Raw genomic sequence first — 115,343 nt, forward strand, 5'->3', positions numbered from 1 at the left:
GTTTTAGAAACTACACTTAAAAAAGCTGTTACAGGTGTTGGTGCGCCCTGGTACACATCAGGCGCCCACATATGGAACGGTGCTGCTGCCAACTTGAAGGATAGCCCCACCACAATCATAAAGAACGCAAGGCCAAGCAGGTAAATATGCTGCTCGTTATAGACGGATGTCAAAAATCCTGCCATTTCCTTTAAGTTCGTAGTTCCAGTTAAACCGTATACATAACTCATTCCAAACAAAGTGATTGCTGTGGCGATACTGCCATTTATCACATATTTCATGGCAGATTCATTTGAATGCAGATTTCTTTTTCTCATGCCTGCCAGAATATAAGACGAGATGGAAAGAAGCTCAAGTCCCACAAACAGGGTGATTAAGTCTCCGCTTGAAGACATGATCATCGCTCCAAGCAATGCAGCCATGAATAGATAGAAAAATTCCCCCCTGAACTCTTCCAATCCTTCATTTGGCTCATAGCCAATGGCAATCAGCAGTACCATTGCCGATCCGATCAAAAGCAGCAGCTTAAAAGCTTTTGCAAATGAATCAAGCCTGAATGTATCAAGCAAAATGGATTCCGGGCCGTGTCCGATAAGGCCAAGTAAAGAAACAAGTGCTGCCAGAATTCCGGCAAAGCCGACCCAGCCGAGAATTTTACGGCTTTGTGATTTCGGCATAAACAAATCCATTAGTGAAAGAGCGGTCGCAACACCAAGGATGATGAACTCCGGCGTCATAATGCCCCATTCATATGATAATAATGTTTCGAGATCCATCCTTCATCACCCTCCTATCCCCAGCATGATCGTTTCAAGTGTTGATGTCAGCGGTTCGCTCAGTACACTCGGATAAACACCAATCAGGACAATTAAGCCGACTAAGACCAGGACAGGCACAAACTCAAACTTCTTCATATCCGTTACGCCGGCAAAATCTCTAAGCGCTTTGCCGTATGTGATGCCCAGTACCGCTCGAAGCAGGTAAACAGCTGTCATAATGATTCCGATCGCACCGACTGCGGCAAGAATCGGCATTTCTTTAAACAGGCCAAGGAAGGCCATAAATTCACTTACAAACCCTGACATGCCAGGCAGGCCAAGTGAGGCCATAGCCCCTGCAAGCAGGAAGCCTGCTGTAATCGGCATCCCTTTTGCCAAACCGCCGAGATTTTGAATATTGGATGTTTGAACGCGTTCATAAAAAACACCGACAAGGAAGAATAAAAGTGCTGCGATTAAACCGTGGGAAACAACCTGGAAAATCGCCCCCTGGATTCCTGCCTCATTTAATGCGCCTAACCCGATTAAAACGATTCCCATGTGGGAAATAGAGGAGTAGGCAAGCACCATTTTAAAATCGGTCTGAACAAATGCCAGAAATGCTCCATACAGTAAATTCACGACTCCGAGTACAGCCAGCCATACAGCAATACTTTGGAATTGCTCAGGAAATATTCCCATACCAAAGCGGATTAAACCGAAAGCACCAATTTTCAAAAGCACTCCGGCATGCAGCATGACGATTGATGGCGGAGCTTGTACGTGCACCCTTACCATCCAGCTGTGCAGCGGGAATATAGGAAGCTTCACTCCAAATGCAATTAAAAGCGCAATCAGCATGCCCATTTTCATATTTTCAGAGATTGGCGCAACTAGCTGCGGATTATCCGCGTTCATTGCGGCCATCAAAGCATCAATATTAGCTGTGCCAGTACGGGAAAACAGCACCATAATGACAATCAGCAGCACAGCAGATCCGAGACCGTTATAGATCAGGAAGCTGTAAGCGGCATTTTCCTTTTCAAAGTAACCCCATTTCCCGATCAGGAAGAAGGTCGGAATCAAGGTGATTTCAAAGAAAATAAAGAAAAGAATCAGGTTTTCAGCCGCAAATACACCAAGCATGCCGACTTCAAGCAGCAGGAACAGCATGAAGTAGCCCTTCCATTCTTTTTTAATATGAATAGAAGCAATAGCTGCCAGTGTAGAAAGCACAGCTGTGAGCACAACCATGATTAATGAAAATCCATCCAGCCCCAGTTCATAATCAATGGAAAAAAGGTTGCCCAGCTGGCCGGAATCTCCAAACTGAATCCAGCTGACTTTTTCATTCAGCTGTTCCAGACTTGCACCTGCCCGGTATTGAAAATAGGCTATCAGCGCCAATATCAGTGCCGGAATGGTAGCCAAAAATCCTACGGTCTTGATCAATGATTCCTGTGTTTTCGGCAGGAATGATAATACTAAAATACCAAGGAGCGGGGAGAAAACTAAAATGGATAGAAAATACGCTAAGTTCATTTTAAGTACCCCCCCGTAAACGCATAGATGACAACTAAAATAGCAAGCCCGACAAACGCCGCTGTTCCGTATGTCTGAATCTGGCCATTTTGAAATTTAGAACCCAGTCTTCCGAGTGCAGACGTGATTCCAGTAACGCTCTTCACAAGTCCTTCAACCAGGAACACTTCCAGGAATTGCAGAAATGAGCTAATGAATTTCGCACCATTCACCACTGTCAGCGAATAGAATTCATCAATAAAGTATTTATTGTACAGAACGTTGTATGAAAGCGGCATTCTGCTTGTAAGCCAGTCGCGGGCGAGCGTACGTTTGCCGTACATTAGCCAGGCAAGGAAAATTCCAAGCAGGGATACAGCAGTGGCGACAATCATTATCCATGCAGGTCCCTCAATATGGCCATGGCCCAGAGCATGGTTATCTTCCACGAGCCACTCACCAAGAAACGTACCAAACCATGGCGTATTCACATATCCAGCCACTACAGCCAGCACCCCTAGGACCACCATTGGCAGCGTCATTACACTAGGCGACTCGTGAACATTTTTCATATCGGTTCTTGCTTCACCAGCGAAAACCATAAAAAACAGACGGAACATATAAAATGCCGTAAAGAACGCAGCAATCACCGCTAGCCAGAACAGTACTGTATTCCCATGCGCCCAGGCAGCAATTAAAATCTCATCTTTACTGAAGAACCCTGAAAATAATGGAACCCCGCTGATCGCCAGTGTCCCAATCAGGAATAGAGGGCCAGTCACGCGCAGCTTTTTCCATAATCCGCCCATATGTTCAATATTCTGTGTATGAACCGCGTGGATGACACTTCCGGCTGCAAGAAACAGCAAGGCCTTGAAAAAGGCATGTGTCATTAAATGGAATACACCAGCTACATATCCGGCAGAACCGAGCGCCAGCATCATATAGCCAAGCTGGCTGACGGTTGAATAAGCGAGCACCCGCTTTATATCCTTTTGGACCAGGCCGATGCTTGCCGCAAAAATGGCTGTGAATGCCCCAATTACAGCAACAGTCATCAGTGCTGTTTCACTTGCTGTAAACAGCGGGAACAGCGCTGCCACTAAATACACACCTGCCGCTACCATTGTCGCAGCATGGATTAATGCGGAGACCGGCGTCGGTCCTTCCATTGCGTCCGGAAGCCAGGTATGCAGCGGGAACTGGCCCGATTTACCGACAGCCCCTACAAAGATAAGAATGGCTGTTAACGTAATCATTGTGCCAGAAATGGCACCAGCTTCAACAGCTGCAAAAATTTCATCATACTCAAAGCTGCCAGCCTGCCAGAATAATAGAATCATTCCGATCAAAAGGCCGACGTCCCCAATACGGGTCATGATAAATGCTTTTTTAGCCGCAGCCTTTGCTTCCTCTTTGTAAAAATAGAAACCGATCAGCAGGAAGGAACCAAGTCCGACAAGTTCCCAGAAGAAGTACGTCTGAAGCAGATTAGGCGAGATGACAAGGCCCAGCATGGCAAATGTAAATAACCCTAAATAAGCATAGAAAACAGGGAAGCGGTCATCACCCTGCATATACCCTTTCGAATACGTATGTACCAGGAAACTGACAAGTGATACAATTACCAGCATCAATGCATTTAACTGATTAACTTCAAAACCCGCTGTTAACTGAACATCCCCTATAGTCAGCCAAACGCCTTCTGCTTTAAAAGTTGGTGCCGAAAACCGGTCAAAAAGCACCAATATTGAATAGACAAGCGATGCCAGGGTAAACAGAATTCCTATATAAGCACTCGCTTCTTTTAGCCGTTTGCCGAATAAAATAAGGAACAAAAACGATAAAAGCGGGAAAAGCGGTATGATCCATGCATTCTCCATCATTATCACAATCCCCTTTTTGAACACACCCTAATGCTTGGCGTGTCAGATTGGGACCTTTTTTCAGGTCCATAAAGGCGGCGCCATATATGGCAGCCTTCACTACTCTCTATTCTCAGCCAGTCCGGCTGCATTTCCACAGTCTCTTTAGTGCTTCATAGCATCCATTTCATCAATATTAACACTCTTTTTATTACGGTACAGGGCAATTAATATCGCCAGGCCAACTGCTGCTTCTGCTGCTGCAACAGTGATTGTAAACAAAGCAAATATCTGGCCTGTTATGGATGGCATAATGCCGTATTTGCTGAATGCCACCAGATTGATATTGACCGCATTCAGCATCAGTTCGATTGAAATCAGGACAATCACGGTATTGCGCTTTGTCAAGGCACCATACAGCCCGATGCAGAAAAGAATTAAAGCCAATGCCAGGTAGGCTTGAACGGGAACTGTACTCATTCCTTTTCCGCCTCCTTTTCATCATCTCTCTTAGCCAAAACAATTGAACCAATTAAAGCGACCAATAATAGGACAGATGTTACTTCAAATGGAATTATGAATTTTGAGTAAAGCTCAATTCCGATTTGCTCTGTATTATTGACATGAAGGTCATTCGGTGCTGACGGCAAATCGAGGTTATAAATCCCGATGTACACCGCGAAAGCAAAGCCAAGCACACCCAGGAATAATAACAGCTTTCGAAAGCGTCCTGTTTTCGGCTCGCTTGTATCGTTATGGCGTGTCAGCATGATTCCGAACAGCATGATGATGGTAATGGCACCGGAGTAAATTAAGATCTGAACGGCAGCCAGGAATTCAGCTGAAAGCAGCACATAAATTCCGGCAATGCTTACAAATGTAAATACCAGAGCGACAACCATATGCACGACTTTGGTAAGGTTTAATAAAAGCACGCCGCCGATGACCGCAACTAAAGCTAGAGACATAAACGATAAAAACTCACCTGAAAACGTCATGCTTTATTCACCTTCCGTATATTTTCATCATTTTCATCAAGCCATTCAAGATTTTTAAACAGCTCATCCCGGCTATATTCCGCCAGTTCAAAATTATTGGTCATGATAATCGCTTCGGTTGGGCAGACTTCTGTGCACAAGTCGCAAAGGATGCAAATTTCGAAATTGATGTCATAGGTATCAATGATTTTTCCCTTTTTGGCAGGGTCCGGATGCTTTTTGCCTGTCAGCTGGATACAATCGGTTGGACAAATATTTGCACACTGATTGCACACGATGCACTTTTCAGGATAAAACTTTTGAATTCCCCTGAACCTGTCCGGAAGCGGAAGCGGTTCATTCGGATAGTCATAGGTTACCTTTTTGCGTGTCAGGTTTTTTAGGGTATACGATAATCCTTTCGCTAAACCAAGCATGTTTTTTCACCCCTTGTTAAGAAATGCATAAGGCGCCCGCTTATCGGCGACAAGCATAAGACGAGCCGGCTAAAAGGTTGTTTTTTTACCTTTTGGACGGATTGGCTTAGACCCGAGAGCCGATGGCGCCTGGAGCTGGACAATTTTAGAAATGCGGAAGCGCCTTGCCCACCCCCGACAAGCACAAGACGAGCCCTGCAAGAAGGTGTTCTTTCCTTCTGAAAGGGATTGGCTAGTCTTTCGTCCCTAGGAGCCGCAACTAGACAAGCTTGTGACCTCGAGGGGGGTAGGCGCTCCTAAAAGCTAACGCTTTTTAGTCCTGCGATGAAGATGCTGTCGAATCGTTCCTTGTGGAGCTAGACAGTTCACGAAACTTTATGAGGCCGGTCTTCAATTAAAATATATTCAGCCATTCTTTCAGCAAAGCTGTTAAGAAGATATTCGCAAGCGCTACGGGCAGCAGAACCTTCCAGCCAAATTCCATGAGCTGGTCTGCACGAAGGCGCGGGAATGTGACACGAAACCAAACCAAGATAAAGATTACAGCCGTGAATTTAAGTGCAAACCAAACGGCACCCGGAATGAATTCCAGGAATGGAAGCGGCAGCCACCCGCCAAGGAATAATACGGTTGTCAACGAAGCCATTGCAAAGAAATATACATATTCCGCAAGCATGAAGAACGCCCAGCGGAAGCCGGAATATTCAACATGGAAACCTGCGACCAGCTCTGATTCAGCTTCAGGCAAGTCAAATGGAACACGGTTCAGCTCAGCTGTCGAAGCAATCAGGAATACGATGAAAGCAATTGGCTGCCAAATGATGAACCAGCCATTCTTTTGCGCTTCCACGATCTCATTGAGGTTTAAGCTGCCTGTTAAAAGGATAATGCCTAATACAGACATAACGAGCGGGATCTCATAAGAAATCATCTGGGCCGCAGCACGCATCCCCCCAAGCAGGGCATATTTATTATTGGAAGCCCAAGCTCCGGTGACAATACCGACTGTTGTCAGTCCGGAAATGGCTATGTAATACAGCAGTCCAACTCCAATATCAGCAAACTGAAGTTTATCTGTAAAAGGAATCGTTGCCAGCACCATAAATGCCGGTGCAAACGCAATGACCGGTGCAAGAATGAACAGCGGCCTGTCTGCAAGTTTAGGAATGGTGTCTTCTTTTAATAAAAGCTTTAATACATCAGCAACGGTCTGAAGAAGCCCCCAGCGTCCTCCGACCTGATTCGGGCCATGGCGCAGCTGCATAAACCCCATGACTTTACGTTCTGCCAGGATGGCATAAGTAACAAACCCCAAAACGACTAATAGCAAAACGGTGGCAAGCAAGAAGAAAATACCGAAATTCAGCAGACCTGCTTCGGAATAAAGAAGTTCTTCTACCATTAACCGTCCACCTCCCCAAGGACAATATCAATTGCCCCTAAAATAGCAATCAAGTTCGCAATGTTTTCGCCTTCAAGCAGTTTAGGGAGAATTTGAAGATTATAGAATGATGGCCTTCGGAATTTTAAGCGATATGGCTCCTTCTTTCCATCACTCGCGATATAGCAGCCGATTTCCCCCCGCGGAGATTCGATTCTTACAAACGCTTCCCCTTTTGGCGCTTTGATGATTTTCGGAACTTTTGCCAGTATTTCGCCTTCTAAAGGGAATTGTTCCACTGCCTGTTCAAGGATTTTTAATGATTCTTCAATTTCCTTCATGCGCACATGATACCTGGCCCACGCATCCCCGCCGTCCTGAACGGCAACATCGAAATCGAAGCGGTCATAGATTGAATACGGCTCATCTTTCCTGAGATCCCATTTCACGCCTGTGCAGCGAAGATTTGCACCGCTCAGGGAGTAGTTTAAAGCATCCTCTTTCGTATACTTTCCTACCCCTTTGACACGGTTCATGAAAATTTCATTTCCTGTTACAAGCTGATGATAGCCTTTCAGCTGTTCACGCATATAGGGAACAAACTCTCTTACTTTTTCAATCCAGCCTTCAGGAGCATCCCATTTTACACCGCCGACACGCATATAGTTAAACGTTAAGCGGCCCCCGGATATTTCATTCAGCATATTGATGATCATTTCACGTTCTCTGAATGCATACAGGAATGGGCTTGTCGCTCCAATATCCAGCAAATAGGTACCCCACCATACGAGATGGCTGGCAATCCGGCCAAGTTCCATGGTAATTATCCGAAGATATTCGGCCCGATCCGGAATTTTAAGATCCATCATCGTTTCAACGGCATGCACAAGGATATAGTTATTCGTCATGGCGGCAAGATAATCCATTCTGTCTGTATAAGGAATAATTTGCGTATACTGCAGGTTTTCAGCCAATTTCTCCGTTCCGCGGTGCAGATAGCCGATGACCGGTTTCGCCTCTTTGATGATCTCACCGTCAATTTTCAGAACAAGGCGGAAAACACCGTGCGTACTTGGATGCTGAGGTCCAACATTCAAAAGCATTTCTTCGGTTCGCAGCATTGGTTACACCTCCACATCGTACGGTTCATAGTCTTTGCGCAGCGGATGCCCAATCCAGTCTTCCCCAAGCATAATCCGATATAAATTAGGGTGGCCCTTGAACTGAATGCCCAGCAAATCATACGTTTCACATTCCGGCCAATCCGCTCCAGCCCATAACGGCTGCAGAGAATCAATTTCCGGCTTATCGCGGTCAATTTTAACCTTAAGGGCTACAGATTGGCGCTTTTTGTATGAGTATAAATGAGCATACACTTCCATATGCGTCTCAAAATCAGTGCCATGAAGCTCTGATAGGTAATCAAAACCAAGTTGTTCATTATATTTCAGGAATTCTGCCAATTTAAAATATGATTCAGCCTTGGCCACTAAAGTAGGCACATCCTTGGAAAGATCATTAATATAGTACTCTTCAAGAACGTCAGCACCAAGATTCTCTTCAATTACCTTTACATATTTATCAAGATAAGGCTGATTAACGGATGGCGCTTTTTCTGCAGCCGGTTCAGTGTCTGCCTTGCTTCCGGCAGCTTTTGCTGCAGCGGCGGCTTTCGCCTTTGCGGCTGCAATAGCCTTTGCTTTCTCGTCATCCCCGCCAGCTTGTTTTGCTTGAGCAGCGGCTTTCGCCTTAGCTGCTGCGGCGGCCTTTGCTTTTGCGGCGGCGGCGGCTTTTTGCTTGGCAATGTCCATATCTTCTGCTGGGGATTCTTCCTTCGCTTCCCCCTGCTCTTTCGCCTTCACTTTAGCCAGTGCTGCAGCCTTCGCCTTCGCAGCGGCAGCGGCTTTTTGCTTGGCCAGATCCATGTCTTCTGCTGGGGATTCTTCCTTCGCTTCCCCCTGCTCTTTCGCCTTCATTTTAGCCAGTGCTGCAGCCTTTGCCTTCGCAGCTGCGGCGGCTTTTTGCTTGGCCAGATCCATGTCTTCTGCTGGGGTTTCTTCTTTCGCTTCCCCCTGCTCTTTCGCCTTCATTTTAGCCAGTGCTTCGGCCTTTGCCTTCGCAGCGGCAGCAGCTTTTTGCTTGGCCAGATCCATGTCTTCTGCTGGGGATTCTTCTTTCGCTTCCCCCTGCTCTTTCGCTTTCATCTTTGCTAGGGCAGCAGCCTTTGCCTTCGCAGCTGCGGCGGCTTTTTGCTTAGCCAGATCCATGTCACCTGCAGGTGTTTCTTCCTTCGCTTCACCCTGCTCTTTCGCCTTCATTTTAGCCAGAGCTGCAGCCTTCGCTTTAGCTGCTGCTTCTTTTTTCAGCTGTTCAAGATCCTTTTCTCCGCTCATAGGTTAGATCACCTTCTTCCCAGTCTTAGCCTCATAACGGATTTTTTCCTTTAGCTTATTAATTCCATAAATCAATGCTGCCGGGTTCGGCGGGCATCCTGGTATGTATACATCAACAGGGACAATCTGGTCGACCCCTTTTACAACTGAATAAGATTTAACATATGGCCCTCCCGCTGTTGCACAGGAGCCCATTGCAATCACCCATTTTGGTTCAGGCATTTGATCGTAAAGACGGCGGACGATTGGCGCCATTTTCTTTGTTACTGTACCTGAAACAATCATGACATCAGACTGGCGGGGAGATGTACGGAAAAAAGATCCGAAACGGTCCAAATCGTAATGCGATGAACCAACACCCATCATTTCAATGGCACAACAAGCAAGCCCGAAGGTCATTGGCCACAATGAATTACTCCGCGCCCACGCTTTAATCTGTTCCAAAGTTGCCATAAACACATTTCGCTGCAGTTCTTCCATTTCTTCTGGTGAAATATTATCCAACTTTAAATCCATTTCAGCACCTTCTTTTTCCATGCATAAACAAGTCCAATTACTAGCATAAATACAAAAATCAGCATCTCAATCAATGCAAAAATACCAAGTTTCTCATAGGCCACAGCCCAAGGATACAAAAATACCGTCTCTACATCAAAAATGACAAACATCAGGGCAAAAATATAATAGCGGACATTGAACTGCACCCTCGAATCATGGAATGGCTCAATCCCGCTCTCATATGTGGTATACTTCGTATCATATGGCTTATAGGGCCGCAAAAGCTTTCCCAAAAACAAAGCCACCACAGGCAGTAAAACTCCCAGGCACAAAAACACAAAAACTATCAAATAGTTATTCTGATATAAATTCCAAAGCTCCATGCCTATCCCCTCCAATGCTGAAAATTTTCACAACATTTAAACATGTAACCGTAACCATTATACACCCTACTCCCCCATGTGTCGACACAACCTCAGACTATTATTGGAAATTCTATCTAGGCCTCAAATCGGATCGCCGGAAGAGAATTTCCATACGCACTTCCCAGCTGGTTTAACACCTTCTCCAGATTATATGAGCTTGCCCCCAGTCAATATCCATTAAAATCTTCATTTGTATTTATCTACCATTAAAAATTAAACCCCCTGCTTTGTCAGTGAGATATTTAACACCTTAAAAGAGTTTTTTATTTTAAGCCTGAGTTTTTTGCATTCATTGCTCCTTAAGTTTATCGGCCACTTTTCCAATTTATCGGTCAGTTTCTGTTCTATCAATATACAGCACCGACATATCGGAAAATAAATCACATACAAAAGTTTCTATTTAAACCATCTTAAGGATTAAATGTATCAAATATGACCATTTCTGATGCTTTTTGTTCATCTATTATGAACATTATTATGTTTTGCCGTTTCTTCGTTAATTTCTTGAAATGTGCGTAATTAAATTATAACTCCCCTGTTCTTTTTCTCTGAATTTTCTGTGCTAGCATAGAAATTGTCAACCAAGCTATTAGGAGGCTTTATTATGAAAAAATATTTTTATTATCTGCTCGCAGCTTTAACCATCTGGAGTACAGCAGGTGCGAGCGCATATGCAGAAGAAGTAACTGTAAACAAAGGGGATACCCTTTGGTCCATAGCACAAAAACATGAAGTGACCGTTCAGGATATTAAAAACTGGAATGGTCTAGCCGGGGATTTGATTCATCCAAATGATAAACTCGATGTTTCACCTGAAGAAATATACATAGTAAAATCCGGTGATACACTATGGAATATTGCCAAAACATACGGTATTACAGTACATAACCTCAAAAAATGGAATCAGCTAAACTCAGACGTTATTAAACCCGGTTTAGAGCTTATCATCTATAAAAATGGCTCTGCGAAGGAAATAAAATCTAAAACAGTTGTAAAAGCCGCTAACACAGGACAGCCTGCAGCTGAAGCAGGCAAAAACCTGACTGTCACGGCAACTGCCTATACAGCCAGCTGTGAAGGATGCATCGGCATTACTAAAACAGGAGTAAATCTTATTGATAACCCGGATGCAAAAGTTATTGCGGTGGATCCGGACGTAATTCCTTTGGGTTCTAAAGTATTTGTAGAAGGATACGGGTATGCTACTGCCGAGGATATTGGCGGAGGAATTAAGGGAAATGAAATTGATGTGTTTATTCCTGCCACACCAGATGCCATGCAATGGGGAAGAAAAGAGGTAAAAGTTTCGATTCTGAATTAATTGCAATTAACGAAGAGGTCTCTCACACAGGGACCTCTTAATTGTGCTATTCATAATAATGGCTACTTTTTAACCAGGTATGTTTCAGACACCCGGCAAAAGGCTTTTAATAGATTTTGCATACATTTTATCCGAATCGCTTCGTCAAATAAAAATACATTGAAAATCTCCGCTTCAAGCATGATGAATATTTTCATGGTTGCATCACCCTTATTGCTTATATGATTATTTGTAAAATAGCTGATTAATTCTCTTTCATAGTATTCTATCGTTCCAAATAATACAGTCGACAAGGATCTCACCCCCTGGTTTTCTTAAGCCTTGTCATTCTAAGCCATGTTGATAATATATGACTCTATTCCCCGGGTTTCAACAGAATCTGACACATTTAACAAAATAGTTAAATTAGTTAAAAAGGCCATTTGTTTTTAATATAAATGTCACACGGCTGTTTCCCATGAAATTATATTTTGTGATAAAGTTATCTCAAGAGCTTAAATTAGGAGAAATTCATATGACTAAAAACAACTGCCCAGTTATTCAAAAATTCGATGAGCTCGTTAAAAAAAGCAATGAGCTAAAAAAAGAACTAGACGTCACTCCTTTTGAAGATAAACAAAAGTTCATGAGCCTTCTCAAAAAGCTTATGACCGTGCATAAAAACCTGGATCAGTTAACCCTATATGACCAGACAAAGTATTAAAATAATACAAGGACAGGCCTATGCCTGTCCTTTCTTATGTATAAAACCCGGATTGCGGCTATTAGCCACTCACCCACCAACATATCAACCATCAATTCCATTCGGTTAAGTTCACCTAAAAACAGGCTGCCCTCTAAAAGGCAGCCTGTTTTTTATTAATAGCGTCTTCTTCGGTTTCTAAGGAACGCCGGGGTATCAAGTGACTCTTCTTGCGGGTCAGCCTGCACCCGGTAATCTTCCTGAACCGGTTCCCTTTGTTCTCTAACCGGCCGGCGATTGCTTGGTTCTTCTGCATACTGATATGTATGAGCATAGTCTCTTTCTGCTGATGGTTTTGAACTAGGTTTGGCACGTAATTCCTCTTGCTCGTTAAAGCCAGTCGCAATAACCGTAACAAGTATTTCTTCCTTTAGGGAATCATTGATGACCGAGCCAAAAATCATATTCACTTCCTCGTCTGAAGCGGAGGCGACGATATCTGCAGCCTCTTGCACTTCATATAAGCTGATATTAGCACCGCCTGTAATATTCATGATGACGCCGCGGGCTCCATTAATGGACGTTTCTAATAAAGGACTTGATATTGCTTTACGGGCTGCTTCAGCCGCACGGTCTTCCCCTGTGGCAATTCCAATCCCCATCAAGGCTGTTCCTTTATGGGACATAACTGTTTTAACATCGGCAAAATCGAGATTGATTAAACCAGGAACGGCAATCAAATCAGAAATACCCTGGACTCCCTGGCGGAGGACATTATCCGCTTCCATAAACGCTTCAAGCATAGGTGTTTTCTTATCAATAATCTCTAATAAGCGATCATTTGGAATAATAATTAGCGTATCGACTGCTTTTTTCATTGCCTCAATGCCTGCATCTGCATTGGCTGCACGCTTGCGGCCCTCGAACTTGAAGGGGCGGGTTACCACACCAATTGTCAGAGCGCCTACTTCACGGGCAATGCGTGCAATGGCAGGAGCAGCACCAGTTCCAGTTCCGCCGCCCATTCCGGCAGTAACGAATACCATGTCAGCACCCTTCAATACTTCACGAAGCTGGCTTTCACTTTCTTCAGCCGCCTTCCTGCCTACATCAGGATTTGCCCCTGCTCCCAGGCCCCTCGTTAAGGTAGCGCCGATTTGCATGGTTACTTCTGCCTTTGATTGATTTAGAGCTTGTCCATCTGTATTAACAGCAATAAACTCTACTCCCTCAACTCCATGTTCAATCATCCTGTTTACAGCGTTGTTTCCCCCGCCTCCGACACCGATGACTTTGATCGTAGCATATTGGTCTATATTTGTATCAAACTCCAGCATTGCGGCTCCTCCTTTAATTCAAATAGACTTGCATGATTGCTTTAAAAAAGAGAGTAACCCTTTAAAGGTTTACTCTCTTCTATTGTAAAGGCCTATATGAAAGAATTCGAGTGATTTATCTATTTTTTGGGGCAATTTTCTTAAAATTCCGGTGGTAAATATTACTATAAAAAACACCCCCAGCTTAGCCAGGGGTGCTGATGTTTTTATTAGAACTTTCTTTCCGAAACTTCGATCCGATTAATTGCACGCTGAAGTGCAAGCTCTGCACGGCGAAAATCAATGTTTTCACGCTTCTGCTCATTCAGGCGCTGTTCAGCACGCTGTTTCGCACGAACGGCACGCTCTACATCAATTTCTTCTGCCTGCTCAGCAGATTGCGCTAATATCGTTACCTGCTCCGGACGAACTTCCAGGAATCCGCCGCTGACTGCGACGAAATCAGTTTTTCCGCCGTTTTTTAAACGAACGGCTCCAATTTGTAACGGTGCAACCATTGGAATGTGTCCAGGTAAAATTCCAAGCTCACCGCTTTGAGCTTTTGTGCTTACCATTTCCACATCTGATTCATACACCGGGCCATCGGGAGTAACAACACTGACTTTAATCGTCTTCATTTTTTACCCTCCTGGTCCAGAATTAGACCTCTACGCCCATTTTCTTAGCACTCTCGATAACTTCTTCGATTCGGCCGACAAGTCGGAATGCATCTTCTGGCAGGTGGTCATACTTTCCTTCAAGAATATCTTTGAAACCTTTAACAGTTTCTTTAACCGGTACGTATGAACCTGGCTGGCCAGTAAACTGCTCAGCAACGTGGAAGTTTTGTGATAAGAAGAACTGGATACGGCGTGCACGTGCTACGACTAGCTTATCTTCATCAGAAAGCTCGTCCATACCAAGAATCGCGATGATATCCTGAAGTTCTCTGTAACGCTGTAATGTCTGCTGCACCTGGCGTGCAACTGAGTAGTGCTCTTCGCCAACGATTTCCGGTGACAATGCACGGGAAGTGGAAGCGAGCGGATCCACCGCTGGGTAGATACCCATCTCAGAAAGCTTACGCTCAAGGTTAGTTGTTGCATCTAAGTGGGCGAAAGTTGTAGCCGGAGCCGGATCCGTATAGTCATCGGCTGGTACGTAAATCGCCTGGATGGAAGTAACAGAACCTACGTTAGTAGATGTGATACGTTCCTGTAATTTACCCATTTCAGTTGCAAGTGTCGGCTGGTAACCAACGGCAGATGGCATACGGCCTAATAGGGCAGATACCTCTGAACCTGCCTGTGTGAAACGGAAGATGTTATCCATGAAGAAAAGAACGTCCTGTCCCTGGTCATCACGGAAGAATTCTGCCATTGTCAAACCTGTCAGGGCAACACGCATACGCGCTCCTGGCGGCTCGTTCATCTGACCGAATACCATCGCTGTTTTCTTGATAACGCCTGAATCTGTCATTTCATGATAAAGGTCATTACCTTCACGAGTACGCTCACCTACACCGGCAAATACGGAAATACCGCCGTGCTCCTGAGCGATGTTATTGATCAATTCCTGGATTAATACGGTTTTACCTACACCGGCACCACCGAACAAACCGATCTTACCACCTTTAATGTATGGAGCAAGAAGGTCTACTACCTTAATTCCAGTTTCAAGAATTTCTACTTCAGTAGAAAGCTGCTCAAACTTAGGAGCCTCTCTGTGAATAGAATCACGACGGGCATCTGCAGGGATTGCAGGATCTAAGTCGATTGATTCACCAAGTACGTTGAATACACGTCCAAGTGTTACATCACCTACTGGTACAGAGATTGAAGCACCCGTGTCAACAACTTCACTTCCGCGCTGTAAGCCGTCAGTAGAAGACATTGCAATGGTACGGACTGTATCATCACCTAAATGAAGGGCAACTTCAAGGGTTAAGTTGATGTCAACTTCAGATTCGTTACGCGCAGGATTTGTAACAGTCAATGCATTATAGATCTCAGGAAGCTGGCCGCTTTCGAACTTTACGTCAACAACCGGACCCATAACTTGAAGAACGCGTCCTTTGTTCATCTTTTTCCCTCCGTTCGTTTTACATAATGGAGAGCAGGCAACAACTCACCTGCTAACTCCGCTTTTCGTTTGTCTAGCTCCGGCGCCTAGCCCCTCGAGTCATAAGCCATTTCCTTCCTGAAGGATAGAACACCTTCCTGCAGGGCTCGTCCTATGCTTTTAGGGGCTGATCGAGGCGCTTCTGCTTTTCTTTATTATTCTAACGCGGCTGCTCCGCCGACGATTTCGGTAATTTCCTGCGTGATGGCTGCCTGACGTGCACGGTTGTAGCTTAAGCTTAATGAGTTAATAAGATCTTTAGCATTATCCGTTGCATTCTGCATCGCTGTCATCCTTGCAGCATGCTCACTTGCCTTACTGTCTAATAGCGCACCGTAGATTAAGCTTTCAGCGTATTGAGGCAGCAATACTTTTAAAATTTCTTCAGCGGAAGGTTCAAACTCATATGATGTAAGCTTTTTCGAGCTGGAGATATCCGTAAGCGGAAGAAGCTTCTTCTCTGTTACATCCTGTTGAATCGCGCTGACATAATGGCTGTAGTACATATATAATTCATCAAATGTTTCATCAGCAAACATGCCAACTGTTTTGCTGGCAATATCTTTGATTTCAGCAAATGCTGGCTGGTCTGCAACGGCAACGATATCCAGAATGACGTTCATATTGCGCTTTTTGAAAAAGTCGCGGCCAACACGTCCGATCGCAATGATTGCATACTCATCAGGTGATTTATGGCGCTTTTGAATCGTCTGGTAGACATTTCGCAATACGTTACTGTTATAAGCTCCCGCAAGTCCGCGGTCAGACGTGATTACCAGGTAACCAGTTTTCTTGACAGGGCGGCTGGTCAGCATTGGATGTGATACATCTTTGCTTCCCAAAGCGATGGATGCCGTAACTTCCTGGATTTTCTCCATGTAAGGCACGAATGACTTTGCATTCATTTCTGCCTTATTCATTTTCGCAGCTGATACCATCTGCATTGCTTTTGTAATTTGACTCGTTTTCTTCGTAGAAGTAATACGATTTTTTATATCGCGTAATGATGCCACAGGTTCTCACCACCCTTATTCAGATTAGGCCAGCTGCAGCGCCTAACCCCTCGAGGTCATAAGCCAATCCCTTCCGGAAGTAAAGAACACCTTCCTGCAGGGCTAGTCTTATGCTTGTCGGGGCTGACCAAGGCGCTTCCGCTTTTTATTGTTTGTCAGAACCGAATTGAGGTGCTTAGATGGGGAGCACTTCCCCATCCGGGCAATCTCGATTATTCGGATACTGCGAAAGTTTTCTTAAAGTCGTTAATCGCAGATGCCATATCGTCATCAGAAGGAAGTTCTTTAGTAGCCACGATATGGTCTAACAAATCTTTGCGGTTATGGTCTAACCATGAAAGGAATTCAGATTCGAAACGACGAATATCCTGTACAGGAATGTCATCTAAGAAGCCGCGAGTTAGAGCGTAAAGGATTGCAACCTGCTTCTCAACTTTTAACGGCTTGTTAAGATCCTGCTTTAGAACCTCTACTGTACGGGCACCACGGTTAAGTTTAGCCTGTGTTGCTTTATCAAGGTCAGAACCGAACTGGGCAAATGATTCAAGTTCACGGTATGAAGCAAGGTCAAGACGCAGTGTACCTGCAACCTTTTTCATTGCTTTGATCTGTGCAGATCCACCTACACGTGATACAGAAAGACCTGCGTTGATCGCCGGACGTACACCGGAGAAGAATAGGTCTGACTGAAGGAAAATTTGTCCGTCAGTGATTGAGATAACGTTTGTTGGAATATAAGCAGATACGTCCCCTGCTTGTGTTTCGATAAATGGAAGCGCAGTGATTGAACCTGCACCTTTCGCATCGCTTAGCTTCGCAGCGCGCTCAAGCAAGCGGCTGTGCAAGTAGAATACGTCCCCTGGATATGCTTCACGGCCTGGAGGACGGCGCAATAGCAATGAAAGCTCACGGTAAGCAGAAGCTTGCTTTGTTAAGTCATCATACACAACAAGAACGTGCTTCCCGTTGTACATGAACTCTTCACCCATTGTTACACCAGCGTAAGGAGCTAAGTATAGCAATGGAGCAGGCTGTGATGCAGATGCTGTTACAACAATTGTGTAATCTAAGGCACCTTGCTTACGAAGCGTTTCTACTGCATTACGAACAGTAGATTCTTTTTGTCCGATTGCTACATAGATACATACCATATCCTGATCTTTTTGGTTCAGGATTGTATCAATTGCAACAGATGTTTTACCTGTTTGACGGTCACCGATGATTAACTCACGCTGTCCGCGGCCGATTGGCACAAGAGCGTCAATCGCCTTGATGCCTGTCTGAAGCGGCTCGTGTACAGATTTACGATCCATAACACCTGGTGCCGGGCTTTCAATTGGACGTGATTTTGTTGTGTTGATTGGTCCCATGCCATCTACTGGCTGTCCAAGAGGGTTTACTACGCGGCCGATTAGTTCTTCACCAACCGGTACCTCCATGATGCGGCCCGTACGGCGTACTTCATCGCCTTCACGGATTTCTGTAAATGGTCCTAAAATGATAATACCGACGTTATTTTCTTCAAGGTTTTGTGCCATACCCATAACGCCGTTTGAAAATTCAACAAGTTCTCCAGCCATGACATTGTCGAGGCCATGAGCACGAGCGATACCGTCACCAACAGAGATAACCGTACCTACATCACTCACTTGAATTTCCGACTGATAGTTTTCGATTTGCTTTTTTATCAGCGCACTGATTTCTTCAGCATTGATGCTCATGAGTTTCACCCCTATCTACGAATCTTAGCCTAATAATTGACGTTCAAGACGCTCAAGCTTCCCGCGCAAGCTGCCGTCGAAAATCCGGTTTCCGATTCGAAGCTTGATGCCGCCGAGCAAGTTAGTATCAACTATATTGTCAATACGAAGTGATTTTTTTCCAACCTTAGCTGCAAATGACACAGATAATGCTTCCTTCTCTGCTTCAGTCAGCGGACGAACAGTGTATACTTTCGCATCCGCAATCCCTTTTTTGTCATTCGCAAGGCTTATAAAATGATCTGCCACATCAGAGATATGATCTTCTCGGTGGCGTTCAATTAGTATCATTAACGTATTTAATACAAACGTGTTCACAGATGCAAATGCGTCTTTTAAAATCTCTTTTTTCTTCTCAATTGAAAGCTTTGGAGATTTCAATACAGACTTTAAATCTGAGTTATTAGTTACTACTTCTTTCACTGCACGAAGCTCTTCTTCCATTTGGTCAAGAAGCTGGTGTTCATTCGCAAGCTGGAAAAGAGCCAACGCGTAGCGCTTTGCTACTGTGGAGCCCGTCATCGCTTTTCTCCTGCCTCTTGAATGTATTCATTGATCAGCTTTTCTTGATCAGCTGCGCTTAATTCCTTCTCAATAACCTTGGAAGCAATTAGGACAGACAATGAAGCGACCTGCTCGCGGATAGCGGCAACCGCCTGTTCTTTCTGCTGCTCGATTTCAAGCTTAGCAGATTCCTTAATGCGTTCAGACTCAGTGCGGGCAGCCGCAATGATTTCCTCACGCTGCACGTCGCCTTGTTTCTTCGCATTTTCGATAAGGCCCTGTGCTTCTGTACGTGCTTCTTTTAAAAGATTTCTTTGCTCTTCTAAAAGTTTTTTTGCTTCTGTACGGCTTTCTTCTGCCGCTTGGATTTCACTGGCAATATGCTCTTCACGCTGCTGCATAATGCCCATTAAAGGACCCCACGCGAATTTTTTCAGCAATGCCAACAAGATGATGAACATGATCAGCTGGTACAAAATGTCCCCGCCGTTAAAACCGCCGCCTGCAGCGCCTAATACTAGACTGTTTGTTAACACCCTCGATTCACTCCCTTCAAGAGTTGTTCCACTTATGAAACGGAGTCATATGCATGATTCCGAATTAGTTTTAAGGTAAAAAAACATAAAGGAATGGCGAAGGTTCATAGAATGATCTTCGCCATTTAGAACGATTGGTACAGTATTAATTAACCGCCGATAACCATGAACGCGATAACAACGCCGATGATCGGAACAGCCTCTACTAACGCAACCCCGATGAACATTGTAGTTTGAAGCATACCGCGAGCTTCTGGCTGGCGAGCCATACCTTCAACTGTTTTTGATACGATAAGACCGTTACCGATACCGGCACCTAGTGCTGCTAAACCGATTGCAATTGCTGCTGCTAAAAGACCCATTATTGAGTTCCTCCTTAAATTGTATGAAAATTTATTTGTTTAAAATGTTTTGTCCATGAAATGAACAGGTATATATTAATGGTCATGGCTCACTTTGTGTGCCATATAAACCATTGTTAACATACAGAAAATGAATGCCTGGATAGATCCGACAAAGATTGAGAATCCTTGCCATACAAGTGTCGGCAGGATTGCTGCAAGCATTCCGCCTACACCGGCGTGAGCCAGTCCTCCGACAAGCAATGTCAGCAGGATTTCACCTGCATAGATATTACCGTAAAGACGAAGTCCCAACGTCAGAGTGTTTGCAAACTCTTCAATGATTTTCAATGGGAACAAGAAAGGCATTGGCCTGATAAAATCCCGGCCGTATTCTCCTACTCCTTTAAGCTTTACGCCATAGTAATGCGAAAGCCCAACAACCATTGCCGCTAATGTTAATGTGATAACAGGATCGGCTGTCGGCGATTTCCACCATAAAGTGTGATCATAAGTGATTGCGAACGGAAGTCCGAGCATGTTTGAAACAAAGATATACATGATCAGGGTTAATCCAAGGATGTGGAATCTTCCGCCTGTCTTCCAGTCCATCGTGCTGTTAATGATATTCTTAACAAAATCCATAATCCATTCGAAGAAATTTTGCATCCCCGTTGGTTTCATGGCCAATCGACGGGTTGAAAGCAAAGCAATAATGAAAACAATAGCACTTGCCACTGTAATCATCAGTACGTTTGATAAGTTAAAATTCAATCCTAAAAAGTCCACTATAGGAGCTTCATGATGCAATAGTGTTCACCTCTCTTCCCGCTATTTACGTAATTGAAAAGATTGAAGAAAATAATCTATCATAATGACAATATAGGATGTCATTAATCCAAATACCACACTGATCAGATGCAGCTTATCCGGATATTCCAGAGCGATCATCACAGCAAATACTGCTGTAGCCATTCTGGATACCGTTCCAAGTGAACGCACCTTCTCGCCTCTCTCGACTGCCTCTCCAAACTGCAGCGCCTTTCGTGAAATCAGCCACAAATTGAACAGGCTTAAGCTTGTACCAAATATCAAGCCCAGAAAAATAGATTGATAAGGTGTAAACCCCCAGCCGAGAACGTATACAGACAACAAAAGGAATATGTATTTTCGCTGTCTTTGAAAAGTTACTTTGATTTCCGGCATGATGTTCATTCTCCTGTGAAGAAATGTTGGATTAAGCGAAGCATGGCGTAAATCCCGGCGCCCAGTCCAATGAACAAACCGACCAATAGGAATAACGGCTCTGTTCCTGCCTTGCTGTCAAGCCACCTTCCGGCGAAAATGCCAATGAGCGTGGAACCTACTAACTGAGAAAGAATGGCGGACATTAAGGCCATCGCCTTAAATGGGTTGCGGTCTTTTTGACGCATAAAAACGCATCCTCCCTTAAGAGAATGGTAAGTGGGTTTTGAGGCCATAATTAATCATATTAACATCATGCAGAAGTGGGAAATATGTCTGCACAAATATTTTGAAAACCCTATCATCTTTTACCCTTTGTAAGCATACAATAGGGCTTTGTCAATGTCAATGCGTTTGGAGTGAAAAAGTTCACAAACAAAAAGGTAAAAATATGGTATGTTCACATATTTATCACATTTAATTTTTGGATATCTATTGAAAAAGGAGCGAGTTTCTGCATCGCTCCTGAAAACGCTTTAAATTAACATTATCACTTACTTTGAGTGGTCCGCTTGTTTACCGAAGGTTCCGGGTCCCCGAGCTGCCCATCCGGCCTCACAAATAGGTAGGTTTCAATCCAATCTTCCTTGCCGGCTTTTTTGGCAAACACCTTTGCAAGGTACAGCCCAGGCCCAGGAAGCTTATCTGCCGGAATTTCCTGCAGCAGCTGTCCTTTGCCTGCATTTCTTTTCCAGTCAAGATATCCCATGAAGCGGAGGCTTTCCGAATCAAACATGGCAATTCCGAACTCTTCTGCCCCGCCAGGAAGATACACTTCATAGCGATACGTGCCCGGCTTATCTCCTTTGCCCAGTCCGAATCCCATCACCCTTGGATAATCCGGCTCTTCAAGCACATAAAGATAGGGAATTCTGATGCTTTCGGCACCTGCCTTCATAAGCAGGTACCCATCATAGATCTTTTTCTTTAAAAGAGTCGGGTCTGCCGACATTTTGATTTCCACCTTTTTCTTATCACCTGGGTTTAATTGAAATGTCATAGGCATTTCCCAATTGATGCCCTGTGCCTTATAAGGTACAGAAAAGGAGTAGGTCTGCGTTTTCTCACTAATATTTTCAACCGCTATAAAACTGCTGTGTTCATGCAGCCTGTCCGCGATCTGAAATTTCCCAAACTGCAGAGAGGCCGGGAGGACAAGCGTTTCTGCTCTCAGCGCTTGATCAAGCTGGATTCTGCCTGCTCCCTGCTCATAAGTTCTATATGTTTTTCCTTCTGTATTCATAAGAAGCTTAGCCGTATTCATAAGTACTGCCTTAATCCGTTCCGGCCCCCATTCGGGATGAGCCTGTTTCAGGATGGCACAGGCCCCTGCGACGTGCGGAGCGGCCATGCTAGTCCCCTGCAGCGGCAGGTAACCGCCAGGAATGGTGCTATTTATGGCGACTCCAGGTGCCACAACATCCGGCTTGATTTCCCATGTTGATGTAACGGGTCCGCGGGAACTGAAGTCAGCCAGGATATCCCTTTCTTCTATTATATTAGTCCGGGCAAGGAGTCTTCCTTCATTAATGTTCTTCTTGAGCTCCTCTCCTTCTTCCTTTGATAACGCCGCTACTGGAATTGGAACACCACTGTCCAGATTGCCAAAGAACCTGCCTTTTGTATTATTAAAAATAATGATTCCCTCTGCTCCTGCTTCCATTGCATGGACTGCCTTATCAGTAAACGTTAGTTCCCCTCGTTCCACTAATACCATTTTCCCTTTGGCATTCTTCAATTCTTCAGGATGACCGAGTCCTCCATCGACCAATTCAAAGGATCGGTCAAATTCCCAATCCTTTGAACCCTGCAGCAAATCAAGACGAATTTCCCGCCCGCCCATGCTCAAAAATGGCACCTTCATTGTTGGTGTTGAGGCTCCTACAGAAATGGCCTTCGAGGCTGTTCCCGGTGATCCGACCGTCCAAATATTCGGACCCGAATTGCCCGATGAAGTGACAGCCGTTATTCCCTTTTCAACTGCTTTATTAAGGGCCATGCTTATCGGAAGGTCAGGTCCGTTCACGTTATTTCCCAAGGAAAGGTTTAACACATCAACTTTATCCTTTATTGCCTGTTCGATGGCCGCTATCACCTGTTCTGTTGTTCCGCTGCCGCCTGGTCCGAGAGCCCGGTAGGCGATAATGGTTGCTTCTGGTGCAACCCCTTGAATTCTGCCATTTGCCGCAATGATTCCCGCAACGTGAGTGCCGTGCAGTGTGCCTTGTCCCCCTGCAGCTTTTGTTTCCATCGGATCCTTATCATTATCCACCAGATCATGTCCACCGCCATAGCTCCTTCGCAAGTCTGGATGATTATAATCGATGCCGGTGTCGATTACGCCTACTTTCACACCCTTGCCTGTGAGGCGCTGATTATCTCTGTCATAATAGCCTCTGGCATTAATGCCGCCAATCAGCTTGATATTGTCATCGGAATGTACATGATAGGTATTAACCGGTGAAACAGAAGATACTGACTCTATCTTTTGCAGGCTTTGCAATGCAGATTGCTTTCCTATAACTGAAAAGCCGTTCAACGCCTGATTGAATGTATGCCTAATTTGCAGATCAGGATTTTGATCTATCATTTTCTTAATCCCCTGTTCGTTCTTCGCATCTTTCAGAACGACGATAGCCACTTTTTCTATATCAGGTGGCTCTTCCGGAATAGGAGGGTGTGAAAATGTCCGGGCCAAAACAGTACTTTGACTCCAAAAGAAGGATATGAATGTTAAGATCAGCAAGAATTTTTTCATAAGATAACCCACCCTCTTTTTGTTTTAGGGTGGGCTGAATAGGTGCCATGTATGCGTAAATTGATATAAAATAAACGGCTAGTTCAAGGATTCATAAACAATATTAGCTACTTCTTTTGAAAGTGCTCCTGTGCTGCGGTATGATCCGCTTGGTAAAGGACCATTGTTTTGTTTGTTCGTCAGCAGGATAATCTGGAGGTTTTCCTTTGGATCTACAATAACCTGGGTTCCAGTAAAACCAGTATGGCCAAAGGCTATGTCAGAATAGTGATCTCCCATATACCAGCTTTTATCCAGCTCCCAGCCATATCCCTGGCCAAAGCGCTGAGGAGAGGTAAAGATATCAATCACTTCTTTATCATACATTTTGGTTTTTCCATATGTTCCGCCATTTAACATGGTCTGGCCCAATACGGCAAGGTCCCTTGCTGTCGAAAATAAACCAGCATGGCCAGCAATACCTTTATTGCCATAGAAGCTATTCCCATCATTAACTTCTCCAATTAGTGTGTAATTTCTCCAGTATTTAAACATATCCGGACTTTCTTCAACATAGTACCCAAAATTAGGGTCATCAATCATTTTATATTCATAAGGATTCCCCCAGGAAGTAGCTGCAATTTTATGTTTGAAATGTTCAGGAGGAGTAAACATCGTATCATGCATTTTTAAGGGATTATATATATTTTCCTCTAAGTATTTATCCAATTTTTGTCCACTTATCTCTTCAATTAAAAAACCCAACATCATAAAGCTAAAATCGCTATATCTTCTGTCCGTTCCAGTCGGGTATTCAAGGGGCAGCTGGTTTATATAACTCAGAACCTCTTCCGAATTGTCAGCATATAGGTATGTCGGTTTCCAAGGAGTCAATCCTGAGGTGTGTGTCAGCAAGTCGGCTATTGTAATATCTTCTTTTCCACGCTGAGCAAACTCAGGTATATATTCAGATACCTTGTCATTGACTGAAAGTTCACCGTCACTTACCAGTTTCATAATGCCCTGAGTTGTTCCCATCACCTTCGTAACTGAAGCAAGATCGAAGATTGTTCTCTTTTTCATTTTTCGGGGATTACTGAGTAATTCCCCCATATCGTATTTTTGTGCATATCCATATGCTTCCTCTTTGACGATTTTTCCATCCTTTGCCACAAGAACTACTGCACCGGGTGTAATACCATCCTCAATAGCCTCCGTAATTGCTCTATCAATACCCTTTAATTTGACAGGATCAAAGCCAGCCTTTTTCGGATCAGCATGACTTAATTTTTGCCCGGACCGTTCTGTGGCATTCACCATATTTCCAGAAAATACTGCAGAACTTAAGGCTAATGCCAATACTATTAACAATGTCTTTAACCTTTTCAAATTTTCATCTCCTTTATAACCAATATACAATATTTTGTATAATTAATATTATCTATCTTTCAATCGATTATCAATATAGTTTTTAGTATTTTCAGAAAATAGTACTTTTAGATTATCACGAAAAAATAAGCCATCAAATAAATGATGGCTTACTCCCTTTATGTATTAAAACAGCTGATTCGGTTCAAGTTTCCCCTTTTGAATTAACCGGTCACGCTTCTTATCTCTCCACATATCCGTTAGCGTCGCGGCTATTAATAATAATGTAAGCAGAATTCCTTTTCCTTCTGCCAGTTTAAATACCAGGGCGATAAAACCTTCGGACATGAAGGTATTCATTAATGAACCCAGCAGCATGATGATCCAGACAATTAATGCTCCTTCTACTACGGCTAATGCTCTCATTTATTCGACCTCCCGAGTATTTAAAATCATTATGCCAATACCCTGAAGACAGGAGTCTAAACGTACATCTTGCAATTTGGGATTGCCTTTACTTTCCAAAAATCTTCTGCCAGATGCTTTTGCTTTTTTCAGCTTCTAATGCACCGGCTACTTCTTCTACAGACCTTTGTGTCGCCATCAGTTTTTCATAGAGGGAAGTGACTTTTTCGCTCTCTTTTTCATAGCCTTGTGCATGGGCGTTTCTTAAATCTTCAATTGTGAGTTTGAGCTCATGCACCTCATGTATCAGCTGTTTGTTTTGTTCTCTGATTTTATTTTGGGTTAGACGGGATTGTTCATTTTGCTGAACGAGAAAGCTGACCAGCTTTTTCATATCTGTCAGTTCTGAATTCACATTCACCAGTGAAGTGGTGCTGCTTTCTTCGTCATCTTCCACTGTAATAATCACTGGGATGCCTGCATCCTCAAGCTTTGCTGTGACTTCCTCTTTCTTTAACCCATCTGAATACAATTTCCGGATGAATTTAAGCTTTTCGATTTCGGAAGCCTGGATTTTATAGCGATTGTGTTCTTTCCGATAATTTATGTATTCTGCATGCTCCTGCAAATAACGCTTTAAGCTATTCTCAGGTATGTCCGGAAGTGCTTCTTTGAGCTCCTTCATTGTCAAATACTGATTTGCCAACGTCCTCAGCACCTTTCTTGGTATCTTACCGATTCACCCAGCCGCCTCTGGGCATTACCTATGACTAACCACCTAACCGCCAACAAAACCACCATCAATATTTTTGCGGTGAATGCCCCATCAACGAAGCCATTTCAGCCGCCATTTCTTCAACCATGACCAGGCCAATTAATCACTCCAAAAAACTTATAAACACTTATATATCAACATTTTGCAAATATCCATCCAACCATCAACATGTTAACCGCTTACTATTTCAACATGAATTTTACTTCCATTTCTCCTATACTCTATCATAACTTTTCCAGCTTTGCGGGGAAAGAGACTTTTAACATAATTATTGATTAATACTATAAAAATCCATCTACTCATGATCACCCACCCAACCACCAACATATCAACCATGTAATTTTGCAGTAGTTTGACACTCATCTCCCCTCCCCTTTATAGAAAAGAACAGAAAAATGCACCTCCTTTTAAGAGAGGTGCATTTTTTTAGTTTTACGGTTTATATTCTTCCGGACGATCATTAGTCTGTTGAAAATGGTAGCGGATTGCTTCGCAAATTCTACTGGAGGCATTTCCGTCACCATATGGATTTACGGCCTTTGCCATTTTTTCATAAGCTGCCCGGTCAGTCAGAAGTTCAGTTGCCAGTTCGTAAATAGGCTGTTCCTCAATGCCGGCAAGCTTAAGGGTGCCGGCTTCAATTCCTTCTGGCCTTTCCGTTGTATCACGGAGGACAAGTACAGGCACACCAAGGGAAGGCGCTTCTTCCTGGACTCCGCCCGAATCTGTCAAAATCAGATGAGCTCTTGATGCAAAGTTATGGAAATCAATGACGTCAAGAGGTTCAATAAGATGAATGCGGCTATCGCTGCCGAGGATTTCTGATGCGATTTCCCGTACAGCCGGGTTCAAGTGAACTGGATATACGACTTGTATATCTTTCTGTTCTTCCACCAGCCTTTTAATAGCCTTGAACATGTTCCGCATTGGCTCGCCCAGGTTTTCACGGCGGTGTGCAGTCAGAAGCACAAGGCGGTCATCGCCAATTTTCTCAAGGACTTCATGATGATACGCGTCCTTAACAGTCGTTTTAAGTGCATCGATTGCCGTGTTTCCAGTGATATAAATACTATCCTTCTTTTTATTTTCATTTAAAAGGTTTTCCGCTGACTTCGATGTTGGCGAGAAATGCAGATCAGCCATGACACCTGTAAGCTGGCGGTTCATTTCCTCAGGGAACGGGGAGTATTTATTCCATGTGCGCAGTCCCGCTTCCACATGGCCGACTACGATCTGATTATAGAAAGCGGCAAGGCTTGCAATAAACGTTGTAGTGGTATCTCCATGTACAAGCACGATATCCGGCTTTACTTCCTTCATGATCTTATCAAGACCCTCAAGTCCGCGTGTTGTCACATCCACCAGTGTCTGGCGATCTTTCATGATATTCAGATCATAATCTGGTGTGACCTTAAAAATATTTAATACTTGATCCAGCATTTCACGATGCTGTGCCGTAACGGTGACAATCGATTCAAACTGATCAGGGCGTTTTTCCAATTCAAGAACAAGGGGTGCCATTTTAATGGCTTCCGGCCTTGTCCCGAAAATCGTCATCACTTTAATTGGACGAATCATTCGGAGCACCTTCTTTTTTAAAAGATATTTTCAATCTTTTTGTCCATCAATGAGCTGAGATTATTTCGTTCCGAATAAACGGTCGCCTGCATCACCGAGACCAGGAACAATATAGCCTTTTTCGTTCAATTTTTCGTCTAATGCTGCGATATAGATGTCAACGTCAGGGTGAGCTTCCTGTACAGCCTCTACCCCTTCAGGAGCAGCAATCAGGCACATGAATTTAATGTTTTTGCCTCCGCGCTTTTTAAGAGAGTGGATGGCTTCAATTGCGGAACCTCCAGTTGCAAGCATTGGGTCAACCACGATGAAATCTCTTTCTTCCACATCACTTGGAAGCTTTGCATAGTATTCAACCGGCTGCAGTGTTTCCGGGTCGCGGTATAAACCGATATGACCCACTTTTGCAGCTGGAATTAGCTTCAAGATGCCGTCAACCATTCCAATTCCTGCACGCAGAATAGGGATAATTCCTATCTTCTTACCTGCTAGTACGCTGGACTTCATCGTGCTTACTGGAGTTTCTATTGTAATTTCTTCTAAAGGCATATCACGGGTGATTTCGAATGCCATAAGTGTTGCCACTTCATCGACAAGCTCACGAAATTCCTTTGTTCCCGTACTTTTTTCACGAATGTATGTAAGCTTATGCTGAATTAATGGATGGTCAAAAACGTAAACCTTTGCCATGATTATCTCTCCTTTTCAATATGCAGATTAGTCGAACCACACTTCGTCTAATTTTACAGAAAAACAGTTCCATCGGCAACTATGATTCGCTTTTGTTAAAGAAAAGTCATTTTTAAAAGAAAAGCGTAAGCGCCTCGTTCACCTAAGGAACGCAGGCTAAGAGCGTCACGTCCTGTGGCAGAGTCTGCATGACCCGCATCCTCCCAAAAGCTGCCGCTTTTGTTCGTGCGAGGATTATGCTGACGAAGCCTTCCTTGACCTGCGGGCCTCAAGCATAAGACGGTTCCTGTAAGAAGCCATTTTTCCCTTTGAAAGGAAACGGGCTTAGACCTAGAGTCCCTGGAGCCCCAGCTAGACAAGCTTGTAACCTCGAGGGGGCAGGCTGCTTGCGCCAGACAGTTCTCGAAGTTCGAAATTTCCTTATATAACCATACAAAAGCCGGCCTCTTGCTGTGGCCGGCTGATTGATTAATATTCAGGGTATAAAGTGAAGCTGCCTGTTAAGGCTTCGACGCGCTGAGCCGCTTCTTGAAGCTTCCCTTCATCTTCATGATTCTTTAGTGTGAAGGCAATAATGGATGCAATTTCTTGCATTTCTTTTTCGCCAAATCCGCGGGACGTAACAGCCGCTGTTCCGATGCGGATGCCGCTTGTCACGAATGGGCTTTCCGGATCGAAAGGAATCGTGTTTTTGTTGACTGTAATGCCGACCTCATCAAGTACTTTCTCAGCAACTTTCCCTGTTAAACCAAGGGAGCGGAGATCAACTAAGAGCAGATGGTTGTCTGTACCCTGTGATACAAGGTCAATTCCTTCAGCCTGCAATGCTTCCGCCAGCTTTTTGGCATTAGAAATAATATTGCCTGCAAATGTTTTGAAGTCTTCCTGAAGCGCTTCGCCGAAGGCAACCGCTTTTGCCGCAATAACATGCATTAAAGGACCGCCCTGGATTCCAGGGAAAATGGATTTATCAATTTTCTTCGCATATTCTTCTTTGCAGAGAATCATGCCGCCGCGCGGTCCACGTAATGTCTTGTGCGTGGTAGTTGTAACAAAGTCCGCGAACGGAACCGGATTCTGATGAAGCCCAGCAGCTACAAGACCTGCAATATGAGCCATATCAACCATCAGCATGGCACCGACTTCATCGGCAATTTCACGGAAACGCTTGAAGTCAATTTCACGCGGATAGGCACTTGCACCCGCTACAATTAGTTTCGGTTTATGCTGACGGGCCTTTTCAAGCACATCATCATAATTGATGCGATGTGTTTCTTTATCCACCCCATATTCGACGAAATTGTACTGCACGCCGCTGAAGTTAACAGGGCTGCCATGAGTTAAATGACCACCATGGGATAGATTCATGCCAAGAACAGTGTCTCCCTGTTCAAGGACAGTGAAGTATACAGCCATATTTGCCTGTGCACCTGAGTGCGGCTGCACGTTCACATGCTCTGCTCCGAAAATTTCCTTCGCACGGTCACGTGCTAAATCTTCGACTACATCCACATGTTCACAACCGCCATAATAGCGTCGGCCTGGGTAGCCTTCAGCATACTTGTTTGTTAAAACAGAACCCTGTGCTTCCATTACCGCTTCACTGACAAAGTTTTCAGAAGCGATTAATTCAATCTTTGATCTCTGGCGTCCCAATTCTTCCTGAATCGACTTGAAAACCTGCTCATCCTGCTGTGCTAAATGCTTCATAAGAATCCTCCCTTTTCTCCAACACACTTTTAATAAAGGAAAGCTTTGTTAAGGCTCTCCATTTTTATGTATCGATCTTTTTGTGAAAATTCTTTTTCATTTTAGCATGTTTTCCGAAAAAGTGACAGGCACCTATACCAGTTTGATGAAGTGGTATAGGTGCCTGTCACCATCCTTTTATTCCCAGTTCCAATAATCCACTTCGCCAAGGTATGGCGCACGGATTTGCTTTTCTTCTTTTAGCTTTAATAGCTCTTTTACCGGGCCGGTAACGACTGCTCCATAGACAGTGAAGCCGTTTTTTTGCAGATATTGATGACGTTCTTTCAGATGATCCAGTCCTAAAAAGTTTTCATAATAGCTTTGAGATTCATTTTTTAACAGGTTTTCCATCTGTTTCAGCATCAACTTTTTATTTTCTTCCATAAATTCCTCATTAAGAGCCAATTTCGACTCTGACATATAATCTTCTCCTGCTTCCCTTCCTCCAGTCAGACCATAAATGGATGTTAATTCGATTGAGTTGCCTCCGCTTCCATACCCCGTCTGAAATTCCTTCAGTTCCCCTGTATAGAGCGGCATCCAAAGGACTTCCAGGTCATAGGGCTCTAACAAGGTCAGAAGATCTTCAGGTTCCATGAATGACTGTGTGGAAAATGCCATTTCCGCCACAGTCCCGTCGTGTATTTTGTCAAGAGATGCCCAAACACCTGGTTTCCCTTCAGCTGATAGCCTTTTTCCGCTTTTCGGATTTTCAGGCAGAGAGAAACGGTAAATGTTTTCGTTTTGCGGCTTATATTTCTGGATTTTTAAGGTTGAATACGAATTTAGCAGCCTTTTCTCAATGTGAACCTCCCCGATTGTTTGAGATTCGCGGCCAATCTGGCTGGAAATCGGATAAGATATTTTCTGTGTCAGAAAGGGTGTTAGTTCTTTATTAACAAAACCACCAAAATCCTCATATAGATTCGGATGCTTCCAATCAAGAGCTACCTTGCTGTAAAATACATGCTTCTTTTCACTATTGGCGGCATCGGATAATATATTCACGGCCATCATATAAACCCAGAACAAAAGCAGACAGGCAGCGATGACCCTCATTACTCTGAATGTTAAGGTAAAACGGTATTTGGCCATGATTTTCTTTTCGCGGTCTTTGTTCCAGTCAGTCATGTTTTTCCCTCCAATGTTCATCGGCGAGCTGTGTCAGCTTTTTCCGGGCCCGATGCAGTGTCACCTTTACTTGATTTTCCGATAGATCCAGCGCCTCCTGGATTTCACTATAGCTAAAAGACTCAAATTCTCTTAAATATAAAATGGACCGATACTGTTCCGGCAGGCAGCTCATAAGGTCTGCTACTTTTTTCTTCGATTCTTTATTTAATGCTTCATCCTCCGGCAGCCCATAGGGACTTGTCATTTCATCTCTGGAAAATAAATAGCCGGCAAAAGGAACCTTCTTTCTCCTCTGCCGTTTCCTCCATTCATCCAAATAGGCGTTCCTTGCTACTTTGAATAGCCATGCCCTTACATCTTCCTGTTTATAGAAAGAGAGAGAAATCGTTGCCTTAATGAATGTTTCCTGAGTTAAATCCTCCGCTGTTTCCTTGGAGCCTGACATTTTATATAAATAGTAATAAAGCGGTCTGGCATAATGCCGATATAAATCATCCAGCCTATCCCGCCTGTTTTCTTTCAACGGTTTCTCCCCCTTTCTCAAGAAAAGCTGCACTTTATACACGTTCTTCCTTCCTGAATGTTACACGTTCCATAAAAAAAGTGACAGGCACCTATACCAGTTTGATGAAGTGGTATAGGTGCCTGTCACCCATAGAGTTTAACTGCATGATTCATTTTCTGGTTTACGTTCATAGATCGCCCGTGCCCCGCCGATCAGTTTCGGCCTGGTTTTGGCCATGGTGACGTGGGCCTCGCCCACTGATTTTTGTGAGGTCCTGATCGGAACGGCTACATGCTTCAGATGCATGCCGATCAGGGTGTCGCCGATATCAATTCCCGCATCTGCCTTGACAAACTCTACCATGACGGGATCTTTGAAGTGTTCATAGGCATATGCTGCCATCGCGCCGCCGGCCGTGCGGTGAGGGATGACGGTTACTTCATCCAGGCTTTTTGCTTCAGCAACAGCCCTCTCAACTACGAGTGCCCTGTTCAAATGTTCACAGCATTGAAAGGCGAGAGCTGCCCCCGTATCCTTGTGGAGCTTGTCCAGACGTTCAAAAATCATTTCAGCCACTTGTTCCGTTCCGGCTGTGCCGATTCTTTTCCCGGCCACTTCACTTGTGCTGCAGCCAACTACTATAATATGCTTTTCTCTTAGAAGTACTTGTTCGCTAAATTCACGAATGATTATATCCAGTTCTTTTTTCCATTGTTCAATCAAAATGCTCACCCTTTCGGAAGATTCACTTCGTTTCGTAAGCTGTAATCTTTCCTACACGGTTTTCATGGCGGCCGCCTTCAAATTCCGTTGAAAGCCACACTTTTGCAATTTCACGAGCCAGGCCTGGGCCAATCACTCGTTCACCCATAGCGAGGATGTTGCTGTCATTATGTTCACGGGTTGCTTTGGCACTGAATACATCATGCACAAGCGCACAGCGAATTCCCTTCACTTTGTTAGCGGAGATGCTCATGCCAATCCCCGTCCCGCAGATCAGAATGCCTTTATCGAATTCCCCTCCTGCTACCTTTTCAGCAACAGGCAATGCATAATCCGGATAATCTACTGAAGTTTCGCATTCACAGCCGAAATCCTCATACTCAATGTTCATTTCATCCATTAGGTTTTTGATTTCCTCGCGGAGATTAAGTCCGCCATGGTCTGATGCAATTGCAATTTTCATTATGAAACCCTCCTGTTTGAAGCCCGCTTAATTTTGACATTATGCTTTTATTTTGACACAAAACATTGAAAATATAAAGAAAGGGAGCTGCATTTTGGGCTCCCTTAAAGTTTAAACTTAGTAATTGTGCTATTTAATTTTTCCGCTTGTTCTTTAAGCTCGATGGCCAGTCTTTCTACATTTCCAATCACAGCAGTCTGATGCTGAGTGGCTGCTGAAACCTCCTGTGCGCCTGCTGATGTTTCTTCAGCAATCGCCGCAACTTCCTGGGATTGTGTGGATGTAAGCTGTATTCCCTCCATCTGGTTATCAACCAAGCCTGAAATAGCAGACACAGATGCAGCCATTTCATTGACCACTTTCGCCATTTCTTCAATCACTTCGTTTGTTTTCGTCCCCTTTTTCACTTCATTATTAGCAGTCTCCACTTGATAAGAGATTTGCGTAACAACATTGCGGACCTCTTCCTGAATGTTTTTTATCAATTCTGAGATGCCCTGCACTGCCTGTGCACTTTCATCTGCAAGTTTACGCACTTCCTCAGCGACTACGGCGAACCCTTTGCCATGGTCCCCCGCACGGGCTGCTTCAATGGAAGCATTTAAAGCAAGAAGGTTAGTCTGCGCTGCAATATCACCGACAAGCTGAATAATCTGCTCCACTTTCACGGCATTTTGTTCAAGGCGCTTCACTGTCTGCAATGATTCCTCATTATCGCGGGCCAATTTTTCTATACCTGAAATAAGTGAATGGATCACTTTCTTTGATTCCATCAAGTCCTGAACCATTTCGCCGGAAACATTTTGTGATGCTTTTGCTGTATCCTGGACCTCCTGAGCAATTCTCAGGACATCTTCCATTGATTCAGCTGTTGATTGAATGGAAACCGCAGAACTATCTGCTCCCTGGGAAATTTCGCTAATGGTTCTGGCAATCGAATCTGCCTGCTCTGCAGCTGCTGAAGACTCGGAAGACATCGCAATGACCTTTTCATTCGTTTCTCTAAAATTCTCGTCAATTTTATGGACCATATCCCTTAAATTGAAAAGCATATGATTGAATGCAATGCCCAATGAACGGATTTCATCATCTGACTTGGAAAGCTCTGCGTCCTGGCCGATATCGCCATTGGCAGCCATGAGTGCCGTTTTTTCAAGTTTCTGTAAAGGTTTGATAATGAAACCTGCAGCAAAAAAAGCAAGAACACCTGACCAAAAAATACCCATTCCTAAAGTTATAATAGTAAAAACAGCCTCTCCAAATGGAAGCATTTCTTCAATACCAGGAAATAGAAAGTAAAGAAATATGGCACTTGTGGTGTATGTAATGATGGCCAGCGATGTGATAAAGAATACGAGCTTTTTCCTAAGGCCAAACTTATAGCCCTTTTTCTCCCCCATTATGTTGTCCCCCTGATTAATCTGGTCTCTTTACGCGATCCAACATTTGTTCAATCGCTTCTGTCAGATCTTTAAATGTATTTCTATATATCTCAACCGGTCCCCCATATGGATCGATAATATCTCCCGCGGCTCCGGCAAACTCTTTTAGTGTGAAGGTTTTGTCTTCCGCATCAGGAAACATGGACAGAACGGTATTTTTGTGGCCGGCTGTCATTGTTAAAATATAGGTCGCCCAGTCAATTAACTCTTTACTCATACTGGAAGACTGATGCTGCAGCGGTATCCCATGCTCCTCCAGCACACTTTTTGTATGCGGGGACGCCTCGCTGCCGTCTGCTGCAAAGACTCCAGCCGATTTCACTTCTACACCCGGGAGCGATTTGCTTTTTAAAATGGCTTCTGCCATCGGGCTTCTGCAAGTATTTCCTGTACATACAAATAATATTTTTGTCACAGAGATACTCCCTCCTTATATATCGGTCTATAACCATAAAATTTTATTCAAATATTTCAGTTTGCACTTTTCTTACATTATAAGTCAAAATTCCCATAACACCTATAGCTCCCTTGCAAAAAAAGAAAAAGGGCGACCCGCACCCTTTCCATTTTTCACAAAATATTAACATTTAAACACAGGCTCACTTTTATAAAAATAAGAGTTTTACCCCGAAGGCAAGGAGGATGGCACCACCGAGCGCCTCGCTGTAGGAGCCGATCCAGCTTTGTACCTTCCTGCCAGTGAGGAGGCCAGCCCATGTGAGGATGGTCGCCCCGGCTCCGAAGAACACGAGCACAAGCAAGGTTTTGGCACCGTAGATTCCGAGGCTGAGGCCTACTGAAAAACTATCAAGGCTGACGCTCAAGGCAAAAATCATCAGCCCTATGCCCACAGGGGTGATTAAGCTGTCTTCATCATCCCTGAAGCTTGACCAAATCATCTGCACACCTAATAAAAGGAGCAATCCCCCGCCTGCATAACCGGCAATGGCTCCGAATGTATTTGATAGAAATCGGCCTGCTATCATTCCCAATAAAGGCATCCATACATGGAAAAGTCCAATGGTGATGCCGATTTTTGCTATTTGTCTGAGGCGGAGTTTGTACATCCCCATGCCAAGACCTACCGAAAAGGCATCCATCCCCAATGCGAATGCCATTAGAGCCAGTGTTAAAATTTCCCCGATCATTACAGACATTTTTCCGCCTCCTTGGACTTGCTAATTCAGCATATGCGCGTCCAGACGGTTTTAGAATGCCGACCGTTTTCCAAAACAAAAAACCGCCTCATGACGAAACGGTTTCATTATCTATCTCCTAATGACCCTGTGTCCTGCTGCTTTCATCAGGCGGTTCATGATTGCGTGCCCGACACCTTCACCCGGGAACATCTCACAGAAAATAATATCAGCATTTGTTGTGTTGAAGTATCTTAATGCTTCATAGAGCGAGCTGGCCACGGTTTCAAGCTTATCCCGCTGTCCGCAGGCATAGATAAAATCAGCGCGATAAAATTCCAGGTTTTCCGATGTTGTCAGAACCCCCACAGAAAGGCCTTCCTTCTTTTTATCCTCAACAAAATACTGGATGTCTTCTTTTGTTCCTTCTACTAGATAAAGCGGAGCATCCGGCGCATAGTGACGGTATTTCATGCCGGGAGATTTTGGCGCCTGGCTTTCATCCGCTAATGCAGGATCTACGATGATCTCGCCTACAGCCTCTTCAAGCTGTTCTCTCGTAATGCCGCCTGGCCTTAAGATGACAGGCACATCACCTGTACAATCCACTACGGTGGATTCCACGCCAACGCCTGTCGGACCTCCATCCACTAATCCAGCTATTCTTCCATTCAAGTCTTCCCACACATGGTCAGCCGTTGTCGGACTGGGCCTTCCCGAGCGATTCGCACTTGGAGCGGCAATTGGCAATCCTGTTTTATTCAGCAGCGCCAGGGCTACTGGATGATCAGGCATTCTCACAGCAACTGTAGATAAATCTGCCGTTGCATAATGGGAAAGAACACCTTCCTTTAGATTAAAAATGAGCGTAAGCGGTCCCGGCCAAAATCGATCCATGAGCGCCTGCGCATTTTGCGGAATTTCGGTTACAAAAGCATCAAGCTTGCCTTTGTCAGCAATATGAATAATCAGGGGATTATCACTCGGACGTCCCTTCGCCTCAAATATTTTTCTGACCGCTTCATCATTTTCCGCATTCCCGCCTAATCCATATACGGTTTCTGTGGGGAAAGCGACCACTTCATTTTTTTTTAACAGATCGGCAGCTTGTGAACACTGTGAATAACTATCTTCTTTATCCACACTGTTATCCACCGACCATCTTTTTGTAATCATTGTTATCCACCTTCACCAAAAATGTTTTTTTGCTGTCAAAATTCCTATGTTTTCGACATTTTTTTGAACATTCCTTTGGAAAGTATAGTAGAAGAAGCTGGATAACTCAAGTCTTATCCACAAATTGTGTATAAATAAGAGGGATTTGTGTATAACTTTAGCAAGATACCCACAATTCACATGGATAATTTCAAAAAGAAAGAGTTATCCACAGTCATGATATGCTTAACATGCTCCGACTCGAATAAAACTTCCGGCAAGTGGGCTGTTTCTTCCTGTTTAAAGCCAAGCAGGCTGAAAAATGCCAGCGAGTTTCTTTTATTTGATGCGAGATATAAGGATTCCATGCCCCGATCCCTTGCCAGCAATAATATTTGCTCAAACAAAATAAATAGATCTTTTTCTGATGCTGTGGATGTCATCACAAGTGATCTCAAAAGACCAATCTTTCCATGGGGTTCAATTCCCAGGGTAGCCTTAATATCCCCGGAATCACTCTCCATAATCAAAAAATATTCGATTGCTTCCCTTATCCCATCCGTACTTAAGTTTGCCGATTCCAGAAAAGATGCCAGATTCTCCACATCTGAAGCATCAGCACATCTCACTACACCTGTTTCCATTTCTTCACCCCATTTTCTTATTGTCACTCTATGAATATGAAAAAATAGAAAAAGTAGAACTAGATTTGAAAAATATTTCAGGATGTGAGAGAAAGAAAGATTATTGTAAAACAAAACACGGCAGCTGTTTGAATTCCGCTGCCGTGTTTATATTACTATCATATGGCAATTTTTCTGCGGCGGGTTTAGTCGTTCGAGTTGCCGCCTTTTCTGCCGATTTCTTCGTAGAAATCGCGGTCATGGTTTTCACTTGTTGCTTCTCCGCCTTTGCGTCCAATTTCCTGATAGAATTCCTTGTCATGATTTTCCGCTGTCGCTTCTCCGCCTTTTTGGCCAATCTCCTGATAGAATTCACTATCATGATTTTCCGCTGTTGCTTCTCCGCCTTTTTGGCCTATTTCCTGATAGAAGTCCTTGTCATGGTTCTGGCTTGTTGCTTCTCCGCCCTTTTGGCCTATTTCCTGATAGAATTCCTTATCATGGTTGCGGCTTGTTGCTTCTCCACCCATGCGTCCTCTTTCCTCACGAGACATTTTATCGTTGTTATTATTGTTGTTTTTAGCCATTATCTTTCATCTCCTTTTTGTTTATGTTTTGTTGTTACACTACTTTAAATATCCGTTTTTAGTAGAATCAAACGCATGAAAAGAAGATGTTAAATGCTTGTCTTAAATGTAATTTGATTTCCAGTTTTTATAATGATTCTAAAAAAGAAAGACCTCGCTCTGCAGCAAGGACTAACCGAAGATTTTCTCCCATATTTCAGCTAAAAAGAATTTTACTTCCACAGGTTCTTCATCTTCTTCTGTATAAACAGGTGCTGTTTCTTTTTCGGAATCTGTATCAGCAGCGATTTCTTCTGCTTTTACTTCTCCCTTCTTTTCTCCTTCTTCAAAGCCTTCGCTTACAGCCACACCGTTTGAGAAATCAAGGAAGCAAAGAGGAGGGAAAAGCACACACCACCAGTTGGCTCCTTTTCCTTCGCCAAGAGTGATCAAGATCGCTTCGTATTCGCCAGCCGGATATAAAAACTGTCCGTATAATTTCGTCGGGAAGCTGACTTTTCCAAAGTCGGCATTTACTTTCTGATCAGATCCTTCATCAGCTACAACTTCTTCTGCAATCTTTTGAATCTCAGGCAATCTGGACTGGATCAGTTCACGTGCATCTTCGATTGAAGTTAAATCTGCCACCCACTCAGTGATCTCTGCATTTATTGCGTCCCTTACTTTCCTCTTAATCGCCTGGTCTTCTTCATTATCGCTGTTGGCCAGAATGCGCAGCCTGATTGCCTCACTTGGTATGACCATCGGCTCATCTGCCGTCACTTCTGTTTGCGGTATATATAAACTTAAAATGGTTCCTAAGGATAAAATCAGTACATATAATTTCACAATCGTTTTTGTATTCATCATTTCCGGCACCATCCCTTCACTATCCACAGTGTGGACAGGTTGCCAGAATCTTAAACTATTAAAATTAAATTTTTTTATAGTATTCTGATGCAGTGCCTCTCACCTAATAAAAAACCGCCATGCCGGCGGCTGTGTTACTCTATTTCCGCAAAAACCATCCGGTCTTTGCCGTTAATGTCATAGACTGTTTCCACATTTGCCTGCGGGAATGCCTGCTTCAGGAGTAATGAAACTGCTTCACTTTGGCCGGCACCCACCTCGAAGCCGATGATGGCACGGTCTTTGATGACAGCTGGCAGCTCTTCCATGAAGCGCCTGTATAAGTCCAGTCCGTCTTCACCCGCAAAGAGGGCGCGGTGCGGTTCGTGCTCGGTAACTATATCTGACATCCACTCGATATCCTTTTCCGGTATATATGGAGGATTGGATAGAATGATATCAAATTTCTTCCCTTTTGAAATAAGAGGCTGGAGAAGGTCACCCTTATAAAAATCGATTTCCGCGCCATTCTGTTCTGCATTTTTCTCAGCCAGTTCAAGGGTTGGTCCGTAGATATCTGTGGCCGTGACATTTAATTCCGGTTTTTCAAGCTTCATCGTAACGGCAATCGCCCCGCTGCCTGTACCGATGTCTGCCATTTCAAGTCCATTCACAGAGCCGAACAGCTTATTTATCTTCTGCAGAGCGTTATAAACCAGTTCTTCCGTTTCTGGCCTTGGAATAAGTACATCTTCATTCACCTGGAAGGCGCGCCCATAGAATTCTTCAGAGCCGATGATATACTGAACAGGCTGGCCCGCAGCGTGTGATTGCACTGCCTTCTGGAATTCATCCAGGACTTCCGGATTCAAATCTTCACGTAAATTAGCCAAAAAGCTTGCCCTGGTCATCTTCATAAAATGCTGCAATAACAGCTCACCGGCATTCTCATCGCGGTTTGACTCTTTTAAAAAAGAAGAAGCCCAGTTGAGGGCTTCATATACTTTCATAGTTGGATTACTCATTGGATGCACTGTCCAGCTTCGCAGATTGCTCTTCAACGATCAGCGCGTCAATAACCTCATCGAGCTTGCCTTGAAGGATCTGATCAAGCTTTTGGATTGTCAAGCCGATGCGGTGATCCGTTACACGGTTTTGCGGGAAGTTGTACGTCCGGATACGCTCAGAGCGGTCTCCGGTACCAACTGCTGATTTACGCTGCTGGTCATATTCGGCCTGTGCTTCCTGCTGGAATTTATCATAAACACGGGCACGAAGAACTTTCATCGCTTTTTCTTTATTTTTAATCTGTGATTTTTCATCCTGGCAGGATACAACCGTACCTGTCGGCAAGTGAGTCAGACGAACAGCTGACATCGTCGTGTTAACACTCTGTCCGCCCGGTCCGCTTGAAGCAAATGTATCCACACGGATATCTTTTTCATGAATGTCAATTTCCACTTCTTCTGCTTCAGGAAGAACCGCAACTGTTGCAGTTGAAGTGTGGATGCGCCCGCCGGATTCAGTTTCCGGCACACGTTGAACACGGTGTGCGCCATTTTCAAACTTAAGCTTGGAATAAGCGCCATTTCCGTTGATCATAAAGATGATTTCCTTATAGCCTCCAACGCCCGTAGAGCTTGCCTCAATGACATCGATCTTCCAGCCCTGCGTCTCGGCATAGCGGCTGTACATACGGTATAAGTCACCTGCAAATAATGCAGCTTCATCACCGCCGGCTGCACCTCGGATTTCCATAATAACGTTTTTATCATCATTAGGATCTTTAGGAATGAGGAGGATTTTCAGACGTGCTTCCAGATCCTCTTTTCTTTCCTCAAGCTCGGACAATTCTTCTTTTACCATTTCGCGCATTTCGGCATCAAGCTTCTCTTCAAGCATGGCACGCGCATCCTGATACTGCTCTTTCACTTCTTTATATTCGCGGTATGTGTCCACAGTTTCCTGAATACCAGACTGTTCTTTTGAATATTCGCGAAGCTTTTTCGGATCATTGACAATTTCCGGATCGCTCAAAAGCTCATTTAATCTTTCATAACGGTCCTCGACAGATTGAAGACGATCAAACACAGCCATTCACCTCAATTTTTTATCCAAACCGCCGGATATTGTCCCAGCGGGGTATAGTTTCATTTTATTTAAAGCCGTAACTCCATAACATTCTAATTATAGTATAGGTGATTGTTGCAGTCAAAACCATTCGGGAATAAGGATGACTTCTTCCCTGTTAATAAATTTTCTGAAAAATCATTGCGGATTTTTGTGATATCCGATATATTGGTTTTATGAAAAACAAAAACATTACACCCATCAAACGTTTGTCCCTTAGAGATGAAGTATACGAAACAATTAAGAAAAATATTATCCAGCTTGATTTTGAACCGGGTTCGCGCCTTCATGACAAGGAACTGGCAGAAGACTTTGGGATCAGCCGCACGCCTGTCCGGGAAGCCTTAAAACGGCTTGAGGATGAAGGGCTTGTTGTATCGACGCCCGGTTCATCAACCCGAGTCACCCCTCTAAATGAAGAAGGTGCCAGCCACGCCTTTCCTGTGGCAGCTTCCCTGCATGCTTTAGGTGCCAGGCTTGGCGTTCCCCGCTTAGTGCCAAGTGATTTTAAAAGGCTTGAGGCAGCCAATAAAAATTTGGAGGCCGCTATGAAAAAACAGGATATTCTTGGTGCAGTAAAAGCAGATGAAGCCTTCCACGAGGTTTATCTTTCTGCTGCAGATAATCCCGAAATTATCTCAGCATTAAAGAGAATTATGCCCAAAATTCAGCGTCTGGAAATTGCTCAATTCGGATCTATGAATGGGCTGAAATCTGTTGAACAGCACAAAAAAATTATGGAAGCTAGCAGGCAAGGCCAGGAGCAGCTGGCATCCAGACTGGTGGAGGAAAACTGGCTGAGCCTTGGCGGGCTTTTAACAGGGAAATGAGGTGAACTCGCATGAAGGCTATTCTATTAGGCGTTTGCTCCGCCTTCTTTTTTGCTTTTACATTTGTTTTGAACCGGGCAATGGAAATGGATGGCGGGAGCTGGCTGTGGAGTGCATCGCTCCGCTATTTTTTCATGATTCCCCTATTGGGTGCCATTGTGGCATTCAGAGGGAATTTACGGCCATTATTTACTGAGATGAAAAAAACTCCCGGACAATGGCTGTTATGGAGCTTTGTTGGCTTCGGTTTATTTTATGCTCCGTTATGTTTTGCAGCAGCCTATGGTCCCGGCTGGCTGATTGCCGGGACCTGGCAGATTACGATAATCTCCGGCTCCCTGCTTGCACCGCTGTTTTTCGTTGCATATCGAACTGGAAAAGGAACTGTTAAGGCTAGAGGAAAGGTACCATTTCGCGGTCTGATGATGAGCCTGATCATTCTTCTTGGAGTTGCTGTGATGCAAGTCGAGCATGCCTCCTCCATTTCATTTCGGGATACCATGCTTGTAATCATTCCTTTAGTTATCGCATCCTTTGCCTATCCATTAGGCAACCGCAAAATGATGGATGTGTGTGAAAATCGGCTGGATGCCTACCAGCGTGTGCTCGGAATGACAATTGCCAGTCTTCCGTTCTGGGTCATTCTTTCTGCAGCTGCCATGGCAACAAGCGGAGTGCCCAGCTTTGGCCAGGTCACTCAGTCCGGTTTAGTAGCCCTTTTTTCCGGGGTCTTTGCCACGGTGCTTTTCTTTGCAGCCACTGACCTTGTCCGCGGCAATATGCAAAAACTAGGTGCGGTGGAAGCAACCCAGTCTCTCGAGGTCCTTTTTGCTGTTCTCGGCGAAGTGCTGCTGCTGTCAAGCCCCCTGCCATCTGGAATTTCTTTGACAGGGATGGCACTTGTGATCATCGGCATGGTGCTGCACAGTTATGTAACTTCAAATAAAGTAAAATTAAAAAGAAAGGCTGCGTAAAAAAAAGGCCCTAGGTAAGCAGGGCCTTTTTTATGTGCGGTCTTCCTGAACCTTTACTTCAATGTGATAAGTCGGAAGAGCTTTAATGAGATCTTTGTGCAATCGAGCCTGTGAATTAATCTTTTCCTGGTGGGTCATATTGCCTTGTCGATATGCAGTCACCCACATATCCTCTCCATTTACCCAAACAGCTCCCGGGCGATACCCCTCGTGAGCAGCAACGACCTTGCGGGCCTGGTCGATATCATCCTGATTATCCAGACGTTTGCCGTCAAAATTGATAAAGTTTGGGTTCTGCTCTCCGCTCATCGTCCTGTCCAATGTATCATTGTCCTCTGTACGGTCCAGATCATTATTTATAAATGAAACTCCATCCTGGGTCTCATGGTCATACTCACTCTCAGTTGCCTGATTGTTGGCACAGCCAGCCATAAAGGCGAGCATCAAAAGGAAAACACTAAGTTTTTTCATTACTGCACCTCCTTTTTATAGCATGTCCGCTATTAGGAGGAATGTGCAGTCCAATATAAGGCAGAGCTGGGGTAGTGAAGGATTTGAGTTAGCGGCTTGAACGTTCATGGCGGCTTTTTCGGCTGCCCTTTCGTTTTTCGGCTTCATGAGGCGGTCATGCCGACCTTTTCGCAGCTTCCTTTTGGTTTTTGGGCTTCATGAAGCCTTCATGGCGACCTTTTTCCGGCTTCCCTTCTGTTTTTCGGCTTCATGGAGCGGTCATGCCGACCTTTTCCCGGCTTACCTTCTGTTTTTCGGCTTCATGAGGCGGTCATGCCGACCTTTTCTCGCTTCGTTTTCATTTTTATGAGCCGCTCATGACGAAATTTTTAATTTCGCCTTCCGTTTTCCTTTTCCTGCACCATAAAAAACCCCCGCAAACAAAAAAACTGCCCGGAACATGCCAGGGCAGAGAGATCGTTTAGTATAAAATTATGATAAAAACTCGGTTGTTTTATGTTTGTCTAGAACATTTGGCGACTTGGGAACTTCATGGTGATGGCGGCAGCGCGGTTCATATGCTTCTGATGCGCCGACCAAAATAACCGGGTCATCATATGAAGCTGGCTTTCCATTGATCAGGCGCTGTGTACGGCTTGCAGGTGAACCGCAAACGGCACAGACGGCTTGAAGCTTTGTAACCAATTCTGCTATCGACATGATGGCAGGCATTTGGCCAAACGGCTCCCCGCGGAAGTCCTGGTCAAGCCCGGCAGCGATGACACGATGTCCGCTGTCAGCCAGGTGCTGAATGACTTTTACAATTTCATCATCAAAAAATTGCACTTCATCAATCGCAATCAAGTCAATGTCAGCTGTAATGTATTTAAAAATATCGGTAGACTGGGAAATGGGTCTAGCTATGACCGAAGTTCCATTATGTGAAACGACAGCTTCATCACTGTATCGGTTATCGATCTGCGGCTTAAATACAGCGATTTGCTGTTTGGCGAACTGAGCTCTGCGCACACGGCGAATCAGTTCTTCTGATTTGCCGGAGAACATGCTGCCGCAAATGACTTCCACCCATCCGTGATGATTCATAACGTACATGAACGGCCTCTCCTTCCTCGTTCTAACTAATAGAATGGCTTGTTATCATTAATTTATGAAGAAAGGGTCGAGCTGTAATTTGTATTATACTCGGCTTTTTTCAAGGCAAAAAAGTCCACTCAAAACAGTTCTTCATATCCAATAAGGCTTATTTCGCAATAAAAAACAGGCAAGATAGTTAACTTGCCTGTTTTTGTTGTTTATTATTTTTGTTCTGACTTAATGCCGTATTTCTTATTGAAACGGTCAACACGTCCGCCAGCTTCAGCGAATTTTTGACGTCCAGTATAGAATGGGTGGCACTCAGAGCAAGTTTCAACGCGGATCTCTTCTTGAACAGAACCGGTTTCGAACTCGTTACCGCAAGCACATTTCACCATTGCTTTTTTATAGTTAGGATGAATTCCTGATTTCATTCTTTTCATCTCCTTCCGCCCTGAATCATTCGAAACAGAGTTATATATTACGGGCAATCATGAATTGCCGTAAACTTCAAAAACACACTGTCATCATTATAACAAGTCCATGTATATTTTGCAATATGCGAATTCCGCATCCTGGAATTTCCAGAATGCTGTTTTTGCTTATTAAAGGCGTCCGCTGATTTCCGCTGCGGGCACTTGCTTTCCGCGGTAAGGAACCGGGGCCTTCGCTCCAACCAACTCAGTAGAATAATTTAGATTACTGCAGAAAACAAACTTAACATAAACAGCGTTTCTAAATAGCTACATGAGCATTCAAGGTTATTAAGAACGCTTAGCCTTCATTTCTTCTGCCAAGTTAGCAAAAAACTCTTCGTTCGATTTTGTCTGTCTTAGCTTGCGAAGCAGTTTTTCAGCAAAATCCGGTGAATCGGACATGGATTTGCGGATTGCCCACAGCTTGTCCAGATGATCTTTCTGTATAAGAAGTTCTTCTTTGCGCGTTCCGGATCGGCGGATGTCGATGGCCGGGAAGATTCTTCTTTCAGCCAAGGAGCGGTCAAGGTGCAGCTCCATATTGCCTGTCCCCTTAAATTCTTCGTAAATAACGTCATCCATGCGTGAACCCGTGTCAACGAGTGCAGTTGCCAAAATCGTCAAGCTTCCGCCCTCTTCAATGTTACGCGCTGCACCGAAGAAACGCTTCGGACGGTGGAATGCAGCCGGGTCAATACCGCCGGAAAGTGTTCTTCCGCTTGGAGGAATAACCAGGTTATACGCTCTTGCCAGTCTTGTAATGCTGTCCATCAAAATAACAACATCACGCTTGTGCTCAACCAGGCGCATAGCGCGTTCAAGAACGAGCTCGGCCACTTTAATATGGTTTTCAGGCACTTCATCAAATGTAGAGCTGACCACATCGCCTGCAACTGAACGCTCGATGTCTGTTACCTCTTCCGGGCGCTCGTCAATTAATAAAACAATCAGTTCCGCTTCCGGGTGGTTGGTTGTAATGCTATTGGCAATTTCTTTTAACAGCATGGTCTTACCTGCTTTTGGCGGCGCGACAATCAGACCGCGCTGCCCGAATCCAACCGGTGCAAGCAGGTCCATAATTCTTGTAGACAGCTGTCTTGTACCTGTTTCCAGTTTCATATGGCGGTTTGGATATAAAGGAGTCAGACCAGGGAAGTGAACACGCTCTTTTGCTGATTCCGGATCATCGCCATTTACGGCTTCAACTTGCAAAAGGCCGAAATAACGCTCATTTTCTTTTGGAGGACGGACTTTTCCTGAAACCTTATCTCCGTTTCTCAAGTCGAAACGGCGAATCTGGGAAGCGGAAATATAAATATCCTCAGAGCTTGGTGAATAATTGATTGGACGAAGGAAGCCGAATCCTTCTGACTGAATGATCTCCAGGACACCTTCCATGAAAAAGTAGCCTTCCTGCTCTGCTCTTGCTTTCAGGATGGCAAAAATCAATTCTTTTTTCGATAACTTGCTGTAATAAGAAACTTTATATTCACGGGCAAGTTCATAAAGCTCTTTCAGCTTCATATTTTCTAAACTTGAAATGTTTAAACCCATTTTTACACCACACTTTTGAAATTTTCAATCATTTCCTCCATATGCAGCTGTACAAATAATGGACTTTATATGAAAGGAAAGGGAAAGATACTTGAGGCACTGAAAATAGCTGAAGAATCTATCATTATGTTCTTAATTAAAGGTTTCGAGGAATGGAACGGTTTATTGTCCGTTTTTTAGTTGATATTGGAGGCATCCTCTTCTCCGAAATGCGTAAGCGCCTTGCCTGACCCTCGGGGGGAAGCGCTGGAGCCAATTTAAAAAACAATCTCTATTTTACCCCTTAATATGAAAATTAATCAATAACTAAATTTGAGATGGAAAATATAGCAGGAAGGAAATGAAAATGAGCAGGCTGGCGCAGATGGCCAGCTCTCATTTTCTTATCTATCTTTTATGAAAATTATTTAATAACAAGATTTGGCTTTTTCTTTAGACTATGGCGTCCTTCGACAAAGCGGACCGTACCTGATTTGGCACGCATGACAAGCGAATGGGTCGAACCATACGAACCTTTAAATTGTACGCCTTTCAGAAGCTCTCCGTCTGTTACACCTGTTGCAGCAAAAATGGCATCATCGCCTTTTACCAGGTCTTCCATAAGAAGGACTTTATTAATATCGAGGCCCATCTTCAAGCAGCGCTCAGCCTCTGCGTCATTTTGCGGAAGAAGTTTTCCTTGAATTTCTCCGCCAAGGCACTTAAGGGCAACAGCTGCCAATACGCCTTCAGGTGCTCCACCAGATCCGAACAGAATATCAACGCCAGTCTCATCAAATGCGGTATTAATGGCTCCAGCCACGTCCCCATCATTGATCAATTTAATTCTGGCACCAGCTTCACGAAGCTGGCTGATGATGTGCTCATGGCGCTCACGGTTAAGCACTGTAGCCACAACATCCTGGATATCTTTGTTTTTTGCTCTTGCGACCGCTTTCAAATTATCCAAAACAGAAGCGTTAATATCAATTTGTCCAACCGCTTCAGGACCGACTGCAATTTTGTCCATGTACATATCCGGAGCATGCAGAAGGTTTCCGTGGTCAGCTACCGCAAGAACAGCTAATGCATTCCAGCCTCCAGATGCTACGATGTTGGTGCCTTCGAGCGGATCGACAGCAACATCTACACGCGGACCGTAGCCTGTTCCAAGCTTTTCCCCGATATAAAGCATTGGCGCTTCATCCATTTCGCCCTCTCCGATAACAACTGTTCCCTTCATTGGCACAGTATCGAATACATCTCTCATTGCAGAAGTAGCAGCATCATCCGCTTCATCTTTTAATCCGCGGCCCATCCAGCGTGCTGATGCTAAAGCGGCACCTTCTGTTACGCGAACTAATTCCATTGACAAACTTCTTTCCATCGATTCTTCCTCCCCAGATTCTAAGGCTGGCAGCATGGCGAATGCAGACCGGCTATTACCGCCGGCACCGCAAAAGCCCGCCTTAATTTATATTTGTCTGCTGATGTCACTTAGGCTTTGGCCCAAGTAAATCAGTCAGCTGTCAATATCTCAAGATGTTTCTCTATTATGCGTTCTTCATTTGTTCCATTTCGTCTTTGCTCATTTCTTCGCGCCAGATTGTGGCACCGAGTCCATTCAGCTTTTCAACAAGGTGGCTATAGCCTCTGTCGATATGCTCTAAACCAGTGACTTCGGTAACTCCCTCAGCCATCAAGCCGGCAATTACCAGTGCTGCGCCTGCGCGCAAATCACTCGCCTTAACTTTAGCACCCTGAAGCTGAATTGGCCCATTGATGATTGCCGAGCGTCCTTCAACTTTAATGTTGGCATTCATCCTGCGCAGCTCATCAATATGCTTGAAACGGGCACTATAAATGGTATCCGTAACCATGCTTGTCCCTTCTGCACCAGTTAACAGAGAAGTCAGCGGCTGCTGAAGGTCTGTTGGGAATCCAGGATAAACAAGCGTTTTAATATCCACTGCTTTCATTTTTTCAGCTGGCCCGACAAATACCTGATCGTCGTTCGTTTCAACCTGAACGCCCATTTCGCGCAGCTTTGCTATTAGGGACTCAAGGTGATGGGGGATGACATTGTCAATCAGCACACCTTCTCCAGCCGCTGCACCAACAATCATATAGGTCCCCGCTTCAATCCGGTCTGGGATAATCGTATGCTGGCAGCCATGCAGCTGGTCTACGCCATCGATGCGGATCACATCTGTGCCGGCACCTTTGATTTTCGCCCCCATATTGGTTAAAAGCGTAGCAACATCAATGATTTCAGGCTCTTTTGCAGCATTTTCAATTATTGTTCTGCCTTTTGCCCTGACAGCAGCAAGCATGATATTGATGGTTGCCCCAACGCTGACAACATCGAGATAAATACGGGCTCCGCGAAGCTCATCGGCACGAAGGTAAATGGCTCCCTGCTCATTGGTCACACGCGCGCCAAGAGCTTCAAAACCTTTGATATGCTGGTCAATCGGCCTTGGTCCGAGATGACATCCGCCAGGAAGTCCAATAACCGCTTTTTTAAATCGGCCGAGCATCGCTCCCATTAAATAATAGGAAGCACGTAATTTTTTCACTTTTCCGTTCGGCAAAGGCATGGAAATCATGGAAGAGGGATCCACTGTCATATCATTTTCAGAGAATTCGACAGTGCCCCCTATTTCTTCAAGCAAATCTTTTAGAATTTGTACATCCGAAATATCCGGCAAACCTTCAATTGTCACAGGGGATTCCGCTAAAATGGTAGCTGGGATCAATGCTACAGCACTATTCTTCGCTCCGCTGATCCGGACTGTTCCTTTTAATGGATATCCGCCTGCAATCATTAGCTTTTCCATTTGTAACTCCCTTCTAAGCCGTTGTTAAAACACTCATGCTGACATTTGACTTCAATATTATAAAAATTGATAGCCCTTACAGCAAAAGCTACACACTACTTTTCTAACCAATTCCGCCAGAAAATAGCCCCAGATTCTATAAGAAACCAAATAGGCCTGTCTATTTTTAATATCGGAAAAATAGTCTTTGGGAAAATATGCACTTTCATATTATCATGTATCTGCATTTTGCAACATCGCAAGATGAACATGGAACAATTTTCCATTCGTTTTTTACAGATTCCGACATTATCTTTATCCTATAGTTTACACGAAAAATCAAATCTCATGTATTGTATTCAAAAAAAGTTAAAATTAAGAGAGAAGCACTAAAATCCGGGGTACAAATGATGGGGCAGGCTTTGCTCAAGAAAAGCGCAGGCGCCTTGCCCACCCCCGACACCTCGAGGGGGTAGGCTGCTTGCGCTAGACAGCTCTCAAAGTATTAAATAAGCAAAGCCAGTATCCTAAAGTTATTTTTTCGCAGATTCCATTATCCTCTTGAGTTCCAGTCTGCCAGGAATGCTTCGATTCCCTTATCTGTCAGAGGATGGTTGAATAATTGCTGGATGACTTTATAAGGAACTGTCGCAATATGAGCTCCTCTTAATGCTGCATCCGTCACGTGCTGAGGATGTCTGATGGAAGCGGCAATGATTTCTGTATCAATGTCATGAATCGCAAAGATTTCTGCGATTGTGGAAATGAGATCCAGACCGTTATGGCCAATATCGTCCAAACGTCCAAGGAATGGAGAAACGTATGTAGCACCTGCTCTTGCAGCAAGCAGCGCCTGGTTTGCACTGAAAATTAACGTTACATTTGTTTTAATGCCTTCTTTCGAGAAAGCACTTACTGCTTTTAGGCCATCGGGTGTCATTGGCACCTTGATTGTGATGTTTGGTGCAATCGCTGCCAGCTCTCTTCCTTCTTTAATCATGCCTTCAGCATCAAGGGCGATAACCTCGGCGCTTACTGAGCCTGGCACCAAATCCGTGATTTCGCGAAGACGGTCAGGGAAGGATACATTCTTTTCCTTTGCCACCAATGATGGATTGGTTGTTACCCCTGCTACTACTCCAAGGGCATATGCTTCTTTAATTTCGTCCATGTTTGCTGTATCGATGAAAAACTTCATAATAATCCCACCTTGTTTAATATTTTGATAATTTTTGTTGCGGATATCTATGTATTATTAAATAAAGTTGTGATTCTGTAAAGCCTTACATTTGGAAGCAGAAATCCCCAGCTGGCACTCAGCGAACCGCCAGATAAAATACAGGGAAACCGCCCCTAAATCTAGAAGCGGTTTCTTATCCAATGATATTTATTATGCTTTGTTTGAAGAACCGAACTCGCGCATTTTGCCGATTACAGTTTCTTTAATCGCTTCGCGTGCTGGTCCTAAGTATTTGCGTGGATCGTATACTTCTGTGTCTGCTGCCAATACTTCGCGAACGCGTTTTGCAGAAGCAATTTGGTTTTCAGTGTTTACATTGATTTTTGCAGTTCCTAAAGAGATAGACTTTTGGATATCCTTTGTTGGGATTCCAGTTCCGCCATGAAGAACTAAAGGAACACCAGTAAGGCTTCCGATCTCTTCCATTTCAGCAAAGCCAAGATTTGGCTCACCTTTATATGGGCCATGAACAGAACCTAGTGCAGGAGCAAGGCAGTCGATGCCTGTGCGTTTTACCAGTTCTTCACATTCTTTAGCATCAGCATAAATAACGCCATCAGCAACAACATCGTCTTCCTGTCCGCCGACAGTTCCTAACTCCGCTTCTACTGAAACGCCTTTTGAATGTGCATATTCAACTACTTTTGAAGTAGTCTCAACGTTTTGTTCAAATGGATCATGTGAAGCATCAATCATAACGGATGTGAATCCTGCATCAATTGCTTCTTTACATTTATCAAAACTTGAACCGTGGTCTAAGTGGATAGCCACTGGAACGGAAATTTTGTAATCTTCCAGCAGTCCTTCAACCATCTTTACAACCGTTTTGAAACCGCCCATGTATCGTGCAGCACCTTCGGAAACACCAAGGATAACAGGTGATTTTTCTTCTTCTGCCGCCTGCAGGATAGCTTGAGTAAACTCAAGGTTGTTTAAGTTAAATTGACCTACTGCATAGCCTTCTGATTTTGCTTTATTAAGCATTTCAGTCATAGAAACTAAAGGCATTTTTCTTCCTCCTTATTGATAATCGTTTAAGTTCGTCAGACTAAATACTGTTAAAGTTTTCCCCTTAACACTATCGAATATGTACCCTTAAAATAGTCCGCTAAACGAAGACGATCCTTTGGAATTCATCTGTTATCATACCAAAAAGGACTTAGAAAAGCCATTATTCCAGAGCGTTTTTGTTAATTGTCATAAAGCAAACGCTATCATTTTTATAGCGATGGAATTTCAGGTTAAAAACGGTTAATTTTGGATTATTTCGAGTTAGGCACAGGCAAATATTTCTTTACCGCTGCCCTGATGTCATCAATATCGAATGGCTTCGCAAAATGAGTAAGAGCTCCCAAATCCTTGGCCTCCTGAATCATATCGAGTTCACCATATGCAGTCATGATAATGACACGGATATCTTTATCCACCACTCTCATTCTTTTTAAAATTTCAATCCCGTCCATTCCCGGTATTTTCATGTCGAGAAGAACAAGATCAGGCGAATGCTTGGAAACAATGTCGAGAGCCTGGACTCCATTGGCAGCCTGGTATGTGTCGTACCCTTCTTTCTGTAGTACCTCATTAAGCAAAATACGGATTCCGAACTGATCATCTACAATTAATATTTTCCCTTTCATCAAGCCACCTCTTCCTGTCGTATTAAAAGCACTTAGGTTTAAAACCAATACTGAATTATGACTGCAGGTCACTTAACTATACATTCTCCTACAGCTAAATTCTCTGTGAAACATGATTATTCCTGCTGGTATTTGCAATTTCAAATGTGAATATTTTACCTTTCCCTTCCTTTTCACTATAATAGAACCTCTAAGTGCAGTGACCGAAGGAGTGAAATAATTTGCTAAAGATGTTTTCTACCCAGCTGACAGGCTTGTTTAAAAGACTTCAGGAAAAGGAAGAGTTTTCCATCGAGGACAGTGCACGCTTATTGGCTCAGGCTGCCGCCGGTGATGGGAAAATATATATTTATGGTACAAAAGAAATGGCTGCAATCGGCTATGAAGCCGTTCAAAGCCAGGAACCGCTTAGAGATGCAGCGATTTTGAAAAGTGATGAGGAAGTCTCAGAAACAGACAGAGTAATCATCTTCTCAAGACATTCAGATGATGAAGACGCAGCCGCTCTGGCAAAATCTTTGTCCGAAAAAGGAATTCCCTTTGTGGCAGTGAGCACCATCAAAACCGAAAGCAGTGAAAATCTCGCTGATTTGGCTGATGTCCATATTGATTTAAAGCTTGCTAAAGGGCTTCTGCCTGATGAAGAAGGAAACCGCTTCGGCTATCCGGCTTCCATGGCTGCTTTATTTGTTTATTATGGAATTAAGTTTACGATTGAAGAGATTTTGGCGGAGTATGAATAATAGATGAGCAGAATCAGCACCCACTTCGAGGGCTGATTCTGCTGTCATTTTTGTAGGTTGTTTTTTATTGCCGAGCTAGCTTCTTTTGGGGCTTGATTCCCTGTAATGGCACTTCCAACAATGACTACATCGGCAATACTGTCCTTCAATTCTCCGATTGTTTTTTCTGAAATCCCGCCTGCAATAGCAACCTCTATGTCATTTAACCCTTTTACCAGGCTAAATAAATCGGGATCTGCTATAGCCCCCTCTTTCTGCATATCCTTTCCTATATGGAGACAAAATAAGTCCGCCCCTAAATCATATAGGCTCTTTACTCTTTCTGCGTCCTGAACTCCCAGCAAATCAATCATAATTCTTCTATTGGCGGTATTTGCAATCTCTAATGCCTGTTTTATCGTGCTGTCATGTGAAAAGCCCATCACAGTCATAATGTCCGCCCCTGCTCTAAAGGCCTGTTCTGCTTCATATTTTCCTGCGTCACAAGTTTTCATATCCGCCACAATTGTTTTATCTGGATAAGCAGCCTTCATTTCCCGAATTATCTTCATACCATATTCTTTAATCACGCCCGTTCCGATCTCAATCCAATCTATATTTTCACAAGTTTCATCTGCAATACGGAAACATTCCTGCTCGGTTAAACGGTCAAGTGCAAGCTGAATTTTCACTTCTATTCTCCTTCGTTTAGAATTGTATTTTAAAAAGGAAGAAGCCTGAAACAAAAACCACAGGAATACTTCCTGTGGCCCTATTTTTCATATTAAACTCCTGAGTATGCCATAAATCCGCCGTCAACTGGTACTGTAACACCTGTTACAAAACCCGAGTATTCTTCGTCAGCCAGCCACAGCAGTACACCAAGCAAATCCTTCGGCTGGCCAAACCTTTTCATTGGTGTATGAGCAATAATTTTCTCTGACCTGGCCGTATGGGAACCATCTTGATTCAATAATAAATTGCGGTTCTGAGTTGTTAAGAAAAAGCCCGGTGCAATTGCATTTACCCGCAAACCTGTTTCTGCGAAATGTACAGCCATCCACATTGTAAAATTGTTAATGGCTGATTTGGCTGCACTATAGGCAGGCACTTTTGTCATTGGTGAGTAGGAACTCATTGATGAGATATTAATAATGATAGGCGATTCCTGCTTTAACAGTTCTTTGCCAAAAACCTGGCTGGCTAAAAAAGTTCCGGTAAAGTTGCTGGCAAATACTTGGGAGAAGCCTCTCTCATCCATATCAAAGAAGGACTTTTCAGAAGAAGGCTCCACATTATGGGTTTCTACAGAAGTAATGGCATCCGGGTGATTCCCGCCTGCACCGTTAATTAATATATCCACCCTGCCAAAGTGGCTGATCACTTCTTCCCTTGCCTTTTCCAGGGATTCACGATCTAAGACGTCTGCTGCAACAGCAATCGCTGTCCCCCCTGCTTTCTCAATTTCGGCTGATACTGCAGCTCCCTTTTCTGCCGTACGATTAAGAATGGCCACTTTCACCCCATGTCTTGCGAGCTCCCTGGCCATTTCCGAGCATAGCACGCCGCTTCCGCCCGTAATTACAGCTGTTTTTCCATTTAAATTTCCGTGTATTGGAAACATTAGCATTCTCCTTATTTCTCAGATTGATAGGCATCCCATAATCCGTGAAGATACATGATTCCAAGAGCCCGGTCATATAATCCGTAACCTGGTCTGCATTCTTCACCCCAAAGATGCCTGCCGTGGTCAGGACGCACGTACCCCTCATATTGAATCTCAGATAACTCCTTGACGACCCCTTTAATATTGATGGAACCATCTGCTGTTAAATGAGAAGTTTCAATAAAATCACCGTTCTCGAAAATCTTTACATTTCGGATATGTGCAAATGGTGACCTTTCGGCAAATTTTCTTGCGAGTTCAACCATATCGTTTTGCGGGTTGGCCCCTAGCGATCCCGTGCAAAAAGTAATGCCGTTGGAAGGTGAATCAGAGATAGAAAGGAGCTTCTGCAGACTTTCATCTCCCGTCATGATTCGCGGCAGGCCAAAAATAGACCATGGCGGATCATCCGGGTGGATAGCCATCTTGATGCCTGCTTCTTCTGCCACTGGCAAAATTTCCTGTAAGAAATAGCTCAGGTTTTCCCATAAGTCCTCTGCACTTACATGCTGATACGCTGCAAATAGCTCTTGAATCCGTGACATTTTCTCTGGCTCCCAGCCAGGCAGAGTCAGATCAGAAGCCTCGGAAACCGTTTTGATTAAATCTTGCGGATCCAGTTCTTCCACTTTGTTCTTTTCATAAAATAATGCCGTTGAGCCATCTGGAAGTGAGCGGTATAAGTCAGTTCGTGTCCAATCAAAGACAGGCATGAAGTTATAACAAATAACTTTAACCCCAAATTCACCCAGGTTCCGAATGGTTTTTTTATAATTTTCTATAAATAAATCCCTTTCATTGTTTCCCAACTTAATAGATTCATGTATATTAACACTTTCCACTACATCTGCATGAAACCCAAAGGACTTTATATACTCAACTTCAGATTTGATCTCGTCTGTCTCCCAGACTTCCCCGACAGGTTTTCTGTGAAGGGCCCAAACGATTCCTTTCACATTGGGAATCTGTTTTACTTGCTCAAGGGTTACAGTATCATTATCCCTGCCATACCAGCGAAAGGTCATATTCATTTTTCGGTGCCTCCATTTATAGCTTCGACATATTTTTCACAAAGTGCTTTTACTGATTCTTTACCGCCAGCTTTGTATGCCTTGTTTAAGTCACTTCCAATTCCGGCTGCGACAGCGCCAGCTTCAAGCCACGCACCTACATTATCTAAATTCACCCCGCCAGTGGGCATGATTCGCACCTGGGGCAGGGGACCATTGACTGCACCTATAAATGATGGATCAAAACGATTGGCCGGAAACAGCTTTACAATGTCGCAGCCATATTCGAGTGCTGTCATGATTTCAGTTATGGTCATGCATCCAGGAAGGTATGGAATGCTGTAGCGATTGCAAATCAAGGCTATATTCTTATCAAAATGCGGACTCACAACAAATTCCGCCCCATTTAAAATGGCATGTCGGGCTGTTTCCGAATCCAGAACTGTCCCAGCACCGATTACACCGTCTGAACCTCTTAAAGCCTCAAACACTTTTTCCGCTGCAGGTGTAGTATAAGTCACTTCAATAGCACGAAATCCGCCTTCAATAGCTGCTTCAGAAATACTAATCGCTGCTTCAGGTGTTTTTCCTCGCACAACTGCAACCACTTTTGATTCTACCAGCTGATTAAGTTTCTCTATTTTTAAGTTCATCTAATCTCCCCTTAATCGAAAACAATAACTGCTTTTCGAACCTGGTCAGGATTCTTCTCTACATATCGGAATGCTTCCTGCACTTCACTTATCGGAAAATGGTGGGTAATAAAACCGTTTGATTGAAGTTTTTCTACATTCAGCAGAGATACAACCTTTTCAAATTGGTTTGTCTGGAGCCGCGAACCGACAATAGTTACTTCTTTTTTCGTTATTGGCAATTGCGGAATAGAGGATGGCCGTTCATCAAACCCCAGAACAACTACCGTGCCGGCAGGTGATACAAGATTTACGCCAAGCTCAAAGGTAGAAGGCAGACATACTGCATCAATCACTACATTTGGTCCTTCACCATCTGTCAATTCCAATACCCGATCTTCTACAGACTCTTCCGATGCATTAATGATTTCATCTGCCCCATTTTCCTTGGCAAATGCTAGTCGTTCCTGCTTCAAATCACTGATAATAACCCTTGCACCCTGCAGCTTCGCCATTTTTAAAATGCATATGCCTATCGGGCCGCTTCCCTGGATGAATACAGTATCTCCTTCTCCAACGGCCCCGCGCCATACAGCCTGAGCTCCAATGGTGTAGGGTTCAGCCAATACAATTTCATCCCATTCTAATGATGAATTCACAACATGAAGCTGATTTTCAGGCAGTACAAAGAATTCCCGCAACCCTCCATCTTCATGAACACCAAAAACAGATAAAGACTGACATACATTCGGGCGTCCTTTTCGGCATGCGTAGCACTCTCCGCAATAGCGGATTGGCTCCACTACAACATGGTCACCTGGTTTCATTCCTGAAACATTTGACCCGACTTCAACGACTTCTCCTGCCACTTCATGGCCAACAATTCTTGGGTAGGTTGCAAGTGGATTTGTCCCATGGTAAATATGCATATCAGACCCGCATATTCCAACTCTTTTAACTTTTACTAGAACCTCATCAGGATTGCGGATAACTGGTTTTTCTATATCAATGACTTCCATTTCCATTGCACTTGGAATTTGTACTGCTTTCATTATTACTACCCCCTATTCAAATAAACTTGGAAGAAACAGTGAGATTTGCGGCACAAAAGCCACAAGCATTAAGACAGCCAGACTGACTCCTAAGAATGGCAGTAATTCTTTTGCTGTTTTTCCAATTGAGATCTTGCCGATTTGTGATGCTACAAATAGACAAACACCAACAGGAGGCGTTACTAGGCCAATAACAAGGTTTAATACCATCATGACCCCAAATTGAACCGGATCCATACCAATGGAAGCAGCTACCGGTAATAACACCGGGAACAGAATGACTAGAGCCGCAATCGTCTCCATGAACGTTCCAACAAACAATAACAGCAAGTTAATCAATAAAATAACGACAATTGGGTTTGACGAGATTCCGAGAATTGCATCTGCAACCATTTGTGGAATCTGCTCACTTACCATAATCCAGCCAAAAAGGTTTGCAAAACCTACGAGAAGCATGATAGAAGCCGTACCTGTCATGGAAGAAAGCATAATTTCCGGAATTTTTTTAATGGGAAGCTCTTTATAAACGAAGATTCCAATAACAAAGGCATACAATACTGCAATGACAGACGCTTCAGTCGGTGTGAAGTAGCCTCCGAGAATTCCATACATAATGATAACTGTCATAAATAGTGCCCAGAACGCCCCAGTGAAGCTTTTCCATATTTCCTTTAGTGACTTTCTTTCCCCTTTTGGATAATTTCTTTTAACAGAAATAATATAGGTTGGAATCATTAATCCCAGGCCAAGTAATAACCCTGGCAGGGCACCAGCCAAAAACAGATCGCCAATAGATACTGATGCAAGTGTCCCGACAATAATCATCGGAAGAGACGGAGGAATAATCGGGCCAACTGTTGATGAAGATGCCGTTACAGCTGCAGAAAAACCTGCTCCGTACCCTTCTTTTTTCATAGCAGGAATAAGAATAGCTCCTATACTGGCTGTGTCTGCCAAAGCTGTACCTGAAATACCTGCAAACCCCATCGATGATCCTACATTCGCTAAGCCAAGTCCCCCTCGGATATGGCCGAAGCAATTATTTGCAAACTGAATGATGCGATCTGTAATACCGCCAGCATTCATTAAGTTTCCTGCCAGAATAAACCCGGGGATACAGAGCAAAACAAAGGAGTTTAGCCCTCCAAACATTTTTTGCGGAATGATGCTTAACGGGATATCAGCCAGTATTAAATAAAAAAGTGAAGATAGGCCAAGGCTGAATGCTACTGGCACGCCTAGGAATATCAGGATTATGAACGAGAAAAACAAAATGGCTGCCATCATAGCTCCCCACCACCCATTTGTGAATTAAAATCTTCTTCATTTCGGATTAGCCTAATGATTTTGACAATTGAATACAATAATAAAAATGCACTCATGATAAATATTGCAGCGTGGATTACCGACATTTGAAAAGGCATTGTGGCTGAAGTCTGATTTTCCCCTAGCTGTGTAAAGAACCATCCTTCTTTAACGAGAACCCCGCTTAACAATATAATCAGCAAATAAATTCCAATTTCATAATACCGGCGAAAAGCATGTGACATTTTTGTAAGAATCAGATCTACATTAATAAACTCGCCTCGAAGCAAAGCTAGCGGTGCCCCAAAGCAAATGGAGTATATAAACAAATAGCGCGTAAGCTCTTCCGTCCAAATTGCTGTGTAGGGAAGATAGCGCGACATGATTTGAATGGTAACCACGATAATAACCCCGGAAAAACTTATAACAGTCAAGAAGGCTAATATTCGGTCAAGCCAAATTCGTATTTTCATTTTTTCATTCCTTCCTTTAATTAAAGGCACTGCTGGCAAAATAGTCAGCGGTGCCTTTAACTTGTTCCAATAAGACTATTATTCTACCTCTAGAATTTTTTCATAAAGCTCATACTGTTCTGGCTTAAGGCTATCTTTAATCGCAGGCTGCATTTTTTCACGGAAGGCATCCTGGTCAACTTCAACAAACTCCATTCCTTCACTTTCAAGCTCAGACTCTATCTTGGAAATTTCTTCATCATAAAGTTTTTCTCCAAATGCCTGCGCTTCTGCAGCTGCTTCTGTCACTGCTTTTTTCTGTTCATCATTCAAGGCCTCAAACTGCTTGTTGCCAATTAGGATATAAATCCATGAATATACATGCTCTGTACGATTCACATACTTTTGAACTTCATACAACCCGCCGCTCTGTATTAAATCAACCGGATTTTCCTGTCCTTTAATAACTCCTTGCTGGAGGCCAGTAAATACTTCATTGAAGTCCATAACCTGCGGCTTAGCACCTGCGGCTTCCCAGACTTTCAGGAACAATGGAACATTTGGCACACGCATAGAAAAACCCTTTAAATCAGATGGTGACTCAATTGGCTCACTTGAAGTCAAGTTACGTGGAGCACGTGTATGATAATACAAAGGAGTCAAGCCAACTTTTTCAGTGATTTCCTTCTCAATTTCTTCACCGATTTCCCCTTCTACAACCGTTTTTACATGGTCAAGATCACGGAAGGCATACGGTACTGCCATTAAAGCAGCCTTAGGTGCCCAGTTTTGCATGGTTTCACCAGAAATAACCAAGTCAGCTGTACCCGCCTGAATGGCATTGATTGTATCTGTTTCTCCGCCAAGAGAGTTATTCGGGAATATCTGAATTTCAATTTGCCCTTCTGTTTTTTCATTAACCAGATCTGCAAATTCCTCAGCCGTTTTATGCCAAATGTGATTCTCATCTGCCAAGTGGCCAAACTTCCACTTGATTACTTCTCCCTCTTGCTTCTCGCCGCTTGCCCCATTAGAACCGCCCGAACCGCAGGCACTAAGCATCAATGTCGCTGCTAAAACACCAGATAACCACTTCAATTTCATTATGTTTCTCCCCTTTTTTCTATAGGTTTAGTTTGTTAAAAACTGATGGACCGTTGAAGCAATTGTTATCCCTTTTTCAAGGTTTCTTTCTTCATTCATTTGTTCAATTTCACCTGGCACAAGAACACTTTTAAAACCCGGAGCTGGAGGGGCCTGACGGATTTCCTCCATCATTTGATCCATATTTTCCAGGAATGCTTCTGCATCCGTGAAGAATGCTGGATTAATTGCACAGAAATAATGGCCAAGCTTCCGCTTCTTATCCAGGTCTCCATACATCTTGGCTACATGCGGCCCAAAAGCTGCACCTGCAAGCAAACCCGAGAAGATGTCGACAATCATTGATAGTCCATAGCCCTTAGGCCCGCCAAACGGAGAAAGTGAAACGACTTTGGAAGGATCTGTTACGGTTTCCCCATTCTCGTCTACACCCCATCCTTTTGGAATTTCTTTTCCTTCTTCTTTATATTGAAGGATTTTCCCCAGAGCTACATTCGATGTTGCCATATCCAGGATGAATGGTTTCTGTGTTTTTGCCGGTACACCATAGGCAATCGGATTGGTTCCAAGGAAAGCATCTTTGCCTCCAAATGGCACGACAATTTTATCGGTATGAGTCATCGCAATTCCAATCAGGTTTTCCTCTGCGGCATTTTGAACAAAATAGCTAAGTGCCCCGCAATGGCTGCTGTTAATGGCTGTGACCATTCCCACACCATTTTCCTTTGCCATCTGGATGGCATGATTCATGGCTTCATCTGCAATGACGTGTCCAAATCCGTCATCCCCATCGACTACCCCTGTCACAGGTCCAGTTTTATTGAATGAAATCTCGGCAGTGGGATTGATACCTCCCGCATTTAAACGGTTCACATAATGTTCAGTACGAAGTACACCATGTGAATTAACATTTCTTAAATCCGCATGAACCAGGATTTCCGCAACTTTTTCTGCATGTTCATGCAGCAAGCCAGCATCTGTTAATTTCTGAACTACTAGCTTCTTGGCTTCTTCATGATGAATTGTCACAGTAGACATAATGATCCCCCTACTCCAGGTTGGTATGTTTCTTGACCATTTCTTCGTTCGAATTTCTTTCTGATAAACTATCTATGATTGCTGCATCTAAAATAAGATGTGCAGCCTGATCAAACTGATTCCCTAGAGGCTGAATCGTATCTGGTTCTCCTGAAAGGCGGTATTTTGTTGCCGCAGGAATCTGCATTCCCCCCGTAAAGCATGGCTGGTGAATGGCCTCTTTGTCAGTTGTGATCAAAAATACTTTCGCCCCCGCCTTGAAGGCGTTTTCAGAAAAACTTATGGTCTGTCCTGTTTTGGCTGAGCCAGATAAAACGATTAGTATATCGTTCTCCTGTATGGCCGGTGTTGTCGTTTCTCCCAAAACATAGACTGTTTTTCCGCTATGCATAAGACGCATGGCAATCGCCTTTGCCACTAGGCCTGAACGGCCTTCCCCAGTAAAGAAGAAACGAGCATCACTCTTTAAAAGTGCTACGAAAGAGTCGTATTCGTTCTTATCGACATGTGTGCATACTGCTCTCATTTCTTTGAGAATTGTAAGAATCGTATCCATTTGTCCACCCCTTATCTTTCAACAATAAGGTCATTATTGATAAATGCGTTTACTTCACTAAGATAAGGAAGACCTTCATTATCTCCTGAGACGGTTGTAACCAGGGCACCTACGCCATTAGCAAATTGAAGCAGTCTTTCCTTGCTGAAGCCGTTCAGCCAGCCATAAATGTATCCCGCATCGAATCCATCCCCGGCTCCGACAGTATCAACAGGAGTCACACGGAAGCTTTCTGCCCGTGTCCAATCGCCATTCCGGAATAGCTTTGATCCATTAGCGCCATCCTTTAAGACCAAATCCCTAATGCCATATTCTCTGGCAAAAAGTGCAAGTTCATCTTCTTCTTCCATTCCGCTTATTAGCCTGATCTCTTCTAATCCAGTCAGCAGGATATCAACATGCGGAAGAATTTCTTTATATGCTTTTCTCGCTTCTTCAATCGACCAAAGCTTCAGTCTGATATTTGGATCAAAGGAGATTGGAATCTTTTTTTGTTTTGCGACTTCAATCACTTTTGCGGCAGTTTCGATGTTCTTTGAATCAATAGCAAGGAAAACACCTGTAAGATGGACAAGATCTACATTTTCAAACAGTTCTTCCTGAATCATTTCCGGTGTCAAGGTTAAGATAGGCGAGTTATATCGGTAATAGAATGTCTTGCCTGATCCATCCTCATTAATTTCCTTAAAGTTAAGTGATGTCGGGCAGCCGCTTACAAAATCCACACCCGATACATCTACGCCCTCTCCCCGAGCGAAGTTATATATGACTCTGCCAAACTCATCTTCCCCCAGCCGGCTAATCCACTTGCTGTCTAACCCAAGCCTTGCACATCCAATGGCAAAGTTAAGTTCTGCACCGCCCACCTTGCGTTCAAACTGGGTGACATATCTAAGTGGTCCTTTTACAGCTGGGTTCAGTGTTATCATGGCATCTCCGATTGTTAAAACTTTGAATGGTGATGACATTATTTTTCTCTCCTAACACTCTATAAAGATTCCCGCTCAACTAAAGCAGGAGCATATCTTTTAATCTCATATACTTCCTCAAACTGAGGATTTCTAATTAAATCTAATAAAACTGAAGCGGCATCATTGCCAATTTCAAAAGTCGGCTGTTTGATGGCTGTTATTGGTGTTGCCGAGATTTCCAGGAAATCAGAGTCATCTACTGCAATAACGCTTACATCATCAGGAACCTTCAAATTCTTTTTTCTTAAAAATTTCAAAAGTTCAATGAGTGAAAGGTCGTTTGTAGCAAAAAATGCCTCTGGCGTTTCTTCTTTCAGCCACATTTTTTCTAGTTCAGGGATAATGTCTTTTCTTTCTGCCGCAATAATCCAATCATCCTTTACAGGCAAATCATTTTGTTTCAGAGTTTTCTTGTATCCATTTATCCGTTCGATCCGGGGTGTCACTTTTTGGCTTAAGGACATGGATACCAGCCCTATTTTCCTATGGCCTTTTTGGACAATTTCCTGAACGGCAATCTCAGCTGCTCTCTCGTTATCCAAAAGCAGTGTTGGATAAATTGTTTTTTCAAGCTTTCTATCTACAAAAACAATAGGGAAATTTGAAAGTTTCAGCCGTTTATATTGATCTTCATTTCCGATGGTCGGAAAGATAATCAGTCCATCAACTTGTTTAGCTAAGAGCATATCAATGTATGCACGTTCTTTTTCCGGATTATCGTCTGCGTTACAGACAAACAAATGAAATTCATTTTTTTCGCAAACATCTTCAATGGCCCTGATAATTTCTGTCGAAAACGTATGAAGTATATTGGCAACAATCACTCCAATGGTTGATGACTTCTTTTGCTTCAAACTTTTAGCTACGAAATTAGGGATATATCCCAGCTCGCGAATGGCATCTTCAATTCGCATTTTAGTAGATTCCGCCATATACTCGTAGCGATTATTGATATACTGTGAAACTGTGCTCTTTGATACATTTGCTTTTTGCGCAACATCTAACATCGTTATTTTTTTCATGTTGTACTATCCTCTCGCTAAACCGATTTAGTAAATCGGTTTAGTAAACCGGTTTAGGGAAAGTATAAATGAAAACCTTTTCAAAATCAATACTAAAATTTCTGAATTTTATTTTTAGCAGGAATCATTCAACAACGGTTTGAACAAAAAAAATCCCTCCGCATCCGGAGGGATTTTTCCACATTATAATTTCTCGCTAAATTTCAATGAAGCCCCGACAAATTCACGGAATAATGGCTGAGGGCGAGTTGGTCTTGAGATAAATTCAGGATGGAACTGGGAAGCAACGAACCAAGGGTGATCCTTCACTTCGATAATTTCCACTAAGCGGCCATCCGGGCTTGTACCAGAGAAGACAAAGCCCGCTTTCTCCATATCCTGGCGGTAGTGGTTATTGAACTCATAGCGATGGCGATGACGCTCATATACCACTTCGTCCTGGTATGCCTCAAAGGCTTTGGTCTCTTCATTCAATTTACAAGCTTGTAATCCAAGTCTTAGAGTTCCGCCTAAATCCTCAATATCCTTTTGCTCAGGCAGAAGGTCGATAATTGGATGCGGTGTTTCAGGAGCAATTTCTGCTGAGTGTGCCCCTTCAAGACCCAGTACATTTCTTGCAAATTCAATCGAAGCCAGCTGCATCCCAAGACAGATGCCAAGGAATGGCCTTTTGTTCTCACGGGCATATTGAATCGCAAGGATTTTCCCTTCAATGCCACGGTCGCCAAATCCGCCTGGAACCAGAATTCCGTCAGCATCCTGAAGCAGTTCATTGACATTACTTCTGTCCACTTCTTCCGAGTTGATCCATTTGATTTCAATATCAGAATCAAAAGCATAACCCGCATGTTTTAGGGCTTCGACGACTGAAATGTAAGCATCCTGCAATTCAACATATTTACCGACAAGGGCAATTCTGGTTTTTCTGGAAAGGTTCAGAACCTTGTCGACCAGCTGCTTCCACTCTGTCATGTCCGCTTCTCCGCAATTCAGCTTCAAATGCTTGCAGACAATTTCATCAAGCTTCTGATCTTGAAGAGATAGTGGTATAGAATATAATGTATCCGCATCTGTTGCTTCAATAACTGCTTCTTTATCGATATCACAGAATAGCGCAATTTTATCCTTCATATCCTGGGAAATTGGCATTTCTGTACGAAGAACGATGACGTTTGGCTGAATGCCAAGGCTTCTCAGTTCTTTCACACTGTGCTGTGTAGGCTTTGTTTTCATTTCACCTGCTGCCTTGATATAAGGAACCAATGTACAGTGAATGTACATCACATTATCGCGGCCGATATCGCTCTTAATCTGGCGGATCGCTTCAAGGAATGGAAGTGACTCAATATCCCCTACTGTTCCGCCGATTTCTGTGATGACCACATCAGAATTCGTTTCATGGCCTGCACGGAAAACCTTATCCTTGATTTCATTTGTGATATGCGGAATAACCTGTACCGTTCCGCCGTTATAGTCGCCGCGGCGCTCTTTTCTTAGGACAGTTGAGTAAATTTTACCAGTTGTTACACTGCTGTACTTAGTCAGGTTAATATCAACAAAACGCTCATAGTGACCTAAGTCCAGGTCAGTCTCCGCGCCGTCACCTGTTACAAACACCTCACCATGCTGGTACGGGCTCATTGTTCCCGGATCCACATTTATGTAAGGGTCGAATTTCTGAATCGTAACCGTTAACCCTCTGTTTTTCAATAAGCGGCCAAGTGATGCTGCCGTGATTCCTTTTCCTAGTGACGAAACAACTCCGCCCGTAACAAAAATATACTTAGTCATGAAAAATTCCCCCTTGATATCAGTTTGTGCATAATGATGCCGGTTTAAAGACTTGATGATAAAAATTCTATTGTTCAGCCTCCGATTTTTTCAGCGGAAGCTTATCGCAAAGGGATGGTTTAGCTCTTTTAAAAAGGCACATGGCCTATAAAAAAATAAAAAGCGCCCCTCTTACTTAAGTAAGTAAGGGAGCGCTATTAGCGTCTAAACGAATCGTCCTTTTTTAAGGAGCCCAAAAAGTATTCTACAAGCCCTGAAACGAAATGTCAAGATTATAAATCTTCTTCCTCTTCGTCAGCGTCTAGGTCATCTTCCTCAAGCTCTTCGTCCTCATCGCCAAGGTCGTATTCTTCATCTTTTTCGATTATTTCATCATCGTCCTCGAACTCATCATCATCAAGGTTATCGTCATCGTCAAGAAGATCGTCATCATCGTCTTCTGTCAGATCATCATCGTCAAATCCGTCGATATCGTCGTAATCGATATCTTCTTCATCAAGCTCATCATAATCTTCAAGATCGAGATCCTCGTCGTCCTTTTTCTTCGCCTTTTTCTTCTTAGGCTTGATTACGGTAACGATTTCTTCTTCATATTGGTCAACCGGATACCATGAACGAAGGCCCCAGCGGTTATCGCCCAATCCGATAAAATGGCCATCTATATTTAAATCTGTATAGAATTGTGCAATTTTTCCCCTGACTTGTTCCTCTGAAAGGTTCATAAGTTTAGCCACTTCATTCATAATGTCATTAAAGGCCATTGGTTCTTTTTTGCTTGTCAGAAGTTCATAAGCCACTTCGATTAATGACATTTCTTGTAATTCTTCTTTTGAGAACTGTTCCAAACTCAATATCAGCACTTCCTTTCCCTATGTAAACGCTCATTCTGCAGCGCAAATCACAAACTATTAAAGCTGAAGTTCCGCAGCTGTATGAAAATGCGTGCGGACAGCCTCCAAGAAGGCATATTCTTCATTATAAACAAATTTTTACGGTTTATGCCAGTTATATCTGCTGTTCTGCGTATTTTTATGCGATTTATTCTTGATTTTAAATTATCTGCGGGCACTTGCTTTCCGCGGGGAGGAGCGGGGGACTCCCGCAGGACATTGAATAAGCTTCCTCGAATGAACACCGCACGAAGGAAATGCGCCAGCATTTTCGAGGATCAAGTGTCCTCCACTCCAATTAACTCAGCAGAAAAACTCTCATTGTATTAACAAGACAATTAACTTTTTTACATTATCCGTTAAAAAGAAGCTAATTTACCCTCCTCTTTCTCCTCCCCTTTACCGGCCGGTCCCATTTTTTATAGGCGAGCCAGGTGAAGTAGAAGGAGAGCACAAAGAACGCAATGGCTCCCAGCTGTTTTCCATATAAAAAGTAAACTCCTGCAGCAGCTGCAAGTATGGCTGCGTAGAGCAAGATTTTTTTCATTTTTTCACATCCTCAGGGTCCCCGAAGTGCACTGCTATGTATTGATTCCATTATATAGGATATGGATGTATTTTATATTAATTCTATGTTAAATAAAAGTGCAGAAAACAAGGGCCTGCAGCTGCAGGCCCTGTTGATCCATTTGGTTTTACATATTCCGGCGGTACTGTCCACCCACTTCGTATAAAGCACGGGTGATTTGGCCAAGGCTTGCCACTTTGACGGTTTCCATCAGTTCGGCAAAAATGTTGCCGCCGCTGACTGCTGCTTCCTTCAATTGTTTCAGCGCCTCTTCCGATTTGCCTTTGTTGCGGTCCTGGAAGCTGCGCAGATTGCGGATCTGTGTTTCTTTTTCTTCCTTCGTTGCCCGTGCAAGCTCCATGTTATTCATTTCATCCTCTGAAGGAGGATTAGGATTTAAGTACGTGTTAACTCCAATAATTGGAAGCTCACCAGTATGCTTCTTCATTTCATAATACATGGACTCATCCTGGATTTTGCCGCGCTGGTATTGAGTTTCCATGGCGCCAAGCACGCCGCCGCGGTCATTGATGCGTTCGAACTCTCTCAGCACCTGCTCTTCCACAAGGTCTGTCAATTCATCTACAATAAATGCACCCTGAAGCGGGTTTTCATTTTTCGATAATCCATGCTCTTTAGTAATGATCATCTGGATGGCCATCGCACGGCGGACAGATTCTTCTGTCGGTGTCGTAATGGCTTCATCATAAGCATTAGTATGAAGGGAGTTACAGTTATCCTGAAGCGCCATTAATGCCTGCAGCGTTGTGCGGATATCGTTAAAATCAATTTCCTGTGCATGCAGAGAGCGCCCTGAAGTCTGGATATGGTACTTCAGTTTCTGGCTTCTTTCATTGGCGCCGTACTTATCTCTCATAACCGTTGCCCAGATGCGGCGCGCCACACGGCCCAGCACCGTATACTCCGGATCAAGTCCATTGGAGAAGAAGAATGAAAGGTTTGGTGCAAAATCATTGATGTTCATGCCTCTGCTCAAATAGTACTCGACATAGGTGAAGCCATTTGCCAGTGTAAAGGCAAGCTGAGAAATCGGGTTTGCGCCCGCTTCTGCGATATGGTAACCGGAAATAGAAACAGAGTAATAATTTCGGACTTTATGGTCGATAAAGTACTGCTGGATATCCCCCATCATCCTCAAAGCAAACTCAGTCGAGAAGATACAAGTATTCTGTCCCTGATCTTCCTTTAAAATGTCAGCCTGAACCGTCCCGCGGACAGTCTGCAGTGTTTTCGCCCTAACTTCTGTGAATTCTTCAGGTGTCAGCACGCGGCCAAGCTCCTGCTCTTTTACTTCAATCTGCTGTTCGATGGCCGTATTCATGAACATCGCCAAAATAATCGGTGCCGGCCCATTAATCGTCATCGATACAGATGTAGATGGATGGCACAAATCGAATCCTGCATACAATTTCTTCATATCATCCAGCGTACAGATGCTGACTCCGCTTTCCCCGACTTTTCCGTAAATGTCCGGGCGATAGTCAGGATCTTCCCCGTATAGGGTTACAGAATCAAACGCTGTGCTCAGACGCTTCGCGGCATCATCCTTGGACAGATAATGGAAGCGGCGATTTGTCCGTTCAGGTGTACCTTCTCCGGCAAACTGTCTCTTCGGATCTTCACCCTCGCGTTTAAATGGAAAAACACCAGCTGTATAAGGGAATGAACCCGGCACGTTTTCTCTGTATACCCAGCGGATGATTTCTCCGTAATCCTTATACTTAGGCAGTGCCACTTTTGGAATGGACAGGCCGGATAAGCTTTTTGTTTTTAAAACCGTCACGATTTCTTTATCGCGGATTTTTGTCACAAATTGCTCGCCTGTGTATTTTTCCTTTAGATCATCCCAGCCAGCAAGGATTTTCTTTGTTTCAGCAGACAGCTTTTCTTCTGCTGCTGATTTAATGGCGTCAAGAGAAGCAATAACTTCTTCATTTCCTTCTTGTTCTTTCACAGCAAGCAGAGCCCCTTCGAGCTGGAACAGTTTGCGGGCAAGATCGGCCTGCTCCTCCGCTTTCTTGTGGTAGCCGCGGACTGTTTCAGAAACTTCGCGCAGATAATAACGCTGTTCATTCGGGATAATCACATTCTGCTTTTCAACTTTTGCGTTTTTTGTAAAACTTGTCTTCCAGTCTGTACCTGCTTTTTCATTAATTGTTTCCACAAGTGCCGCAAACACCGCATTTGTGCCAGGATCATTAAACTGGCTGGCAATGGTTCCGTAGACAGGCATGTCTTCCAGCTCTTTTTCAAAAAGCATCCGGCTGCGCTGGTACTGCTTTTGCACCTGCCGCATGGCATCTTCAGAACCTTTGCGCTCAAATTTATTAATGACGATCAAGTCTGCATAATCGATCATATCAATTTTCTCAAGCTGGGAAGGCGCGCCGAATTCACTTGTCATGACATACATGGAAGCATCACAAATTTCCGTAATGCCGGCATCTCCCTGCCCGATTCCGCTTGTTTCTACAATAATCAGATCAAAGCCGGCTGCTTTGACAACTGATATGGCATCCTGAATCGCAAGCGACAGCTCGCTGCGGGAATTTCTTGTTGCCAGGCTTCGCATGTAGACTCGCGGATTAAAGATGGCGTTCATGCGGATACGGTCGCCAAGAAGCGCACCGCCTGTTTTTTGCTTTGTCGGATCAACAGAAAGGATCGCAACTTTTTTCTCCGGAATTTCATTAATGAAACGGCGGATCAGTTCGTCAGTCAGCGAGCTTTTTCCAGCACCGCCTGTACCCGTAATTCCCACTACAGGTACCTGCTTTTCCAGTGACTTCACTTTCTCCATGACCGGCTCAAGCGATGCTGCCGCTTCTTTGCCTACGGTTACCTGATGCTCAGCCAGTGTAATCAGCTTGGCAATGGCATTGGTTTCCCCATCCTGAAGCTTTTCAATCTGCTCGGATGCTTCAGCTGTGAAAGTCGGGAAATCACACTCCTTGATCATTTGATCAATCATCCCCTGGAGGCCGTATTGGCGGCCATCTTCCGGAGAGAAAATCCTCGCGATTCCGTAGTCATGCAATTCTTTGATTTCCTTCGGGATAATGACACCGCCCCCTCCGCCATAAATGCGGATGTGGGATGCGCCCCGCTCCTTCAAAAGGTCATACATATATTTGAAGTACTCTACATGTCCTCCCTGATAAGAGGAAATAGCGATTCCCTGCACATCTTCCTGGATTGCAGCATTTACGACTTCCTCCACAGAACGGTTATGCCCGAGGTGGATGACCTCTGCACCGCTTGCCTGAATGATGCGGCGCATAATATTAATGGAAGCATCATGTCCGTCAAATAGGCTGGAAGCCGTAACGAAGCGAATATGATTTTTCGGCTTATAGACTTCTGGATTGCTCATCGTTCTCCCCCTTGTCCGTAAGCGCAGGCAACTGTGCACTGTTGCCTGCACGCTATTATTAAGCTTTTTCCGAAACTCTTCCCGGATCCTTTATTCCTTGAATAAGGAGATTGGTCTGCAGCTGGATATATTCATCGATGCTGTACATTTTCTGCAGTGACCAGCGGCGGAATGCCCACATTTGCCCCTGGACAAAAATGTTATGGGCAATCATTTTGATTTTTTTCTCCGGCAGGTCCAGTTCCCCGTTCTCGACACAAAGTGTAATGACATGCTCGAACATGCCGACCATTTCAATTTCTTTTTTCAGAACATATGGAAGCGCATCCTTTGTCAGAGCCTTTACTTCCTGGTACATGACGAGCACTTCATCCTGCATTTCATCGACAACCTTGAAATAGTCGGCGATGCCTTGTTTCAGGCTTTCAAGCGTGCCCTGTTTCGTATCAAGACCTTTTTGAAGCCGTTCAGCGACCTGGTCATAAATGCTGTCACAAACCAGATATAGTACGTCTTCCTTCGTACGGATGTATTCATAAAGCGTTCCAATACTAAAACCAGATGCCTTCGCGATTTCTCTAGTTGTTGTACGATGGAACCCTTTTTGGATAAAAAGGGTGACGGCACCTTTAATCATCTGATCACGTCTCTTTTTGACAAGACGCTCATCTTTAACAGAAGCCTGCACTTCCCGTTTTTTCATTGTTTACCTACCGCCTCCCGTGAATCATAATGCCTGTTTATAAATGTGTATTAACTTATGAATTCTGCCCGTTGATTTCCGCTCCAGGATGCTCGCTTTCCGCGGGGCGGGCGGTGAGCCTCCTCGACGCTCTGCGTCTGCGGGGTCTCACCTGTCCCGCTACTCCCGCAGGAGTCTCGCACCTTCCGCTGCAATCAACTCATTGCTTAAACTTAGTCAGCAGCTCTAAAGACACAAATTTTACCAAAACGACCCGTTTTAGAACATTTATTTCGTTACCATACGAGAGATTACGAGACGCTGGATTTCCTGTGTGCCTTCGTAGATTTGCGTAATTTTGGCGTCACGCATGAAGCGTTCTACCGGATAATCCTTTGTATATCCGTACCCGCCAAAGATTTGGACGGCATCTGTTGTTACTTTCATAGCCGTATCACCAGCAAGCAGTTTGGACATGGCAGATTCTTTTCCGTATGGAAGCCCTTCTGACTCCAGCCATGCTGCCTGGTACGTTAATAGTCTTGAAGCTTCAATGCTTGTGGCCATGTCTGCCAGCTTAAATCCGATTCCCTGCTGGGCAGCAATAGGCTTGCCAAACTGCTGGCGTTCTTTTGCATATTCAACTGAAGCATCCAGTGCGCCCTGCGCGATCCCGACTGCCTGGGCAGCTATGCCGTTGCGGCCGCCGTCAAGTGTCATCATGGCAATTTTAAAGCCTTCGCCTACGTTTCCTAGAACGTTCTCAACCGGAACCTTGCACTCTTCAAAAATGATTTCAGTTGTAGGTGAGGAACGAATACCCAGTTTCTTTTCCTTCTTGCCGACTGAGAAGCCTTCAAAGCCGGATTCCACGATAAACGCTGTTGTTCCTTTATGTTTGGAAGCTGGATCTGTCAGGGCAAATACAACATAGATATCTGCGATTCCGCCGTTTGTGATGAAAATTTTGCTGCCGTTTAAGACGTAATGATCACCCTCAAGACGTGCCGTTGTTCTCATTCCGCCGGCATCTGATCCGCTGCCTGGCTCAGTAAGGCCATAAGCGCCAATTTTTTCACCCTGGGCCATAGGCTTCAGGTATTTTTGCTTTTGCTCTTCGCTTCCGAATTTGAAAATCGGCCAGCCTGCCAGAGATGTATGTGCTGAAAGAGTTACACCTGTAGAGGCACATACTCTGGAAAGCTCTTCAACTGCGATGCAGTAAGCAAGGTAATCACTGCCGATTCCGCCATACTCTTCAGGCCACGGAATCCCTGTTAAGCCAAGCTCCGCCATTTTGTCGAAAATCTCTCTGTCAAAGCGCTCTTCTTCGTCGCGTTCAGCAGCAGTCGGCGCCACTTCATTCCTGGCAAAATCGCGCACCATTTTTCTGATCATTTCATGCTCTTCACTCAATTGGAAATTCATTGTCTTTCCCTCGCTTTATATGGATTCGTTGATATATGGTGAATTCATTATTGGTCTGTTTCTTTACAGCTGTTTGCTGATGACAATCCGCTGAATTTCGCTTGTGCCTTCATAGATTTCGGTAATTTTGGCATCACGGAAGTAGCGCTCAACCGGGTAGTCTTCCGTGTAGCCGTAGCCGCCGAATACCTGAATGGCTTCTGTTGACACGTCTACTGCTGTTTTGGATGCAAACAGCTTTGCCATTGAGGCTTCCAGTCCGCATTTAATGCCGCGCTGGCGCATGTCTGCTGCGCGATAGATTAATAGTTTTGCAGCTTCGACGCTTGTCGCCATGTCTGCAAGCTTGAATCCGACACCTTGCTGAGCAGCGATCGGCTTGCCGAACTGTACACGTTCCTTCGCATAGCTTGCGGCTGCTTCAAAGGCTGCTTCTGCGATTCCAAGCGCCTGCGAAGCAATACCGATCCGTCCGGCGTCCAGATTGGCCATCGCAATCTTGAAGCCTTCTCCTTCATTGCCGAGAAGATTTTCAGAAGGAACACGCATATCCTCAAATGTCAGCTGAAGCGTTCTTGAGCCGTGCAAGCCCATTTTGTGCTCATCCTTCCCAAATACAAGGCCTGGCGTATCTTTCTCTACAATAAAAGCGGAGATGCCTTTGCTGCCAAGCTCCGGATTTGTGGATGCAAATACAATATATACGTCTGCTTCGCCAGCATTCGTGATGAACACTTTTGAACCATTAATGACATAATGGTCTCCATCTTTTACCGCACGGGATTTCAGGCTTCCCGCATCCGAGCCTGCGCTCGGTTCAGTGAGGCAAAAAGCTCCGAGGTACTCGCCTGAAGCAAGCTTCGGAATATATTTCTGCTTTTGCTCTTCCGTACCGAAGTAAAGGATTGGGTTTGTTCCAACCGATGTGTGGACCGATAAAATAACGCCCACTGTCGCACTCACACGGGACAGTTCATGGATGGCGATAATGTAGGAGGTAAAGTCCATTTCGGATCCGCCGTATTTTTCAGGAATCGGTATCCCCATCAGGCCAAGCTCGCCCATTTTGCGGAGAATCTCCCTTGGAAACTCCCCCTGCTCCATTTTTTCCACAAAAGGGGCGATTTCCGTTTGCGCAAAATCACGCACCATTTTCCTCATCATTTCCTGTTCTTCTGTAAATCTCAGGTTCATTTGTATACCCTCCGATGCCGCCTGGCTCTATTCAGCCGGGCTCCTGTGATTATTTTTCGTAAACGTAGAAGCCTCTGCCTGTCTTCTTGCCAAGCCAGCCAGCTTTTACATATTTTCTTAACAGCGGGCATGGACGGTATTTATCATCGCCAAAGCCTTCATGCAGGGTTTCCATAATATACAGGCATGTATCCAGGCCAATGAAATCAGCCAAAGTCAGCGGTCCCATTGGATGGTTCATGCCAAGCTTCATCACTTCATCAATGGCCTCTTTTGTCGCAACCCCTTCATAAAGCGTGAAGATTGCTTCATTAATCATCGGCATCAGGATGCGGTTGGATACGAATCCAGGAAAGTCATTCACTTCTACCGGCACTTTTTTAAGCGTCTTTGTGATGTCTTCAATGGTTTGATACACTTCGTCTGCAGTTGCAAGGCCACGGATGATTTCTACTAGCTTCATCACTGGTACCGGGTTCATAAAATGCATGCCGATGACTTTTTCCGGACGTTTTGTGGCAGCCGCGATTTCTGTGATAGGAAGGGATGATGTATTGCTTGCCAGAATCGCATGTTCTGGAGCGATTTCATCCAGCTGGCTGAAGATCTTTGTTTTAATCTCCATATTTTCAACGGCTGCTTCGATGATGAGCTCAACGTTCTTTGCGTCCTGCAGATCAGTTGAAGTGGTTACATTTTTCAGCACTGTTTCCATGTCTTCCGCTGTCATGCGCTCTTTTTCCACCTGGCGGGAAAGATTCTTTTTAATTACGCCAATGCCGCGTTCAACAAAATCCGGCTTTAGGTCGTTTAAGATGACGCTGTAGCCTGCCTGCGCACAAACCTGCGCGATTCCTGAACCCATTTGTCCAGCACCGATTACCATAATGTTTTTTACGTTCATATTTGTATCCTCCGATCTTGGGCTTTGGCCTGTATTTCTATCGATTCGGCTGGTAAATCCTGCTTTTCGGCCGGTATTTTTATGAAATTGGCCGGTAAATAGCGGATTTTGGCCGGTAAGATGTTCATATAGACCTTCATTGTTCCATGTGGCCGATAATTTGATTATTTTGGCCGTAAAATCCTAATTGCGGCCGATATGATCAGTTGCGTCTCTCGCTTGGCCGGGCTGCACCGCCGTCCTAAAACAGATTACTGCTTCGGAACCTCAATCATCACCGCATCCCCCTGGCCTCCGCCGCTGCAGATGGCCGCAATGCCGATTCCGCCTCCGCGGCGCTTCAGTTCATTCATCAGTGTTAGGATGATTCTCGCTCCGCTCGCGCCGATTGGGTGTCCAAGGGCAACGGCACCGCCGTTAACATTCACTTTCTCTTCATCAAGACCGGCAATTTTTCCGCTTGTTAAAGCAACAGCCGCAAATGCTTCGTTAATTTCAAATAGGTCAATCTCTTCCAGGGTTTTTCCTGTCTTTTTCAATAGAGCATTAATGACAAGTCCAGGGGTTTGCGGGAAATCCTTGGCTTCCACTGCAAGCGCTGTATGGCCAAGAATATAGGCTCCCGGCTTTTTGCCTTCGCGTTCTGCCCGCTCTTCGCTCATCAATACTAAGGCTGCTGCTCCGTCGTTAACGCCAGGCGCATTCCCCGCAGTGATCGTACCATCGGAGTTAAAAACCGACCCCAGCTTAGCCAGCTTTTCTAAGGAAGTATCTTTACGCGGCGATTCATCCTGGGAAACAACGATTGGCTCACCTTTTCGCTGCGGCACTTCCACCGGCACGATTTCCTCTGCCAATCTGCCGGATTCCATTGCTGCAATGGCACGTTCATGGCTTCTCAGTGCCCAGTTGTCCTGCGCTTCACGGCTGATTTCAAACTCTTTAGCTGTCGAGTTTCCGTATGTTCCCATATGGACGCCTGTGAAGCTGCAGCTTAATCCGTCATGAACCATTAAGTCCTTAACCGTTGAATCACCCATGCGCAGCCCCCAGCGCGCTTTCGGCAAAATATAAGGAGCATTGCTCATGGATTCCATGCCCCCGGCCACGATGACTTCCTCGTCACCCGCCCGGATAATCTGATCCCCTAATGTGACGCTACGCATGCCGGAAGCACATACTTTATTGATCGTTTCCGTTTTCACTTCCCATGGCAAGCCTGCTTTTCTTGCAGCCTGACGTGAAGGGATCTGGCCCTGGCCGCCCTGGAGAACGGTTCCGAGAATCACTTCATCTACGTCCTCTGGATTGACGCCGGCGCGGTTCAGCGCTTCTTTTACTGCAAATCCGCCAAGGTCAGAAGCTGAAAAGCTGCTAAGCGCTCCGGCAAATTTTCCAAAAGGTGTTCTTACTCCGCTAAGAATTACGGTTTTCCCCATTAAGAATCGCTCCCTTGTACTATTAATTTAAAATGTTCTAATAATTAATTTGAAAAAAAATCGGGTCTATGAAGCAGTTCTGGTTGAAGTTAAATATCAGTGAAGGCGCGTTGGCTGACTGAACGCTCGCTCGAAAAAACCGCGAAATCAAAGGATTTTCTCCCTCATCAGCAAACAAGCAAAATTGTAAGCGCTTTATCATATTCTATTTTACTAGAAAAATAGCAGAAATTGAAACACTTTACACAAAATTCTGGTAAAAACATTTTTCGTCAAAATGCTTTAGCTGAAATTTGCTTCAGTGCTTCAATTTCCACTTTCAATATGTTAGGATGCTAAGTTCTGGCTTTCACCTATAACAGACTTTTCGAGAATTTCGGCAACATCGTACGTATGAACCTGTTCTTCCACTTCTTTTGCTTTCGTGCCATCTGAAAGCATCGTTAAGCAGTATGGGCATCCGGAGCTGATCACGGATGGATTCACTGCGAGTGCCTGCTCTGTGCGTGAGACGTTGATGCGGTGCCCTGTTTCTTCTTCCATCCACATTAAGCCGCCGCCTGCTCCGCAGCACATGCCGGTTTCGCGGTTTCTTTCCATTTCCACAAGCTTAACGCCAGGAATGCTCTTAAGGATTTCACGAGGAGGATCGTACACCTCGTTGTAGCGTCCAAGATAGCAGGAATCATGGAATGTGATCGTTTCTTCCACAGCATATTGCGGCTTCAGCTTGCCTTCTTCTACAAGCTTAGCAAGAACTTCAGTATGGTGATAAACCTCTGCCTCTAATCCAAAATCCGGATACTCATTTTTGAAAATGTTGTAGGCATGAGGATCGATCGTTACGATCTTCTTCACTTCATTTTTCTCAAACTCTTCAATATTCTTTGTGGCAAGCTCCTGGAATAAGAACTCGTTTCCAAGACGTCTTGGTGTGTCACCAGAGTTCTTTTCTTTGTTTCCAAGGATCGCGAATTTAACGCCTGCCTCATTCATTAGTTTCGCAAAGGAAAGAGCGATCTTTTGGCTGCGGTTATCATAAGATCCCATGGAGCCAACCCAGAATAAGTATTCAAACTCTTCTCCTGCCTTTTTCATTTCCTTCACTGTCGGAACATGAACATCTTCGCGTGCTTCTCTCCAGTCTTCGCGCTCCTTGCGGTTCAGTCCCCAAGGATTTCCCTGGCGCTCGATATTGGTCATGGCGCGCTGTGCATCCGCATCCATTTTACCCTCTGTTAAAACAAGGTAGCGGCGCAGATCAATAATCTTATCAACATGTTCATTCATAACCGGGCATTGGTCTTCACAGTTTCGGCAAGTCGTACAAGCCCAGATTTCTTCTTCTGTAATGACTTCGCCAATCAGGCTAGGGCTGTATGCAAGGCCTGCAGCAGCTTCTTCTGCACCCTGGCCTGCAGCAGCAAGGGCAAGCTGATTGCCTTTCGTATTTGAAAACGCAAATGTCGGCACCCAAGGCTGCTTCGAAGTGACAACAGCACCATGATTGGTTAAATGGTCACGCAATTTCAGGATTAAATCCATCGGAGAAAGCATTTTTCCCGTGCCGGTTGCCGGACACATATTGGTACAGCGTCCGCATTCCACACATGCATAGAAATCGATCATCTGATGCTGTGTAAAATCTTCAATCTTTCCGACACCAAAGCTTTCCTGTGACTCATCTTCAAAGTCGATTGCTTTTAATTTTCCCGGATTATCCAGACGGTTGAAATATACGTTGGCCGGTCCGGCGATTAAGTGAGCGTGCTTGGATTGCGGCACGTACACAAGGAAAGCGAGAAGGAATACTAAGTGAATCCACCATGAGATGTAAAACACAACTATTGAAGCCGTTTCACCCATCCATGCGAATGCACCGGCAATCAGAGAAGCAACCGGTTCTGTCCAGGTTCCTTCATGGCCATGCCAAATCATGCCCATTCCATTGCCAAGCAGTACGGAAAGCATGAGCCCTCCGATAAAAATAAGAACGAGACCTGATTTGAATCCGCGTTTTAAACGGACAAGCTTTTCCACATAACGGCGGTGGAAAGCCCAGATTACCGCTACAAGGATCATCAGGGTCACAATTTCCTGGAAAAAGGTGAAGCCAGGATATAATGGTCCAAGCGGCAAATGCGCACCTGGCTTAATTCCCTTGATAATAAAATCGATTGCTCCAAATTGGACAAGAATGAAGCCGTAGAAAAACATCACGTGGATAATTCCGCTTTTCTTATCCTTTAAAAGCTTCTTCTGGCCAAATACGTTGACCCAGATCTTCTCAAGGCGTTCTTTCACCTTGCCGTCAAACTCCACCTTTTTGCCAAGCTTGATATATTCAATCCGCGTCTTCACAACATAGACAAACAGGCTGATGGCGTAAGCGGTTACAAGAAGAAATGCAATTAAGTTGATCCATAATAAACCGTTCATAGACATGGTGCTCCTTTCTTCATCTTAGAAAATTTTAAAAACAATATAATTTTCTGAATTTACTCTTACTCCCATTATATTATGAATGAGCATTCAGTCAACCATTTTTAGTTAAACTTGTTCGAAAAATTTCATTATTTTCATTTATTAAATTCTTTATAAAGGTGAAAAGTCCTCCCATTTTGGGAGATTCCATGATAGAAAAAGCTCTGCAGGAAATACTAACAGGAAAATCCTGTCGAGAGGAAGATTGCATTGACTGTCTGGAATATCATTATGGCCGTTTTACTCGTCATCTCCTTATGGCTCTATATCGACTTTACATGGGGCCGGAAAAGCCATATGAAAAAACTTGAGCGGACCGCCTTACCCATCCGGCAGTCTGATATGGAACTATTTGCAGAGGGACCTGCTTTGTTTGATGATTTATTCTCCGAGCTAAGAAGAGCGCAAAAGCACATCCATATTTTATTTTATATTGTGAAGGATGATAAAATCAGCAAGGAGTTTTTAACCATTTTAAAGGGTAAAGCAAAAGAAGGAGTGGAAGTCCGCCTTTTGCTGGATTGGGCCGGAAGCTTTCCGGTTAAACGAAAAACCGTTAAGGATCTTAAAAGCAGCGGCATTAAGTTTTCGTTTGCACATGTGCCAAAGCTTCCATTTCTCTTCTATTCTTTCCAGGCCAGGAACCATCGGAAAATCACCGTTATTGACGGAAAGATCGGTTACAGCGGAGGCTTCAATATTGGCAAAGAATACATCAATCTGGATAAAAAGCTGAGTCCCTGGCGTGACTATCATTTGAAATTCCGTGGTGAAGGGGTAGAGGATCTGCAAAGAGAGTTTCTAATCGATTGGTATAAAGCAACAAAGACTGACCTGCTCGCAAACAGAGTCTATTTTCCTGAGCAGCCTGCAGGAGATTACCGCCATCAGTTCGCATCTTATAAAGGAGCATTTTTAGAAGAAAGCTTCTCCTCCTTAATTCGGAATGCGAAAAAGAGCATTACGATTGGGACACCCTATTTTATTCCGGGCAAAAGGCTTTTTCAGGATTTAATCCATGCCCTGGAACGCGGGGTAACTGTCAAGATACTTGTCCCATGCATTACCGATCATATTCTTGTTAAGGAAGCCTCCTATCTTTACTTAAGAACCTTGATTAAACAAGGAGCTTATGTGTATGAATACAAAAATGGCTTTTACCATGCGAAGGCGATCATCATCGATGATGAAATCAGCGATATTGGAACAGCCAATTTTGATAAGCGGAGCCTGTTTTTAAATTATGAAATCAATTGCTTTATTTATGACAAAGAGTTCATAAAGCAGATCAGGTCTGTTCTGGACAAAGACATAGACAATGCAAAGAGATTGACGCTAAAAGAATTAAACCGGCTGGACCCTTTACGGACATTCAAGGAAATGCTTGCCCGGTCTGTGGCAAGCTTCCTCTAAGAAAAGCGGAAGCGCCTTGCTCACGAAGGAACGCAGACTAAGAACGCCACGTCCTGTGGCAACGTCTGCATGACCCCCATCCTCCCAAAAGCTGCCGATTTTGGTCGTGCGATGATTATGCTGACGAAGCCTTCCTTGTCCTGGGGGCCCCAAGCACAAGACGAGCGTCCTGGAAAGGCGTTCTTTGCCTTTTTAGGAGGATTGCCCGAAATGTGGAGGTGACTGCCCAGGGATGACAGGCATAAGACAGTTCCTGTAAGAAGGCGTTCTTCCTTCTGAAAGGAACTGTCTTGTGACCTCGTGGGGGTAGGCTGCTTGCGCTAGACAGCTCTCGAAATACAAAGATTTACATTCTGTTAGATTATAGACCAGCATAAAGAAGGTGCTGCAAATTGAAAATAAGACTGGGATATGTTTCTCATGCCATCAGCCTGTGGGAGGCATCTCCTGCGAGAACATTGACTTTTACGCGCTATCAGCAATTGCCTGAGGAAGAAAGGCTGGAAAAGCTGAAGACCGTCACAGCAGTGAATTTGCAAAATACGTTAAGAATGCTTTATTTTAATATCGCCCATGAAATTCAGCTATATCGGCTTTCAAGCTCCATCGTACCTCTGGCCACGCATCCGGAGGTTTTATGGGATTTTGTCACACCCTTTAAGGAAAAATGGCTTGAAATTGGTGAATTGATTAAAAAACACGGGCTACGCGTCAGCTTTCACCCCAATCAATTCACCCTGTTCACATCTCCGCGTGACGATGTGACAAGAAATGCAGTCAAAGATATGGAATACCATTACCGGATGTTCGAGGCCATGGGGGTTGAAAACGAGAGCTTCATTAATATCCATATTGGCGGGGCTTATGGTGACAAGCTCACGACCATCCACCGTTTCCATGAAAATCTCAAGACACTGCCATCTCATATTAAAAAGCAAATGACACTTGAGAATGATGACAAAACCTATAACGCGGATGAAACCCTCCTGGCCTGCCAGAAAGAAAACATCCCCCTTGTGTTCGATTATCACCACCATATGGCGAACCTCGGCACCCGCCCGCTGGATGAGCTTCTCCCTGGGATTTTTCAGACGTGGGAACAAACAGGACTCAAGCCGAAAATCCACATCTCCTCTCCCAAATCAGAAAAAGCCTTCCGGTCCCATGCCGATTATGTTGACATTGATTTCATCAGGCCGCTTCTCGATCTGCTGAAAACCTTTAACCGGGATATCGATTTCATGATTGAAGCTAAAGCAAAGGACAAGGCTACGCTTAAGCTGACAGAAGATATCAGCAGCATCCGCGGGGTGAAGAGGATTGGCGGCGCGGAGGTAGAATGGAAATAAGAAAAGCGGAGGCGCCTTGCTCACCCCCGACAAGCACAAGATGAGCCTCACGGAAAGGCGTTCTTTGCCTTTTTGGGAGGATTGGCTTGTGACCTCGAGGGGGTAGGCGCCGCAGCTAGACAGTTATCTAATTCCGAAGTTTGTCATTCGTAATGGAAGGCGTTCCGCATGCGGAACGCCCCTTTATTTTAACTGAATCTCCTTCACCTTCTGTCTCTGCTCCTCAGGCCACCAGGCCCCACAGTCTTCAGAGACTACACAGGCAGCGCACTTTTGAAGGTCGTACACCTTCATACCAGTAATCGGAGGTGAATAAAGATGCAGTGTGACAAGGTTCTCCCTGCCTGCACTCTTCATTTTGTGCACACCTTTTTTGAGAGCAAAAAAGAAGGAGTCTTTGGACTTTATCTCTGCAAGAAGCTCAATTGGGACGTCTTCCTTCACTTCATAAACAGTATTTTCCGCATCTCCATTTAACACTTGAATCCATCCCTTTGAATTACCATGATCATGCGGGGAGCATTCGATATCTGACCAGTTCATGACAAGCAGCTCCACTTCTTCACTTTGGTAAAGCAGCTTGCGGTAGTAGGGTTTTCCATCTGCCGGCTGCAAGTGAGGAAGCAACTCCTCAAGTTTGATATCAAGTGATGCCAAAGCCTTTCTAAGTTCTTCTGCAGAAGGTGATTTCAATGAATCCAAACTGTTTTTAAACCGTTCCTTCAAGGCCACTAAACGACTCCCCCTTTACTGTGGATTATCGTTTCCTCCATGAAAAATATTTCAGCTGACCATTCACCATGATCACTCCTATAATAATTATGATTCCGCCCATAAAGCTTATGAAGAAAATTTTTTCACGAAGCAATAAAACGGCCGCAATAAAGGTAAATAGCGGCTCCATATAGATAAACATTGATACTTTGGAAGCTTCCAAAACCTCGAGAGCCTTGGACCAGTACCAGTAGCCAATCCCCGACACAAATATGCCCAGAAACAATATATGAGCCCATTCAGAATCGGATAAAAGATGGAACTTCTCCCACCCTCTGTCTCTCATTAAAAAGGGAATGGTCAACACGCATCCAAGCAAACTCATATAAAAAGTGACCACAAGGGAAGGAAGCTTAATTTGCAGTTTTCTCACCAAAATCGAATATACGGCCCAATTCAGTGTACTTAGGATCATGAGGAAATACCCTATATTTAAAGCAAATCCCAGCGTCTGGCCGCTTCTCGCTCCTGTTACCATGAGGACCCCGGAAATCGCAGTTATAATGCCCAGCGTCTTAAGAAATGTCAATTTTTCATGGAGAAAAATCATGGAGAGAAGCACGGTAAAAACAGGTGAAAAAGAAATGATCCACCCCGCAGATGAGGCGTCTATTGTCTTTAGAGCTGATACCTGGATGACCTGATGGATGAAAACGCCGAGTACACCGAGAACAATTAAATGGGGAATATATTTGAGCGGAATCTGGAGCGGATATCTTTTCAAGAGAAGCACAAGGAGCAGAAAAGCTGCCCCGATGGCAAACCGGAGCATGATCAATGTATAAGGGTCCAGCTTATCCAAAACAGCTTTTGTGGAAACAAAAGAGACTCCCCAAAAACTGATCGAAATGGTTGCAAAAAAAGAGGCTGCCAATTGTGGCTTCATGGGCGAGCATGTCCTTTCCGGAAGGTTTCTACCATGATATGCTCGTCCCGAAGTAAAATGCTGAGTTTAGTTTGATTTACTTGCGGATTGTATGCAAAATTTATTAATTTTTTGCTGATTTGCCGGGTTGGCAGACTAATTTTCTGAGGATTAGCCCGTAACTTTTTGGTTTGCTGCCTGTTTTCGGTTTGTTTGCAGGTTTACCAGGTTTGTTTGCTTTTTTCCTGATTTGTTTGCCAATTTTAGCTATTGTTTGCTGATTTCCCAGGTTTATTTGCAACATTCCGGATTTATTTGCAAAGTTCACATTTAGACATAAAGGGTGCCCATAACTTACGTGGACACCCTTTTCAATTATCTCAATATTCCCTGCAGCCAGGGCAGAACCACTTCATATGCTTTAAACCCGAGGTAAATGCCGACTATCCCCATAATGCCAGGCAGTGCGGGCGGTGCGGGTATCGGCAGCTTCATGAAAGCAAAGACAAATCCGACGAGAAATCCTGTAAGTATGGATAAAAGAACGATTTTCATGAGATCCTCCTAAAATAACATATGCCTTTAGCTTCCCCTTTTTCGTCAAAAACATGAAAAAGCCGGCACCTATAAGTGCCAGCTTTGAGTTTTACATTTTTTCCGGTGCAGATACGCCGATTAATTTCAGAGCATTCTTCAAGGTAGTCTGAACGGCTTTGATCAGTGCCAGTCGGGCTTTGGTTCTTTCCGGATTTTCCGCATCCAGTACTTTTTCAGCATTATAGAAGCTGTGGAAAGAAGAAGCCAGTTCATAAATATAGTTCGTGATTCTGTGCGGCATGCGCTTTTGCGCAGCTTCTCCGACAGCCTGCGGGAATTCGCCGATTTTCTTCAGAACGTCGATTTCCTTTTCCGCCTGAATCAGGGAGTAATCTGCAGCTTCGGCAGACATGCCCTGCTCTTCACCCTGGCGCAGGATGCTGGAAATACGCGCGTGTGCGTACTGGGCATAGTAAACAGGGTTTTCATTTGATTGTGAGACAGCCAGATCAAGGTCAAAATCAAGATGCGTATCTGCGCTTCTCATCGCAAAGAAATAGCGAGTTGCGTCCAGTCCTACTTCTTCCACAAGGTCACGCATCGTTACCGCTTTGCCGGTACGTTTGCTCATCTTCATTTTTTCGCCGTTTTTGTACAAGTGTACAAGCTGGATGATTTCGACTTCGAGCGCCTCACGGTCATAGCCAAGCGCCTGGATGGCCGCTTTCATGCGCGGAATGTAGCCATGGTGGTCAGCACCCCAAATGTTGATCAGCTTTTCAAAGCCTCTTTCAAGCTTGTCTTTATGGTAAGCGATATCTGGAGTCAGATATGTGTAAGAGCCGTCATTTTTAATAAGAACACGGTCTTTGTCATCACCGAAAGCAGTTGAGCGGAACCAGGTTGCACCCTCTTCTTCGTAGATGTGGCCGTTATCCTTCAATGCCTGAAGGGCTGTGTCGATTTTGCCATTATTATAAAGAGATGTTTCAGAATACCAAACATCAAATGGCACACGGAAATCTTCCAGATCCTGCTTCAGCTTTGCCATTTCATATTTCAGGCCGTATTCACGGAAAAAGTCAAAACGCTCTTTTTCATCCGCATGTACATACTTATCGCCATACTCATCAGCCAGCTTTTTGCCGATGCCGATGATGTCTTCGCCATGGTAGCCGTCAGCCGGCATTTCTTTTTCAAGGCCAAGAGCTTGGAAATATCGCGCTTCAACCGATAGAGCCAGATTGTTAATCTGGTTGCCGGCATCATTGATATAGTACTCACGGGAAACCTCATAGCCAGCTTTGTCTAAAATGTTGCATAGGGAGTCGCCGACAGCTGCCCCGCGGGCATGTCCAAGATGCAAGTCCCCTGTTGGGTTAGCTGAAACAAACTCGACCTGGATCTTCTGGCTGTTTCCAACTGTTGTTTCTCCGTACCGATCTCCTGCTTCCAGAACGGCAGGAATCAGATCAGTCAAATAAGAATTATTCATGTAAAAATTAATGAAGCCAGGTCCTGCGATTTCAATTTTTTCAATTGAAGCCTTTGAGCTGTCAAAATGAGCAATAAGCTCCTCTGCAATCATTCTTGGCGCTTTTTTTGCCACACGTGCTAATTGCATTGCCATATTCGTGGAATAGTCTCCATGAGCCTTTTCCTTCGGGATTTCCAGAATTACATCAGGAATCTGCTCTTCCGCTGCTAAGCCAGCCTTTACAACCGCATCCTTAATTTCCTGCTTTAATTTGCCTTGCACCTGCTCAACTATGTTCATTGTTCTCCTCCTCAAACGTAATCGCCAAATGATATGTACCTGCCTGGGATCCCTGCATTTTCAGATCGTATAAAATATCAATCGAACCTTCACCAGATTCGTGATCATATTGATGGACCATACGCTTTGTCACCGTGCCCATTTCAAACACTCCGTAAGGCGTTTCATAGCTGCCGCGGAGCTTTTTATTCATTCTAAAAGGGAGCCTCATCTTTACGGCGCCGCTTCGTAAAATCAGTCCGTCTGCATCGGACATTTTTATGATCGTCTTTACTGTTCCCTCTTCCATTACTTCATCATACTGAAGGAATCGGGCAGAATCTTTTATATAGTATCGGCCAAAAGCAGTCAATTCAAAAGTCTCTTTGCTGCCAAGCTTGCGAATATCTGTCTTCACATTAATCTTCACAGGCATTTGTTCCGCTGAGCGACTGGACAACGGCAACACTTCCTTTTCATCATATATAACTATATAAGTATAAATACTCGCTGGGGAAAGTGCAAGAAGGTGACAGAAAGAAAAGCGGAAGCGCCTTGCCCACCCCCGACAAGCACAAGACGGGCCTCCCAGAAAGGCGTTCTTTGCCTTTTTAGGAGGATTGGCTTGTGACCTCGAGGGGGTAGGCGCTGGAGCTAGACAGTTATCGACGTTCAGTATTTCTTGAATAAAAAAACGGAGACCGAAGTCCCCGTTTATTTTTTATTAACCCATCCAAGAATCATTTCCCGGATCAGTTTGCTTGCTGTATTGGCTGTTTGTTCAGATGGATCATAGATGGGCGCAACCTCGACAAGGTCAGCTCCAACGACTTTAACATCTGAATGGGCAATTTCATGAATAGAAGCAAGAAGCTCTCTTGACGTAATGCCGCCTGCGTCGACTGTGCCTGTTCCCGGCGCGTGGGCAGGGTCCAGAACATCAATATCAATCGTTACATAGACCGGACGTCCTGCAAGCTTAGGAAGAATATCTTTCAATGGCTTATGCACTTCGAATTTTGAAATGTGCATGCCGACTTCCTTCGCCCACTGGAATTCTTCTTTCATGCCGGAACGGATGCCAAAAGAATAGATATTGCCAGGACCAATCAAATCAGCTGCTTTGCGGATTGGCGTTGAATGAGATAATGGCTCCCCTTCATAATCCACACGAAGGTCTGTATGGGCGTCCATGTGGATAATCGCCAAATCCGGATATTTTTTGTACATTGCTTTGATGACAGGCCAGGAAACCAAATGTTCTCCGCCCATGCCAAGCGGAAATTTATCCTCCGCCAGAAGCTGATCGATAAACTCCTCAATCATATCGATGCTTTTCTGCGGATTTCCGAATGGCAGCGGAATATCGCCGGCATCATAATATTTTACCTCTTCAAGCTCACGGTCCAGGTATGGGCTATACTCTTCAAGCCCGATTGACACTTCTCGGATACGGGCAGGGCCGAAACGGGAGCCCGGACGATAGCTGACTGTCCAGTCCATTGGCATTCCATAAATGACCGCTTCACTTTCCTCATAACTAGGATGGCTTTTAATAAACACATTGCCTGAATAGGCTTCATCAAAACGCACCAAGGTCATCCCTCACTTTTTATGTATTCAAGAAGGCTGCTCTGAAACGCAGCCTGTCCATTACTTCACTAAATCTGCAACAAATTTAGGCAATACAAATGCCGCTTTATGCAATTCTTTCGTATAGTATTTTGTTTCGATCTCATGGAAGCGATCTTCGCTTACTTCTAATGGATCGTATTTTTTAGATCCGATTGTGAACGCCCACATGCCGCTTGGGTAAGTAGGGATATTCGCAGTGTAAAGACGAGTGATTGGGAAAATTTCTTTCACATCGCGCTGTACGTTGCGGATAAGGTCCGCTTTGAACCAAGGGTTGTCAGACTGGGCCACAAAGATGCCGTCTTCTTTTAAGGCTTTAGAGATTCCAGCATAGAAGCCTTTCGTGAATAGATTTACCGCAGGTCCTACCGGCTCAGTTGAGTCAACCATGATCACGTCATATTCATTTTCGCTTTCGGCAATGTGCATGAAGCCATCGCCTACCTGCACATCAACGCGAGGGTCATCAAGCTTGCCTGCAATCTCAGGAAGGAATTTTTTTGAGTACTCAATAACCTTTCCATCGATATCCACAAGAGTCGCCTTTTTCACGCTTGGGTGCTTAAGGACTTCACGGATGACGCCGCCGTCACCGCCGCCAACAACAAGAACGTTTTCAGGGTTTGGATGTGTGAACAAAGGAATATGCGCAACCATCTCATGGTAAACAAACTCATCCTTGATTGAAGTCATAACCATGTCATCAAGAAGAAGCATATTGCCCCACTCTTCTGTTTCCACCATATCAAGCTTCTGGAATTCTGTCTGTTCTGTATGTAAAGTACGCTTCACCTTCATCGTAATGCCAAAGTTCTCTGTTTGTTTCTCTGTAAACCAAAGTCCCATTCTTTAATCATTCCTTCCATAAAAAAATGAATTATCACTAAAGAGCAGCAAAAAGCATTTTCATCTTTTATACTTCCCTAACATGCAAATAACAAACACAGAAAAAGTATAGATGAATCTAGCAAAATTGCAAGAAAAATTTCGCTAATTAGTAGAGAAAGATGTTTAAAATCGCTCTGTTTTTTCAATACTGAATACATAGAGCACTTATTAGGGAATTATTTGGATACCTCGCCGCACTTATCGTTCAACTTTTAATTTAATCGGCCACTTTGGAACCTTTATCGGTCAGTTTTTATCTTTTCGGTCACTTGGCGCTGTATCAACTTTTCACTATAAAAAACAGATAAATAGGGGGTGCTTGATATGGAATTAATGACGGATCAGCGTTTTCGAAAAACGATGAAATATTTGCGTGCAGTTCTCATTATTAGCTTAATAGGAATGGCTTTAGCCGCCGTGATGATCGGAGGCATTCTGGTATATGCCAAAATTTTGGGGCCGCCGCCGCTCGCCGTTCCGCAATCGACTTTATTTTTCTCGGATGATGGCACGGTTATCGGTGAAAGCAACAACGGCCAAAAACGCTATTGGGCACCACTCGATGACATCAGCCCGCATTTAATTGATGCGACGGTCTCGATAGAGGATAAGAATTTTTTCGAGCACAATGGATTTGATTATAAAAGGATCGCAGGTGCCGCCCTCGCTGATATAAAGGCAATGGCCAAAGTTCAGGGTGCCAGCACCATCAGCCAGCAATATGCCCGCAACCTGTTTCTTGAACATGAAAAAACCTGGAAGCGGAAATTGCTTGAGGCCTTTTATACCATCAGGCTTGAGATGAATTATACGAAAAAGGAAATCCTTGAAGGTTATTTAAATACGATTTATTACGGCAATGGAGCTTATGGCGCACAGGCAGCAAGCCAGTTCTATTTCGGGAAGGATGCAAGTGAGCTGTCATTAGCTGAGGCTTCCATTTTATCCGGCATCCCTAAGGGTCCTGGCATCTACTCGCCATTTGCATCAGCAGAAAAAGCAGATCAGCGTCAGAAAGTGATTCTGCAGACGATGGTGAAGAACGGGCTCATCAGCCAAAAAGACGCAGATCTTGCGGCGGCAGAAGAGCTTGAGCTGGTTGGCGAGCACATGCACCCAAGATCGAAAACAGCCCCATATTTTCAGGATGCTGTCCGCAATGCCCTTAAAACACAGCTGAATCTGGATGACCGTACGATTGAATTGGGCGGATTAAAGGTTTATACCACTTTGAATCTGAAGGAACAGGAAATCGCGGAAGAAACAATAGATAAGCTTATTTCAAAAGACTCGGAGATTCAGGTCGGAGTTGTTGCCATGAATCCGAAAAACGGGTATGTGAAAGCAATGGTTGGCGGACGTGATTATGAGGCAAGTCCCTTTAACCGTGCAGTCCAGGCAGTCAGGCAGCCAGGATCGACGATAAAGCCTCTTCTCTATTACGCGGCATTGGAGCAGGGCTTCACCCCTTCCACCCCAATCCGGAGCGAGCAGACGACTTTTCGGTTTGAAGACGGTACGCCGGACTATACACCGCATAACTTCAACAGCAAGTATGCGGATGACGATATCACAATGGCCCAGGCCCTTGCTCTATCTGACAATGTCTACGCGGTGAAAACTCATTTATTTTTAGGGGAAGAGACGCTTGTCAATACAGCCAAGAAATTTGGCATTACCTCTAAGATGGCGAAGGTGCCGTCCCTTGCACTCGGCACATCCGGCATGAGAGTCATTGAGCTTGCCAACGCTTACAGCATGTTCGCCAATGGAGGAAAAAAGATCTCCCCGGTACTGATTAAGCGTGTGGAGAACCATAAAGGCGAAGTCATCTACGAGCAGGAGCCATTCCAGATGAAGATTCTGAAGCCTGACCTTGCTTTCGTTATGACCCACATGATGACAGGTATTTTTGACCGGAAGCTGAACGGTTATGCCCAAGTAACGGGAAGCACAGTCATCAACGATATGACCCGCCCTTACGCCGGCAAGTCCGGTTCAACAGAAACAGACAGCTGGATGGCCGGCTTTACACCACAGCTTGTCACAGCGGTATGGACCGGCTATGACAAAGGCCAGGTCATTACAAAAACCGTTGATAAAACGTATGCCAAAAACATTTGGATCCGGTTCATGGAGGAAGCCCATAAAGGAAAGCCAGCCAAGGAATTCAAAGCGCCCAAAGATACAGTCGGCGTCTACATTGATCCATCCAACGGGAAAATTGCCGGGGAAAACTGCCCGGTCAAGCGCCTAACCTACTTCGCAGAAGGCACAGAACCTGCGGAATACTGTACAGACCACTTGAGCCATAAAGAAGAGAATAAAACTGAGCAGCCGGAAAAGAAGCCTGACACACCTTGGTATAAGAAACTGTTTCGGTGGGCTTCGTAACGGTGACAGGCATCTATACCACTTGTAAAACTGGTATAGGTGCCTGTCATTTTAATAAAAGTGAAAAACCCCGGGGTCCGAATCCCGGGGTTTTTCGTGTCCTAGTGCTATATTGTGCCTTCACACTGTTAAATAGTTTACTTTTTTTATTGGAATTGTACAAGTAGTTAGAAAATCACGTCAAAAAAATGTCACAATTTCGTCACAAAATTAGACTTTTTTTCTAAATGGCTTGTAAATCTTTTTTTAGCTGTTCCGCTGATCTTTCCCACATGCCGGCGTCATGGTTTTTCAGGAAATCTGCCAGCACTTTTTTGGATTTCTCGTCCATATGATCCACTATGATGTGTCTTTTAATCGATTTATCCATGCGGTTCACATGCTCTGGCAGCGATTTGTAGCCCCGGCGGATTTCTCTGTCGACCGTCATCTCACATGCAGTAACACCTGCATAATAAGCGCCTCCCTCTTTGCGGTCATTGGTGACCCAAATCAGCCAGTACGGCTTCCCGTTAGGCACTTCTTCTTTGGTTTTCAAAAACTTGATGCCTTTTTCAACAGGGCTGCGCGCATGCATGGCGCCCACTTCAATAGACGCCTCACCGGCATCCACATCAATAATAACCGGTGTCACATTATCAAGGCTCAGAGTCCCGACCCCAAAACCGCCATGTCCTTCAGTCGGGTCGCTCTTGATTATATTAAAATCGAGTTTCTTTTTCTTTTTTTCTTCCATTTTCAAGTCCTCCTAAGCAAAAATTAGGCTCTTATTATTATGTCATAAATATTTCATAGAAAAAATCATTTAGGCCGCTTGCAAGTACCGGCAATACGGTGTTAAATATCGGCTGGATGGTGTATTGATCCAGCGGTGTAATGACAAGAATAAGGAAAATAACGGAGCCATACGCCTCAAACTGAGTCATTTTCGGGCGAATATGGGCTGGCGCCAAATCTTCAATAATTCTGTAGCCATCAAGCGGCGGAAACGGCAGCAGGTTGAATACAAACAGCACTAAATTCAGCTGAATAAAGATATTCAGGAAATCTGCCACAAACGCTGGAAATGAAGCTGCGAGTCCAGTTCCGGCAAGAGCATACCAGATGAAAAAACCCAGGACAGCCATCACCAGATTGGATATCGGTCCCGCAATTGAAACAGATATCCCGGCAAGCTTCGGATTTTTGAAAAAGAAGCGGTTGACCGGTACCGGCCTGGCCCATCCGAAACCGGCAATAAAAATCAGGATTGTTCCAATTGGGTCCAGATGCTGCATGGGATTTAGTGTTAATCTGCCCTGATTTTTTGCAGTGGGATCTCCAAACTTATAAGCCACATAGGCATGGGCAAATTCATGGACCGTAAAGGCAATCATCAATGTTACCGCGACATAGGGAATCTCCCTGAGAGAAAACGCCAAAAATTGTTCCAAATGCCAAAACTCCCTCTCCTGCCGGCTGAAAAGCCAGGCTTTATTTATACATACTATGTAGGAAAAGCCGATGCTATTTACCTAAAAGTATACATGAACGCCTGAGCAAAGGGAATCAGGCTTGCACATTGCGAGAAAAAGTGGAAAAATACAAGCATAAATAGTGAGGAGGAAAAGAAAATGCCATACGTAACCGTTAAAATGCTTGAAGGCCGCACTGAAGAACAGAAAAAAGCGCTCGCTGAAAAAGTAACAGCTGCCGTAAGCGAAACGACTGGAGCCCCTGAAGATAAAATCGTCGTATTTATCGAAGAAATGTCCAAAAATCACTATGCTGTCGGCGGAAAACGCTTAAGCGATCAGTAGAATTGCGTAAAGAAGGCAGTTTTCCATTACGGAAGCTGCTTTTTTATGGTTTTTTGCATAATGAGAGGTTTTACTTGCGGATAAAGAAATTTATTTGTACATAGACCGATTTTACTTTCGCATAAAAAATCTTATTTGCACATAGTATGATTTTACTTTCGCATAAAAAAATTCCGTGCGGATAACTGATTTATGTGCGGTAAGACTTTTTCAGCAAAAAAGAAAAGCCAGGCGCTTAATGCAGCCCGGCTTTTTCTCTTAAGCTTCCAATATATTGATACGCCTGTTCCACTTCTTCATCCGTGTAGCGCTGTTTGCTTTTTAGGGTAAAGACTTTTTCTTTCACTTCTTCTTTTGGGAGGTCATTAAAATAAAGGACCGTTGAGACGAGTTCAAGGAATCTTGCATTCTGGCCGTTCATATCAAGCAGGCAGTCCTGCAGGCTGGGCATTTCGACTGCATTAATGTCCAGAAATTCCTTGCCGGTTTCAGTAAGGGTGTATCGATACTGGTAATAGCCGCCCTTTTTTTCCTTTACTTCGTTTAAAAATCCCATGTTGCAGAGTTCTTCGACCCTTAGTGTCAATTCTTCCGAATATGGCCCGTAAAAGTGAAATTGAAATCTTTCCTGAAAGGGAAATGCGATGTTTTTGGCGATATATATCATTTTCTGCAGCTTTTTCCGTCCCACGATTTCTTCAGAGACTGCAATGGCATGCATTAGTTTAGCGTGATCCTTTAACAAAGCTCTTCATCTCCTACTCCGTTTTTTCCCGTATCTATAGAAAACCAATTATGTAGTTTTAATCGATTTCCAGCAGCGTTCTAATCTGTTTTTTAATGTTTGGCTTTTTGCTGTCGTCTGCAATAAAATCAGCCGGATAGTAAAGCTTATGATCAGTGCGTCGTTTCCCGGAAATGGCATCCACGATCTCCGATTCGCGGGAAAGCTCGCGAATATCCCCATTTTTCAGCAGCAAATGGATCGGCAATCTTTCTTCTTCCTCGCCAGGACGGTAAAAATCATAAGGCAAATCAGATGAAGAATCGACGACCAGATAATATTCCGGATCGATGCCTGCCTTTTTGAACAAAGCCGACAGCTCCGCCAGCTTCTTGTACTCTTTCGCCGGGTCGAATTCCACATATTTATATAAATTCCGGTCCATAAATCGGCAGCAGAGATCTTTCAGTATCGGATCTTCTTCCTCCTGCCACATCTGAAAATAATAAAGAATAATAGCTTCATCGAGCTTTATATAATCTTCAAGAGTGATTTCACCATTGAATAAAGAATAAAAATGGATTGGATCATATTTAAACCTGTATTTCTGTTCATGCAAATCTTTCGCGCGATGAAGGATTTTGGTCAGGATCACCTCGGCACTGCGTGTAACCGGGTGGAAATACACCTGCCAATACATCTGATACCGGCTCATAATGTAATCCTCAACGGCATGCATCCCGCTCTGTTTGATCACGACCTGGTCTTCCCGCGGCCTCATGACACGCAGGATCCGCTCCATGTCAAAGTGGCCATAACTGACACCCGTAAAGTAAGCATCCCTCTGCAGATAATCCATCCGGTCCGCATCAATCTGGCTGGAAATCAGGCTGACGACCAGCTTATTTTTAGAAGTTTTGGCAATCACATCTGCCACTTTCTGAGGAAAATCGGCACTTACCCTGGTGAGCACCTGATGGACCTCGGTATCGCCGAGAATGATTGCCCTCGTATAATGTTCATGATCGAGGTCGAATACTTTTTCGAAGGAGTGTGAGAACGGGCCGTGTCCCAAATCATGGAGAAGTGCCGCGCATAAGGTCAGGATGCGGTCTTCTTCATCCCATTCCGGCCTGCCCAAAAAGACGTCATCGGAAATGCGCCGCACAATCTCGTAAACTCCGAGCGAGTGGTTAAAGCGGCTATGCTCAGCACCATGGAAGGTTAAATAAGTTGTCCCGAGCTGCTTAATTCTTCTAAGACGCTGAAACTCTTTTGTCCCGATTAAATCCCAGATTACTCTGTCTCTTACGTGTATGTAACGATGAACGGGATCTTTAAATACTTTTTCCTCACTTAACTTTTCCGCTGAATATGCCATTCCGTACCCTCCGCTTTTCCTGTGTCCACGAGTTCCAAACCTGCTGTTCCCATTTTCTGGCGTATACCTATTATATCCCGATCACGGTGTCAATTCATCACAAAATTCTTTGTTTTTCATGGCTGTTCGACAGAAACCGCAATACAGCAATCATCTTCCCTGGAAATATTTTTCGACTTTTCTAAAAACGAATATTGCCTCCTAAGTCTATTTACCAATCGAAGCTCAATCATAAACTCAGGCAAAAAATAAAATCACCTCAGGACAGGAGTCAGGGTGATCTTTATTTTTTCAGCTTTTTATTAATTTTCTCCATCAATTCCTCTTCCGTCAGTGCGGCAAGGGGACGGTTATTGACGAAAGCAAATGTTTTTTTGCGGCCTGGCCCGCAATAGGACTGGCAGCCGACATCAATTTTTGCTTCAGGATCTATTTCTTTTAATCGCGGTATTAATGTCTTCAGATTTACAGCCTGACAATCGTCGCAAACACGAAATTCGTTTGCCATTTTATTACAACCCTTTCTGCGGTCAATCTTTTATATTATGCGCTCCCCGTTCCGGGAGCTTTAACAGCGCATGGCGCGCCTCGTCATCTTCTTCGTTAAAGCATATCCGCTGCAAAGCATTCCTATTCAGATAAAAAGGACTGCCCTGCCAACTGCTACAGGCTATTTTAAAACTTATCCAGCTCTATTGCAAGCTGTAATCATTAACTTGGGTGGTGAATCTTAGTAATCTTCACAAAACCGCCATACGTATCTAGCGAAAAATAAAATTTTAAAAAAATCTACTATCCTTTTAATCACCTTTGTATAAAATCTGCCAAGTTTGTCCATCCTTTAACTAAGGCAACAGCAAAAAGTAATAATTTAGGGAGTTGAGGTTACATGAAAATACGTCAGGACGCTTGGACAGATGAAAACGATTTATTGCTGGCAGAAACTGTTTTGCGGCATGTGAGGGAAGGCAGCACTCAGTTAAACGCTTTTGAGGAAGTTGGGGACAAGCTGAACCGCACATCTGCGGCATGCGGATTCCGCTGGAACGCTGTAGTGAGGCACCAGTATGAAAAAGCACTTCAATTAGCCAAGAAACAGCGCAAGCAGAGACAAAGAATGCTAGGAAAGGATCAGGGCGGCAAAAAGAAACTCTTATACTCTCCGCCGGTTCCAACTATGCAGGAGGTTGAAGCAGCGCCAATTAAGACAAATGCGGTCCTACCGCCATCACCGGCAGATTTTTACGAAGAGCGCACAGAGGATGAATCGCATATCCAAACAGAGACGGTCTCATCCTTCACCTATTCAGAGCCGGTTTATACTGCGCCTGCACAGCTGGATATGGATACCGTTATCACATACTTGCAAACATTGAATCATTCAGGCATTCAGCTTGATATACTAAAGAGTGAGAATGAAAGATTGAAGCGGGAAAATGCCGATCTCAGAAGCCGAAATGAAGAGCTTGAAGGCAAAATCGGCGAATTGGAGCAGAATACGGTAACCATTCAGGAAGATTACGAGACACTGATGAAAATCATGAACAGAGCCCGCAATTTTGTTCTGTTTGATGAAGAAGAAAGGCCGGCATCCAAGTTTAAAATGGACCGCAACGGCAATTTGGAAAGAGTAGCTGAATAAGAAAAACTAAAAGCGCCTTGCCCGCCCAAGGGTGCAGGCGCTGAAAATTCTAAAACAAAAAAGGTGTTCCCGGCAGCGGGAGCAGGAGAAAATGGCAGCAATTCCTTTCAAGGAGGGCCGCAGATCGTTTATGACTGCGGCTCTTCTTTTATTTATTCGCTGCCAAGTACTTTCTCATTCCGTTCTATCACACGGCGGTAATAGGCTTCAAACAGGCCTGCTTCCACATTTGTCAGCTGCCCTGCATAAAGGCGGCCTGCTTTCTTTTTCAATGACTGCAAAAAGCGGAGCATCACATCCTGTACCGTCAGCTCTGTACCCAGCAATTCCGATAGTGATGCCATCACAGCCGGCTGAATTTCAGGGTACTGGAACTTTGTCTGTTCTTCTTTTTTAGCAAGAGAATAGAATTTGCCAATCAAATCGGCCCGCTCACTTCCGCTGCCATCCACGCACAGATAGATCTGGACCGCCACGCCATTGCGGAGGCGCCTTTGCGAGATGCCGGCAAACTTTTGTCCCCCGATGCTTAAATCATAGCTTCCCGGGCAATAGGAGCCGACAATTTCACGCGCTTCTATTTGTATATGAAAATCGAAAAACATCTCTTGGATGAGCATCCACATCGCATCATATCCGCGGTTTATATCAATTCCCTTTTCACTTTCAGGAAAAATCAGCGAAATATTCAGGACCCCTTGATCCAGGACAACTGCCAGGCCGCCGGAATTTCGTACAATCACTTCGTACCCCTGGCTCTTTAAAAACTGGATGCCTTCAGTTAAAAAAGGCAGCTTCGTATCCTGGATTCCAAGCACAATGGTATTATGGTGAACCCATGTCCTCGCGGTCGCAGGCGCCTCACCCGATCCGACAGAAGCACATAGTGTATCGTCCATCCCGAAAGAGTGCAGGGCATTTAAGTGGATGCCTGCAGCAGACTGGTCAATAACCCTCCATTCTTCCTGAAACAGCAAGTCTTGTAGCGAATTCATCTTCATTTGATCCCCTTTTGCCGATATTCGAGTTAATCGGCAGAATTTATCTATTTAACGGCCAAATCAGCTGGTTTATCAGCCTAAGTTATAGTTTTATCGGCCAAATATGGCATTTTAGCGGCCAAACTTGAGCCTTTATCGGCCAAAGGCCCATAACAGATACATTATAGCAAAAAAGCCAGTCACAAGGGACCGGCTTCTAAGCTCCTGTATTATTGATGTAAAGCTTGAGCTGCAGTAATTAAAGCAAGCTTGTAAACGTCTTCCTCGTTGCAGCCGCGGGACAGGTCATTAACCGGACGGTTCAAGCCTTGAAGGATTGGTCCCACTGCCTCGAAGTTTCCTAGGCGCTGGGCAATTTTGTAGCCGATGTTTCCGGCTTCCAGGCTAGGGAAAACAAATACATTTGCATCTCCCTGGATTGGTGAATCCGGAGCTTTTTTCTCAGCTACCGATGGAACGAATGCCGCATCAAACTGGAATTCCCCATCGATGATTAAAAGCGGATCGCGAACTTTAGCTGCTTCAAGTGCCGCCGCAACTTTTTCCGTTTCAGGTGACTTGGCAGAGCCCTTTGTTGAGAAGCTCAGCATGGCCACACGCGGTTCGATATCGAACATTCTGGCTGTTTTCGAGCTTTCAATCGCGATTTCCGCCAGGTCCTGGCTGTCCGGTGAGATGTTGATGGCACAATCGGCAAAAACATATTTCTCATCGTCACGGACCATGATGAATACACCAGATGTTTTGCGCACGCCTTCTTTTGTTTTAATGATTTGAAGAGCCGGGCGCACTGTGTCAGCTGTTGAATGGGCAGCACCGCTCACAAGGCCGTCTGCTTTGTTCGCATAGACAAGCATGGTTCCAAAATAGTTTTCATCAAGAAGGATCCTGCGTGCATCTTCTTCTGTCGCTTTGCCTTTGCGTCTTTCAACAAATGCAGCCACAAGCTCATCCATCATTAAAAAGTTATTTGGGTCATAAATTTCAGCTGATTCCAGGCTGATATCCATGTCTTTTGCTTTTGCTTCAATTTCTGCGATGTTTCCAATAAGGATCGGAGTGATGATTTTTTCCGCAGCCAATCTTCCTGCAGCCGCTAAAATACGCTCATCCTGTCCTTCCGGAAAAACGATTCTTAAATTCTGCGCTGTTACTTTTTCTTTCAATACTGTGAATAAATCACTCATGCTAATTCCTCCTACGGCACTAAATTTCCGTTCAATTCAATAGAAATTCTCCTATATACTCCCTTAGAATACTCCTCATCCTAAGAATTTCAAGGAGTTCACATACTGTTAGCGTTTACAACAAAAAAGTTTTTGTTTTCGGTAAATTTCCAATAATAAATATCCTTCTTACAGTCCACCTTTATACCTTTTTTAAGATATCCATAATCCCCTCTTTGTAAACGGGAATTTGCGGTGACAGACACCTATGCCAGTTCGGCAAATTGGTATAGGTGCCTGTCACCCTGCTGAATTCCAACATTTCAAGTTTTGTACACATGTTAATTGGAGAAACTATGTTATAGTAATGATGAGAATTTTAGTACATATTAGGAGTGATTATAATGAGTGAAGCAGCAGTAACGCTTGATGGCTGGTATTGTTTACATGACTTCCGCACAGTTGATTGGACAACTTGGAAAATGGTTCCCAGCGAAGAGCGTCAGGCAGCGATCCACGAATTTATGGCCCTAGTGGACAAGTGGAATACAACACAAAGCGGGAAAAACGGCAGCCATGCCCTTTATACAATTGTCGGCCAAAAAGCTGATTTTATGATGATGATCTTAAGGCCTACAATGGAAGAGCTAAATGAAATTGAAAACGAATTCAACAAAACTAAGTTAGCTGAATTCACGATTCCTGCTCATTCATATGTTTCTGTTGTCGAGCTGAGCAACTACCTGCCGGCAGGAGAAGATCCTTACCAGAATCCTCAGATCCTGGCACGCCTTTACCCAGAACTTCCGAAAGCAAAGCATGTCTGCTTCTATCCGATGGACAAGCGCCGCCAGGGCAATGACAACTGGTACATGCTTCCGATGGAAGACCGCCGCAATATGATGCGCAGCCACGGCATGATCGGGCGCCAGTATGCAGGAAAGGTAAAGCAGATCATCACAGGTTCAGTCGGCTTCGACGATTACGAATGGGGCGTTACCCTCTTCTCTGATGATGTTCTTCAGTTTAAAAAGCTTGTTTATGAAATGCGCTTCGATGAAGTCAGTGCCCGCTACGGTGAATTCGGCTCCTTCTTCGTTGGCAACATCCTTGAAGAGGACAAGGTTGAAAAATTCCTTCACGTATAATGTTTAAAACTCCCGGCTTCTGCTGGGAGTTTTTCTTTTTCCGGAGGTCATAAAAAAACATGCCTCTACATAGTAATGAAATAGTGAGTTTCTCTTATACCTAGGCAATTCTCTTATCCGCAGCATCATGGCTTATTAAAGAGAGGTGAAGAGATTGGAGTTATCCCTTACACCGAGGAAGATGTTAAGCTCCTCGGCCGGCTCATGCGTGCGATGGGAAGCACGGCATGCTGATGGTTGGGAATGTGAGGGGTTAACCATGTCCGGGGTGAATGTCTGGGCCTTCAAGGATACCTGCTCCATCAGGAGAATGGTCTATCAGAACCCAAGCGGGATTGAAGCCAACCAAAAAGGCAATTTTTATCAAGGTGCGTGGCAGTGAGATTGACCTCGCCCGCAAAGTAATAAGCGGTCACCAACACTACTCTGCCAGCAGTGCATTATGGTTCTTTCGGCCACAAGGCAGCTGCCCGGCCCAATGGTACAGCCAAGGGAATGCCGGACGGTTTAAAGCCCATTGCTTTTATAAATCTACCCCGCAGGACTGTCCGACAGTCTACTAGCAATGCGGATAGAAATGGCTGATTTTAATTTTAGGAGGGAAAAAAATTGAGTCAATCAAATTATGGTCAATACCCTTTTTATGGTTACCAGCAGCAGCGTTACACGGATGGCACCCAAATGCCTCAGAACTTTCAGGGCCAGCCGCAGGGTCAGCCGCAGTTCCAGCCCGTTCAAACAGGCGGAACAGTTCCGGGTACGAGCTCGGGCGGGATGTTTCCAGGTGCAGGCGCCGGCGGCGGTATGGGTGCCCCTTCAGCTGCTCCTTCTATTCCAGGCATGCTCCCGCTTGAACAATCCTACATCGAAAATATTCTTCGCCTGAACAGAGGAAAACTCGCGACTGTTTATGCAACATTCGAAAACAATACGGAATGGAACGCCAAAATATTCAAAGGCATCATTGAAGCGGCCGGACGGGATCACTTGATACTGAGCGATCCGCAAACAGGCCAACGTATCCTCCTTCCAATGATCTACTTAGACTATGTAACATTTGATGAAGAAATAGAATATGAATATCCGTTTGGCGGAGGGCAAGGAATGTCGCAATATTCGCCGAGGTAATGAAAAAAGGAGCTTTGACCCCGTCAAAGCTCCTTTCCTATTATAAATATTTTACCGCCGCAATGATCAGCAGCACCCAAGCCGCAAGGAAAGAGACTCCGCCAAGCGGGGTGATGGCACCCAACACGCTGATTTTTGTTAATGTTAAAACATATAAGCTTCCTGAGAAAAGGATAATGCCGATCAGCATCAGCCAGCCTGACCAGGATAATAAAGATGTCGCCGGCAATTTGCCAAGCAGGACGCCAATAATCAAAAGGCCTGTTGCGTGGAACATCTGGTAGGTTACACCTGTTTTCCATATCTCCAAATACTTCGGCTCCACTTTCCCCTCAAGCCCATGCGCTCCGAACGCACCTAATGCAACTGCTAAAAAAGCATTAATGGCTCCAATTATAATAAATAGCTTCATAATCCCCTGCACCTCTTATCGTTTTATTAAAAATCGAATAATGAATCGCCGTTTGCCTCATCTTCCATCTGCATTTTCTTTGGCTGCAGACCCGCTGGCTGAGCCGCAGGCGGTGCATTGTATGTATGGCTAATAGAAGCAACAGCAGACACACTTCCTGTATCCGACTCTTCCAAAACCAGCTCGCATAATGACTTGATCGCCTGCACTCTTTCTCTTATTCTGGCGTCTGAAGAGCTGCTTTTTGCTTCCAGCAATTCCTTTTCCATCTTCCCTAAAAGCTTCTGAACAGAGATATTCATTCTCTACACCTCTTTCTGTAAAAAAAGCACAAGCGCCTTGCCACCCTCTACCCTCAAGTGTCAGGCTGCTTCTGCTAGACAATTCCTGAAGTCCAAAAAAAGTATACATTCTTTTTAAAAAATCGCCAATGTTACCGGCCATATAAAGTTTATCAGTTTTCCTTTTCAAAACGCAAACAAGGATGGCCAGATGCCCGGAAAACTTCGAGAGAGGGCATCCGCCTGGTTTTAAAGAAAAGCGGACGCGCCTTTCGCCCACCCCCAACCCTGGAGGGGGTAGGCGCTGAGCTAGACAGGGTAAACTGAAAAGCCCTGCAGCCTTTTGGATAGTACCGGTCCCAGTAACACAGAATTATTTGCATTTAAAACAAGCCATTTTCTGTGAACTCATTTTCCTTTCCCTTCTCGAACATGCATATTTCGAGCACTTCTCTTATTCTCTTACACGAAACGGTATGTTTCACGTGAAACATGACGAAAAGAATCAGAGATCATGAATCTGCCAGTCAATGGGCTCCTCCCCAAGCTCTTGTAATATCTCATTCGTTCTTGAAAATGGCCTGCTGCCAAAGAACCCTTTTCTTGCCGAAAATGGACTTGGATGCGGCGATTTTACTATATAGTGTTTAGAAGCATCAATCAGCACTTCTTTTTCCTGAGCCGGTTTGCCCCATAAAATAAAAACCACGGGCTTTTCCCTCTCATTCAGTTTTTGTATAACGGTGTCGGTGAAAGTTTCCCATCCTTTCCCCTTATGCGAGTGCGCCTGCCCTTTGCGGACGGTCAGAACGGTATTTAAGAGCAGCACTCCTTCTCGGGCCCATTTTAATAGATAGCCATTGTTTGGCACCTCGAAGCCCAGGTCATCCTGCATTTCCTTGAATATATTTTTCAGCGAAGGAGGCAGCTTTACATCAGGCTGTACCGAAAAGCTCAAGCCATGTGCCTGCCCCAGCCCATGATAAGGATCCTGCCCCAATATAACTGCCTTTGCGTCTTTATAAGCTGTATATTGGAGCGAATTGAAAATATCCTCCTGCCTCGGATAAATAGTTTGCTCCTCATATTCTTTTTTTAAAAATTCACGAAGATGGAGATAATAAGGTTTCTCGAATTCCTCTGCCAAAATCTCCTGCCAGTCATTTCTTAAGATACGCTTCATCTGCCAACTCTCCCTCCTCTTATTTGAAAGGTCCTATTCTTAATACCCATTGGTTATCATGGCATAATCTTTCATTCTTGCATACATGTTTAAAATTTTTTAGAACGGATATGTAATAAATATAACGGCAGGACATGCTGCCATTTAAATAAATCTGCAAATCTTTTAAGGAGGATGTTATATATGTATAAAATTGAAGTTGTTGAAAATGGCGTACAGGCTACAGATACGATTGGAATGCTGCAAAGCCAGGGATTTAATAAGGAAAACATCTATATTTTCGCACATGACAAGGATCGCTCAGAGCACCTTTCTGACGCGACGGATACAGGCGAAGTCGGCATGAAGGAGCAGGGCCTACTCGATTCTGTCGGCAACGTGTTCAAAAAACGCGGAGATGAACTTCGTACAAAATTCGAATCTGTTGGTTTAACGACGGTAGAAGCAGAACAATATGAAAAAGTATTGGATGAAGGCAAGTTAGTTATTGTAGGTACAGACGAAGTAAAATAATTTGAAAAGCGGAGGCGCCTTGCCCTTCCCCGATAAGCACAAGCCAAGCCTCACGGAAAGTCGTCCTTTGCCTTTTTGAGAGGCTTAGCTTGTGACCTCGAGGGGGTAGGCGCTGGAGCAGCTAGACAGTATGAAAAAGCGATGAAAATTTTTCATCGCTTTTTTTATGCCCTTAAAACATCCAAACCCATAGCCCAATCAGCAGAGCCGGGTATAGCACATACCACCAGACTCTGGTTATATTGACTTTTGACAGGATGAAAAAAACCAGTTCAGGCAGCACAATCAAACCAGCCTGAACCCAGATGAAAGTGCTAAAATGCTCCGGTGCTGTAATGCCTTCCCCTGTTGCCCAGTCCCCGCTATTGAATAAAAAATAGAAAAAGTTCAGGAATGGGAGAATGATAGCGAAAAGAATCCGGCTTATATGCACGATTAGATCTGCAGGCCGCTTGGTTTTATACATAGGGGTAACCGGAATGATAAAGCTGTAAAGGATCAGGACCATCCCTATAAAATTGACCAGCAGCTGGTCAAACAAATAGCCGAAAAAATACATGAATGTAATCATTATTAACCTCTTCTGTCTTTTTGTCTTTATTTTACAAAAAAGGAAGGGGCTTATATATAATGAAAAAGCACTAGTTTATCGGACTCTTACTGACCGTAAAGGCCCGACAGCAGGAAAATGACATAAAACGCCACGTCCTGCGGGCCCCAACTAACAAAACCCCACTGATTGAAGTTCACTTTAACCCATAATCCGCTGATAAATGGATTTCGCCTGCGCTAAATCCTTTGTGCCATGAATAAGGGCGCGTCCGTCTTTAAAGAGGACAAGGCGCTGCTCCTCCATTTCGATGGAAAGCAGATACGGATTGCCTTTCACCTGGTAGCCAAGTCCTTTCAGCTGCCGTGCGATTTCAGCGAATTCGATTTCCTGCTCCTTTGGAGGGCGGATCTGAACAGTGTCCCTTCCGCAGAGAACAGTGGATTTCATCATATTTTCCGGCCGCAGATAAGGATATGTTCTTTCTGTTCCGCAAGATAAGCAGCCTTCATCCTTCGCTTTTGACACCTTCATGCTGGTGTACTGGTTTCGCCATAAATCAAAACTGACCATAGCGGTACGCACGGCTTCCCAGTCCTCAGCCAGAATTTTCAGCGCTTCAGCTGCCTGATGGGCGACGACCATTTGCACAGCTGGGGCAATGATTCCTCCGGTGTCACAGGTCATCCCCTGGATCGGAATCTTTTTCAGCAGGCAATTCATGCATGGCGTTTTCCCGGGAATGATTGTCATGCTCATGCCAAAGCTGCCGACACAGGCTCCATAAATCCATGGAATATTAAATTTTTGAGAGATATCATTAATGGTCATCCTGGTTTCAAAGTTATCGGTCGAATCCAGGATCAGATCCACCCCTTCAGCAAGCTCTTCCAGCTTTTCCGGAGTAGCATCGCCAATAATCGAGCGGATTTCGACCTCGCTATTAATTTGTTTTAGCCGTTTTTCTGCTGCAGCCGCTTTTGGCATTTTATCTAAGGCGTCGCTTTCTGCAAAAAGCTGCTGGCGCTGCAGGTTGCTTTCCTCGACATAATCCCGGTCAATGATCGTCAGTTTGGCGGCACCTGAACGCGCCATCAACTCCGCATTTCCCGAGCCAAGAGCGCCGGCACCGACTATCAGCACATGCTTGGAGCGGATTTTTTCCTGCCCCACTTTTCCAATAGGCGGAAACAAAGCCTGGCGAGAATACCTTTCAGACAATGCGCCCCCTCCTCTCTTGAAGCTGCCATTACCCTCCGCTGACTGGAGGGATAAAGGCGATTGTATCTCCGTCCTGAATGACTTCATCATCAGAAGCAAACTCTTCATTCACGGCTGCCATGACTGAATCAAGCTTCAGCCCGTAATTTTCCTCAAGCATCTGTTTCAGTTCAGAGATTGTTTTGCCGCGGACATCCTTTGTCAAAGACTCTTCTCCAACACGGTCCCGCAAATGGGCAAAAAACATAATTTTATTCATGTAAATCCTTCTCCTCCGGTTTTCCTTTTGGGTATGCCACTGTTTCCAGCTGATTGCCGATCCATTCTTCGCCATCTTCCCAATGTTCCTTTTTCCAAATCGGCACAATTTCTTTAATTCTTTCAATCGCATAGCGGTTTGCTTCATAAGCATCCGCACGGTGTGGAGTGGAAACGGCAATGACGACCGCTACATCGGTGATATCCAGCTTGCCTGTCCGGTGGGTAATTGCCACTTCTGCCCCGTTCCAGCGCTCTTTTATCTCGGTTCCGATCTGCTCCAGTTTTTTCACAGCCATTGATTCATATGCTTCATATATTAAGTAAAGTGTTTTTTTTCCATGTGTCAGCTCGCGGACGGTTCCGATAAAGGTCGTAATCGCTCCCGCTTCCCGCTGCACCACTTTATCGATCACACTTTGGATATCGATCGGATCTTTAGAAATCTCAAAATTCATGGAATCACCTCTTTTTATTTGATTTTGACATAGACAGAGCCGGAATGGAAATGAATGCATTCTTATTTTGAGGCATCTTCGGCCAGTTTCAGTGCCTGCCGGTATTCATCAGGACGGTTCATGTTAAAAAAGTGCGCATCCCTATATAAAAACCCCATATTCTTAAGCTCTTCATCTTTTATGATTCTGCTATCTATTTCCTGCAGAAATTGGCGGATCCGCAGCTTATTTTCTCTCAATGCCAGCTCTGCTGCATCTTTTGCATCCTTTCGGTAAGCGGCAAAAAGCGGGTGAAGCTGCCCTCCGATTTCAAGTACGGATGCCTGATGCTGATCCAGCTGTTCAAGAAGAAGCCTGGCAAGCTCCCCGGATATGAATGGCATATCACAGGCCACAATCAGATTTTTTTGGGTCCTGGATTCAGACAGGCCGGCATGGATTCCAGCCAGTGGCCCTTTTTCTTTCCAGCGGTCGCTCACAAGGGGAAGGCCGAGAAACTGATAATCTTCCTGTTTATTGGCTACGATGATGACATTGGGCAATATAGAAGACAGCTGATCGGCGATTCGTTCAATTACCGTTTTGCCGCCTATTTTCAGCAGGGCTTTATTCTCCCCCATCCGGCTTGAATGCCCTCCTGCCAAAATGATGCCTGTACTGCTCATTTTCCTCACCGTCTTTCAATGTATCTTATCGTTATCCTTTTATTTTACCATCTATTCCGGCCTGTTTCTTATACGAAGGCCGCTGGAGTTGGCAATATTGTGACGTTCAGCAGGATTTTTTTCTGAAGTTAATTTATGTGCGGATAGACGAAGTTTATGAGCGGATAAATTTTTTTACGTGCGGATAAGCGTGATTTATGTGTGCATAGCCTTTTTTATGTGCGTTCAAGTGATGTGCATCGTATTTTTGCCTAAAGGAGCGGTTAACTTAATGCTATCTGCAGTCCGTTATAGTTTTTACCTTTTTCAATTATTGTTATAATTAGAAAAAGATATCCAGCAGTACTTCAAGGAGGAACTATGCATATGACGATGAAAAAAGTAATGACCATTGCCGGTTCAGATACGAGCGGCGGCGCGGGAATCCAGGCAGACCTTAAGACATTCCAGGAGCTTGGCGTTTACGGGATGACTGCGCTGACTACCATTGTGACGATGGATCCTAAAAATAACTGGAGCCACAACGTGTTCCCGATTTCTACAGACATTCTGGAAACACAGATCGAAACGATCATATCTACAGGTATTGATGCGATGAAAACTGGCATGCTAGGTTCTGAAGAAGTGATTAAAATTGCGGCCAAGACCATTAAAGAAAACAGCCTGGACCATGTTATCATCGACCCGGTCATGGTCTGCAAAGGTGAAGATGAGCCGATTCATCCTGAATTGAACGAAGCATTAAGAGATTTGCTTGTGCCGCTTGCAACAGTGGTAACACCAAATTTATTTGAAGCATGGCAGCTGGCTAAAACAGGTCCAATCAAAACTGTGGAGGACATGAAAGAAGCGGCTGTCAAAATTCATGAACTTGGTGCGAAGTATGTATTAATCAAGGGCGGCAGCAAGCTTCAGCACGAAAAAGCCGTTGACCTTCTATATGATGGACAAGAGTTCACTCTTTATGAAAGCGAACGCGTTGAAACGACTTACACTCATGGCGCAGGCTGCACCTACTCTTCTGCAATCACAGCAGAAATCGCGAAAGGCAAACCTGTCAAAGAAGCGGTTCAAACAGCGAAGGATTTCATCACTGCCGCCATCAACCATGGCTTTAAGCTAAATGAGTATGTTGGCCCTACGATGCCTGGTGCTTACCGCAAATATAGCGCAGGCAGTCTTGATTCAGAATAAGCATGGTGAAACAGAGTCCGAGGGGGCTCTGTTTTTTGCAATTGGCAATTCACCCGATAAAACGGGGATTTAGCGGATATATTGATTTTTTCGCGGATAAAATTAAATTTCCGCGGTTATATTTGTTTTTTCGCGGATAATATAACAATTTCGCGGTTATATCTTTTTAGCACCCTTTCTGAGATTACTTTTTCGCTTTTCATTTCTTTTTTTAGTAAGATAAACATATAAATACCGTCTCAAACGAATATATGAAGATAAAACGGAAGGGGGACTATAGAGTGGAACCAGCAGTGAAAGAACACGTGCAAAAAGAGATTGACCGCCTTGCCAATAAAGAGGTCTTTATTCATCTGGAAACAACAAATGGAGCGTATGCTTCCCATTTTGATGAAAGCTTCTTTTCTTCAGGCGCCTATATCCGCAATGCCAAATTGGTTTATGAGCATGGAAAAATCACCGGAAAAGGCCCTTACCGGGTTGGATTGAAAATGAATTTTGGCTGGGTGTATGCTGAAGGAATTACCCACTTTGAAGTCGATAAAGAAGACAGGCTCCTTTTAGCCGGCCACGATTTCAGCGGCAAGCTTGCAGTCGCCCTGCAAATTAGTGAAAATCCTTTTGAATAAATAGGGGCTCAGAGGACATCAAATGGAAAGGAGCACGACCATGATGGAAAAGGAAAGACATGTACTCGTCATCTTCCCTCATCCGGACGATGAAGCATTTGGCGTTTCAGGAACGATTTCCTTACATATCGATAACGGCACACCTGTCACCTACGCATGCCTGACGCTTGGAGAAATGGGGCGCAATATGGGTAATCCCCCTTTTGCCACCAGGGAAACTCTGCCGAAAATCCGCAAAGAAGAGCTGGAGGAAGCAGCCAGGGTTCTGGGCATCCAGGACTTAAGAATGCTGGGGTACCGGGATAAAACCGTGGAGTTTGAGGATGAAGAAAAGCTCGCGAACAGACTAGGAGTCATCATCGGTGAGACAAACCCTTCCCTCATCATCACGTTCTATCCGGGATACGCTGTGCACCCGGATCATGACGCAACAGGCGCCGCTGTGATCCGTGCGGTAAAAGAGCTGCCTGCTGACAAGCGTCCGAAGGTTCACTGTGTCGCATTCTCCAATAACTGTGAGGAAGAAATCGGCCAGGCGGATATTGTCAATGACGTCAGTGCGGTTGCAGACCGGAAAGTTGCAGCGATCAAGGCACATGCCTCACAGACACAGCTGATGGCAGCGAATATGGAAGAAAGCATTAAAAAGCAAGAGCCTGAAGTATTGGCCAGAATGTATAAAGAACGTTTTTGGACCTATAAATTCTAAAGATAGAGCACGCCGCCTCTGGTTTCAGAGCGGCTTTTTAGTGTTTGTTTTTTCTGAATATTAACTACTTTCTGCCCATGAGCTTTCCCTATTATGATGTTAGAATTTCCTTAAGTATCTGCAAGCGATTTCATTTGCTTCTTGGTGCAATCGCTTGCACTACACCCTTACACACTTTAGCTAACCAATTATAGGGAGGGAATTTTATGGACAAATATAGGAAAGCTGGCATCTTGATCATGCTCCTAAGCCTGATTCTCAGTTTATTCACAGGAATTCACCCGCATTCATCCTCTGCCAGCACAGGCGAAAGTCCAGTAATAGACGGGAGTCAAGTTACTTTCTCCTATCAGGGAGAAGCTCAGCAGGTCCGGGTCGCCGGCAGTTTTACCGGCTGGCAAGATGGAGCATTGGCAATGACGAAAGGCGAAAACAATATATGGTCAAAGACTATTCATTTATCACCTGGAGTCTATGAATATAAATTTATTCTGGATGACGGCAATTGGATTGCCGATCCGGCAAATAGCAAGACTGGTAACGGAAACAGCTTACTGGCTATTAGCGGATTAACGACTGAAATGCCTGCTGATGCTGTAAAAGATACCCTGATTCCTCTTTCAGCCAAATTAGTACATAGCAACGGCACTATCGAAGATGTGCAGCCAGCCTGGAGATTAAAAACTGAAGCAAATGGCGTTGAGGTGAAAAATAATCAGCTGGCAATCTCCAATTCTGCTGAAGCAGGAAGCGTAACTGTCATTGGCGAATTCAATGGCTATACACTGGAGCATAGCTTCAGCATTATCGGTCAGATGAATAGCTATACAATAAACTACTGGCGCGATAACGGTGAGCAATTCAATTGGGATTTATGGGCATGGGAGGACGGAAAAAATGGCAAGGCTTACCCATTTACAAACCGGACAGAAGGATTTGCCCAAGCTGAGATTTCTGTTCCTTCGAGTAAAATCCATGTCATTCCCCGTCCCGGAAACTGGGATACTCAGGATGTTTCCAGAACCATCACCATGCCTGATGGCCAAAATGAGGCAGAAGTATGGCTCGCTGAGGGCGACCAAACCGTTTATTACTCAAAAGAGGAATTTGACGATCGGAATGCTGGAGATAACCGTCGTTTTATTGAGTTTACGTATGTAAGAGACAATCACGATTATGAAGGCTGGAACATTTGGACCTGGCAGACTGGCTTAAAGGATGGGCAGGCAGATTTTACCGAAGTCAATGACAAGGGGGCTGTTGCATTGATTGAAATTGGCCAGCAGAGTGAGCAAATGGGATTTGTGCTTCGCAAAGGAACAGGCTGGGATCAAAAGGATCCTTATGGAGCCGACCGCTATATTAAAACAGGGAATGACAAGTACACCAAGGTTATTGTCAAAAGCGGCCAGAGTGAATTCTATCAGGTCCCTTCTATTACGGGTCCTCTTCTAAACAATGGCAGTCTTACTCTTTATTTTAGAGATCCGGCGCTGTTCAAACAGGGAAAAATGGATTCGATTGAAAAGGTTCAGGCAAAGTTGAATGGACAGATTTATGATATGCAGTATTCCCTTAAGGAAGAACGTTTCTTTGTGACGATTGATCACTTAAAAGAAGGCACATACGAGTACTCTTTCCTTGTTACTAGAGATGGAGAGACTTCTGAAATAAAAGATCCTTTTAATGAAAAGTCATCCATCACCTATAAAAACCCAGCAGCAGAGATCAGAACTGACGTGAGTCCAAATAAAGTTTCATACAATGAAAATGCCGTTTTGTCTATTGAAACAATACTTTCAGATCCTGAGGTATCTATTAAAGAAGCTTACGCAGACCTATCTGCTATCGGCGGAAGCAGCAAAGTCAGTATTGACCCGGCATTAAATGCACACACCATTTCCATTGATCAATCTGTAACGGCAGGCATTAAGAAGCTGCCGATCACAGTGATTGATGAATATGGGAATTTTCATGCGGGAGAAGCTTCCGTTGAAGTCAAAACCCGCACCTTCAGCGGCAAAAAGGATGATTTTGATTGGGATGAAGCACGCATTTACTTTATGCTGACAGACCGCTTCAACAATGGAGATTCTACCAACGATGATCCAAACCATTCAAATTATGATACGTCCCATCTGGAAACCTATCATGGCGGGGATTTCCAGGGTGTGATTGAAAGACTGGATTATCTCGAGGACCTTGGCATTAACACGATTTGGATTACACCGATCGTCGACAACATCAATTGGGACCTGCGCCATGATAAAGATGGAAACCAATATGGCTATCATGGCTACTGGGCAAAGGATTTTACAAAATTGGATGAGCATCTTGGGGACATTAAGACATTCCAGGAACTTTTGGAAAAAGCGCATGACCGCGGCATAAAAGTGATGGTGGATGTGGTACTGAACCATACCGGATATGGATTAAAGGAAAACGATCCCTCCATTGGGCTTGGAATTCCCAACTTCCCTTCTGATGCTGACCGCGAGCGCTTTGCCGGCATGCTGCGGGATGGAGGAAATGATACCATCCGCGGCGAGCTGGCCGGATTGCCTGATTTTAAAACTGAGGAAGAAGAGGTCCGCAGACAAATTATTGACTGGCAGACAGACTGGCTTGAAAAAGCAAGAACAGACCGCGGGGATACGATTGACTACTTCCGTGTGGATACCGTTAAGCACGTGGAGCATACAACCTGGAAAGCATTTAAAAATGCCCTGACTGAAATCAGGCCTGACTTTAAAATCATCGGAGAATATTACGGCGGCCACATCGATGAACATGGAGGCTTTCTGAACAGCGGCGAAATGGATTCCATCCTCGATTTTGATTTTAAACATACCGCTGCTGATTTCATTAACGGCAAAATCGACGCAGCTGAAGCAAAATTGCAGGCTCGAAATGATAAGCTCTCAAATACGGCAGCTCTTGGCCAATTCTTAAGCAGCCATGATGAAGACGGCTTCCTGATCACAAGTGCGGGCAATGATTGGGGCAAAATGAAAATCGCATCTGCCCTCCAAATAACAGCAAAGGGACAGCCAGTTATCTATTATGGGGAAGAAATCGGCCTTTCCGGCAAACATGCAGGAGATATGGATAAAGGAGAATTTAATGAAAACCGCTATGACTTTGACTGGTCCCTAATCGGAAATGACATGCACAAGCACTACCAGAAGCTCCTTAACATCCGGAAAGATTACTCGGCAGTGTTTTCAAAAGGTACACGCGAAAAGCTCGCAGGCAGAGACGCTAATGGGTATTTAGTCTTTAACCGCTCCTATAACGGCATAAATGCTGTTGTAGGCATAAACACTATGACGGATAAAAAGAAAGTAACAGTAAAGGTCCCATTTGCCGCCGGCAGCAAGGTCATTGACCAATATTCCGGAAAGAAATATTCAGTGGACAAAAATCAGCAGATTAAAGTCAAACTGCCCGGCAGAAATGAGGGCGGTACGGTCATTCTAGTTTTGGATGAAAAAAGGGATTAATAAAGTCAGGGAGCCTCTCTAATGGAGAGGCTCCCTGTTTTACTGTTTAGCTCAAGGTACGACGAAAACCGTTAAAGGTGTGGGGGATAGTCAAGGCGCCTTGCGCTTTGCTTATTTCTCCATCATTTCCTTCAAATACTGAAGCTGGCTTCCATCTTCCCGCTTCACAATATTCACGATGAAACGCTTCGTTAATTTGGCGACAAGGCCGCTGGTTTTAACGTTTGCTTCCATCTCCACCTGCGTTCCTTCTTCTATTTCATGAAAATCATATTTATATTCTGTTATCAGTCCATTTGCATTGCTGCGGGTGGTATAGGTTCTGTCTTGTTCAAAATCAATAATTTCAATATCTGCACTGATTTTTTTCCCTCTGACCATACGGGTTTCGATGAACCTTGTTCCTTTTCCGATCTCGCCCTCGGTCTGTTTTTCCACGTTCACAACAAACGGCATGAGTTCAGGGACATTTTCCATTTTAATCATATAATCGAATACTTCATGTACAGGTTTATTGATAATCTCACTGGAACGAAAATCAGCCATGCTTTGCACCTCAGAGTCATAGAGTCTATGACTCTATTATATAACAAAAAAGCCGGGCTGACTAAGAAAAGCGGAAGTGCGAACACAGACTGAGAACGCCATATCCTTCCAAAGGCTTGCACTTTTAGTCGTGCGATGATAAAGCTGCCGGAGCATTCCTTGTGGAGCAAGACAGTTCTCGAATTTCATATATGTTCTCACCTTAAAAAGCAACTCGCCCTTACAGCCTCTGATGGTAAAGGGAGCAGAATTTGCACCAGTCCACAATGACGATTTTTCTGCCTGTAATTTCGATGATTCCTTCTTTTTTCAGTCTGGAAAAAACCCGGCTGACACTTTCCCGGGATGTTCCGACAAGGGTGGAGAATTCCTGGACGGTTATGGGAAGCTCAAGATGCATCCGATTACAGTGGTTGGCGCCGAATTTTTCCGCGAGCCTTTCCAATGTCCGGACAGTTTTCGAGTACACATCAAGCAGGGCGATGTCCCTCAGAATAGAGGTCATATCACGCAGCGATTCACTCATATAGCGGATAATCTGAACAGCCATTTCCGGTGAATACAGAAGCTCCTGTTCCAGATCATCCGTGTTCAGAAAGTAGATTTCACCATCCTGCACCATTGTACCCGTCGCAGGATAGGTTTGGCCCGTCTGGTTAAAAAGGTTGGCTTCTGCAAAAATCTCGCCTTTTTTCTTAATGCAGACAATCAGTTCGTTGCCATGTTCATCCTGTTTCGTCAGCTTCACAATGCCGGAATGAACAAAGTAAACTCCTTTGGCGACATCATATTCAGACATAATTCTTTCGCCCTTCAAATAAGCTTTCTTAATAATTCGTTTATCGATCAGCTGTATGGATTCACTGGGGAGCTCTTTAAAAATTTCAATCTTGCCTAAAAATTCATCGATCAACGGTCTATGATCCTGCTTTTCATTTTCCATTCCCATCCCCCGCTTTTACATTTCTATTAGAAATATTTTAGCTAAGATGGGTTTAGGAAGAAGTGACTTAACTCACAAAAGCCTGCTCATTGCTTGAAATTCCATTTGTCGAAATTAATGAGTGATTACTCACTTTACAAATAGACTGTTTTCCCTTTATGATTGGTGTGAGTGATTACTCACTTTCTAGTTGAAAAGGAGTGAACCAATGAAAAATTCAATTGTTTCCATCCAAAATGTATCCAAGACTTATGGAAAGCACCAGGTTTTAAAAGGCATTAACCTTGAAATTTACGAGGGTGAAATTTTTGGCCTGCTCGGCCCATCTGGAGCCGGCAAGACGACGCTTGTTAAACAACTGGCAGGACTGGAGGTGCCAACACAGGGGGAAAACCATATTTTCAGCGAAAAAATGCCCCAGCTGGATTTGATCAAACGAATTGGCTATATGGCACAATCTGACGCTCTATATACTGACTTAACAGCAAAGGAAAATCTTGATTTTTTTGCAGCGCTGTATGGATTAAAAGGAAAAGAAAAAAAGCAGCGGATGAATGAGGTAATGGAAATTGTTTCGTTAACTGACCATCTCGGCAAGCTGGTTTCCGATTATTCAGGGGGTATGAAAAGAAGACTTTCCCTTGCCATTTCCCTTCTGCATAGCCCTGGTCTCCTCATACTGGATGAACCTACTGTAGGAATCGATCCTGTCCTCAGAAAAAGCATCTGGGAATCTTTTAAAAGTCTGAAGGAAAACGGAACGACTATCCTGGTGACGACTCATGTTATGGATGAAGCTGGAAAGTGTGACAGACTTGGCATGATTAGAGACGGACAGCTCATTGCAGCTGGAACACCGGAAGAATTGATGCAGCAGACCAGCTCTGCCAATATTGAAGATGCCTTCCTGGCATATGGAGGTGCGCAAGTATGAGGATTATGGCCCTGGTTATACGGATACTCCGCCAGATTGTAAGAGATAAACGGACGATGGCTCTATTGATCTTCGCTCCTATCCTGGTCCTGACTATGCTTCACCTTGTGTTTAACGGAGATGAATATACGCCTGAAATTGGCCTCATTGATATCTCTGAAAAACTGGAATCTCAGCTTAACCTGGAAGATGCTAAACTCAAACACTATGATACGGAGAAGCTGGCAGAAAATGACCTATCAGACAAGAAGCTGGATGCGTATCTGGTGTTTGATCAGATGCCGCCATCAGTGGTTCTGGAAGGAAGCGATCCAAGTGTAAACGGAGCTGTGATGAAATGGGTTCAGGATGCACTGAAGCCTATACAGCAAAATGGAGAGAATCAGGAGATAAAGATCGATTATTTATTCGGCTCGGACGACATGGGGCAGTTTGATTATTTCGGGCCGGTGCTGCTGGGATTCTTTGTCTTTTTCTTTGTATTCCTGATTGCCGGTGTTTCCTTTTTGAGAGAAAGAACAACCGGTACACTTGAGCGGCTCTTGACCAGTCCTCTCCGGAAATGGGAAATCGTTACGGGATATATCATGGGATTTGGGTTATTCACCATGATCCAGGCTGCCATCATCGCCTGGTATGCAATCTATGTGCTTGGCATGCTGATGGAAGGGTCTTTTGGCTATGTCCTGCTCATTACACTGCTTCTTTCGCTGACAGCATTGACTCTGGGAATCCTGCTGTCTTCCTTTGCCAATAATGAGCTGCAGATGATTCAATTTATACCGCTTATTGTGGTTCCCCAGATCTTTTTCTCGGGGTTATTCAATCTGGAGACCATATCAGAGTGGCTCAGCTGGATCGGTCCTTTTACGCCTTTATATTACGCGGCTGAAGCATTAAGAAATGTAATGGTGAGAGGATTTGGATGGGAAATGATTTATAAAGATCTGCTTATGCTGCTCGCTTTCTCATTGCTCTTTATGTTTCTGAATATCGCTGCTTTAAGACGGTACCGGAAAATTTAAAATTTCTTTTTGCATTTTCATTCCTTTATAATAAAGGCATAGATTTTGAACGTATAAAGGAGTTAACCATGCCAGAGCAGGATTCCATTTTAGAAGGATTATTTCAGGAAGAAGAAAGACTTACGGAGAAGCAGAAGAAAATTATCATGGCTGCGATTGAATCGTTTTCCGAAAAAGGCTATGCAGCCACTTCGACAAGTGAAATCGCCAAGAAGGCAGGAGTAGCCGAAGGAACC

General features: G+C 44.3%; 119 protein-coding genes and 1 pseudogene (2 of these 120 only partly in view). 21 read left to right on the forward strand and 99 right to left on the reverse strand.

Annotation, left to right across the window (positions count from 1 at the left end; all coding sequences use genetic code 11):
- The 11 genes from nuoN to AC0VZ9_RS25695 form a co-directional block, all read right to left on the reverse strand.
- Positions 1–776: the 5' portion of an NADH-quinone oxidoreductase subunit NuoN gene (nuoN, locus tag AC0VZ9_RS25645; RefSeq protein ID WP_475396919.1), read on the reverse strand. The gene continues 739 nt to the left of window position 1, outside the view; only the first 776 of its 1,515 coding nucleotides appear in the window; it begins with the start codon at positions 774–776; its stop codon lies off the left edge, out of view.
- 6 nt (positions 777–782) lie between these two features.
- Entirely contained in the window at positions 783–2,300 is a 1,518-nt protein-coding gene (locus AC0VZ9_RS25650) for an NADH-quinone oxidoreductase subunit M (protein WP_475396920.1), read from the reverse strand.
- Complete coding sequence (gene nuoL, locus AC0VZ9_RS25655; RefSeq protein WP_475396921.1) at positions 2,297–4,165, reverse strand: NADH-quinone oxidoreductase subunit L; 1,869 nt, start codon at positions 4,163–4,165, stop codon at positions 2,297–2,299. The genes AC0VZ9_RS25650 and nuoL overlap by 4 nt, the downstream gene beginning before the upstream one ends.
- 144 nt (positions 4,166–4,309) lie before the next feature.
- The gene (gene nuoK, locus AC0VZ9_RS25660) at positions 4,310–4,624 is read right to left on the reverse strand and encodes an NADH-quinone oxidoreductase subunit NuoK (protein ID WP_009332198.1); all 315 of its coding nucleotides are present in this window, start codon (positions 4,622–4,624) and stop codon (positions 4,310–4,312) included.
- Positions 4,621–5,142, reverse strand: a complete 522-nt coding sequence (locus tag AC0VZ9_RS25665) for an NADH-quinone oxidoreductase subunit J (RefSeq protein WP_475396922.1) — start codon at positions 5,140–5,142, stop codon at positions 4,621–4,623. The genes nuoK and AC0VZ9_RS25665 overlap by 4 nt, the downstream gene beginning before the upstream one ends.
- Positions 5,139–5,558: an NADH-quinone oxidoreductase subunit NuoI gene (gene nuoI, locus AC0VZ9_RS25670; RefSeq protein ID WP_009332200.1), complete on the reverse strand. Its 420-nt coding sequence runs from the start codon at positions 5,556–5,558 to the stop codon at positions 5,139–5,141. Before nuoI ends, AC0VZ9_RS25665 begins: the two co-directional genes overlap by 4 nt.
- Positions 5,559–5,952: 394 nt before the next feature.
- Entirely contained in the window at positions 5,953–6,960 is a 1,008-nt protein-coding gene (gene nuoH, locus AC0VZ9_RS25675; RefSeq protein ID WP_009332201.1) for an NADH-quinone oxidoreductase subunit NuoH, read from the reverse strand.
- Positions 6,960–8,060, reverse strand: coding sequence for an NADH-quinone oxidoreductase subunit D (locus AC0VZ9_RS25680; protein WP_475396923.1), 1,101 nt, complete (start codon positions 8,058–8,060; stop codon positions 6,960–6,962). Before AC0VZ9_RS25680 ends, nuoH begins: the two co-directional genes overlap by 1 nt.
- Positions 8,061–8,063: 3 nt before the next feature.
- Positions 8,064–9,332 carry an NADH-quinone oxidoreductase subunit C gene (locus tag AC0VZ9_RS25685; RefSeq protein WP_475396924.1) on the reverse strand — a complete coding sequence of 423 codons (1,269 nt, stop codon included), beginning with the start codon at positions 9,330–9,332 and terminating at the stop codon, positions 8,064–8,066.
- A gap of 3 nt (positions 9,333–9,335) precedes the next feature.
- On the reverse strand, positions 9,336–9,848 hold the full coding sequence (locus AC0VZ9_RS25690; RefSeq protein ID WP_019380617.1) for a NuoB/complex I 20 kDa subunit family protein: 513 nt from the start codon (positions 9,846–9,848) through the stop codon (positions 9,336–9,338).
- Positions 9,839–10,213, reverse strand: coding sequence for an NADH-quinone oxidoreductase subunit A (locus tag AC0VZ9_RS25695; protein ID WP_009332205.1), 375 nt, complete (start codon positions 10,211–10,213; stop codon positions 9,839–9,841). The genes AC0VZ9_RS25690 and AC0VZ9_RS25695 overlap by 10 nt, the downstream gene beginning before the upstream one ends.
- A 646-nt stretch (positions 10,214–10,859) precedes the next feature.
- Between AC0VZ9_RS25695 and AC0VZ9_RS25700 the strand changes: the two genes are divergently transcribed.
- Positions 10,860–11,576, forward strand: a complete 717-nt coding sequence (locus AC0VZ9_RS25700; protein WP_475396925.1) for a 3D domain-containing protein — start codon at positions 10,860–10,862, stop codon at positions 11,574–11,576.
- Positions 11,577–11,638: 62 nt separating this feature from the next.
- Here the strand turns inward: AC0VZ9_RS25700 and AC0VZ9_RS25705 are convergent, their stop codons facing one another.
- Complete coding sequence (locus tag AC0VZ9_RS25705; protein ID WP_019380615.1) at positions 11,639–11,869, reverse strand: hypothetical protein; 231 nt, start codon at positions 11,867–11,869, stop codon at positions 11,639–11,641.
- 221 nt (positions 11,870–12,090) lie between these two features.
- On the opposite strand from AC0VZ9_RS25705, the gene AC0VZ9_RS25710 reads away from it, so the two are divergent.
- On the forward strand, positions 12,091–12,279 hold the full coding sequence (locus AC0VZ9_RS25710) for a hypothetical protein (protein ID WP_009332207.1): 189 nt from the start codon (positions 12,091–12,093) through the stop codon (positions 12,277–12,279).
- Positions 12,280–12,434: 155 nt separating this feature from the next.
- Here the strand turns inward: AC0VZ9_RS25710 and ftsZ are convergent, their stop codons facing one another.
- The 32 genes from ftsZ to prfA form a co-directional block, all read right to left on the reverse strand.
- Positions 12,435–13,595, reverse strand: coding sequence for a cell division protein FtsZ (ftsZ, locus tag AC0VZ9_RS25715; RefSeq protein ID WP_009332208.1), 1,161 nt, complete (start codon positions 13,593–13,595; stop codon positions 12,435–12,437).
- Between the two features lie 209 nt (positions 13,596–13,804).
- The gene (locus tag AC0VZ9_RS25720; RefSeq protein ID WP_009332209.1) at positions 13,805–14,212 is read right to left on the reverse strand and encodes a F0F1 ATP synthase subunit epsilon; all 408 of its coding nucleotides are present in this window, start codon (positions 14,210–14,212) and stop codon (positions 13,805–13,807) included.
- A 22-nt stretch (positions 14,213–14,234) separates the two neighbouring features.
- Positions 14,235–15,656 carry a F0F1 ATP synthase subunit beta gene (atpD, locus tag AC0VZ9_RS25725; protein WP_009332211.1) on the reverse strand — a complete coding sequence of 474 codons (1,422 nt, stop codon included), beginning with the start codon at positions 15,654–15,656 and terminating at the stop codon, positions 14,235–14,237.
- 194 nt (positions 15,657–15,850) lie between these two features.
- On the reverse strand, positions 15,851–16,708 hold the full coding sequence (locus AC0VZ9_RS25730) for a F0F1 ATP synthase subunit gamma (RefSeq protein ID WP_009332212.1): 858 nt from the start codon (positions 16,706–16,708) through the stop codon (positions 15,851–15,853).
- A gap of 212 nt (positions 16,709–16,920) precedes the next feature.
- Positions 16,921–18,429 (reverse strand): F0F1 ATP synthase subunit alpha, encoded by a 1,509-nt coding sequence (gene atpA / locus AC0VZ9_RS25735; RefSeq protein WP_009332214.1) that lies wholly within the window; start codon positions 18,427–18,429, stop codon positions 16,921–16,923.
- Between the two features lie 24 nt (positions 18,430–18,453).
- Positions 18,454–18,990 carry a F0F1 ATP synthase subunit delta gene (locus AC0VZ9_RS25740; RefSeq protein ID WP_019380612.1) on the reverse strand — a complete coding sequence of 179 codons (537 nt, stop codon included), beginning with the start codon at positions 18,988–18,990 and terminating at the stop codon, positions 18,454–18,456.
- Positions 18,987–19,508 (reverse strand): F0F1 ATP synthase subunit B, encoded by a 522-nt coding sequence (locus AC0VZ9_RS25745; RefSeq protein WP_009332218.1) that lies wholly within the window; start codon positions 19,506–19,508, stop codon positions 18,987–18,989. Before AC0VZ9_RS25745 ends, AC0VZ9_RS25740 begins: the two co-directional genes overlap by 4 nt.
- A gap of 149 nt (positions 19,509–19,657) precedes the next feature.
- A complete protein-coding gene (atpE, locus tag AC0VZ9_RS25750) occupies positions 19,658–19,870 on the reverse strand; it encodes a F0F1 ATP synthase subunit C (RefSeq protein WP_009332220.1) in 213 nt (70 codons plus the stop codon).
- Positions 19,871–19,945: 75 nt separating this feature from the next.
- Positions 19,946–20,659: a F0F1 ATP synthase subunit A gene (gene atpB / locus AC0VZ9_RS25755; protein ID WP_009332222.1), complete on the reverse strand. Its 714-nt coding sequence runs from the start codon at positions 20,657–20,659 to the stop codon at positions 19,946–19,948.
- 21 nt (positions 20,660–20,680) lie between these two features.
- Positions 20,681–21,055 carry an ATP synthase subunit I gene (locus tag AC0VZ9_RS25760; protein WP_009332224.1) on the reverse strand — a complete coding sequence of 125 codons (375 nt, stop codon included), beginning with the start codon at positions 21,053–21,055 and terminating at the stop codon, positions 20,681–20,683.
- 5 nt (positions 21,056–21,060) lie between these two features.
- A complete protein-coding gene (locus tag AC0VZ9_RS25765) occupies positions 21,061–21,282 on the reverse strand; it encodes an AtpZ/AtpI family protein (RefSeq protein ID WP_009332225.1) in 222 nt (73 codons plus the stop codon).
- Between the two features lie 302 nt (positions 21,283–21,584).
- Complete coding sequence (locus AC0VZ9_RS25770) at positions 21,585–23,852, reverse strand: S8 family serine peptidase (RefSeq protein ID WP_217026598.1); 2,268 nt, start codon at positions 23,850–23,852, stop codon at positions 21,585–21,587.
- A gap of 78 nt (positions 23,853–23,930) precedes the next feature.
- Positions 23,931–25,220: a serine hydrolase gene (locus tag AC0VZ9_RS25775; RefSeq protein WP_254179184.1), complete on the reverse strand. Its 1,290-nt coding sequence runs from the start codon at positions 25,218–25,220 to the stop codon at positions 23,931–23,933.
- 165 nt (positions 25,221–25,385) lie between these two features.
- Complete coding sequence (locus AC0VZ9_RS25780; protein ID WP_009332231.1) at positions 25,386–25,625, reverse strand: hypothetical protein; 240 nt, start codon at positions 25,623–25,625, stop codon at positions 25,386–25,388.
- Positions 25,626–25,713: 88 nt separating this feature from the next.
- Entirely contained in the window at positions 25,714–26,310 is a 597-nt protein-coding gene (locus AC0VZ9_RS25785) for a hypothetical protein (RefSeq protein WP_475396926.1), read from the reverse strand.
- Positions 26,311–26,550: 240 nt separating this feature from the next.
- The gene (locus tag AC0VZ9_RS25790) at positions 26,551–26,742 is read right to left on the reverse strand and encodes a hypothetical protein (RefSeq protein WP_251174306.1); all 192 of its coding nucleotides are present in this window, start codon (positions 26,740–26,742) and stop codon (positions 26,551–26,553) included.
- Between the two features lie 69 nt (positions 26,743–26,811).
- Positions 26,812–27,957 carry a non-hydrolyzing UDP-N-acetylglucosamine 2-epimerase gene (wecB, locus tag AC0VZ9_RS25795; protein WP_251174307.1) on the reverse strand — a complete coding sequence of 382 codons (1,146 nt, stop codon included), beginning with the start codon at positions 27,955–27,957 and terminating at the stop codon, positions 26,812–26,814.
- Positions 27,958–28,017: 60 nt separating this feature from the next.
- Positions 28,018–28,647, reverse strand: coding sequence for a uracil phosphoribosyltransferase (upp, locus tag AC0VZ9_RS25800; protein ID WP_217025985.1), 630 nt, complete (start codon positions 28,645–28,647; stop codon positions 28,018–28,020).
- Between the two features lie 468 nt (positions 28,648–29,115).
- Positions 29,116–30,357: a serine hydroxymethyltransferase gene (locus AC0VZ9_RS25805; protein WP_252245684.1), complete on the reverse strand. Its 1,242-nt coding sequence runs from the start codon at positions 30,355–30,357 to the stop codon at positions 29,116–29,118.
- Positions 30,358–30,534: 177 nt separating this feature from the next.
- Positions 30,535–31,530, reverse strand: a complete 996-nt coding sequence (locus AC0VZ9_RS25810; protein ID WP_251174309.1) for an anti-sigma factor — start codon at positions 31,528–31,530, stop codon at positions 30,535–30,537.
- Positions 31,523–32,056 carry a sigma-70 family RNA polymerase sigma factor gene (locus AC0VZ9_RS25815; protein WP_009332248.1) on the reverse strand — a complete coding sequence of 178 codons (534 nt, stop codon included), beginning with the start codon at positions 32,054–32,056 and terminating at the stop codon, positions 31,523–31,525. The genes AC0VZ9_RS25810 and AC0VZ9_RS25815 overlap by 8 nt, the downstream gene beginning before the upstream one ends.
- A 138-nt stretch (positions 32,057–32,194) precedes the next feature.
- On the reverse strand, positions 32,195–32,761 hold the full coding sequence (locus AC0VZ9_RS25820) for a TIGR01440 family protein (protein WP_009332250.1): 567 nt from the start codon (positions 32,759–32,761) through the stop codon (positions 32,195–32,197).
- Between the two features lie 22 nt (positions 32,762–32,783).
- Positions 32,784–33,224 (reverse strand): ribose 5-phosphate isomerase B, encoded by a 441-nt coding sequence (gene rpiB, locus AC0VZ9_RS25825; RefSeq protein WP_252245686.1) that lies wholly within the window; start codon positions 33,222–33,224, stop codon positions 32,784–32,786.
- Between the two features lie 104 nt (positions 33,225–33,328).
- The gene (locus AC0VZ9_RS25830) at positions 33,329–34,624 is read right to left on the reverse strand and encodes a methyl-accepting chemotaxis protein (protein ID WP_217035419.1); all 1,296 of its coding nucleotides are present in this window, start codon (positions 34,622–34,624) and stop codon (positions 33,329–33,331) included.
- Between the two features lie 16 nt (positions 34,625–34,640).
- On the reverse strand, positions 34,641–35,081 hold the full coding sequence (locus AC0VZ9_RS25835) for a low molecular weight protein arginine phosphatase (RefSeq protein WP_019380606.1): 441 nt from the start codon (positions 35,079–35,081) through the stop codon (positions 34,641–34,643).
- 190 nt (positions 35,082–35,271) lie between these two features.
- Positions 35,272–35,823 carry a manganese efflux pump MntP gene (locus AC0VZ9_RS25840; protein WP_009332258.1) on the reverse strand — a complete coding sequence of 184 codons (552 nt, stop codon included), beginning with the start codon at positions 35,821–35,823 and terminating at the stop codon, positions 35,272–35,274.
- A 111-nt stretch (positions 35,824–35,934) separates the two neighbouring features.
- Positions 35,935–36,978 carry an L-threonylcarbamoyladenylate synthase gene (locus tag AC0VZ9_RS25845; protein WP_009332260.1) on the reverse strand — a complete coding sequence of 348 codons (1,044 nt, stop codon included), beginning with the start codon at positions 36,976–36,978 and terminating at the stop codon, positions 35,935–35,937.
- A 176-nt stretch (positions 36,979–37,154) separates the two neighbouring features.
- Entirely contained in the window at positions 37,155–37,601 is a 447-nt protein-coding gene (locus tag AC0VZ9_RS25850) for a GNAT family N-acetyltransferase (RefSeq protein WP_019380603.1), read from the reverse strand.
- Positions 37,602–37,786: 185 nt separating this feature from the next.
- Entirely contained in the window at positions 37,787–38,167 is a 381-nt protein-coding gene (gene gsiB / locus AC0VZ9_RS25855) for a glucose starvation-inducible protein GsiB (RefSeq protein ID WP_009332264.1), read from the reverse strand.
- Positions 38,168–38,338: 171 nt separating this feature from the next.
- Positions 38,339–39,013 (reverse strand): stage II sporulation protein R, encoded by a 675-nt coding sequence (gene spoIIR, locus AC0VZ9_RS25860; protein ID WP_026041616.1) that lies wholly within the window; start codon positions 39,011–39,013, stop codon positions 38,339–38,341.
- A 137-nt stretch (positions 39,014–39,150) separates the two neighbouring features.
- The gene (gene prmC, locus AC0VZ9_RS25865; RefSeq protein WP_475396927.1) at positions 39,151–40,005 is read right to left on the reverse strand and encodes a peptide chain release factor N(5)-glutamine methyltransferase; all 855 of its coding nucleotides are present in this window, start codon (positions 40,003–40,005) and stop codon (positions 39,151–39,153) included.
- Positions 40,006–40,012: 7 nt separating this feature from the next.
- On the reverse strand, positions 40,013–41,086 hold the full coding sequence (gene prfA, locus AC0VZ9_RS25870; protein ID WP_019380601.1) for a peptide chain release factor 1: 1,074 nt from the start codon (positions 41,084–41,086) through the stop codon (positions 40,013–40,015).
- A 215-nt stretch (positions 41,087–41,301) separates the two neighbouring features.
- Between prfA and AC0VZ9_RS25875 the strand changes: the two genes are divergently transcribed.
- Positions 41,302–41,955, forward strand: coding sequence for a GntR family transcriptional regulator (locus tag AC0VZ9_RS25875; protein WP_071159486.1), 654 nt, complete (start codon positions 41,302–41,304; stop codon positions 41,953–41,955).
- Between the two features lie 11 nt (positions 41,956–41,966).
- The gene (locus tag AC0VZ9_RS25880) at positions 41,967–42,929 is read left to right on the forward strand and encodes a DMT family transporter (RefSeq protein WP_251174315.1); all 963 of its coding nucleotides are present in this window, start codon (positions 41,967–41,969) and stop codon (positions 42,927–42,929) included.
- A 30-nt stretch (positions 42,930–42,959) separates the two neighbouring features.
- Here AC0VZ9_RS25880 and AC0VZ9_RS25885 read toward each other — a convergent pair whose 3' ends face one another.
- The 9 genes from AC0VZ9_RS25885 to AC0VZ9_RS25925 all read right to left on the reverse strand — a co-directional run bounded on the left by AC0VZ9_RS25885 (position 42,960) and on the right by AC0VZ9_RS25925 (position 52,182).
- A complete protein-coding gene (locus tag AC0VZ9_RS25885; RefSeq protein WP_251174316.1) occupies positions 42,960–43,400 on the reverse strand; it encodes a putative periplasmic lipoprotein in 441 nt (146 codons plus the stop codon).
- Between the two features lie 471 nt (positions 43,401–43,871).
- Positions 43,872–44,492 (reverse strand): thymidine kinase, encoded by a 621-nt coding sequence (locus AC0VZ9_RS25890; RefSeq protein WP_009332277.1) that lies wholly within the window; start codon positions 44,490–44,492, stop codon positions 43,872–43,874.
- Positions 44,493–44,695: 203 nt separating this feature from the next.
- Positions 44,696–44,908, reverse strand: a complete 213-nt coding sequence (gene rpmE, locus AC0VZ9_RS25895; RefSeq protein ID WP_009332279.1) for a 50S ribosomal protein L31 — start codon at positions 44,906–44,908, stop codon at positions 44,696–44,698.
- Positions 44,909–45,238: 330 nt separating this feature from the next.
- The gene (rho, locus tag AC0VZ9_RS25900; RefSeq protein ID WP_009332281.1) at positions 45,239–46,504 is read right to left on the reverse strand and encodes a transcription termination factor Rho; all 1,266 of its coding nucleotides are present in this window, start codon (positions 46,502–46,504) and stop codon (positions 45,239–45,241) included.
- A 403-nt stretch (positions 46,505–46,907) separates the two neighbouring features.
- Complete coding sequence (gene glpX, locus AC0VZ9_RS25905; RefSeq protein ID WP_009332282.1) at positions 46,908–47,870, reverse strand: class II fructose-bisphosphatase; 963 nt, start codon at positions 47,868–47,870, stop codon at positions 46,908–46,910.
- A 166-nt stretch (positions 47,871–48,036) separates the two neighbouring features.
- A complete protein-coding gene (locus AC0VZ9_RS25910) occupies positions 48,037–49,323 on the reverse strand; it encodes a UDP-N-acetylglucosamine 1-carboxyvinyltransferase (RefSeq protein ID WP_009332283.1) in 1,287 nt (428 codons plus the stop codon).
- 532 nt (positions 49,324–49,855) lie between these two features.
- Positions 49,856–50,500 (reverse strand): fructose-6-phosphate aldolase, encoded by a 645-nt coding sequence (gene fsa, locus AC0VZ9_RS25915; protein ID WP_009332284.1) that lies wholly within the window; start codon positions 50,498–50,500, stop codon positions 49,856–49,858.
- Positions 50,501–50,692: 192 nt separating this feature from the next.
- Positions 50,693–51,550, reverse strand: coding sequence for a class II fructose-bisphosphate aldolase (locus tag AC0VZ9_RS25920; RefSeq protein WP_251174319.1), 858 nt, complete (start codon positions 51,548–51,550; stop codon positions 50,693–50,695).
- Between the two features lie 254 nt (positions 51,551–51,804).
- The gene (locus AC0VZ9_RS25925) at positions 51,805–52,182 is read right to left on the reverse strand and encodes a response regulator (RefSeq protein ID WP_175502221.1); all 378 of its coding nucleotides are present in this window, start codon (positions 52,180–52,182) and stop codon (positions 51,805–51,807) included.
- A 218-nt stretch (positions 52,183–52,400) separates the two neighbouring features.
- Here AC0VZ9_RS25925 and AC0VZ9_RS25930 point away from each other — a divergent pair, with 218 nt between their 5' ends.
- Positions 52,401–52,922 carry a DUF2529 domain-containing protein gene (locus tag AC0VZ9_RS25930; protein WP_009332287.1) on the forward strand — a complete coding sequence of 174 codons (522 nt, stop codon included), beginning with the start codon at positions 52,401–52,403 and terminating at the stop codon, positions 52,920–52,922.
- 44 nt (positions 52,923–52,966) lie between these two features.
- Here the strand turns inward: AC0VZ9_RS25930 and hxlA are convergent, their stop codons facing one another.
- The 22 genes from hxlA to AC0VZ9_RS26040 all read right to left on the reverse strand — a co-directional run bounded on the left by hxlA (position 52,967) and on the right by AC0VZ9_RS26040 (position 78,438).
- The gene (hxlA, locus tag AC0VZ9_RS25935; protein ID WP_009332288.1) at positions 52,967–53,593 is read right to left on the reverse strand and encodes a 3-hexulose-6-phosphate synthase; all 627 of its coding nucleotides are present in this window, start codon (positions 53,591–53,593) and stop codon (positions 52,967–52,969) included.
- A 92-nt stretch (positions 53,594–53,685) separates the two neighbouring features.
- Complete coding sequence (locus tag AC0VZ9_RS25940; protein ID WP_009332289.1) at positions 53,686–54,525, reverse strand: SDR family oxidoreductase; 840 nt, start codon at positions 54,523–54,525, stop codon at positions 53,686–53,688.
- A gap of 11 nt (positions 54,526–54,536) precedes the next feature.
- Positions 54,537–55,598, reverse strand: coding sequence for a mannonate dehydratase (uxuA, locus tag AC0VZ9_RS25945; RefSeq protein ID WP_251174320.1), 1,062 nt, complete (start codon positions 55,596–55,598; stop codon positions 54,537–54,539).
- Positions 55,595–56,230, reverse strand: coding sequence for a bifunctional 2-keto-4-hydroxyglutarate aldolase/2-keto-3-deoxy-6-phosphogluconate aldolase (locus tag AC0VZ9_RS25950; RefSeq protein WP_251174321.1), 636 nt, complete (start codon positions 56,228–56,230; stop codon positions 55,595–55,597). The genes uxuA and AC0VZ9_RS25950 overlap by 4 nt, the downstream gene beginning before the upstream one ends.
- Positions 56,231–56,241: 11 nt before the next feature.
- A complete protein-coding gene (locus tag AC0VZ9_RS25955; RefSeq protein ID WP_009332292.1) occupies positions 56,242–57,261 on the reverse strand; it encodes a zinc-binding alcohol dehydrogenase family protein in 1,020 nt (339 codons plus the stop codon).
- A gap of 12 nt (positions 57,262–57,273) precedes the next feature.
- The gene (locus AC0VZ9_RS25960; RefSeq protein ID WP_009332293.1) at positions 57,274–58,548 is read right to left on the reverse strand and encodes a TRAP transporter large permease; all 1,275 of its coding nucleotides are present in this window, start codon (positions 58,546–58,548) and stop codon (positions 57,274–57,276) included.
- A complete protein-coding gene (locus tag AC0VZ9_RS25965; RefSeq protein ID WP_019380594.1) occupies positions 58,545–59,039 on the reverse strand; it encodes a TRAP transporter small permease in 495 nt (164 codons plus the stop codon). The genes AC0VZ9_RS25960 and AC0VZ9_RS25965 overlap by 4 nt, the downstream gene beginning before the upstream one ends.
- 78 nt (positions 59,040–59,117) lie before the next feature.
- Positions 59,118–60,122, reverse strand: a complete 1,005-nt coding sequence (locus AC0VZ9_RS25970; protein ID WP_174751741.1) for a TRAP transporter substrate-binding protein — start codon at positions 60,120–60,122, stop codon at positions 59,118–59,120.
- Positions 60,123–60,149: 27 nt separating this feature from the next.
- The gene (gene allD, locus AC0VZ9_RS25975; RefSeq protein ID WP_217035440.1) at positions 60,150–61,160 is read right to left on the reverse strand and encodes an ureidoglycolate dehydrogenase; all 1,011 of its coding nucleotides are present in this window, start codon (positions 61,158–61,160) and stop codon (positions 60,150–60,152) included.
- A gap of 10 nt (positions 61,161–61,170) precedes the next feature.
- On the reverse strand, positions 61,171–61,716 hold the full coding sequence (gene hxlB / locus AC0VZ9_RS25980; RefSeq protein ID WP_009332297.1) for a 6-phospho-3-hexuloisomerase: 546 nt from the start codon (positions 61,714–61,716) through the stop codon (positions 61,171–61,173).
- Positions 61,717–61,727: 11 nt separating this feature from the next.
- Positions 61,728–62,684: a sugar kinase gene (locus AC0VZ9_RS25985; protein WP_009332298.1), complete on the reverse strand. Its 957-nt coding sequence runs from the start codon at positions 62,682–62,684 to the stop codon at positions 61,728–61,730.
- A gap of 20 nt (positions 62,685–62,704) precedes the next feature.
- A complete protein-coding gene (locus AC0VZ9_RS25990; protein WP_009332299.1) occupies positions 62,705–63,709 on the reverse strand; it encodes a LacI family DNA-binding transcriptional regulator in 1,005 nt (334 codons plus the stop codon).
- A gap of 183 nt (positions 63,710–63,892) precedes the next feature.
- Positions 63,893–65,500 (reverse strand): CTP synthase, encoded by a 1,608-nt coding sequence (locus AC0VZ9_RS25995; protein WP_475396928.1) that lies wholly within the window; start codon positions 65,498–65,500, stop codon positions 63,893–63,895.
- 272 nt (positions 65,501–65,772) lie between these two features.
- Positions 65,773–66,351 (reverse strand): DNA-directed RNA polymerase subunit delta, encoded by a 579-nt coding sequence (gene rpoE, locus AC0VZ9_RS26000; RefSeq protein WP_475396929.1) that lies wholly within the window; start codon positions 66,349–66,351, stop codon positions 65,773–65,775.
- 409 nt (positions 66,352–66,760) lie between these two features.
- Positions 66,761–66,937, reverse strand: a complete 177-nt coding sequence (locus tag AC0VZ9_RS26005) for a hypothetical protein (RefSeq protein ID WP_019380588.1) — start codon at positions 66,935–66,937, stop codon at positions 66,761–66,763.
- Between the two features lie 148 nt (positions 66,938–67,085).
- Positions 67,086–70,352 carry a fused isobutyryl-CoA mutase/GTPase IcmF gene (gene icmF, locus AC0VZ9_RS26010; protein ID WP_475396930.1) on the reverse strand — a complete coding sequence of 1,089 codons (3,267 nt, stop codon included), beginning with the start codon at positions 70,350–70,352 and terminating at the stop codon, positions 67,086–67,088.
- Positions 70,353–70,410: 58 nt separating this feature from the next.
- Complete coding sequence (locus AC0VZ9_RS26015) at positions 70,411–71,055, reverse strand: TetR/AcrR family transcriptional regulator (protein WP_019380586.1); 645 nt, start codon at positions 71,053–71,055, stop codon at positions 70,411–70,413.
- Positions 71,056–71,322: 267 nt separating this feature from the next.
- Positions 71,323–72,462 carry an acyl-CoA dehydrogenase gene (locus AC0VZ9_RS26020; RefSeq protein WP_019380585.1) on the reverse strand — a complete coding sequence of 380 codons (1,140 nt, stop codon included), beginning with the start codon at positions 72,460–72,462 and terminating at the stop codon, positions 71,323–71,325.
- Between the two features lie 63 nt (positions 72,463–72,525).
- Entirely contained in the window at positions 72,526–73,656 is a 1,131-nt protein-coding gene (locus AC0VZ9_RS26025; RefSeq protein WP_009332306.1) for an acyl-CoA dehydrogenase, read from the reverse strand.
- A 49-nt stretch (positions 73,657–73,705) separates the two neighbouring features.
- On the reverse strand, positions 73,706–74,560 hold the full coding sequence (locus tag AC0VZ9_RS26030; protein ID WP_475396931.1) for a 3-hydroxybutyryl-CoA dehydrogenase: 855 nt from the start codon (positions 74,558–74,560) through the stop codon (positions 73,706–73,708).
- Between the two features lie 251 nt (positions 74,561–74,811).
- Positions 74,812–75,999, reverse strand: a complete 1,188-nt coding sequence (locus tag AC0VZ9_RS26035) for an acetyl-CoA C-acetyltransferase (protein ID WP_019380583.1) — start codon at positions 75,997–75,999, stop codon at positions 74,812–74,814.
- Positions 76,000–76,326: 327 nt separating this feature from the next.
- The gene (locus tag AC0VZ9_RS26040) at positions 76,327–78,438 is read right to left on the reverse strand and encodes a (Fe-S)-binding protein (protein ID WP_009332309.1); all 2,112 of its coding nucleotides are present in this window, start codon (positions 78,436–78,438) and stop codon (positions 76,327–76,329) included.
- A gap of 276 nt (positions 78,439–78,714) precedes the next feature.
- Between AC0VZ9_RS26040 and cls the strand changes: the two genes are divergently transcribed.
- Both cls and uvsE read left to right on the forward strand, forming a co-directional pair.
- The gene (gene cls, locus AC0VZ9_RS26045) at positions 78,715–79,896 is read left to right on the forward strand and encodes a cardiolipin synthase (RefSeq protein ID WP_251264443.1); all 1,182 of its coding nucleotides are present in this window, start codon (positions 78,715–78,717) and stop codon (positions 79,894–79,896) included.
- A 392-nt stretch (positions 79,897–80,288) separates the two neighbouring features.
- Entirely contained in the window at positions 80,289–81,245 is a 957-nt protein-coding gene (uvsE, locus tag AC0VZ9_RS26050) for a UV DNA damage repair endonuclease UvsE (RefSeq protein WP_251264420.1), read from the forward strand.
- Between the two features lie 183 nt (positions 81,246–81,428).
- On the opposite strand, the gene AC0VZ9_RS26055 is transcribed toward uvsE, so the two are convergent.
- From AC0VZ9_RS26055 to speE, 7 genes are all read right to left on the reverse strand, one after another.
- Entirely contained in the window at positions 81,429–81,977 is a 549-nt protein-coding gene (locus AC0VZ9_RS26055) for a cysteine dioxygenase (RefSeq protein WP_475396932.1), read from the reverse strand.
- A gap of 25 nt (positions 81,978–82,002) precedes the next feature.
- Positions 82,003–82,905, reverse strand: a complete 903-nt coding sequence (locus tag AC0VZ9_RS26060) for a DMT family transporter (RefSeq protein WP_217026003.1) — start codon at positions 82,903–82,905, stop codon at positions 82,003–82,005.
- Between the two features lie 354 nt (positions 82,906–83,259).
- Positions 83,260–83,439, reverse strand: coding sequence for a XapX domain-containing protein (locus AC0VZ9_RS26065; RefSeq protein WP_009332314.1), 180 nt, complete (start codon positions 83,437–83,439; stop codon positions 83,260–83,262).
- 91 nt (positions 83,440–83,530) lie between these two features.
- On the reverse strand, positions 83,531–85,198 hold the full coding sequence (gene argS / locus AC0VZ9_RS26070; RefSeq protein WP_019380576.1) for an arginine--tRNA ligase: 1,668 nt from the start codon (positions 85,196–85,198) through the stop codon (positions 83,531–83,533).
- The gene (locus AC0VZ9_RS26075; RefSeq protein WP_019380575.1) at positions 85,185–85,637 is read right to left on the reverse strand and encodes a YwiB family protein; all 453 of its coding nucleotides are present in this window, start codon (positions 85,635–85,637) and stop codon (positions 85,185–85,187) included. The genes argS and AC0VZ9_RS26075 overlap by 14 nt, the downstream gene beginning before the upstream one ends.
- 254 nt (positions 85,638–85,891) lie before the next feature.
- Positions 85,892–86,770 carry an agmatinase gene (gene speB, locus AC0VZ9_RS26080; protein ID WP_026041615.1) on the reverse strand — a complete coding sequence of 293 codons (879 nt, stop codon included), beginning with the start codon at positions 86,768–86,770 and terminating at the stop codon, positions 85,892–85,894.
- A gap of 60 nt (positions 86,771–86,830) precedes the next feature.
- Complete coding sequence (gene speE, locus AC0VZ9_RS26085) at positions 86,831–87,658, reverse strand: spermidine synthase (RefSeq protein ID WP_009332318.1); 828 nt, start codon at positions 87,656–87,658, stop codon at positions 86,831–86,833.
- Positions 87,659–88,024: 366 nt separating this feature from the next.
- Between speE and AC0VZ9_RS26090 the strand changes: the two genes are divergently transcribed.
- Positions 88,025–90,094, forward strand: coding sequence for a transglycosylase domain-containing protein (locus AC0VZ9_RS26090; protein WP_019380573.1), 2,070 nt, complete (start codon positions 88,025–88,027; stop codon positions 90,092–90,094).
- Between the two features lie 223 nt (positions 90,095–90,317).
- On the opposite strand, the gene AC0VZ9_RS26095 is transcribed toward AC0VZ9_RS26090, so the two are convergent.
- Both AC0VZ9_RS26095 and AC0VZ9_RS26100 read right to left on the reverse strand, forming a co-directional pair.
- Positions 90,318–90,830, reverse strand: coding sequence for a YwhD family protein (locus AC0VZ9_RS26095; RefSeq protein ID WP_475396933.1), 513 nt, complete (start codon positions 90,828–90,830; stop codon positions 90,318–90,320).
- 37 nt (positions 90,831–90,867) lie between these two features.
- On the reverse strand, positions 90,868–91,527 hold the full coding sequence (locus tag AC0VZ9_RS26100; protein WP_019380571.1) for a site-2 protease family protein: 660 nt from the start codon (positions 91,525–91,527) through the stop codon (positions 90,868–90,870).
- A 180-nt stretch (positions 91,528–91,707) separates the two neighbouring features.
- Here AC0VZ9_RS26100 and AC0VZ9_RS26105 point away from each other — a divergent pair, with 180 nt between their 5' ends.
- On the forward strand, positions 91,708–91,893 hold the full coding sequence (locus tag AC0VZ9_RS26105) for a 2-hydroxymuconate tautomerase (protein WP_009332324.1): 186 nt from the start codon (positions 91,708–91,710) through the stop codon (positions 91,891–91,893).
- Between the two features lie 235 nt (positions 91,894–92,128).
- On the opposite strand, the gene AC0VZ9_RS26110 is transcribed toward AC0VZ9_RS26105, so the two are convergent.
- The 3 genes from AC0VZ9_RS26110 to AC0VZ9_RS26120 form a co-directional block, all read right to left on the reverse strand.
- On the reverse strand, positions 92,129–92,638 hold the full coding sequence (locus AC0VZ9_RS26110; RefSeq protein ID WP_009332326.1) for a YwgA family protein: 510 nt from the start codon (positions 92,636–92,638) through the stop codon (positions 92,129–92,131).
- Positions 92,639–92,696: 58 nt separating this feature from the next.
- A complete protein-coding gene (locus tag AC0VZ9_RS26115) occupies positions 92,697–93,998 on the reverse strand; it encodes an HD domain-containing protein (RefSeq protein ID WP_009332327.1) in 1,302 nt (433 codons plus the stop codon).
- Between the two features lie 283 nt (positions 93,999–94,281).
- Complete coding sequence (locus AC0VZ9_RS26120; protein WP_009332328.1) at positions 94,282–94,506, reverse strand: YuzB family protein; 225 nt, start codon at positions 94,504–94,506, stop codon at positions 94,282–94,284.
- 381 nt (positions 94,507–94,887) lie between these two features.
- Between AC0VZ9_RS26120 and AC0VZ9_RS26125 the strand changes: the two genes are divergently transcribed.
- Positions 94,888–95,640, forward strand: a complete 753-nt coding sequence (locus tag AC0VZ9_RS26125; RefSeq protein WP_019380569.1) for an RsfA family transcriptional regulator — start codon at positions 94,888–94,890, stop codon at positions 95,638–95,640.
- A gap of 152 nt (positions 95,641–95,792) precedes the next feature.
- Here the strand turns inward: AC0VZ9_RS26125 and lipL are convergent, their stop codons facing one another.
- Positions 95,793–96,635, reverse strand: coding sequence for an octanoyl-[GcvH]:protein N-octanoyltransferase (lipL, locus tag AC0VZ9_RS26130; protein WP_019380568.1), 843 nt, complete (start codon positions 96,633–96,635; stop codon positions 95,793–95,795).
- 215 nt (positions 96,636–96,850) lie between these two features.
- Complete coding sequence (gene pta / locus AC0VZ9_RS26135) at positions 96,851–97,828, reverse strand: phosphate acetyltransferase (RefSeq protein ID WP_475396934.1); 978 nt, start codon at positions 97,826–97,828, stop codon at positions 96,851–96,853.
- Positions 97,829–98,211: 383 nt separating this feature from the next.
- On the opposite strand from pta, the gene hemQ reads away from it, so the two are divergent.
- The 3 genes and pseudogenes from hemQ (at position 98,212) to gerQ (ending at position 100,083) form a co-directional block, all read left to right on the forward strand.
- On the forward strand, positions 98,212–98,955 hold the full coding sequence (gene hemQ, locus AC0VZ9_RS26140) for a hydrogen peroxide-dependent heme synthase (protein ID WP_019380566.1): 744 nt from the start codon (positions 98,212–98,214) through the stop codon (positions 98,953–98,955).
- A 153-nt stretch (positions 98,956–99,108) separates the two neighbouring features.
- Positions 99,109–99,518: pseudogene (locus AC0VZ9_RS26145) on the forward strand (cell wall hydrolase).
- A gap of 46 nt (positions 99,519–99,564) precedes the next feature.
- Positions 99,565–100,083: a spore coat protein GerQ gene (gene gerQ / locus AC0VZ9_RS26150; RefSeq protein WP_019380565.1), complete on the forward strand. Its 519-nt coding sequence runs from the start codon at positions 99,565–99,567 to the stop codon at positions 100,081–100,083.
- A gap of 40 nt (positions 100,084–100,123) precedes the next feature.
- Here the strand turns inward: gerQ and AC0VZ9_RS26155 are convergent, their stop codons facing one another.
- The 3 genes from AC0VZ9_RS26155 to AC0VZ9_RS26165 all read right to left on the reverse strand — a co-directional run bounded on the left by AC0VZ9_RS26155 (position 100,124) and on the right by AC0VZ9_RS26165 (position 101,959).
- On the reverse strand, positions 100,124–100,495 hold the full coding sequence (locus tag AC0VZ9_RS26155) for a DUF423 domain-containing protein (RefSeq protein WP_009332334.1): 372 nt from the start codon (positions 100,493–100,495) through the stop codon (positions 100,124–100,126).
- Between the two features lie 26 nt (positions 100,496–100,521).
- The gene (locus AC0VZ9_RS26160) at positions 100,522–100,797 is read right to left on the reverse strand and encodes a YwdI family protein (protein WP_009332335.1); all 276 of its coding nucleotides are present in this window, start codon (positions 100,795–100,797) and stop codon (positions 100,522–100,524) included.
- A gap of 484 nt (positions 100,798–101,281) precedes the next feature.
- On the reverse strand, positions 101,282–101,959 hold the full coding sequence (locus tag AC0VZ9_RS26165; protein ID WP_019380564.1) for a uracil-DNA glycosylase: 678 nt from the start codon (positions 101,957–101,959) through the stop codon (positions 101,282–101,284).
- A 183-nt stretch (positions 101,960–102,142) separates the two neighbouring features.
- Between AC0VZ9_RS26165 and AC0VZ9_RS26170 the strand changes: the two genes are divergently transcribed.
- Positions 102,143–102,472, forward strand: a complete 330-nt coding sequence (locus tag AC0VZ9_RS26170; RefSeq protein WP_009332337.1) for a YflT domain-containing protein — start codon at positions 102,143–102,145, stop codon at positions 102,470–102,472.
- 172 nt (positions 102,473–102,644) lie between these two features.
- On the opposite strand, the gene AC0VZ9_RS26175 is transcribed toward AC0VZ9_RS26170, so the two are convergent.
- The 5 genes from AC0VZ9_RS26175 to mobA all read right to left on the reverse strand — a co-directional run bounded on the left by AC0VZ9_RS26175 (position 102,645) and on the right by mobA (position 105,624).
- On the reverse strand, positions 102,645–103,043 hold the full coding sequence (locus tag AC0VZ9_RS26175; RefSeq protein WP_019380563.1) for a hypothetical protein: 399 nt from the start codon (positions 103,041–103,043) through the stop codon (positions 102,645–102,647).
- Between the two features lie 180 nt (positions 103,044–103,223).
- The gene (locus AC0VZ9_RS26180) at positions 103,224–104,243 is read right to left on the reverse strand and encodes a thiazole biosynthesis adenylyltransferase ThiF (protein ID WP_475396935.1); all 1,020 of its coding nucleotides are present in this window, start codon (positions 104,241–104,243) and stop codon (positions 103,224–103,226) included.
- Between the two features lie 28 nt (positions 104,244–104,271).
- Positions 104,272–104,502, reverse strand: a complete 231-nt coding sequence (gene moaD / locus AC0VZ9_RS26185) for a molybdopterin converting factor subunit 1 (protein WP_475396936.1) — start codon at positions 104,500–104,502, stop codon at positions 104,272–104,274.
- Positions 104,495–104,959, reverse strand: a complete 465-nt coding sequence (locus tag AC0VZ9_RS26190) for a molybdenum cofactor biosynthesis protein MoaE (protein WP_019380561.1) — start codon at positions 104,957–104,959, stop codon at positions 104,495–104,497. Before AC0VZ9_RS26190 ends, moaD begins: the two co-directional genes overlap by 8 nt.
- Positions 104,960–105,021: 62 nt before the next feature.
- Positions 105,022–105,624 carry a molybdenum cofactor guanylyltransferase gene (mobA, locus tag AC0VZ9_RS26195; RefSeq protein ID WP_071158253.1) on the reverse strand — a complete coding sequence of 201 codons (603 nt, stop codon included), beginning with the start codon at positions 105,622–105,624 and terminating at the stop codon, positions 105,022–105,024.
- A 366-nt stretch (positions 105,625–105,990) separates the two neighbouring features.
- On the opposite strand from mobA, the gene pdxK reads away from it, so the two are divergent.
- From pdxK to AC0VZ9_RS26215, 4 genes are all read left to right on the forward strand, one after another.
- Positions 105,991–106,818 (forward strand): pyridoxine/pyridoxal/pyridoxamine kinase, encoded by an 828-nt coding sequence (gene pdxK / locus AC0VZ9_RS26200; protein ID WP_251156332.1) that lies wholly within the window; start codon positions 105,991–105,993, stop codon positions 106,816–106,818.
- A 281-nt stretch (positions 106,819–107,099) separates the two neighbouring features.
- A complete protein-coding gene (locus AC0VZ9_RS26205) occupies positions 107,100–107,447 on the forward strand; it encodes a YojF family protein (RefSeq protein WP_019380557.1) in 348 nt (115 codons plus the stop codon).
- 43 nt (positions 107,448–107,490) lie between these two features.
- On the forward strand, positions 107,491–108,156 hold the full coding sequence (gene bshB2, locus AC0VZ9_RS26210) for a bacillithiol biosynthesis deacetylase BshB2 (protein ID WP_026041611.1): 666 nt from the start codon (positions 107,491–107,493) through the stop codon (positions 108,154–108,156).
- Between the two features lie 206 nt (positions 108,157–108,362).
- Positions 108,363–111,659 carry an alpha-amylase family glycosyl hydrolase gene (locus AC0VZ9_RS26215; RefSeq protein ID WP_475396937.1) on the forward strand — a complete coding sequence of 1,099 codons (3,297 nt, stop codon included), beginning with the start codon at positions 108,363–108,365 and terminating at the stop codon, positions 111,657–111,659.
- Between the two features lie 111 nt (positions 111,660–111,770).
- On the opposite strand, the gene AC0VZ9_RS26220 is transcribed toward AC0VZ9_RS26215, so the two are convergent.
- Complete coding sequence (locus tag AC0VZ9_RS26220; RefSeq protein ID WP_019380554.1) at positions 111,771–112,205, reverse strand: SRPBCC family protein; 435 nt, start codon at positions 112,203–112,205, stop codon at positions 111,771–111,773.
- Between the two features lie 220 nt (positions 112,206–112,425).
- Positions 112,426–113,148 (reverse strand): Crp/Fnr family transcriptional regulator, encoded by a 723-nt coding sequence (locus tag AC0VZ9_RS26225; protein WP_019380553.1) that lies wholly within the window; start codon positions 113,146–113,148, stop codon positions 112,426–112,428.
- A gap of 208 nt (positions 113,149–113,356) precedes the next feature.
- On the opposite strand from AC0VZ9_RS26225, the gene AC0VZ9_RS26230 reads away from it, so the two are divergent.
- From AC0VZ9_RS26230 to AC0VZ9_RS26240, 3 genes are all read left to right on the forward strand, one after another.
- Entirely contained in the window at positions 113,357–114,082 is a 726-nt protein-coding gene (locus tag AC0VZ9_RS26230; protein WP_009332349.1) for an ABC transporter ATP-binding protein, read from the forward strand.
- Positions 114,079–115,107 (forward strand): ABC transporter permease, encoded by a 1,029-nt coding sequence (locus AC0VZ9_RS26235; RefSeq protein ID WP_019380552.1) that lies wholly within the window; start codon positions 114,079–114,081, stop codon positions 115,105–115,107. Before AC0VZ9_RS26230 ends, AC0VZ9_RS26235 begins: the two co-directional genes overlap by 4 nt.
- A gap of 68 nt (positions 115,108–115,175) precedes the next feature.
- Positions 115,176–115,343, forward strand: the beginning of a protein-coding gene (locus AC0VZ9_RS26240) for a TetR/AcrR family transcriptional regulator (RefSeq protein ID WP_019380551.1). Its footprint extends 483 nt past the window's final position; only the first 168 of its 651 coding nucleotides appear in the window; its start codon is at positions 115,176–115,178; its stop codon lies beyond the right edge, outside the window.

It is taken from the genome of Cytobacillus sp. QJM3NY_8 (assembly GCF_056173585.1).

Bases quoted from the DNA above. Each gene is read 5' to 3' on its own strand.
- AC0VZ9_RS25650 (WP_475396920.1), bottom strand. From the start codon at position 2,300: ATGAACTTAGCGTATTTTCTATCCATTTTAGTTTTCTCCCCGCTCCTT.
- nuoL (WP_475396921.1), bottom strand. From the start codon at position 4,165: ATGATGGAGAATGCATGGATCATACCGCTTTTCCCGCTTTTATCGTTT.
- nuoK (WP_009332198.1), bottom strand. From the start codon at position 4,624: ATGAGTACAGTTCCCGTTCAAGCCTACCTGGCATTGGCTTTAATTCTT.
- AC0VZ9_RS25665 (WP_475396922.1), bottom strand. From the start codon at position 5,142: ATGACGTTTTCAGGTGAGTTTTTATCGTTTATGTCTCTAGCTTTAGTT.
- nuoI (WP_009332200.1), bottom strand. From the start codon at position 5,558: ATGCTTGGTTTAGCGAAAGGATTATCGTATACCCTAAAAAACCTGACA.
- nuoH (WP_009332201.1), bottom strand. From the start codon at position 6,960: ATGGTAGAAGAACTTCTTTATTCCGAAGCAGGTCTGCTGAATTTCGGT.
- AC0VZ9_RS25680 (WP_475396923.1), bottom strand. From the start codon at position 8,060: ATGCTGCGAACCGAAGAAATGCTTTTGAATGTTGGACCTCAGCATCCA.
- AC0VZ9_RS25685 (WP_475396924.1), bottom strand. From the start codon at position 9,332: ATGAGCGGAGAAAAGGATCTTGAACAGCTGAAAAAAGAAGCAGCAGCT.
- AC0VZ9_RS25690 (WP_019380617.1), bottom strand. From the start codon at position 9,848: ATGGATTTAAAGTTGGATAATATTTCACCAGAAGAAATGGAAGAACTG.
- AC0VZ9_RS25695 (WP_009332205.1), bottom strand. From the start codon at position 10,213: ATGGAGCTTTGGAATTTATATCAGAATAACTATTTGATAGTTTTTGTG.
- AC0VZ9_RS25700 (WP_475396925.1), top strand. From the start codon at position 10,860: ATGAAAAAATATTTTTATTATCTGCTCGCAGCTTTAACCATCTGGAGT.
- AC0VZ9_RS25710 (WP_009332207.1), top strand. From the start codon at position 12,091: ATGACTAAAAACAACTGCCCAGTTATTCAAAAATTCGATGAGCTCGTT.
- ftsZ (WP_009332208.1), bottom strand. From the start codon at position 13,595: ATGCTGGAGTTTGATACAAATATAGACCAATATGCTACGATCAAAGTC.
- AC0VZ9_RS25720 (WP_009332209.1), bottom strand. From the start codon at position 14,212: ATGAAGACGATTAAAGTCAGTGTTGTTACTCCCGATGGCCCGGTGTAT.
- atpD (WP_009332211.1), bottom strand. From the start codon at position 15,656: ATGAACAAAGGACGCGTTCTTCAAGTTATGGGTCCGGTTGTTGACGTA.
- atpA (WP_009332214.1), bottom strand. From the start codon at position 18,429: ATGAGCATCAATGCTGAAGAAATCAGTGCGCTGATAAAAAAGCAAATC.
- AC0VZ9_RS25740 (WP_019380612.1), bottom strand. From the start codon at position 18,990: ATGACGGGCTCCACAGTAGCAAAGCGCTACGCGTTGGCTCTTTTCCAG.
- atpE (WP_009332220.1), bottom strand. From the start codon at position 19,870: ATGGGTCTTTTAGCAGCAGCAATTGCAATCGGTTTAGCAGCACTAGGT.
- AC0VZ9_RS25760 (WP_009332224.1), bottom strand. From the start codon at position 21,055: ATGCCGGAAATCAAAGTAACTTTTCAAAGACAGCGAAAATACATATTC.
- AC0VZ9_RS25765 (WP_009332225.1), bottom strand. From the start codon at position 21,282: ATGCGTCAAAAAGACCGCAACCCATTTAAGGCGATGGCCTTAATGTCC.
- AC0VZ9_RS25770 (WP_217026598.1), bottom strand. From the start codon at position 23,852: ATGAAAAAATTCTTGCTGATCTTAACATTCATATCCTTCTTTTGGAGT.
- AC0VZ9_RS25780 (WP_009332231.1), bottom strand. From the start codon at position 25,625: ATGAGAGCATTAGCCGTAGTAGAAGGAGCATTAATTGTCTGGATCATC.
- AC0VZ9_RS25790 (WP_251174306.1), bottom strand. From the start codon at position 26,742: ATGAGTGTCAAACTACTGCAAAATTACATGGTTGATATGTTGGTGGTT.
- wecB (WP_251174307.1), bottom strand. From the start codon at position 27,957: ATGATTCGTCCAATTAAAGTGATGACGATTTTCGGGACAAGGCCGGAA.
- upp (WP_217025985.1), bottom strand. From the start codon at position 28,647: ATGGCAAAGGTTTACGTTTTTGACCATCCATTAATTCAGCATAAGCTT.
- AC0VZ9_RS25805 (WP_252245684.1), bottom strand. From the start codon at position 30,357: ATGAAGCATTTAGCACAGCAGGATGAGCAGGTTTTCAAGTCGATTCAG.
- AC0VZ9_RS25810 (WP_251174309.1), bottom strand. From the start codon at position 31,530: ATGACTGACTGGAACAAAGACCGCGAAAAGAAAATCATGGCCAAATAC.
- rpiB (WP_252245686.1), bottom strand. From the start codon at position 33,224: ATGAAAATTGCAATTGCATCAGACCATGGCGGACTTAATCTCCGCGAG.
- AC0VZ9_RS25830 (WP_217035419.1), bottom strand. From the start codon at position 34,624: ATGGGGGAGAAAAAGGGCTATAAGTTTGGCCTTAGGAAAAAGCTCGTA.
- AC0VZ9_RS25840 (WP_009332258.1), bottom strand. From the start codon at position 35,823: ATGTCTGTAATGATCGGGGAAATTTTAACACTGGCTCTAATGGCATTC.
- AC0VZ9_RS25845 (WP_009332260.1), bottom strand. From the start codon at position 36,978: ATGATTACAAAAAGATGGTCGGTGGATAACAGTGTGGATAAAGAAGAT.
- AC0VZ9_RS25850 (WP_019380603.1), bottom strand. From the start codon at position 37,601: ATGGAAACAGGTGTAGTGAGATGTGCTGATGCTTCAGATGTGGAGAAT.
- gsiB (WP_009332264.1), bottom strand. From the start codon at position 38,167: ATGGCTAAAAACAACAATAATAACAACGATAAAATGTCTCGTGAGGAA.
- spoIIR (WP_026041616.1), bottom strand. From the start codon at position 39,013: ATGAATACAAAAACGATTGTGAAATTATATGTACTGATTTTATCCTTA.
- prmC (WP_475396927.1), bottom strand. From the start codon at position 40,005: ATGAAAGTATATGAAGCCCTCAACTGGGCTTCTTCTTTTTTAAAAGAG.
- AC0VZ9_RS25875 (WP_071159486.1), top strand. From the start codon at position 41,302: ATGAAAAACAAAAACATTACACCCATCAAACGTTTGTCCCTTAGAGAT.
- AC0VZ9_RS25880 (WP_251174315.1), top strand. From the start codon at position 41,967: ATGAAGGCTATTCTATTAGGCGTTTGCTCCGCCTTCTTTTTTGCTTTT.
- AC0VZ9_RS25885 (WP_251174316.1), bottom strand. From the start codon at position 43,400: ATGAAAAAACTTAGTGTTTTCCTTTTGATGCTCGCCTTTATGGCTGGC.
- AC0VZ9_RS25890 (WP_009332277.1), bottom strand. From the start codon at position 44,492: ATGTACGTTATGAATCATCACGGATGGGTGGAAGTCATTTGCGGCAGC.
- rpmE (WP_009332279.1), bottom strand. From the start codon at position 44,908: ATGAAATCAGGAATTCATCCTAACTATAAAAAAGCAATGGTGAAATGT.
- rho (WP_009332281.1), bottom strand. From the start codon at position 46,504: ATGGGTTTAAACATTTCAAGTTTAGAAAATATGAAGCTGAAAGAGCTT.
- glpX (WP_009332282.1), bottom strand. From the start codon at position 47,870: ATGGAAAGAAGTTTGTCAATGGAATTAGTTCGCGTAACAGAAGGTGCC.
- AC0VZ9_RS25910 (WP_009332283.1), bottom strand. From the start codon at position 49,323: ATGGAAAAGCTAATGATTGCAGGCGGATATCCATTAAAAGGAACAGTC.
- fsa (WP_009332284.1), bottom strand. From the start codon at position 50,500: ATGAAGTTTTTCATCGATACAGCAAACATGGACGAAATTAAAGAAGCA.
- AC0VZ9_RS25920 (WP_251174319.1), bottom strand. From the start codon at position 51,550: ATGCCTTTAGTTTCTATGACTGAAATGCTTAATAAAGCAAAATCAGAA.
- AC0VZ9_RS25940 (WP_009332289.1), bottom strand. From the start codon at position 54,525: ATGTTTCCAATACACGGAAATTTAAATGGAAAAACAGCTGTAATTACG.
- uxuA (WP_251174320.1), bottom strand. From the start codon at position 55,598: ATGAATATGACCTTTCGCTGGTATGGCAGGGATAATGATACTGTAACC.
- AC0VZ9_RS25950 (WP_251174321.1), bottom strand. From the start codon at position 56,230: ATGAACTTAAAAATAGAGAAACTTAATCAGCTGGTAGAATCAAAAGTG.
- AC0VZ9_RS25955 (WP_009332292.1), bottom strand. From the start codon at position 57,261: ATGAAAGCAGTACAAATTCCAAGTGCAATGGAAATGGAAGTCATTGAT.
- AC0VZ9_RS25960 (WP_009332293.1), bottom strand. From the start codon at position 58,548: ATGATGGCAGCCATTTTGTTTTTCTCGTTCATAATCCTGATATTCCTA.
- AC0VZ9_RS25965 (WP_019380594.1), bottom strand. From the start codon at position 59,039: ATGAAAATACGAATTTGGCTTGACCGAATATTAGCCTTCTTGACTGTT.
- AC0VZ9_RS25970 (WP_174751741.1), bottom strand. From the start codon at position 60,122: ATGAAATTGAAGTGGTTATCTGGTGTTTTAGCAGCGACATTGATGCTT.
- allD (WP_217035440.1), bottom strand. From the start codon at position 61,160: ATGTCTACTGTGACAATTCATCATGAAGAAGCCAAGAAGCTAGTAGTT.
- hxlB (WP_009332297.1), bottom strand. From the start codon at position 61,716: ATGGATACGATTCTTACAATTCTCAAAGAAATGAGAGCAGTATGCACA.
- AC0VZ9_RS25985 (WP_009332298.1), bottom strand. From the start codon at position 62,684: ATGTCATCACCATTCAAAGTTTTAACAATCGGAGATGCCATGATAACA.
- AC0VZ9_RS25990 (WP_009332299.1), bottom strand. From the start codon at position 63,709: ATGAAAAAAATAACGATGTTAGATGTTGCGCAAAAAGCAAATGTATCA.
- AC0VZ9_RS25995 (WP_475396928.1), bottom strand. From the start codon at position 65,500: ATGACTAAGTATATTTTTGTTACGGGCGGAGTTGTTTCGTCACTAGGA.
- AC0VZ9_RS26005 (WP_019380588.1), bottom strand. From the start codon at position 66,937: ATGAAAAAAATCTTGCTCTACGCAGCCATACTTGCAGCTGCTGCAGGA.
- icmF (WP_475396930.1), bottom strand. From the start codon at position 70,352: ATGAGCAATCCAGAAGTCTATAAGCCGAAAAATCATATTCGCTTCGTT.
- AC0VZ9_RS26015 (WP_019380586.1), bottom strand. From the start codon at position 71,055: ATGAAAAAACGGGAAGTGCAGGCTTCTGTTAAAGATGAGCGTCTTGTC.
- AC0VZ9_RS26020 (WP_019380585.1), bottom strand. From the start codon at position 72,462: ATGAATTTCCAATTGAGTGAAGAGCATGAAATGATCAGAAAAATGGTG.
- AC0VZ9_RS26025 (WP_009332306.1), bottom strand. From the start codon at position 73,656: ATGAACCTGAGATTTACAGAAGAACAGGAAATGATGAGGAAAATGGTG.
- AC0VZ9_RS26030 (WP_475396931.1), bottom strand. From the start codon at position 74,560: ATGAACGTAAAAAACATTATGGTAATCGGTGCTGGACAAATGGGTTCA.
- AC0VZ9_RS26035 (WP_019380583.1), bottom strand. From the start codon at position 75,999: ATGGGGAAAACCGTAATTCTTAGCGGAGTAAGAACACCTTTTGGAAAA.
- AC0VZ9_RS26040 (WP_009332309.1), bottom strand. From the start codon at position 78,438: ATGAACGGTTTATTATGGATCAACTTAATTGCATTTCTTCTTGTAACC.
- cls (WP_251264443.1), top strand. From the start codon at position 78,715: ATGGCCGTTTTACTCGTCATCTCCTTATGGCTCTATATCGACTTTACA.
- AC0VZ9_RS26060 (WP_217026003.1), bottom strand. From the start codon at position 82,905: ATGAAGCCACAATTGGCAGCCTCTTTTTTTGCAACCATTTCGATCAGT.
- AC0VZ9_RS26065 (WP_009332314.1), bottom strand. From the start codon at position 83,439: ATGAAAATCGTTCTTTTATCCATACTTACAGGATTTCTCGTCGGATTT.
- argS (WP_019380576.1), bottom strand. From the start codon at position 85,198: ATGAACATAGTTGAGCAGGTGCAAGGCAAATTAAAGCAGGAAATTAAG.
- speE (WP_009332318.1), bottom strand. From the start codon at position 87,658: ATGGGACTTTGGTTTACAGAGAAACAAACAGAGAACTTTGGCATTACG.
- AC0VZ9_RS26090 (WP_019380573.1), top strand. From the start codon at position 88,025: ATGGAATTAATGACGGATCAGCGTTTTCGAAAAACGATGAAATATTTG.
- AC0VZ9_RS26095 (WP_475396933.1), bottom strand. From the start codon at position 90,830: ATGGAAGAAAAAAAGAAAAAGAAACTCGATTTTAATATAATCAAGAGC.
- AC0VZ9_RS26105 (WP_009332324.1), top strand. From the start codon at position 91,708: ATGCCATACGTAACCGTTAAAATGCTTGAAGGCCGCACTGAAGAACAG.
- AC0VZ9_RS26115 (WP_009332327.1), bottom strand. From the start codon at position 93,998: ATGGCATATTCAGCGGAAAAGTTAAGTGAGGAAAAAGTATTTAAAGAT.
- AC0VZ9_RS26120 (WP_009332328.1), bottom strand. From the start codon at position 94,506: ATGGCAAACGAATTTCGTGTTTGCGACGATTGTCAGGCTGTAAATCTG.
- AC0VZ9_RS26125 (WP_019380569.1), top strand. From the start codon at position 94,888: ATGAAAATACGTCAGGACGCTTGGACAGATGAAAACGATTTATTGCTG.
- lipL (WP_019380568.1), bottom strand. From the start codon at position 96,635: ATGAATTCGCTACAAGACTTGCTGTTTCAGGAAGAATGGAGGGTTATT.
- pta (WP_475396934.1), bottom strand. From the start codon at position 97,828: ATGAGTGATTTATTCACAGTATTGAAAGAAAAAGTAACAGCGCAGAAT.
- hemQ (WP_019380566.1), top strand. From the start codon at position 98,212: ATGAGTGAAGCAGCAGTAACGCTTGATGGCTGGTATTGTTTACATGAC.
- AC0VZ9_RS26155 (WP_009332334.1), bottom strand. From the start codon at position 100,495: ATGAAGCTATTTATTATAATTGGAGCCATTAATGCTTTTTTAGCAGTT.
- AC0VZ9_RS26160 (WP_009332335.1), bottom strand. From the start codon at position 100,797: ATGAATATCTCTGTTCAGAAGCTTTTAGGGAAGATGGAAAAGGAATTG.
- AC0VZ9_RS26165 (WP_019380564.1), bottom strand. From the start codon at position 101,959: ATGAAGCGTATCTTAAGAAATGACTGGCAGGAGATTTTGGCAGAGGAA.
- AC0VZ9_RS26170 (WP_009332337.1), top strand. From the start codon at position 102,143: ATGTATAAAATTGAAGTTGTTGAAAATGGCGTACAGGCTACAGATACG.
- AC0VZ9_RS26175 (WP_019380563.1), bottom strand. From the start codon at position 103,043: ATGATTACATTCATGTATTTTTTCGGCTATTTGTTTGACCAGCTGCTG.
- moaD (WP_475396936.1), bottom strand. From the start codon at position 104,502: ATGAATAAAATTATGTTTTTTGCCCATTTGCGGGACCGTGTTGGAGAA.
- AC0VZ9_RS26190 (WP_019380561.1), bottom strand. From the start codon at position 104,959: ATGAATTTTGAGATTTCTAAAGATCCGATCGATATCCAAAGTGTGATC.
- mobA (WP_071158253.1), bottom strand. From the start codon at position 105,624: ATGAGCAGTACAGGCATCATTTTGGCAGGAGGGCATTCAAGCCGGATG.
- pdxK (WP_251156332.1), top strand. From the start codon at position 105,991: ATGACGATGAAAAAAGTAATGACCATTGCCGGTTCAGATACGAGCGGC.
- bshB2 (WP_026041611.1), top strand. From the start codon at position 107,491: ATGGAAAAGGAAAGACATGTACTCGTCATCTTCCCTCATCCGGACGAT.
- AC0VZ9_RS26215 (WP_475396937.1), top strand. From the start codon at position 108,363: ATGGACAAATATAGGAAAGCTGGCATCTTGATCATGCTCCTAAGCCTG.
- AC0VZ9_RS26220 (WP_019380554.1), bottom strand. From the start codon at position 112,205: ATGGCTGATTTTCGTTCCAGTGAGATTATCAATAAACCTGTACATGAA.
- AC0VZ9_RS26225 (WP_019380553.1), bottom strand. From the start codon at position 113,148: ATGGAAAATGAAAAGCAGGATCATAGACCGTTGATCGATGAATTTTTA.
- AC0VZ9_RS26230 (WP_009332349.1), top strand. From the start codon at position 113,357: ATGAAAAATTCAATTGTTTCCATCCAAAATGTATCCAAGACTTATGGA.
- AC0VZ9_RS26235 (WP_019380552.1), top strand. From the start codon at position 114,079: ATGAGGATTATGGCCCTGGTTATACGGATACTCCGCCAGATTGTAAGA.